Source organism: Bacteroides rodentium JCM 16496 (genome assembly GCF_000614125.1).
GTDB classification, from domain to species: domain Bacteria; phylum Bacteroidota; class Bacteroidia; order Bacteroidales; family Bacteroidaceae; genus Bacteroides; species Bacteroides rodentium.
Map to the genome: position 1 here is coordinate 1 of NZ_BAKJ01000017.1, position 81,611 is coordinate 81,611.

At 48.4% G+C, this 81,611-nt stretch carries 56 protein-coding genes, 1 tRNA gene, 1 other RNA gene and 18 pseudogenes; 22 read left to right on the top strand and 54 right to left on the bottom strand.

Annotated features, from left to right (window positions below; genetic code table 11):
* Positions 1 to 288 precede the first annotated feature (288 nt).
* Both JCM16496_RS09450 and nudC read left to right on the top strand, forming a co-directional pair.
* Positions 289 to 927 carry an HU family DNA-binding protein gene (locus tag JCM16496_RS09450; RefSeq protein ID WP_025833883.1) on the top strand — a complete coding sequence of 213 codons (639 nt, stop codon included), beginning with the start codon at positions 289 to 291 and terminating at the stop codon, positions 925 to 927.
* A gap of 116 nt (positions 928 to 1,043) precedes the next feature.
* A complete protein-coding gene (gene nudC, locus JCM16496_RS09455; protein ID WP_025833886.1) occupies positions 1,044 to 1,850 on the top strand; it encodes an NAD(+) diphosphatase in 807 nt (268 codons plus the stop codon).
* 294 nt (positions 1,851 to 2,144) lie between these two features.
* Here nudC and JCM16496_RS09460 read toward each other — a convergent pair whose 3' ends face one another.
* The 3 genes and pseudogenes from JCM16496_RS09460 to JCM16496_RS09470 all read right to left on the bottom strand — a co-directional run bounded on the left by JCM16496_RS09460 (position 2,145) and on the right by JCM16496_RS09470 (position 7,466).
* On the bottom strand, positions 2,145 to 3,887 hold the full coding sequence (locus JCM16496_RS09460; RefSeq protein ID WP_025833888.1) for a phospho-sugar mutase: 1,743 nt from the start codon (positions 3,885 to 3,887) through the stop codon (positions 2,145 to 2,147).
* An 81-nt stretch (positions 3,888 to 3,968) separates the two neighbouring features.
* On the bottom strand, positions 3,969 to 5,612 hold the full coding sequence (locus JCM16496_RS09465) for a C69 family dipeptidase (protein ID WP_025833890.1): 1,644 nt from the start codon (positions 5,610 to 5,612) through the stop codon (positions 3,969 to 3,971).
* Positions 5,613 to 5,799: 187 nt separating this feature from the next.
* Positions 5,800 to 7,466: pseudogene (locus JCM16496_RS09470) on the bottom strand (M23 family metallopeptidase).
* Positions 7,467 to 7,842: 376 nt separating this feature from the next.
* Between JCM16496_RS09470 and ald the strand changes: the two are divergent.
* The gene (gene ald, locus JCM16496_RS09475; RefSeq protein WP_025833892.1) at positions 7,843 to 8,949 is read left to right on the top strand and encodes an alanine dehydrogenase; all 1,107 of its coding nucleotides are present in this window, start codon (positions 7,843 to 7,845) and stop codon (positions 8,947 to 8,949) included.
* Between the two features lie 60 nt (positions 8,950 to 9,009).
* Here ald and JCM16496_RS09480 read toward each other — a convergent pair whose 3' ends face one another.
* On the bottom strand, positions 9,010 to 10,215 hold the full coding sequence (locus tag JCM16496_RS09480) for an MFS transporter (RefSeq protein WP_025833894.1): 1,206 nt from the start codon (positions 10,213 to 10,215) through the stop codon (positions 9,010 to 9,012).
* Positions 10,216 to 10,417: 202 nt separating this feature from the next.
* Here JCM16496_RS09480 and gad point away from each other — a divergent pair, with 202 nt between their 5' ends.
* The 4 genes and pseudogenes from gad to gadC all read left to right on the top strand — a co-directional run bounded on the left by gad (position 10,418) and on the right by gadC (position 15,367).
* Entirely contained in the window at positions 10,418 to 11,854 is a 1,437-nt protein-coding gene (gene gad, locus JCM16496_RS09485; RefSeq protein WP_025833896.1) for a glutamate decarboxylase, read from the top strand.
* Between the two features lie 157 nt (positions 11,855 to 12,011).
* Positions 12,012 to 12,826 (top strand): annotated as a pseudogene (gene glsA, locus JCM16496_RS09490) (glutaminase A).
* A 109-nt stretch (positions 12,827 to 12,935) separates the two neighbouring features.
* Positions 12,936 to 13,678 (top strand): annotated as a pseudogene (locus JCM16496_RS09495) (potassium channel family protein).
* 103 nt (positions 13,679 to 13,781) lie between these two features.
* Positions 13,782 to 15,367, top strand: a pseudogene (gene gadC, locus JCM16496_RS09500) (glutamine/gamma-aminobutyrate antiporter GadC).
* Between the two features lie 83 nt (positions 15,368 to 15,450).
* Here gadC and JCM16496_RS09505 read toward each other — a convergent pair.
* The 11 genes and pseudogenes from JCM16496_RS09505 to JCM16496_RS09555 form a co-directional block, all read right to left on the bottom strand.
* The gene (locus tag JCM16496_RS09505; RefSeq protein WP_025833898.1) at positions 15,451 to 15,684 is read right to left on the bottom strand and encodes a DUF2442 domain-containing protein; all 234 of its coding nucleotides are present in this window, start codon (positions 15,682 to 15,684) and stop codon (positions 15,451 to 15,453) included.
* Positions 15,677 to 15,928, bottom strand: a complete 252-nt coding sequence (locus JCM16496_RS09510) for a DUF4160 domain-containing protein (RefSeq protein ID WP_025833900.1) — start codon at positions 15,926 to 15,928, stop codon at positions 15,677 to 15,679. The genes JCM16496_RS09505 and JCM16496_RS09510 overlap by 8 nt, the downstream gene beginning before the upstream one ends.
* Before the next feature lie 73 nt (positions 15,929 to 16,001).
* Positions 16,002 to 16,948, bottom strand: a pseudogene (locus JCM16496_RS09515) (NAD(P)H-dependent flavin oxidoreductase).
* 80 nt (positions 16,949 to 17,028) lie between these two features.
* On the bottom strand, positions 17,029 to 17,691 hold the full coding sequence (locus JCM16496_RS09520) for a DUF4858 domain-containing protein (RefSeq protein WP_025833902.1): 663 nt from the start codon (positions 17,689 to 17,691) through the stop codon (positions 17,029 to 17,031).
* A 49-nt stretch (positions 17,692 to 17,740) separates the two neighbouring features.
* Complete coding sequence (locus tag JCM16496_RS09525) at positions 17,741 to 18,298, bottom strand: DUF4943 family protein (RefSeq protein WP_009038260.1); 558 nt, start codon at positions 18,296 to 18,298, stop codon at positions 17,741 to 17,743.
* Positions 18,299 to 18,317: 19 nt separating this feature from the next.
* Positions 18,318 to 19,418: a putative outer membrane beta-barrel protein gene (locus tag JCM16496_RS09530; protein WP_025833909.1), complete on the bottom strand. Its 1,101-nt coding sequence runs from the start codon at positions 19,416 to 19,418 to the stop codon at positions 18,318 to 18,320.
* Positions 19,405 to 20,013 carry an RNA polymerase sigma factor gene (locus tag JCM16496_RS09535; protein ID WP_128809523.1) on the bottom strand — a complete coding sequence of 203 codons (609 nt, stop codon included), beginning with the start codon at positions 20,011 to 20,013 and terminating at the stop codon, positions 19,405 to 19,407. The genes JCM16496_RS09530 and JCM16496_RS09535 overlap by 14 nt, the downstream gene beginning before the upstream one ends.
* A gap of 50 nt (positions 20,014 to 20,063) precedes the next feature.
* A complete protein-coding gene (locus JCM16496_RS09540) occupies positions 20,064 to 20,762 on the bottom strand; it encodes a hypothetical protein (RefSeq protein WP_128809524.1) in 699 nt (232 codons plus the stop codon).
* A gap of 7 nt (positions 20,763 to 20,769) precedes the next feature.
* Positions 20,770 to 21,480: a hypothetical protein gene (locus JCM16496_RS09545; RefSeq protein WP_025833915.1), complete on the bottom strand. Its 711-nt coding sequence runs from the start codon at positions 21,478 to 21,480 to the stop codon at positions 20,770 to 20,772.
* 147 nt (positions 21,481 to 21,627) lie between these two features.
* Complete coding sequence (nadC, locus tag JCM16496_RS09550) at positions 21,628 to 22,476, bottom strand: carboxylating nicotinate-nucleotide diphosphorylase (RefSeq protein ID WP_025833916.1); 849 nt, start codon at positions 22,474 to 22,476, stop codon at positions 21,628 to 21,630.
* A complete protein-coding gene (locus JCM16496_RS09555) occupies positions 22,469 to 22,861 on the bottom strand; it encodes a DUF4783 domain-containing protein (RefSeq protein WP_025833917.1) in 393 nt (130 codons plus the stop codon). Before JCM16496_RS09555 ends, nadC begins: the two co-directional genes overlap by 8 nt.
* A 94-nt stretch (positions 22,862 to 22,955) precedes the next feature.
* Here JCM16496_RS09555 and rlmH point away from each other — a divergent pair, with 94 nt between their 5' ends.
* The gene (gene rlmH, locus JCM16496_RS09560; protein WP_025833919.1) at positions 22,956 to 23,429 is read left to right on the top strand and encodes a 23S rRNA (pseudouridine(1915)-N(3))-methyltransferase RlmH; all 474 of its coding nucleotides are present in this window, start codon (positions 22,956 to 22,958) and stop codon (positions 23,427 to 23,429) included.
* A gap of 965 nt (positions 23,430 to 24,394) precedes the next feature.
* Here the strand turns inward: rlmH and JCM16496_RS09565 are convergent.
* The 9 genes and pseudogenes from JCM16496_RS09565 to JCM16496_RS09605 form a co-directional block, all read right to left on the bottom strand.
* The gene (locus JCM16496_RS09565) at positions 24,395 to 24,751 is read right to left on the bottom strand and encodes a MarR family transcriptional regulator (RefSeq protein ID WP_025833922.1); all 357 of its coding nucleotides are present in this window, start codon (positions 24,749 to 24,751) and stop codon (positions 24,395 to 24,397) included.
* An 11-nt stretch (positions 24,752 to 24,762) separates the two neighbouring features.
* Positions 24,763 to 27,235: pseudogene (locus JCM16496_RS09570) on the bottom strand (FAD-dependent oxidoreductase).
* Positions 27,236 to 27,414: 179 nt separating this feature from the next.
* Positions 27,415 to 28,620: a clostripain-related cysteine peptidase gene (locus tag JCM16496_RS09575; RefSeq protein WP_025833924.1), complete on the bottom strand. Its 1,206-nt coding sequence runs from the start codon at positions 28,618 to 28,620 to the stop codon at positions 27,415 to 27,417.
* Between the two features lie 45 nt (positions 28,621 to 28,665).
* On the bottom strand, positions 28,666 to 29,064 hold the full coding sequence (locus tag JCM16496_RS09580; protein WP_025833926.1) for a hypothetical protein: 399 nt from the start codon (positions 29,062 to 29,064) through the stop codon (positions 28,666 to 28,668).
* A gap of 120 nt (positions 29,065 to 29,184) precedes the next feature.
* Positions 29,185 to 30,044 (bottom strand): annotated as a pseudogene (locus JCM16496_RS09585) (sigma-70 family RNA polymerase sigma factor).
* 314 nt (positions 30,045 to 30,358) lie between these two features.
* Positions 30,359 to 31,888, bottom strand: coding sequence for a Do family serine endopeptidase (locus tag JCM16496_RS09590; protein WP_025833928.1), 1,530 nt, complete (start codon positions 31,886 to 31,888; stop codon positions 30,359 to 30,361).
* A gap of 335 nt (positions 31,889 to 32,223) precedes the next feature.
* Positions 32,224 to 33,558 carry a transglutaminase-like domain-containing protein gene (locus tag JCM16496_RS09595; RefSeq protein WP_025833930.1) on the bottom strand — a complete coding sequence of 445 codons (1,335 nt, stop codon included), beginning with the start codon at positions 33,556 to 33,558 and terminating at the stop codon, positions 32,224 to 32,226.
* Positions 33,555 to 34,727, bottom strand: a complete 1,173-nt coding sequence (locus JCM16496_RS09600; RefSeq protein WP_025833932.1) for a dipeptide epimerase — start codon at positions 34,725 to 34,727, stop codon at positions 33,555 to 33,557. Before JCM16496_RS09600 ends, JCM16496_RS09595 begins: the two co-directional genes overlap by 4 nt.
* A 121-nt stretch (positions 34,728 to 34,848) precedes the next feature.
* On the bottom strand, positions 34,849 to 36,054 hold the full coding sequence (locus JCM16496_RS09605; RefSeq protein ID WP_025833934.1) for a C40 family peptidase: 1,206 nt from the start codon (positions 36,052 to 36,054) through the stop codon (positions 34,849 to 34,851).
* Positions 36,055 to 36,254: 200 nt separating this feature from the next.
* On the opposite strand from JCM16496_RS09605, the gene rnpB reads away from it, so the two are divergent.
* Together rnpB and JCM16496_RS09610 are read left to right on the top strand one after the other, a co-directional pair.
* Positions 36,255 to 36,668: RNase P RNA component class A (gene rnpB, locus JCM16496_RS09825), an RNA gene on the top strand.
* Between the two features lie 31 nt (positions 36,669 to 36,699).
* Positions 36,700 to 38,019 (top strand): YihY/virulence factor BrkB family protein, encoded by a 1,320-nt coding sequence (locus JCM16496_RS09610; RefSeq protein WP_025833936.1) that lies wholly within the window; start codon positions 36,700 to 36,702, stop codon positions 38,017 to 38,019.
* 70 nt (positions 38,020 to 38,089) lie between these two features.
* Here JCM16496_RS09610 and JCM16496_RS09615 read toward each other — a convergent pair whose 3' ends face one another.
* The 6 genes from JCM16496_RS09615 to pstC form a co-directional block, all read right to left on the bottom strand.
* Positions 38,090 to 38,629 (bottom strand): nitroreductase family protein, encoded by a 540-nt coding sequence (locus tag JCM16496_RS09615; protein WP_025833939.1) that lies wholly within the window; start codon positions 38,627 to 38,629, stop codon positions 38,090 to 38,092.
* Positions 38,630 to 38,641: 12 nt separating this feature from the next.
* Positions 38,642 to 39,244, bottom strand: a complete 603-nt coding sequence (locus JCM16496_RS09620) for a riboflavin synthase (RefSeq protein WP_005832292.1) — start codon at positions 39,242 to 39,244, stop codon at positions 38,642 to 38,644.
* 351 nt (positions 39,245 to 39,595) lie between these two features.
* A complete protein-coding gene (gene phoU / locus JCM16496_RS09625; RefSeq protein ID WP_025833942.1) occupies positions 39,596 to 40,291 on the bottom strand; it encodes a phosphate signaling complex protein PhoU in 696 nt (231 codons plus the stop codon).
* 170 nt (positions 40,292 to 40,461) lie between these two features.
* On the bottom strand, positions 40,462 to 41,217 hold the full coding sequence (gene pstB / locus JCM16496_RS09630) for a phosphate ABC transporter ATP-binding protein PstB (protein WP_025833944.1): 756 nt from the start codon (positions 41,215 to 41,217) through the stop codon (positions 40,462 to 40,464).
* Between the two features lie 17 nt (positions 41,218 to 41,234).
* Positions 41,235 to 42,095: a phosphate ABC transporter permease PstA gene (gene pstA / locus JCM16496_RS09635; RefSeq protein ID WP_128809525.1), complete on the bottom strand. Its 861-nt coding sequence runs from the start codon at positions 42,093 to 42,095 to the stop codon at positions 41,235 to 41,237.
* Between the two features lie 12 nt (positions 42,096 to 42,107).
* Positions 42,108 to 43,292 (bottom strand): phosphate ABC transporter permease subunit PstC, encoded by a 1,185-nt coding sequence (pstC, locus tag JCM16496_RS09640; RefSeq protein WP_025833947.1) that lies wholly within the window; start codon positions 43,290 to 43,292, stop codon positions 42,108 to 42,110.
* 257 nt (positions 43,293 to 43,549) lie between these two features.
* On the opposite strand from pstC, the gene JCM16496_RS09645 reads away from it, so the two are divergent.
* From JCM16496_RS09645 to JCM16496_RS09660, 4 genes and pseudogenes are all read left to right on the top strand, one after another.
* On the top strand, positions 43,550 to 44,371 hold the full coding sequence (locus tag JCM16496_RS09645; protein ID WP_025833948.1) for a PstS family phosphate ABC transporter substrate-binding protein: 822 nt from the start codon (positions 43,550 to 43,552) through the stop codon (positions 44,369 to 44,371).
* A 74-nt stretch (positions 44,372 to 44,445) separates the two neighbouring features.
* Entirely contained in the window at positions 44,446 to 46,185 is a 1,740-nt protein-coding gene (locus JCM16496_RS09650; protein WP_025833949.1) for a glutamine--tRNA ligase/YqeY domain fusion protein, read from the top strand.
* 4 nt (positions 46,186 to 46,189) lie between these two features.
* A complete protein-coding gene (locus tag JCM16496_RS09655) occupies positions 46,190 to 47,602 on the top strand; it encodes a tetratricopeptide repeat protein (RefSeq protein WP_025833951.1) in 1,413 nt (470 codons plus the stop codon).
* Positions 47,603 to 47,629: 27 nt separating this feature from the next.
* Positions 47,630 to 48,267, top strand: a pseudogene (locus JCM16496_RS09660) (DedA family protein).
* A 90-nt stretch (positions 48,268 to 48,357) separates the two neighbouring features.
* Here the strand turns inward: JCM16496_RS09660 and tpx are convergent.
* A complete protein-coding gene (tpx, locus tag JCM16496_RS09665) occupies positions 48,358 to 48,861 on the bottom strand; it encodes a thiol peroxidase (RefSeq protein ID WP_025833953.1) in 504 nt (167 codons plus the stop codon).
* Between the two features lie 126 nt (positions 48,862 to 48,987).
* Here tpx and JCM16496_RS09670 point away from each other — a divergent pair.
* The 4 genes and pseudogenes from JCM16496_RS09670 to JCM16496_RS09685 all read left to right on the top strand — a co-directional run bounded on the left by JCM16496_RS09670 (position 48,988) and on the right by JCM16496_RS09685 (position 52,249).
* Positions 48,988 to 49,568 (top strand): annotated as a pseudogene (locus JCM16496_RS09670) (HdeD family acid-resistance protein).
* A gap of 450 nt (positions 49,569 to 50,018) precedes the next feature.
* Positions 50,019 to 50,483, top strand: a complete 465-nt coding sequence (locus tag JCM16496_RS09675; protein ID WP_025833955.1) for a DUF4494 domain-containing protein — start codon at positions 50,019 to 50,021, stop codon at positions 50,481 to 50,483.
* 101 nt (positions 50,484 to 50,584) lie between these two features.
* The gene (locus tag JCM16496_RS09680) at positions 50,585 to 51,250 is read left to right on the top strand and encodes a YggS family pyridoxal phosphate-dependent enzyme (protein ID WP_025833956.1); all 666 of its coding nucleotides are present in this window, start codon (positions 50,585 to 50,587) and stop codon (positions 51,248 to 51,250) included.
* Positions 51,251 to 51,268: 18 nt separating this feature from the next.
* Positions 51,269 to 52,249 (top strand): dihydroorotate dehydrogenase-like protein, encoded by a 981-nt coding sequence (locus JCM16496_RS09685; RefSeq protein ID WP_025833957.1) that lies wholly within the window; start codon positions 51,269 to 51,271, stop codon positions 52,247 to 52,249.
* Positions 52,250 to 52,388: 139 nt separating this feature from the next.
* Here the strand turns inward: JCM16496_RS09685 and JCM16496_RS09690 are convergent, their stop codons facing one another.
* Entirely contained in the window at positions 52,389 to 54,290 is a 1,902-nt protein-coding gene (locus JCM16496_RS09690; protein ID WP_025833958.1) for a polysaccharide biosynthesis protein, read from the bottom strand.
* A 183-nt stretch (positions 54,291 to 54,473) separates the two neighbouring features.
* Entirely contained in the window at positions 54,474 to 55,799 is a 1,326-nt protein-coding gene (locus tag JCM16496_RS09695) for a PhoH family protein (protein WP_025833961.1), read from the bottom strand.
* 168 nt (positions 55,800 to 55,967) lie between these two features.
* Between JCM16496_RS09695 and JCM16496_RS09700 the strand changes: the two are divergent.
* Positions 55,968 to 57,220: pseudogene (locus JCM16496_RS09700) on the top strand (bifunctional folylpolyglutamate synthase/dihydrofolate synthase).
* On the opposite strand, the gene JCM16496_RS09705 reads toward JCM16496_RS09700, so the two are convergent.
* The 7 genes and pseudogenes from JCM16496_RS09705 to dnaN form a co-directional block, all read right to left on the bottom strand.
* Positions 57,188 to 57,562: a RidA family protein gene (locus JCM16496_RS09705; RefSeq protein WP_005831379.1), complete on the bottom strand. Its 375-nt coding sequence runs from the start codon at positions 57,560 to 57,562 to the stop codon at positions 57,188 to 57,190. The pseudogene JCM16496_RS09700 and the gene JCM16496_RS09705 overlap by 33 nt on opposite strands.
* Positions 57,563 to 57,787: 225 nt before the next feature.
* Positions 57,788 to 59,491 carry a tetratricopeptide repeat protein gene (locus JCM16496_RS09710; protein WP_025833964.1) on the bottom strand — a complete coding sequence of 568 codons (1,704 nt, stop codon included), beginning with the start codon at positions 59,489 to 59,491 and terminating at the stop codon, positions 57,788 to 57,790.
* A 3-nt stretch (positions 59,492 to 59,494) separates the two neighbouring features.
* A pseudogene (gene rlmB / locus JCM16496_RS09715) lies at positions 59,495 to 60,234 on the bottom strand (23S rRNA (guanosine(2251)-2'-O)-methyltransferase RlmB).
* A 28-nt stretch (positions 60,235 to 60,262) separates the two neighbouring features.
* Positions 60,263 to 61,933, bottom strand: coding sequence for a DNA repair protein RecN (recN, locus tag JCM16496_RS09720; RefSeq protein WP_025833965.1), 1,671 nt, complete (start codon positions 61,931 to 61,933; stop codon positions 60,263 to 60,265).
* Positions 61,934 to 61,959: 26 nt separating this feature from the next.
* Positions 61,960 to 63,189, bottom strand: a complete 1,230-nt coding sequence (gene coaBC, locus JCM16496_RS09725) for a bifunctional phosphopantothenoylcysteine decarboxylase/phosphopantothenate--cysteine ligase CoaBC (RefSeq protein ID WP_025833967.1) — start codon at positions 63,187 to 63,189, stop codon at positions 61,960 to 61,962.
* Positions 63,190 to 63,959, bottom strand: a pseudogene (locus tag JCM16496_RS09730) (exonuclease domain-containing protein).
* Between the two features lie 138 nt (positions 63,960 to 64,097).
* The gene (gene dnaN / locus JCM16496_RS09735; protein ID WP_025833969.1) at positions 64,098 to 65,222 is read right to left on the bottom strand and encodes a DNA polymerase III subunit beta; all 1,125 of its coding nucleotides are present in this window, start codon (positions 65,220 to 65,222) and stop codon (positions 64,098 to 64,100) included.
* A gap of 361 nt (positions 65,223 to 65,583) precedes the next feature.
* Between dnaN and JCM16496_RS09740 the strand changes: the two genes are divergently transcribed.
* The gene (locus tag JCM16496_RS09740) at positions 65,584 to 65,952 is read left to right on the top strand and encodes a DUF3127 domain-containing protein (RefSeq protein WP_005831391.1); all 369 of its coding nucleotides are present in this window, start codon (positions 65,584 to 65,586) and stop codon (positions 65,950 to 65,952) included.
* A 166-nt stretch (positions 65,953 to 66,118) separates the two neighbouring features.
* On the opposite strand, the pseudogene JCM16496_RS09745 reads toward JCM16496_RS09740, so the two are convergent.
* The 5 genes and pseudogenes from JCM16496_RS09745 to JCM16496_RS09765 form a co-directional block, all read right to left on the bottom strand.
* Positions 66,119 to 67,752 (bottom strand): annotated as a pseudogene (locus JCM16496_RS09745) (DUF3352 domain-containing protein).
* Positions 67,753 to 67,824: 72 nt separating this feature from the next.
* The gene (locus JCM16496_RS09750; RefSeq protein ID WP_025833972.1) at positions 67,825 to 68,592 is read right to left on the bottom strand and encodes an MBL fold metallo-hydrolase; all 768 of its coding nucleotides are present in this window, start codon (positions 68,590 to 68,592) and stop codon (positions 67,825 to 67,827) included.
* A 127-nt stretch (positions 68,593 to 68,719) separates the two neighbouring features.
* Positions 68,720 to 69,705: pseudogene (murB, locus tag JCM16496_RS09755) on the bottom strand (UDP-N-acetylmuramate dehydrogenase).
* A 17-nt stretch (positions 69,706 to 69,722) separates the two neighbouring features.
* A pseudogene (locus tag JCM16496_RS09760) lies at positions 69,723 to 70,572 on the bottom strand (DUF4348 domain-containing protein).
* 20 nt (positions 70,573 to 70,592) lie between these two features.
* Positions 70,593 to 71,549: an NAD-dependent epimerase/dehydratase family protein gene (locus tag JCM16496_RS09765; protein ID WP_025833974.1), complete on the bottom strand. Its 957-nt coding sequence runs from the start codon at positions 71,547 to 71,549 to the stop codon at positions 70,593 to 70,595.
* A gap of 154 nt (positions 71,550 to 71,703) precedes the next feature.
* On the opposite strand from JCM16496_RS09765, the pseudogene kbl reads away from it, so the two are divergent.
* A pseudogene (kbl, locus tag JCM16496_RS09770) lies at positions 71,704 to 72,890 on the top strand (glycine C-acetyltransferase).
* A gap of 99 nt (positions 72,891 to 72,989) precedes the next feature.
* Here kbl and JCM16496_RS09775 read toward each other — a convergent pair.
* From JCM16496_RS09775 to purU, 9 genes and pseudogenes are all read right to left on the bottom strand, one after another.
* On the bottom strand, positions 72,990 to 73,472 hold the full coding sequence (locus tag JCM16496_RS09775) for a ferritin (RefSeq protein WP_025833977.1): 483 nt from the start codon (positions 73,470 to 73,472) through the stop codon (positions 72,990 to 72,992).
* A 142-nt stretch (positions 73,473 to 73,614) separates the two neighbouring features.
* Entirely contained in the window at positions 73,615 to 74,775 is a 1,161-nt protein-coding gene (lysA, locus tag JCM16496_RS09780; protein WP_025833979.1) for a diaminopimelate decarboxylase, read from the bottom strand.
* Positions 74,776 to 74,931: 156 nt separating this feature from the next.
* Positions 74,932 to 76,250: pseudogene (locus tag JCM16496_RS09785) on the bottom strand (aspartate kinase).
* Between the two features lie 123 nt (positions 76,251 to 76,373).
* Positions 76,374 to 77,075: a cell division ATP-binding protein FtsE gene (locus JCM16496_RS09790; protein WP_128809528.1), complete on the bottom strand. Its 702-nt coding sequence runs from the start codon at positions 77,073 to 77,075 to the stop codon at positions 76,374 to 76,376.
* Positions 77,076 to 77,104: 29 nt separating this feature from the next.
* The gene (gene hisIE, locus JCM16496_RS09795) at positions 77,105 to 77,710 is read right to left on the bottom strand and encodes a bifunctional phosphoribosyl-AMP cyclohydrolase/phosphoribosyl-ATP diphosphatase HisIE (RefSeq protein ID WP_025833983.1); all 606 of its coding nucleotides are present in this window, start codon (positions 77,708 to 77,710) and stop codon (positions 77,105 to 77,107) included.
* Positions 77,711 to 77,824: 114 nt separating this feature from the next.
* Entirely contained in the window at positions 77,825 to 78,580 is a 756-nt protein-coding gene (hisF, locus tag JCM16496_RS09800) for an imidazole glycerol phosphate synthase subunit HisF (protein WP_025833985.1), read from the bottom strand.
* A 63-nt stretch (positions 78,581 to 78,643) separates the two neighbouring features.
* On the bottom strand, positions 78,644 to 79,366 hold the full coding sequence (gene hisA, locus JCM16496_RS09805; protein WP_025833987.1) for a 1-(5-phosphoribosyl)-5-[(5-phosphoribosylamino)methylideneamino]imidazole-4-carboxamide isomerase: 723 nt from the start codon (positions 79,364 to 79,366) through the stop codon (positions 78,644 to 78,646).
* Between the two features lie 20 nt (positions 79,367 to 79,386).
* Positions 79,387 to 79,976 (bottom strand): annotated as a pseudogene (hisH, locus tag JCM16496_RS09810) (imidazole glycerol phosphate synthase subunit HisH).
* Positions 79,977 to 80,050: 74 nt separating this feature from the next.
* Complete coding sequence (gene purU / locus JCM16496_RS09815; RefSeq protein ID WP_025833989.1) at positions 80,051 to 80,908, bottom strand: formyltetrahydrofolate deformylase; 858 nt, start codon at positions 80,906 to 80,908, stop codon at positions 80,051 to 80,053.
* A gap of 361 nt (positions 80,909 to 81,269) precedes the next feature.
* Here purU and JCM16496_RS09820 point away from each other — a divergent pair.
* Positions 81,270 to 81,343: transfer RNA gene (locus JCM16496_RS09820), tRNA-Asp, on the top strand.
* Positions 81,344 to 81,611 lie beyond the last annotated feature (268 nt).

Here is an 81,611-nt window from a genome sequence, read left to right on the forward strand (position 1 = left end):
ACTCTTCATATCCCCCCTCTTTTGCCGAAAACTAAAACTTTCCTCCCCAAACACTACCCTTCGTATCACTATATTTTATACCTTTGTTCACTAAGAATTAATCGTCCCATACCCATTTCTGTTTCGTCCGACAGCTGTCGGACGATAATTAAACAACTGTTGGACGATAATGCAACAGTTGTCGGACGATTAGTTTTTAGGAAGAAGAAAATTAATCCGCTTAGCGACAAAAATAATTCCCCGAAGCGACGAGAACTGTTTATCGCTATAAACAAAAATAAATATCTTATGAGCGCGTATTACGACCTTTACGAAACGCCTTCGCCCGACGGGAAAGAAGACAAGAAATCACTCCACGCACGTATCTGCCCGAAAAGGAATTATACCCAAAAGGAATTTGTGGAACATATCGCAACTTTCCAGCATCTGCCAAAAAATGTGATAGGGGCAGCATTGGATGCCTGCATCGACGAGCTGTGCGACCTCCTTGCCAACGGAAACATCGTGGAGCTGGGAGAACTCGGATTCTTCAGCACTTCACTGAAATGCCTGCGCGAGACCGACGATGAGAAAAAGAAAATCCGTTCCGAATCCGTCCAATTCCAAAACGTGCACCTGCGCATCAGCAGCACGTTCCGCAACAACATCAAGAAGAAAATGACGTTGGAACGTGTACACTCCACTACCAAGAAATCGAAAAAAGCAGTAGAGACCACAGAAGAAACAAGAAAAGCCGAACTGGAACTGTTCCTCAAACAGAATGTATGCATCAACAAGAACGAATACATCCAGCTAAGCGGACTGACCAGACATGCCGCCATAGACGAACTGAACAACTTCATCCGGCAAGGGTTCCTGCGCCGCCGCGGGATGGGAAGGTCAACGGTCTATGTGCGGCAAGAAAAAGACACAGCAAACGAAATTTAGAGAACACACACAGAGGCACAAAGACACAAAGATTCATGCATTTTCTCTTTGAAAAGAAAGAAAGCAGCCACAGAGTTTTCGGACAGGCTCCCCCTCAAATAATAAAATAACAAACAATGGAAAAATCAACAGAACCCCAACCCTGCACGCAGTGGTTCGTCTTCTTCAAAGACCAACTGCTGCTGAAAAAAGGATATACAGACAAAGGAGAAATAAAATACAGCGTACCCGTCAGTATAGAGCCTCCTCTGACACCGGAAGCCGGAAGTAATATACACGAAGTGTTCCCACCCAACGGCAAGCAAGTACATGCATTTGCCTTGGAACAGCCCGTGGCCGAAACCGACGAATGGGTCATGATAGGCCTGCGTGCATCGTACGACTACATCTCGCCGGACGAGTACCGCTCTGCAGGAAAGGCCTTCCAGATACTCTATTGGGACGAGCACAGCCGCTTCTGCCCCGTATGTGGCAGCGCCATGGAGCGCCAGACCCCCATCATGAAGAAATGCCCCAACTGCGGCAATGAGATGTACCCTCCCGTTTCCACCGCCATCATCGTACTGATACGCAAAGGAGACGAAATCCTGCTGGTGCATGCCCGGAACTTCCGCGGAACCTTCTACGGACTGGTAGCAGGCTTCCTCGAAGCCGGCGAGACACTGGAAGAATGTGTGGAACGGGAAGTTTTTGAGGAAACGGGGCTGAAGGTAAAGAACATCACCTACTTCAGTAACCAGCCCTGGCCCTACCCCAGCGGATTGATGGTGGGCTTCATTGCCGACTACGAAAGCGGGGAGATAAAACTGCAGGAAGATGAGCTGACCGCTGCCGCCTTCTATTCCAAAGACAACCTGCCCGAAATACCACGAAAGCTGAGTATCGCAAGAAGGCTGATAGACTGGTGGATGGAGAACAATTAAAAATTAAAGAATTAAAAATTAAAAAGAAGGGGGAAGATATTTAAAAAAGCAGATTGCGGAAAACACACACTCACAAACGAACAACTACGAATGAAACGACTCTCATTCACATCAACCAATCGGTGTGTAACCGCAATCTGCATATACTAAACTTCCCTGCAAACGTTTTGTTCATCAACCGTCGGGTTTAAGTCTTTATTTAAGTTTTCTTTCAACACAGAAGCAAAAGGAAGAGGCGCAGCCTCACGGGTTACGCCTCTCTGAATACTATATACACATTTTTCCTCTTTCCTATCAAATGCCGAGTGACTTGCGCACTGCCTCCACTTTCTTCCCAGCTTCGGTATCGGCGCTGGCATAGCATTTCGGACAACCCATCTCGCCCTTCACCTCGATATAGAACTTAATCTTCGGTTCCGTACCGGAAGGACGGACAGAAATCTTCGTGCCGTCTACAGTGAAATATTGAAGCACATTGGAAGTCTCGGGCATATCCAGCTTGCTTACGTTGCCCTGGGCATCAGTCAGTTCCAGCGTCTTGTAATCCTTAATCAGGCTGACAGCCGAACCGCCGATTTCCTTCGGAGGATTGGCACGGAAGTTATCCATCATCGCCTTGATTTCTTCGGCACCGCTCTTACCCGGTTTCACCACATTCACGGTGGTTTCCTTCGAGAATCCATATTCTACATAGATTTCCATCAATACGTCATAGAGCGTCTTGCCCTGGTCTTTGGCCCAAGCACAGATTTCGGCCAGCAAGGAGCAGGCAGAAACCGCATCTTTATCACGGACAAAGTCTTCGGCCAGGAAGCCATAGCTTTCTTCACCACCACCGATATACTGCTGCTTGCCTTCGCTCAGACGGATTTCACGGGCAATCCACTTGAAGCCGGTGTAACAGTCGCGCATTTCAATCTTGTTCTTGTCTGCCACAGCCTTGATGAGTTCAGTGGTCACGATGGTCTTCACGATGAAGTCGTTCGGCTGCATCTTACCCATTGCAATACGGTTCTTGATGATGTAGTACAAGAAGATGAGACACGTCTGGTTACCGTTGATAAGCACCCACTCGCCCTTATCGTCCTTGCAGGCCATGCCAACACGGTCGGCATCCGGGTCACTTGCCATCACGATGTCGGCGTCAATCTTCTTGGCCAGCGCAATGGCCATGGAAAGGGCTTCGGCATTTTCGGGGTTCGGAGAAACCACTGTCGAGAAATTGCCGTCCTTCACCATCTGTTCGGGCACGCAGTTGATATTCTCAAATCCCCACTCCTTCAATGAGTCCGGAATGAGCACGCGGCCTGCGCCATGAAGCGGAGTATACACAATGCTGAGGTCTTTCTGGCGACGGATGACTTCGGGGTCGATGGAGATGGAGTGAACCATGTCCAGATAAACCTTATCCACTTCCTTGCCGATAATCTGAATCAAGTCCTTGTTACCGTTGAACTTGATGTCGTCCACAGTCACCTTGTTCACCTCGTCGATGATGGCTGTATCGTGCGGAGCGAGCACCTGCGCACCGTCATCCCAATAAGCCTTGTAGCCATTATATTCTCTGGGATTATGGCTGGCAGTGATGTTGATACCGCTCTGGCAGCCGAAGTGGCGGATGGCGAATGAAACTTCGGGCGTAGGACGAAGGTCATCAAAAAGATATACCTTGATGCCGTTTGCAGAGAAGATGTCGGCGGAAATCTTGGCGAACTTGTCGCTATTGTTGCGGCAGTCGTGACCCACAACAACGGAGATATCCTTCTTTCCGGCAAAGCATTTGTTCAGATAGTTGGACAAGCCTTGTGTGGCGGCACCTACGGTATAGATGTTCATGCGGTTTGTACCGGCACCCATGATGCCGCGCAGACCACCCGTTCCAAACTCCAGGTCTTTGTAAAAACTGTCTATCAATTCGGTTTTATCTGGATTTTCCAACATGCGTTTCACTTCTGCCTGAGTTTCGGCATCATATGCCGGGGTAAGCCATTTTTCGGCTTTCTCAGTCACCTGCTTAATCAGTTCCTGATTTTCCATAAGACTGTTATTGTTTTAAGGGTTAATATAAACTTTTTTGTAAGACACAAATGTAGGAGAATAAGTTCAAATATCCTAATTTTATTCAGGCATTTTATATCTGTCTCCTGTCTGCTTAACATACTCTTCGAGGAACTCCTTCGGGTATCCCGGGCGGATTACGCCTGCCGGCTGGCCGATGGAATTACGTTCGAATTGACCGTTTTTCATACGTTTGACAACGCCGTCATTGTACTTTACGACAAGAAACTCGCCAAGACGTTTCCAGGTATCGAAAGTGCTTTGGGCGGTCATGTTCGTATAATTGGTAAGGAATGCCTTTGCTTTGGCAGGGTCTTTTTCCAGCAGTTTGGCAGCAGCAGCCTCAACGCCTTCCTGCGCTTCGTTGAAGGTTGTCTCCAACTCTGTCTGAGTGGCACGCACGTCGCCCATCATCAAATCATAACGGGGATAAACCATATTGGCCACCCAGTTGAAAATCCAGAAAGCGGAGTTCCAGGAGAAAGTGATGTAATCGGCGCCGTCCACACGGGTGTAGCATACGGGAACCTTGTCCGTACAGCAGTATACGGGTGTAAATACCGTCATGTTGGCATCATCCGTGCCGAACCACAATACTCCACCGATAGGGTCGGGCAACTCGGAGCGCATCTGTGCCACGAATACGAAACCGCTCTGCTGGGTGGAGATGGGACGCTCATTGAAGTATTCCTGGTCACCCACCTTGAAAGAGAGTGGAGAAAGGCGGTACGGGGTATGATACGGGCCTGCACCGAAATCTTTGCTGATGTCGAGAGGGGTACCTTCATAATGGTCGCGCATGGCGTTCTTCACATCCTGCACGGAAACTTTGCGGTTGGGCTTCACAAACAGAGGCATCGGAGTATTCGTCTCACCTAATATATAAGGTAGGAACTCGTTGCCGCGGTCGGTAAACATATTGAAATAACTCCATACGCGGGCCTCGCAATAGCGGCGGGCACCGAAATCGAGCGGAGCGTAAGCATCGGCAAAGCTGAAATCCTTGTTCACACCGTCAAAATACCCCTTCTCACGTGCAAAGGAGATGACGTCGGCAGAGTACATACAGTTTTCCTTGTCGTTCATGTTGAACTGATGAATACGGCTCTGGTTGGCATGAGCGGAGATACAGTCATCAGGTACGCGGACAGCTACCCATACGGCACCGCGCACACCGGGTCCCTTGCCAATCATCTCCATAATCCATATCTCGTTGGGGTCGGCAACGGTAAAGGACTCGCCACTGCTGTAATAGCCGTATTCCTGCACCAGTTCCGTCATCACCTTGATGGCCTCGCGGGCGGTGCGTGAGCGTTGCAGACCGAGGTAAATCAAACTGCCGTAGTCGATGATGCCGGTGGTATCCACCAGCTCGGGACGTCCGCCGAATGTCGTCTCACCGATAGTGAGCTGGAACTCATTCATATTGCCGATGACGTTGTACGTCTGGCGGGCCTGCTCTATCTGCCCAAGGTATTTGCCGGTGTCCCACTCGTGTATGTCAATCAGCGTGCCTTTCTTGTGCATGCCGGCAGGATAATGGTATAACTCGCCGAACAAGCCATAGGAATCGGCAGAATAAGAAACGATGGTAGAACCGTCCGCGGAGGCGTTCTTACCTACGATAAGATTGGTGCAGGCCAGCGCATTCGCCACGGCTGCCACAATAAACAAGACGGAAAGAGTCAGTCTTTTACTTTTCATACTTCTGATAAATTAAGGCTCACCCCCGCCCCCTCTCCGAAAGAGAGGGGAGAAGGGAATGATGGCTTGTTACACATATTTTTATTACACTATATACAGCAAAAGCAACTTCAAACCTCCCCCCCCTACCGGATTGCTCTCCCCCGACAACGGGAGAACCGGAGGGGGTAAAGCCTGGGGAGAGTCTTTACCATACAAAGTCAAACTGTTCGGTGGTACGGTTGCCACAGCCATCCGTCACCGTCATCTCCACCACGTGCTTGCCGCCTTTCTCCACATGTTTCGGGTCGAGCTCGCACACCAGGTTGCCACTGATGGAATTGGGCTTGCCGAACAAGGCATACTTCCCGTCAATCGTACCCCGATAGGTATTGATGCCGGTTTCCTTGTCCTTGGCCTTGAAGATGATTTTTCCCGTACGTCCCCATTGGGCTTGGTTCACGGGAGTTATCACCGGCGGAACCGTATCCACCGCCACGGTATAAGTCCCCAAATCCCGTATACGCACTTTCATGACACCATCCTCATACTTACCGCCGATGCGGTATTTTCTACCGCGCTCCGTTACGCCCGCCACATAATATTTGGTCATATCCTCTACCGGACGCCGGCGCAAGCCGATACGCAAATCGCAGGCATCGTGCATAGGAATACGGGTATCGTTCAGTTGATAGGTGAAAGCGATGTCGCCACTATCAGCCCGCACGGAGTAGTTCAGCAAGACGTCATCGTAGAGCATTCCTTTCGGGATAACCAACTCCAGCCCCGGCTCCTGCAGATAGTTCACCTTGTCCCATTTGAGGGCATATTTCTCACGATGTTCCACCGGAGCAATGGTCGTCTTCTGCCCCTGGACTGTAAAGCGGACCTTGGAGGTATTTCCCAGCGCATCGCTCAGCGTATAGACAAACCGGTAAGGGCGTTCTTCGTTGATTTCCACCAGCCGCGATTGCCGTTGGATGCCTGCAGCATGCGAAGGCGGTTGCCCGGCTCTATAAAAGACTTCATGTACTGACCGTGTGTCCACGAATTGATATAGCGGTTCTCCTCATAGGCAAAGCGGTCTACCGTACTGCGGAAGACTTCCTCACCGTCCACTTCGAGAATCACCGTCTTCACGCCATATTTATTCTGCACTCCGTCCATATAATCGTAGGCACGGATGCCTGCACCAATCAGTCCCCAGGCGGTAATGGGTTTCGCAGGATGTGCCGGAAAAGCCCGTCGCGCCTGCTTGCCTTCCACCACTCCTTTTCCCGGCTGGGGAAACAGCATGATACCTTCGGCACGCGGGGCAGTCTTGTCCTTCACCTTGTCCATGAAAAAAGGCAGCGGGTCTATATATTCGTCCGTAGCCGTCTCTATCATATCCAGATGCAGGTGCGGACCGAAAGAGTATCCGGTGTTTCCGCTCAAAGCTATTATCTGACCGGCCTTCACGGGATATTCACCGGGCTCGGGAGTAATTTCCACCTCCCAACTCTCTTTCTCGTACTGCAAGTCTTCAACCCGGCGGGCCACATCGCCCACAAAAGCACTCAAATGGCGGTTTATCGTCGAATAGCCGTTGTCATAAGCCACATCGAGCACATAGCCCGAACCGTGGGTAACGCGGATACGCGAAATATGTCCGTCGGCCAGGGCGCGTACCGGCTTGCCGATGGTGCCGCCGGTCTTGAAGTCCAGCCCGCCATGAAAATGGTTGGCACGTATCTCGCCGAAGTTACCGGAGAAGGTGATGGGGAAATCAAAAGGCGGGATGAAGGAGGTCTTGCCTGTATCGGTTTCCTGGGCATAGCCGCCCTGCATACCACCGACAAAAAGCAAGAGAAAGAAAAACAGAGAATATTTCATATCTTATACAGTCAATATTATTTAATCCATGCAAATATAGGAAGATTACACGGATTATCACTGATTTTTCCCGGAGAACTCCATGAAACTCTGTGAACTCTGTAGTGAGAAAAAGGATTTTCCGACAAACAAAACATTTCCATTCCCTGCGCTCTACCCGCTCCCTATCTGCTCCCTATCTGCTCCCTACCAAGTCCCTCTGTATAGACAGGGAGAAAACATGAAGAAGGCAGGGAGCAATCAGGAGAAAACAAAAAAATAGCACAATGGACATGCATAAAAATTCTGTTGAAGAACATAGCTGCACCAATAACACCCAAGCCGGGAAATCGCTATATTGCGCCATGTTTAACCCCCCAATTAAAACTTTAAGGTTATGATTATCGGAGTACCTAAAGAAATCAAGAACAACGAGAACCGCGTGGGCATGACCCCTGCCGGAGTAGCCGAGTTGGTGAAAAAAGGTCATACGGTGTATGTGCAGGCCACGGCAGGCGCAAACAGCGGCTTCTCCGACGATGACTACATCGCCGTAGGTGCAAAGACTTTACCGACCATTGAAGAGACGTATGCCGCAGCCGACATGATTGTCAAGGTAAAGGAACCTATTGCACCGGAGTACAAACTGATTAAAAAGGGACAAGTGGTATTTACCTACTTCCACTTTGCAGCCGATAAATTACTGACCGAAGCCATGATTGAAAGCGGTGCCGTCTGCATCGCCTACGAAACCGTGGAAAAAGAAGACCACTCACTTCCGCTACTTACTCCCATGAGCGAGGTGGCAGGACGTATGGCTACACAAGTAGGAGCCCGCTTCCTTGAAAAGCCACAAGGCGGCAAGGGAAAACTGATGGGTGGAGTGACTGGTGTACGTCCCGCACGCGTACTTATCCTTGGAGGCGGTATCGTGGGCACCAATGCCGCACAGATAGCTGCCGGAATGGGTGCCGAAGTGCTGATTACAGACATCAACCTCCCCCGCCTGCGCTACCTGAGTGAAGTGATGCCGAAAAACGTAAAGACACTCTATTCTTCCACCCATAACATCAAGATGGAATTGCCGAACATCGACATGGTAGTAGGTTCCGTCCTCATCCCCGGTGACAAGGCCCCGCATCTCATCACCCGCGAAATGCTGAAGATGATGAAACCCGGCACCGTACTCGTGGACGTAGCCATCGACCAAGGCGGTTGTTTCGAAACCTCCCATCCCACTACGCACAGCGATCCTACCTACATTGTGGATGGAATTGTGCACTACGCCGTTGCCAATATCCCCGGCGCCGTACCCTTCACCTCCACCATGGCACTGACAAATGCCACCCTGCCCTACACCGTTGCCCTGGCATGCAAAGGCTGGAGACAAGCCTGCAAGGACGATCCGGCTCTGGCGCTGGGATTGAACGTAGTGGAAGGCAAGGTAACATACAAAGCTGTAGCCGATGTCTTCGGGCTGAAATATGAGGCGATTGAGCTATAAGTTATAGAGTGTGTCAAAACCCTCTTAATCCGCACCTAATATTATAACATTATGAAAGTGTTAAGAGCTTTGCCACATTCTCTTTTTCTCCCACCACATAGCGAGCAGTGTGATGCAGAGATTGAAAATAAACGGGAATTCCTTGGAACTAGTGTGAAACAAGGTCTGAAAGAAGTCTGTAATGAACGGGGACAATAGGATCGCCAGATAATTCATCACCATTACAAAGGCCAGTGCCAAAGTTGTTTTTTCCGGTATAGCCGTATCTACTGTCTCGTCATAAATCAGCGGTTGAATGACACCATATCCCAAACCAACCAACATACATCCCGGTATTATCAGCCATTCTTTAGGCGAAATCCATATCAAGAGCAAACCCGCTGCAATGGACAAAAGGCTGTAGAACTTCGTATTTCTCCCCATCCACTTCACGATATGCCCCAGGAAGAAGCCCGGAGCCATAATGGCAAGGAAGAATAAGGAAATCATCAATCCGGAATTTCCGCTGGAGAAGTGATGTGCCTCCATCAAAAAAGGCAAGTCAAAAGTAACCGCCAGCACTACATACGTAGTGACGCCATAAAACAGCATCAACTGTAGCAGATGGCGGACATGGATGCCGTATTTACCGGGAACCGCACGCTTGGATTCCTCCGGAACAACGGTAACCGTATCTTCTGTTATCTGCGGCTGACCGGTATCCCCCTTCAAATACCCGACAAGCAGCAGAGAAACCAACGGAAGCAGATATACCACGAAAGGCAAGTGCCAGTTTACCTCTGCCAGATACCCAGTCACCGCCGTTGCCACAACCAGCGTCACATTGGTGATGGCAGAACTGTAACCAAACTGCTTCACCCGATATTCCCCCGTGAAATAGCGTGAAACCAGACCGGTGGACAACGGAATAATCACCCCCGAACCGATGCCAAGCAAAGCGCTGACCACCATCAACTGCCACATTTTGTCCGAAAAAAGATAAAGTACCCCACTGGCGGCAAACATCCAAAGGCCCGCTTTCAGCAGACGTACAAAATCACGTTTCTCTGCCAGCTTGCCCGCCAACAGCACAAAAGGAATTATCAGCAGCGAAGGTAGGGAGGTAAGCATCTGTATATCCAGTTCCGTGGCATGTGGAAAAATGGTGGTAAGCTGTCCCAAAATAGGTGATACGGCCAATCCCGGCAAGGAAGTCAATGCAGAGACAGACCAAATGCCGACAAGCGTGATAAGGGGGATTGTGCCCCTTCCGGTATTAATTTTCATATAGTAGTATATTAATTAAATGAATAATGTGGGAACAACAAACCTACCTTCAGAATGTTCGTTTTTTAAGATTTTACTACGCTGCCCTTTAATAAACGCCAAATAATGTAAAACCCCGGAACTTTCATCCGCAAACCTCGTTGTTGTGGGAAATTCGACGGGGAAAAGCCCCGCCGCCTAAACCTTTAAAAAACTTATTTATATGGAAGATTTGAATTTCAGAAAAGGAGATGCGAAAACTGAAGTATTCGGCTCAAACCGTATGTTACAACCCTCACCCGTAGAAAAGATTCCCGACGGACCTACTACCCCGGAAATCGCCTATCAGATGGTGAAAGACGAGACCTTCGCCCAAACGCAGCCTCGCTTGAATCTGGCTACATTCGTCACTACCTATATGGACGAATATGCCACCAAGCTGATGAACGAAGCCATCAACATCAACTACATTGACGAGACCGAATATCCGCGCATCGCCGTAATGAACGGTAAATGTATCAACATCGTGGCCAACCTCTGGAACTCTCCTGAAAAAGAGACCTGGAAAACCGGCGCACTTGCCATCGGTTCCTCGGAGGCATGTATGCTGGGTGGTGTGGCAGCCTGGTTGCGCTGGCGCAAGAAACGTCAGGCACAAGGCAAACCGTTCGACAAACCAAACTTCGTTATTTCAACCGGTTTCCAGGTGGTATGGGAAAAATTCGCCCAATTGTGGCAGATTGAAATGCGTGAAGTGCCCTTGACACTGGACAAGACCACGCTCGACCCCGAAGAAGCTTTGAAGATGTGTGATGAGAACACCATCTGTATCGTGCCTATCCAAGGCGTTACATGGACAGGACTGAACGATGACGTCGAAGCCCTCGACAAAGCCCTCGATGCCTACAATGCAAAGACCGGCTACGACATTCCTATCCACGTAGATGCCGCCAGCGGCGGTTTCATCCTCCCGTTCCTCTATCCCGAAAAGAAATGGGACTTCCGTTTGAAGTGGGTACTCTCCATCAGCGTCAGCGGACACAAATTCGGTCTGGTTTATCCGGGTCTGGGCTGGGTTTGCTGGAAAGGCAAGGAATATCTGCCCGAAGAAATGTCATTCAGCGTAAACTACCTCGGTGCCAACATTACCCAGGTAGGCCTGAACTTCTCCCGTCCTGCCGCACAGATTCTGGGTCAATATTACCAGTTCATCCGTTTGGGATTCCAGGGTTACAAAGAAGTACAGTACAACTCCCTGACCATCGCCAAGTACATCCATGACGAAATCGGCAAGATGGCTCCGTTCGTAAACTATTCCGACGAAGTTGTGAACCCGCTGTTCATCTGGTACTTGAAACCGGAATATGCAAAAGCTGCCAAATGGACTCTGTATGACCTGCAGGACAAGCTGTCACAACACGGTTGGATGGTACCCGCCTATACCCTGCCTTCAAAACTGGAAGACTACGTCGTAATGCGTGTCGTTGTCCGCCAAGGATTCAGCCGCGACATGGCAGACATGCTGCTGGGTGACATCAAGAATGCCATCACAGAGCTGGAGAAACTGGATTACCCGACTCCTACCCGTATGGCGCAGGAAAAGAACCTGCCGGTGGAAACCAAAATATTCAACCACGGATGCCGTACACATAAAAAGTAACAACTAATATGGAAAAGAAAATATCAATTTCACAAATAAAGGAGGTTGCCCAAGAAGCCTACAACGAGGTGAAGGGCAGCACGGGAGGCAAGAATGCGGATTATATCCCTACCTTGCCAACATAGACTCCAGACTGTTCGGGCTCAGCATCTGCCTGATGAACGGGCAGACCATCAATATAGGTGATACAGACTATCATTTCGGTATAGAGTCCGTCTCGAAGGTACACACAGCCATCCTTATCCTGCGCCAATACGGTGCACAGAAAGTGCTGGACATGATAGGTGCCGATGCCACGGGACTACCGTTCAACTCCATCATCGCCATTTTGCTGGAAAACGACCACCCTTCCACTCCATTGGTAAATGCCGGTGCCATTTCCGCTTGTTCCATGGTGCAGCCAGTGGGAAACTCCGACAAGAAATGGGATGCCATTGTACAGAATGTCACTGAGCTGTGCGGCTCTGCCCCGCAACTCATCGACGAACTGTACAAATCGGAAACGGCTACCAACTTCAACAACCGCTCCATTGCCTGGCTGCTGAAAAACTACAACCGCATCTACGATGATCCGGATATGGCCCTCGACCTCTATACCCGCCAGTGTTCTCTCGGCATCACAGCCCGGCAACTGGGCATTGCCGCAGGAACCATCGCCAACAACGGCGTGAACCCCGTCACCAAACAAACGGTGTTCGAAGCAGCCTGGCACCGAAAATCACGTCGATGATTTCGACCGTAGGCTTCTACGAGCATTCCGGCGACTGGATGTACACCGCCGGCATACCGGCCAAAAGCGGTGTAGGCGGCGGCGTAATGGCCGTATTGCCCGGTGTCATGGGAGTATCGGCCTTCGCTCCTCCCCTGGACGAAGCGGGAAACTCCGTAAAGGCCCAATCGGCAATCAAGTTCATCATGAACAAGCTCGGCCTGGGTGTGTTCAATGGTGATAACGTAACGATTACAGAATAAGCTTCTCTTTTTAGTTATGAGTTATAGGTTATGAGTTATTTGTTGGTAGGCACCGTAATCAGCAAATGACTTATAACTCATAACTTATGACTTTATAATGGACTTCATCATGAAAATGGCTCTATCAGAATTTGTATTGCGGGAAAAAGGTATCTATGGCATACTGCATGTCATTATATTGATACTGTCGCTATTTTTAGTTATCAGCATCTCTGTCGACACGTTCAAGGGGATTCCCTTCTATGAACAGTCGGTCTACATGAAAGTACAGTTGTGGATATGCGCTCTGTTCCTGGCGGATTTTGTATTGGAATGGTTCCTGGCAGAGAAGAAGGGTCACTACGTGGCCACACATTTCATTTTCCTGCTGGTGGCTATACCCTACCAAAACATCATTGCTATATGGGATGGACTTTCTCACCCGAGATAACCTATATGCTGCGTTTCATCCCATTGGTGCGGGGCGGTTACGCCATGGCTATCGTAGTGGGTTGGCTGACGTACAACCGAGCATCGGGACTGTTTGTTTCCTACCTTACCATGCTGCTGGCCACTGTCTATTTTTCCAGCTTGGCCTTTTATGTCATGGAGCATGGTCCCAATCCTTTGGTCAAAGGATATGGAGACGCCTTGTGGTGGGCATTTATGGATGTGACGACGGTGGGTTCCAATATCATAGCAGTCACCCCCACCGGACGGGTACTGTCCGTACTGCTGGCTGCGCTGGGCATGATGATGTTCCCTATCTTTACAGTGTATGTAACGAGCCTGGTCGAACGGCGCAATAAGGAAAAAGAAGAGTTCTACAAGAAAGTTGCACAGAAGCCCGCGCCCAAAGCCGACGCTTCCTGAATAGTTAAAACCGGAACTTTCACTTATCCGTTGGGAACAACTCTTCCCAAGTGTTGTTATAGACGCTGATTTTGAATATATTTTTCATCTAAAACCTTAACTTATGGCAAATATTAAACAAACAGTGAAGCTGGGGGTATTTACCCTGGCAATCATGAATGTGACGGCAGTAGTATCCCTACGTGGACTTCCTGCCGAGGCCGTGTACGGAATGAGTTCGGCCTTCTACTACTTATTTGCAGCCATTGTTTTTCTGATTCCGACGTCACTTGTCGCCGCGGAACTGGCTGCCATGTTTCAAGACAAGCAAGGCGGTGTGTTCCGCTGGGTGGGCGAAGCCTACGGAAAAAGACTGGGCTTCCTTGCCATCTGGGTACAATGGATTGAAAGTACAATCTGGTATCCTACCGTATTGACATTCGGTGCCGTATCCATTGCTTTCATCGGCATGAACGACGTACACGACATGGCACTGGCCAACAACAAGTATTACTCGCTCGTCGTTGTCCTCATCATCTACTGGCTGGCCACGTTCATCTCCATGAAGGGCATGAGCTGGTAGGTAAAGTGGCAAAGGTCGGCGGCCTGGTCGGGACCATTATTCCTGCCGCACTGCTGATTATCCTGGGTATCATCTACCTTGCCACCGGCGGACACTCCAACCTGGACTTCCACAGCAGCTTCTTCCCCGACTTGACGAACTTCGACAACGTGGTGCTTGCTGCCAGTATCTTCCTCTTCTATGCCGGTATGGAAATGGGCGGTATCCACGTAAAAGACGTGAACAATCCCTCCAAGAATTATCCGAAGGCAGTGTTTATCGGTGCAGCCATTACGGTTATCATCTTCGTACTCGGCACTTTCTCACTGGGCATCATCATCCCGGCCAAAGACATCAGTCTGACACAGAGTCTGCTTGTAGGCTTCGATAACTATTTCCATTACATCCGTGCCTCCTGGCTGTCACCCATCATTGCCATTGCTCTGGCATTCGGTGTGCTGGCAGGTGTATTGACATGGGTTGCCGGTCCGTCCAAAGGTATCTTTGCCGTAGGAAAAGCAGGCTACATGCCTCCGTTCTTCCAAAAGACAAACAAGCTGGGCGTACAGAAGAATATCCTTTATGTACAAGGCGGTGCAGTAACCGTACTGAGCCTTCTGTTCGTAGTCATGCCTTCCGTACAGAGTTTCTACCAAATTCTGTCACAGCTGACTGTAGTCCTCTATCTTATCATGTATATGCTGATGTTCTCCGGAGCCATCGTGCTGCGTTATAAGATGAAGAAGCTGAACCGTCCGTTCCGTATCGGCAAGAATGGCAACGGATTGATGTGGCTCATCGGTGGGCTTGGCTTCTGCGGTTCATTGCTGGCATTCGTGCTGAGCTTTATCCCGCCCAGCCAGATTTCAACAGGCAGCAACACTGTATGGTTCTCCGTGCTCATCATCGGTGCGCTGATTGTAGTCATTGCCCCGTTCATTATTTATGCCTCCAAGAAACCGTCCTGGGTTGACCCGAACAGTAGCTTCGAACCATTCCACTGGGAAGAGCAACCCGCTGTGCAGACAGCCGGTAAAAGTGCAACAAATATGGCTACCGGTAGCGCCACTACCAGCAGCAATGGCACAAGCAATTCCGCCACAAGTGGAAATATGGCAAAAGACACAACCAATATCCCCAAAGGATAAAAGGTTATAAGTTGGAACTAAAAAAGGAATATCCCCGAAATCACCGGGAATATTCCTTTTTTAGTATAGCACCATTACATTCTTTAAATGCAATCCAACGGATTACGTTTCATAATAAGAGGATAACGCTCCGGATGTTTCAGACTCTCAATCTCCAAATCAACACCTAACGCTTCCCACTCTATAGCCGAATGCCCACACATACGCACATTTAAAACATCCGAAATTCGAGCATCTCGTAACCAAGGTACGCGATTATAGGAAATAAAGAAATCGTTACCTTTCACTGACAGCATAATCCCTTGAGCATTAATCATCAACACGCTTACCGATGTGTTCTGTGAATTGGCGTTTAAATTCGTTTCCATATTGCTCCAATATTTGAGTTATTCTTTTCAAATCCTTATTTTTAAAACCATAGTTTTCAGCCAGCTCTATAGACGGCTCTAACCAAAACTTCGCTTCACATTCAGCCTTAATTACATGAATATGCTGTCGTTCTTCTTCATTAGAGAAAATTTTGAAACAATAACCGTCTTCGCGTCTAAATACCGGACTCATAATATCAATGATTTTCTATATCGAGTCAAAGATACGAAAAAACTTATGCATAATTATCTTGTCACCATTTTTTTTAAAACGTTTCCTGCATTCTCTCCCACGCCCTTCTGCTCTCCTCCACCAGCTCTTGCATGACCGACGCCACAGACTGCACTCCCTTTCCATGCAGCAAGGCAGATACCTGCCCTATTTCCAGTTCCCCTTCTTCCAAGTCACCTTCAAAAATACCACGTTTGGCACGGCCACGCCCTAAAAGGATACGAAGTTCTTCCTCTGAAGCGCCCACAGCCTCAGCAGCCTCTACGGCGCTGCGAAAGTTATTGCGCACCAGACGCACCGGAGCCAATTTCTTCAAAAGCAGACGGGTATCCCCTTCTTCCAAATGCAGGCAGTAATCCTTAAATACCTCGCTTGCAGAACTTTCTGCCGTCAAGGCAAAGCGTGTACCAATCTGCACACCTTCCGCACCCAGCACCCGGGCAGCCAGCATGGCCTCACCCGTTGCAATGCCACCGGCGGCAATCAGCGGAAGTGTAGTAACTGCACGTACAGCAGGTATCAGGCACAGAGTGGTAGTCTCCTCCCTCCCATTGTGCCCACCGGCTTCGAACCTTCGGCAACTATTGCATCGACACCCGCCTCTTCTGCCTTCACGGCAAAACGCGAGGACGAAACAACATGCACCACCGTGATGCCACGCTCGTGCAACCAACCGGTCCATTTCTTCGGGCTGCCGGCAGATGTAAATACAATCTTCACTCCCTCGTCGGCCACAATCTGCATTATCTCTTCTATCTGGGGATACATCAAGGGAATGTTCACACCAAAAGCATGATGCGTAGCCTCACGGCATTTCCTGATATGCTCCCGCAACGTTTCGGGATGCATCGAACCTGCGCCGAGCAGGCCCAACCCTCCCGCATTGCTTACAGCAGCAGCAAGTCTCCAGCCGCTACACCACACCATACCACCTTGAATTATCGGATATCTTATTCCGAATAGAGAAGTCACTCTGTTCATTATTACTTTTTTTAAAAGATTTACTAATGAAAACAAGAGGAGAAGAAAGAAAGTTCAAAATTTGAAAAGAAAGTGACAAACTACCGTTTTTCCAAAACTGTTATCGAGTCTCCATACGCCTTCAATACTTCCAGCGTACGGGCACGGCGCTTGCGACCTTTGATATTCCAAAACTCACGGGTAAAAGGCATCATCAGGTCTAAACCGGAAATTCCGCCTCCACCGGCACCTTGCCAACCACCCACAGCCATATTATTGGCCCGCTCCGTCACCCGGTAACGCAGACCGGTTGCTTCAATCTGCTCCACCGTCTCACGCAGACCGGCATCAAACGGATGTTTAGCCCAGTTCGTGGGAAGCTTCAGAATCTTAAGCGCATAGAATTCGTCTCCCCGCCAAGTATCCTTGTCTACCTTGATTTTTTTCTGATAAATGGGGTCCCAATTATATTTGGTATTGGCCGTATAGGGACGCAGGGTAAGCACCACTTTTTTCTCGGGCGCTTTCGGCATGACGGGCAATGAACTATCAAAATCCATCCACGACTTGTCCATCGCCGCTTTTGGAGTGCCCAGTGAATTGTTCATTTCCAATTCCTGCAATACCTCCGGATTCAGCCTTACCTCCCCCTCGCCCTTCAGCAACCGGTTCAGCCTCAACGAGTCCTGAGGAGTCCAGTTTTGGGCATAGCAAGGGAAGGCTACTGCACAGAGCAACCCCCAAACAAGTATAGATATCTTCACCTGACAGTTTTGATTACTTAATCCCTAATCCTTAATCCCTAAAAACATTTCACCACCACATATATCCGCTGCCACAAAGCGGTTCGTCATAGCAGGGGTCAATCGTCCACATGGTCCGTGGATACTTACGGGTTTCCCACCAGCGTCGGTAGCGCGAGGCGGCATCCAGCACCTCTTCGTCCGAAAGGAAATAGATACCTTCATAATTCTCCGCATCCGTATGCACCATCTTGCATCCCATCGAAGCATTGTTCCCGAGGCGGATAGTCTCTACCGTCCACAAGATGCATTCGCCCAAACGCAGCTTGCCACCTGCCGAATAGGATACCGGAGCCAGGGGGAAAGAGGGAATGACCGTCAAGTCCTCGGCATACTTCAGCAATTCCTCTATATCTTCGGAAGTGAACTTGGGCATGTTACTCAATCCATCCGGACTTTGGGTAGAATATTTGCCAGCCTTCAACTGCTTGACAAACAAGTCTACATCCGGATGGTTGTAGTCCAACGTTTCTTTGCTGCAAGAGCCCAAAGAGAGAACAGAAAGAGTAAAGAATACGAGCAGCATAGTCTGCCCGAATATATGTAATTTATTGTATAGAGTCTTCATATTTGTATGGTATTTAAGATTAATAAGTCATGCGCACGCCGCACAACAGATTCAGATTGGTGGGCCGTTCCGTACGCAAGGTTCTCGTCTGCGAGTCCGTATCGAAATGATGGGACACGGACGGCTCTGCAAACAAGGCAAAACGGTCGTTCATTTTATAGCGTACCCCTACTCCGGCAGCAACCGACAACTGTACCGGCTCTGCGCCGAATCCATTGTCCGGAGCACCTGCAATGCATTTTTCGGCTGTTCCACCTACCATAGCATAGAAATCCACTTTCGGCGTACTGGCCAGCATCATGTTCAGCCTTACCGGAACTCCCAGCGTATGCAACGTATGGTCACCATCCAAGCAATTATACTGAAGACCGGCTTCCAAGGAGAAATGCTTATCTAAACGACGTTCCACACTTACCCCGGCTGTGAACGGCATATGGAAATTCCCTTTCGGGAGGGAAGTGCCGATGCCTGCTTTCAATGCCCAATTACGGGGCTTGGACGGCGATACAGCCACAGACTTTGCCGGTTCTTCCTCAGAAGATGACGGCACTCTGTCTATATCAGCATCCTTATGGCCGGAATTTGAATGGTAGTTACCGTTTCCGGCCGGAGTTCCGTTACTGTAATAACCGTTTCCCGGCTGCGGCTGGTTTCCGTACACCCGTTGGGTAATCCGGATGGAAACATGGACGGACACGGATTCATCCTCATCGGCCTGCGCCGTCAATCCTGCCGGAATGCCGTTGGCGGGATGCTGTGTACCGGGTTTTTGTGCCACGGGGTTGGCCTGATGGATAGAGGGAAAACTTTCCTGCACCACATCCCCGTTCAAGTTGCCTTCCGGTGTCATGACTGCCACTTGTGTAAAGGCCTCCTTGATTTCCTCTTTCGGAGAGAAATACCAGAAAGCGGCAGAAGCAGCTCCCAGTACAAATACAACAGAGGCGGCTGCGGCTACGCGGTGAAACCTCGGAGAAAGAAGAAGCTGCCTCCTGCCTTTTACGGCAACCGGTGACGGCAAGTCACGTTGCAACCCTTCCCAGAAGTCCTCCCGCACTGTCATCTCTGCGCCGGCAAGACGACTGCGGAACAAACCGGTTATTTCATCATTTTCTCTCATATTCAGTATATTCTTTAATTCTTTTTATCAACAAACACTTGGCACGATGCAACTGCGAGGTAGACGAATGCTCTTTGATGTGGAGGATTTCGGCTATTTCCTTGTGCGATTTCTCCTCAAAGACGTATAAGTTGAATACAGTACGGCATCCATCGGGAAGTTCCGCCACGAACGCCATCAGCATTTCTTCGGAAATGCGGCCTCCGGTTTCGGCAATGCCCGCTTCATCCGGAATGTCGGGCAATTGTTCCTCATTCACCACCAGTTGGCTGAAGCGTTGCTGCCTCCGCAGGTAGTCTATCGCCTGCGTCACCATTACCCTTGTCACCCAGGTACTCAATGCACATTCGCCACGGAAGGTGAAGTGGGTGAAAATTTTGATGAAGCCATCGTGCAATACGTCATGGGCCGCATCGACATCGCCCGTATAGCGGTAACATACCGCCAGCATCTGCTTGGAGTAGAGGGTGTATAATTCCTTTCGGGCGGAATCCTTTCCTGCCCGGCAGCCCTCAATCAGTTCTATCTCATTTTCCAATGTCAGTGCTCGTTTTACGGACGCCTCTTCGCGTCGTTTGTTAGTTAGACGCAGCATTGCGGAAAATGCTGCTGAAATAATTCTAAAAAGAAGTTAAAGAGCAGAGATTATTTATATTTGGCCCTCAGAACCTGTATTTGCTTGTCCAGTATCTCATTCAAAGAAATAAATTCTCTCCAAACGAAGAAATTGGGAGTCAAATCCACAAAATTGATAAATTTATCATTTTCCAAAAGATGATAAATGCTGCCACTATTGCCGGCCAAAACTTCTTCCCTGCTCTGCAACATATTAACAGATACAAGTACACTCTTTTTCAAACTATAATAGTCGTTGACCGATTTCTGTACGCCTCCCAGCTGATAATAAGCCTGCAATATATCCTGTAGCAAGCGCTTGTCCGGAATATACTGCATCATGGAAGAACCTTTCAGAACATCCAACGCATCGGTACGATAAGAGAAGTCATATAAATTACCGAATAATCCCTGATACTTATCCAAAGTATCCTGGGGAATTTCTGCTACGGACATTTTATGTTCTTTCAACAGCAAACTCATGTGCATATCCTGCTTCAACAAGTACTCTGTCTCGAGCAACTCCCCCTTGTTATACTCCAACTCATCCGCCACCAACTGCATCGTAGCACGTACCTCCTTCTGGCGGGCATTCTCAGTAATCCGGTCACTTCCCCAGAAAGTAACAATGATACCCGCAGCCACAATGCTGAACTGACGGAAATAATCACCCAGCTTCCAGCCTTTAATGGTAGTTTTTATTTTACCCAAACTGATTTTAGTTACCATAATCATTTTACTTTAAATCATATCTTTCTTCAAGCATTTGTATTGCCTCGTCTATGCGTTTTCCCACACGTTCTACATAGTCTGGTGTGAAATAGTTTTTCGCTACCCTGACAAAGTTCCGTACCGACCTATCCGACAAGTAGATATCCCACGCCTCATATCCTCCACGATTTAACTGGTCCGTCTGTTCGTCAGTCAATGCCAAATGAAAAGGAAGTATAATTTCGTCCTTCATATCGTAATAGCCATTCATAGTCGCCTTGAATCCATCCAATACTTCATAGATTCCAGTCAACTGCAACAGTAATTCTTTATCCGAAATCTTCTGCATCAACATGGAGCTTTTAAGTATATCCAACGCATTCTGACTATAATAAAAATTACGGATATGCCCCATAAGAAAGCGGAACTGTATCAATGAATCTTCCGGTATCGTCCGATACTTCAAGTCATGCTCCACCAATAAGCTGGAAAGGTGTTCATCCTCTCTGAACTCTGAAACGATACTCTCATAATTCTCCCGATTGCTTTTCAGTTCATCCCTGATTAGCGACATGGTGGCCCGAATATCTTTCCCCTCGGAGTTTTGAGTAACCAACTCACTGCCGGCAAATGTTATCACTACACCAATCACCACAATGGAAGTCTGCCGGATGTAGTCTCCCACTTGCCAACCTTTGACAGTTGTTTTTACTTTATTCCATGGTATGTTTTTCATATTTTCCGATGCTATTATCCATATCTGTTTTTCCAGGAGCCATTACTCTGCCGGTTATCAAGAGAAAGCCTCTCATAAATCTGCCGTAATGCAGCATTCTTTATGAGAGGCTTTCTTATTATTCTGCAATAATGCTTTCCGCCTTTGTCAACATGCTTTAAAGCTCATGTCCAATCCTTTCACGGAGTGAGTCAAAGCTCCTACGGAAATAAAGTCTACACCGCATTCGGCATAGTCGCGGAGCGTATCAAACGTGATGCCGCCGGAAGATTCCGTTTCATAGCGGCCGCCTACCATCTCCACAGCCTTCTTTGTCATTGCCGGGGTGAAGTTGTCGAACATGATACGGTCTACGCCGCCCAGGTCGAGCACTTGCTGCAATTCGTCGAAGTTGCGCACTTCTATTTCTATCTTGAGGTCCTTACCTTTTTCCTTGCAATATTCCTTGGCACGGTTGATGGCCTTGTCGATGCCTCCGGCAAAGTCCACATGGTTGTCTTTCAGCAAAATCATATCGAACAAGCCGATACGGTGGTTTACCCCGCCACCGATTTTCACTGCCATTTTCTCAAGGATACGCATGCCCGGAGTAGTCTTGCGGGTATCGAGTACACGGGTATTCGTACCTTTCAGTTGCTCGGCATACTTATGTGTCATGGTGGCAATGCCACTCATGCGCTGCATGATGTTCAGCATCAGACGCTCCGTTTGCAGCAGCGACTGTATCTTGCCTTCCACAATCATGGCCACGTCGCCCGGCTTTACGGCTGTACCGTCATTAATAAACACTTCCACCTTCATGGTAGGGTCGAAACGACGGAACACCTCCTTGGCTATTTCGATACCGGCCAGTATGCCCGGCTCTTTTATCAGCAGTTTGGACTTGCCCGTTGCCGTGGCAGGAATGCACGAAAGGGTTGTATGGTCTCCATCGCCTATGTCTTCGGCGAAAGCCAGGTCTATCAGCCTGTCAATCAATTCTTCTTCCTTATTCATCTGTTTTATCTATCCTTATTTGATGTATGACATATTTGTTCTGTACTTTTCTGAAGAAACAATTCACCCGAAAGTTTCCATTGGCGGTTGTCAAGGTACCGATGACGAAACCGGACTCATCGCGCTTCCCCTTGTGGTTCACAGTAAAACTGCCGACCTTGTGGTTGGAGAAGAAAGCAGCCATTGCGCCCTCTGCCGTCCGCTTGTCGGCATGGGTCGACTTATTCTGAATGATTAAATCGACCTTGTCACCCAGATACTTGTTGAGCTCCTGAGAGTTTCCTTCCTTGAAGGCTCCAATCACTCCCTCGGGAACGCTCTGGGCCAGCAGCACAGACGTCCAAATGAAGAGACCGGTCAACAAAAAGATTACCCGTTTTTTCATTTTCACAAGTATTTATGATAGGCAAAGGTAAGCATTTGTATCAAAATACAATAAAAAAATGCTAAATTTGTGCGCTAATCAAAACAGAACCAGTATGAAAACTACTCTGCTCGTCGTAGGACGAACTGTAGAACAACACTTTATAACAGCCATCAACGACTATGTGCAACGTACCAAGCGTTATCTCTCATTCGAGATGGAGGTCATCCCCGAACTGAAAAACACCAAGAGCCTCTCCATGGAAGTGCAGAAGGAAAAGGAAGGGGAACTGATACTGAAAGCCCTCCAGCCGGGAGATGTGGTCGTACTGCTGGACGAAGGTGGAAAAGAGATGCGCTCCATAGAGTTTGCAGACTATATGAAGCGCAAGATGAATACCGTGAACAAACGGCTGGTATTCGTCATCGGAGGCCCTTACGGATTCTCCCCCAAAGTGTACGAAGCGGCACACGAGAAGATGTCCCTTTCACGCATGACCTTTTCCCACCAGATGGTGCGCCTCATCTTTGTGGAGCAACTCTACCGGGCGATGAATATACTGAACGGGGGGCCGTATCATCATGAATGACGGATATAATGATTTTTCGCAATCAAGGCAAGAAAGTGGGCTAAGGGGGTTATGAGACAATCCACCGGACAACATTTTTTCAAGGTTCGAAACAAACAGACCGTACATCGCTTACAATCAACGACATATCCATAAAACAAAAGAAGAGAAAAAGCGTGTAGGGCTCATTTGGGGCTCAAGGCTCACTATAGGCCCCTGCCGTAGCAAAAACAGAGGGGACCAAGCATTATTTGTAAATTCATTTTATTAAGGAGACGGGGGTATAAACGAAAACGCAAAAAAGATCCGTATCTGCTGCTTTTTCTAACTTATCAGCCACAAGCATTCCTGGAATGTACAGGACTTGAACAAAAGGACATCTGACGATTAAAAATGATTACACACAAAAAAGGGATATAGCAGAAACAAGTAAAAACATGCTACAACACGGAACGGGCACACAAAACTTAACACACTGACAATAAACGTATTACTATTCTAATCGGGCTTAAAACGAATCTCCAAGGCACCTATAGTGAGCCCTGAGCCCAAAATGAGCCTTTGAAAAAGAAAATAGAGGACAAACAACGCAAAGAACCGTTCTGTTTCCCATCACCCAAGCGGCAATGTTTCGCCCGGAAAGCCATAATGCTTCGTGATAAAAGCGGCAATATCACGACCGCGCTCCCCGGAATCGAATGGCTTCGGCCATATACATGTTATTTCTCATAAATGTCGCTATAAACTCCTTGCACTTACGTTTTCCCGGACGATATGAAGAACAAAAATAATGCTTTTCCAATCAAGTTCATTCTAAAACTGAGAAAAGAATTGTCTAAGAGTCAAGAGATTGTCGAAAGAAACATTCTTAAGGATTCTTTATAAATCTCTCGGAAACAAAAGATGGAAATACACATGAATAAAATATCGTGCCCGCAGAATATTAACTTCCTGCAAACACGATATTAATTCACTTTGATACAAAGCTATACGAGGCTGACCACCTGCTGCAACAACCCCGGCAATTCTAAAGTAGCATTCTTGATGTCCGAAATCCGGTTCTTGCCTTCTGCCGTAAGAGAAAAACGCATCTGACGCTTATCTTCCTTACCTATCAGACGGGTAATGAGCTTCTTTCCCTCGACGGAGCGAATGACCTTTGAAGTGTTGGAGGCAGACAACCCCAGTGCCTCGGCTATCTCACTGGAGGTAAGCTTAGGAGTATTGAGCAGCGTGCACAACAGCATTCCTTCGTTCAACGACAAATCGTACATCTGCGTAAACTGCACCTCGAACTCGGCTATAGCCCGATAAATATCACGGATTTTACATAAAGTCTCCATATCTCGTCCTCCTATATAAATAAGTTCACATTGGCCTTGTCCGCACGTTCCATATAGGTAGCCACGCCGCCGATGGTTACTTCATCCAAAAGTTCTTCGTGCCGGATGCCCATCATGTCCATAGACATCTGGCAAGCGATGAATTCCACTCCCTGCGCCAATGCCTGCGAGCGCAACGACTCCAGAGAATCCACTCCCTTGCGCTTCATCAGGAAGCGCATCATGCGGCTGCCCATGCCAAACATATTCATCTGCGACAATTTCAGTTTCAAAGAGCTGGACGGCAGCATCATGCCGAACATCTTGCCGAAGAAGTCTTTCCGCACACTGGGTTTCCGCACTTTCTTCAAGACGTTCAGTCCCCAGAAGGTGAAGAAAATGGTTACTTTCTGTCCCGTTGCCGCTGCTCCGTTTGCCAGTACGAAGGTTGCCAGCGCTTTGTCCAGGTCGTCACTGAACAGAATCAGCGTCTTTCCCCTGCCCCCGGCTACCGGCATCCCGGAAGCCGCTACACAAGACGGAGCACCCTTCTCGATGACTACCGTATAGCGTCCCTTCTCGTCATGCTTCTCTATCAACTTATTTCCCGTCGTATCGCACCAGGCAGAGGCATCGCGGGCAAAACCGGCATCGGTAGCCACAATCTCCACACGCTCACCCGCAGCAATGCTGTCCATCGCCTTCTTCACCTGCATGATAGGTCCCGGGCATTGCAAGCCGCAAGCGTTTATCTTCAACGGTTCCTTCTTGGAAGCAGATGCCGCCGCAGGAACATCATCAGCAACAGCCTCTGCCGAAGAAGTAGAAGAACCGCCGCCTGCCGGAGCAGATGGAAACGGCAGAGGTGCTGTTGCCGTGGAGTAGGTCTTATACCCTCCTATCAGATTGCGTACATTGCGATAGCCGCGCCCCATCAGAATACGCTGAGCCAGATAACCGCGCAGCCCCACAGCGCAGAAAAGCACTACCGGCTTGTCCGCAGGTATCTCAGCCAGATGCTCGCGCATTTCATCCAACGGAATATTGACGGCTCCCGGAATGGTGCCGAAAGAGAACTCCTCGGGCGTACGGGTATCTATCAGCATCACTTTATCCTTCTCTTCCACCAGCGCGCCAGGAGATGACGGGCATAGCGCCGCTGATAATGTTCGACGCTGCATATCCGGCAATGGCGATGGGGTCTTTGGCCGAGGAGAAAGGAGGCGCGTATGTATGCTCCGTCTCCATCAAATCGTAGACTGTGCCACCCCGCTTGACGAGTCCGGCAATCTGGTCGATTCGCTTGTCCACTCCCTCGTAACCGATACATTGCGCACCATAGAGCTTGCCGGTTTTGGGATGGAAAGTCAGTTTCAGAGTCAACGGCAGGGCATCCGGATAGTAACCGGCATGAGATGCCGAGTGAGTTATCGAGCTTTGGTATTCCATGCCCCACTGTTTCAGGCGTTTGGCGGCAAGCCCCGTAGAGGCCACCGTCATGTCGAATACTTTGGCAATGGAGGTACCGATAGCTCCTTCGTAGGAGACGGTATTGCCGAACGCCATATTATCGGCCACAATACGCCCCTGGCGGTTGGCAGGATTTGCCAGGTAATTGAGCCAGGGCTTTCCGGTCAGCGGATGAGGATATTCGATGGCATCGCCCACGGCATAGATGTCTTTTTCGGAAGTCTCCAAGTGTTCGTCTACCCAGATGCCGCCCGTCTCGCCCAGCTTCAAGCCGGCTTGTTGCGCCAATGCCGTGGCAGGACGCACACCGATGGAGAGCAGCACCATATCGGCAGGAATGGTCTTTCCGCTTTTCAGGAATACGGTGATTCCCCGGTCCGTACGCTTGAAGCGGGTTACGCCTTCTTCCAGATAGAGGGAGACGCCTTTCTGCAACAAATGCTGATGGATGGGTGCCGCCATGGAGAAATCAATAGGCGCCATTACCTGGTTACCCATTTCGACTACGGACACATCTACACCGGCATGATGCAGGTTCTCTGCCATCTCCAATCCGATGAAACCGGCACCTACAACCACGGCACGTTTCACTTGCTTATCCGAAATATAAGCCTTGATATGATCGGTATCCTCTACATTGCGCAACGTGAAGATGCCTTCGGAATCGATTCCTTCCAAAGGCGGTCTCACCGGGTTGGCACCGGGAGAAAGCAAAAGTTTGTCATAACTCTCATCGTATTCCCTCCCCTCCGCATTGCGTATGGTAACGTTTTTGTCTTCGGGATGGATGGCAACGACCTCATTCTTGACACGTACATCGATACGAAAACGCTTGCCGAAAGATTCGGGCGTCTGTACCAATAGCTTTTCGCGCTCGGCTATCACTCCACCTATATAATATGGTAAACCACAATTGGCATACGAGATGTAAGGCCCCTTCTCCAATAAAAGGATTTCAGCCATTTCGTCCACTCTTCTCAGTCGGGCGGCAGCCGTGGCTCCACCTGCTACACCGCCAATGATTATATACTTCATAATTCTTTGTTTTATGTTTGACGATGCAAAGAAAAGAATATTTTCTTATATTAAATAATTTCCAATGGAAAATAATGTTAACCGGACTGTTTTCACAAGAATACCTATAAAAAAACGGATTACCGTGGACAACATCATCCGCGATAATCCGTTTCGTATATAAGTTTCCAGCCAGCTTCTTACCAGCCAATCCGAGAAAGGCCGGCAGCAGAATACCACGCCATTGAGCGATATGCCTTTGCAGCCCCTGGACTCTCTTCGAGAGAAGGAATATAGTGTGTGACGCCATGAGAACGTTCCATCGAAAACATGCCGTCCACTGCCGAATAAATCATAGGAGTAGTAGCCCAATAGCCCAAAGCAGCACGGAAAGCCTGCTTCCAATCATTCAGTACGGATGTATCTTCCACAAGTGCCTCCATCATTTCCACAAAATCGAAGTAACCCACATACAAGGAAGAATAGTAACTCCGACGACGATCACAATCAAAGACTTGCCTACGGAGCGTTCCCCCATCCGTCGTCACTCCCGCCAAGGCAGTGCGGGTGGCAGAAGCCAAGTTCTCCAACTCCGATGATTTCAGCACACAAACAGCTGTTCCTCCGGTCCAATTAGAGTTACTGATACCATTGCCCTTGTCATACTTATCTTGATATACAGCAAAATATTCGGAAGCAATCTTAGTCGCCGCACCTTCCTGGAACATATAAGGCATAATCTTGTCGTAAGGAGCACCGGGGCCCGGATTCTCAGCCGGAGAACCAATGTAGTAATCCGTATATTGCCTTAACGCATAAGCCACCTCCACAGACTGCATGAAGCAGGCATCAAACATAATAAAATCAAAATGAGGAGCTGTTTCCAATACAGATACCAAACCATCTATATTCATATAATGAGTACCGTTGCCGGTATCCTGACCTATCCAACGGGTAGAAGGCAACGGATTAGGTATCCATCCGTCACCGTGCGACCAATAGACCAAGCCATAGCTTCCCGCCTGATATCGGGTACTTTTAAACACATCGGCAAATACTTCCTGCGTTTCAGTAACCCCGACGGAATTACGGTCTTCATACTCCTTGACAACCTTCTCTATAACATCGTTCCCTTTCTTTTCCAATTCTATCAGACGGGGGGATGAACCGGTATCCACATAAACCAACAGATGCATGCCCAAAGTATTCATCTGCGCCCATCCTTCCTTCATTTCATTCAAATCCCCAGAAGCGAAGTTGGACAAACTATTATCTGCCGCCATATAAACCAATACCGTACGCCTGTCCTCAACCGGAGGCTCCGGAATAGGCTCATCACCACCCTTACAAGCAGTCAGTACGATAGGAAGGAAAAAAGAAAGAATCAAATATAACTTTGTTCTCATAATCAAAATAATAATTTAAAAAAGAGTTGGACACTCACGACATTCCTATTCCTGAGGTTTCGTAAACATAAAGATATCCGGCTTCACCACCTGCAAAACCATATTCTTACTCTTCTTATACTTGCCTTTTACCTTTACAGCCTCTTTTTCCAACTTTTTCTTGTTTTCAGAGAAATAAATCATGCAAGTATAGTCCGGCTTCTTCAGATTGTACTCCAGATAGTTCTTGAGCTGGTAGGTGTATAAATCACGCTTGGGCAAGAATCCATTCTTATCCAGCTCCACGCTGTCCAGCACCTGGATGTCTGTATAATATACGATGGAGTCATTGAAAGAAGCCGCCACACCAAAAGCATATACAGCCTTTTCCTTATTTTTCATTGTAAAAGCCGAGCACAACGCAAAAACCAAAGCTACGGCACAAAGTACACGAACGTATTTCATTGAGTTATGAGTTATAAGTTATGAATTATCAATGGGGGCAAAGATATAAAAAAACCGCACGCCTACTAAAGACGTACGGTTTTTAATTCCTTCTATTTGTCGGAAACTGATATTTCTTATTTATCCCAAATAAGATTTGAGCAATTTGCTACGATTACTTTGTCTTAATCTTCTGATTGCTTTTTCCTTAATCTGACGCACACGCTCACGGGTCAAGCCGAATTTGTCGCCGATTTCCTCTAATGTCATTTCCTGTTGTCCGATACCGAAAAACATCTGTATGATTTCTTTTTCCCTATCGGTTAACGTAGAAAGAGCTCTATCAATTTCCCTCGCAAGAGACTCGTTCACCAAAGAGCGGTCGGCCATAGGGGAGTCGTCGTTGACCAGTACATCGAGCAAGCTGTTGTCCTCTCCTTCTACGAAAGGTGCGTCCACCGAAATGTGACGACCGGACACCTTCAGCGTATCAGAGATTTTGTCAACAGGGATTTCCAGTTCATCGGCAAGCTCTTCGGGAGACGGACGACGTTCGTTTTCCTGCTCGAACTTGGAGAAGGCCTTGCTGATTTTATTCAGCGAGCCTACCTGGTTCAACGGAAGACGTACAATACGCGACTGCTCTGCCAAAGCCTGCAGAATGGACTGACGTATCCACCATACTGCATAACTGATGAACTTGAAACCACGTGTTTCATCGAACTTTTCGGCAGCTTGATCAGTCCTAAATTACCCTCGTTAATCAAGTCGGGCAAACTCAAACCTTGGTTCTGGTACTGCTTGGCCACAGATACAACGAAACGCAGATTGGCACGTGTCAATTTCTCCAGTGCAACACGGTCACCCTTGCGGATGCGCTGAGCGAGCTCCACTTCCTCTTCAACAGTAATGAGGTCTTCGCGACCGATTTCCTGCAAATACTTGTCAAGAGAAGCGCTCTCTCTGTTAGTGATACTTTTTGTAATTTTAAGTTGTCTCATTCTTATAATACAGATTTGGGTTGCAAAGGTACGACAAATTATTTTGTTACAATAATTTTATCCCAACTTTTTCACCTTATTTATATCTTGTCCTATATAACAAAAAGGATGCCGGTATGTATTGTACCGACATCCCCTTTTTCGCTATTGTTAGCTAATATTACAACCCTTTTTATTTACGATTTGACGATGCACAATGTACGATTGAATTTACCACCCTATTATTATTGCATCCAATACCTATTATCTTCTTTACTCCCTCTCCGACTTCAATCGTAAATTGTACATTGTAAATCGTCAAATCGTAAATATCCTTATTCTTGAGTCAAATCAACGGCATACATTGCACGTTTTCCTGACGGGAACATACCGGTGATGAACAAACCTTGCTCAGGAGACTTTCTTGCCTCTTTCATCGCCTTTTCCAAATCGTCCACCGTCTTCATCGGCACTCCATTGGCTTTCAGAATGATGAAGCCCTTGCGGATACCTGCATCGGCCATCTTGCCACTGGTAACCCCGGTAACTTCCAGACCGTAACCCAGGTTCAACTGCTTCTTCAGCTCGGAAGATACGGGCTTAAAGGCTGCACCCAGGATTTCCATTCCGGCATCCTTCACTACCTTCGTAGTGCCTTGCTCATTCTTCAGCGTGATTTCGAATTCCTTTTCCTTCTTGTCACGAACTACCGTTACCTTCACTTTGTCGCCCGGACGGTGTTTTGCCAGCATTTCCTGCAAATCCGAGAATTTGTGAAGCTTCTTACCGTTCAATGCTATGATTACATCGTTTTCCTTCAAGACGCCGGCAGCGGAACCACCTTCAACAACTTCGGCCACATAGATACCCTCTTTCACGCCAAGTTCGTCGGCCTTCTTCTTCAGCTCTTCGGTCCAGCGTTCGTCCATCTGCAGGTCTGTGCTCAAATCACTGCCCTTGATGCCAAGGAGCGCGCGTTGCACGGTACCAAACTGTTTCAAGTCGGCTACCACCTTTGTCATAATGCTGGTAGGGATGGCAAAACCATAGCCGGAATAAGCGCCCGTGGGTGAGTAAAGCATAGCATTGATACCAACCAGCTCGCCTTTGGCATTCACCAACGCACCACCACTATTACCTTGGTTGATGGCAGCATCCGTCTGAATGAAAGACTGGATGTTTGCAGCTTGTCCGTTGGAGGCAGAAGAGCCAATGGAGCGGGCTTTTGCACTGACGATACCGGCTGTTACGGTAGAGTTCAGGTTGAACGGATTACCTACCGCCAATACCCATTCTCCCACCTTCAACTGGTCGGAGTCACCAACCGGAATTGTCGGGAAGTCATCCCCTTCAATCTTAATCAATGCCAAGTCCGTACTGGGGTCAGTACCGATGATGCGTCCTTTCAGCTCACGGTCGTCATTCAGTTTCACGGTGATTTCATCAGCACCTTCCACCACGTGATTGTTCGTCACAATATATCCGTCTTTGGAGATGATGACACCCGAACCGAAACCTACACGCGGCTGGGTCTGTATCTGGCGCTGGCGTCCGCGCCCGTCTCCAAAGAAGAAGTCAAAAATATCCGGCTGTTCTTGCACCGTCTGAGTCTTGCTCAACTGAGTGGCACGTATATGCACTACAGCATGGAGCGAGCTCTCCGCTGCTTGTGTCAAATCCACAGGCTGGGCATCCGTTGCATGGAAAGCTGCCGGCAGCAAATTATTCGGGTTCTGTTGGAACAACTCGCTGAATGCGGCAGGCTTTTCCTTATTCAGCATCTTATAAGTGGTCAATCCAGCCACTCCAGAGCTCAGGAGCACGATGGCCGCAACTCCAAGGATGTTTTTTGTTGTCTGTTTCATACTATTCTTCCTATTCTTTAAATTGTTAATATTCAAGTTTCGTTTAACATTACGACGTTAAAATAACGACAAAAAACGTTCAGTTATTCCGCTTGTCACTCTTTTTTGTTCTCTTTTAACAGAGGATATTTAGGGCTTAACAGCGGTTAACGGCAAAGACTGACAAATTAGCATTTATGTACGATTGCCGACTGTTAACGAACTGACAGATAGTACACTTTCACCACAGAGGACACAGAGGCGCACAGGGTTCTTTTTGAATCGACAATTCATAATTCAAAAAAAAACCTGTGCGCCTCTGTGTCCTCTGTGGTGAAAGTGTAACGGGTACCGCCTTAATAATTCAAGTAATCAATGTCCATGTGGTAATCCCACTGCGGGAAATAGAGGTTACCTCCCTCCCACTCCACCTCGCCACGCTGGAAGTCGACGGTCTCGCTGCGGGGATACTGCTTTTCGGGCTGTAGCGGCATGCCGTAATCAGCGTTCACAATCATGCGCCAGGAGTCTATACCACCCAGGAAGAAGTATTCTTCGTCGGCATTGCGGGCAAAGGCAGGAATGCCGAATGACTGGTCGGCAGGCACCCACCCCACACCCTCAAAGTAGACTTCCGCCCAATCGTGCAGATTCCATGCACGGGGATGCATCATGAAGCCGCTCTGGAAATGTGCGGGAATGCCACTGATGCGGCAAAGCGTAATGAACAGCAGGCTGACTTGGCCACAGTCTCCGTGACGGTTGTCCAACACATATTCCGGAATATTCTCAATGGTGGAATATTCGCGTGCAGAGGCCCACGGGAAGTTGTCGTTCACCCAACGGAAGATACGTTTGGCTTTCAGGTAGGGGTTGGTTTCACCGGCTGTCAATTTGGCAGCAAGTTCGCGCAAACGCGGGGAAAAGACGATATGCTTCTCACGCTCGGCAGTATATTCCTTATAAAGGGCGGTCGTCGTATCATAGGGCTGCACGTCTTCCGGCTTCAGATTATGCCATTCGCCGTTGGCGGTAAACTCAAAGGTTTCGGAGAATACGGTCGGCTCGCCTTCGACAGCACGTTTCTCCATGTACAATGTACTGTGACGGCACTCGGGCGATGAAAAGGTGTATTGCGGTTCGCTGGCCGAAATGAACTTGACATCCTGCTGCCGGGCCTGGTCCTGACGGGGATAGGGCAACCAGCAACGGATGATTTTCCCGGCAGGCACGGCATTGGTATCCACGGTCAACGTGTAGGTGACGCGCATGCGCTTCGGCGCAACAATGGCCTTGCCCCCTTTCTTCACAGCAGAAATGATTTCGGGCAGGTTCTCCATATTCACCTTCTCGCTACCACTCGGCGAAGTGCCTTCCTTGGCTATCTTGATGTCATAGCAAGTGGAGTCCACACGAAACAGATTAGGTCCGGCATTGCGGAAATAGCGTTTCTCTCCATCCAGCATCATGCACTCCAAAGCTTTGGAGTCTTCCCACTGGCGCATCTGCTCATCGGTCACGTCGGGAATATACTTGCGGATATAGTCCTTCACCTGGGATTCCGTCATACAGAAATCCGTAAGCAGACGTTGGTGCAGGTCGTCCTCCCAATTATAGGGCTTGCTCTCGGGCTTCGTGCTGCATGCAGAAGCCATCACAAACAGAGCGACGGTATACAATAGCTTTCTCATAACTTCACCACTCCAATACCCGGCAAATCGGGCAACGTTATCTTACCTTTCACAACCTCCATACCCTTGAAACGGTCGTTCGCAATCAACAGACTGCCGTCCAAGTCGGCAAAGTCCACTGCCGGAGAGAATTGGGAGGCAGCGGTAATGGCACAAGAGGTCTCGGTCATACAGCCTACCATCACTTTCATGCCCAATGCACGTGCCAAAGTCACCATCTTCCAGGCTTCGCGCATGCCGGTACACTTCATCAGCTTGATGTTGATGCCCGTGAAGGCGCCCTTCAATCCTGCCACATCCTTCAGACGCTGGATGGACTCATCGGCAAATACGGGCAACGGGCTTTGCTGGGTGACCCATGCAATATCGTCCAGTTGTTCCTTGGGCATCGGTTGCTCTATCATGACAATTCCTTTTTCGTGCAGCCAGTGTATCATATCGAGCGCATGATGTTTGTCCTTCCAGCCCTGGTTGGCATCAATGGCAATCGGAAGGTCCGTCACCGAACGGATGGTCTCTATCATTTCCTTGTCGTTCTCCCGCCCCAGCTTCACTTTAAGGATATTAAACCGGTCGGCACACTCTTTCGTCTTTTCACGCACCACGTCGACCGTATCAATGCCGATGGTGAAAGTTGTAGAGGGAGCCTTCTCCTTGTCCAACCCCCATATCTTATACCAGGGGGCTTGCAACAGTTTGCCCACAAGGTCGTGCAAGGCGATGTCCACAGCAGTTTTGGCAGCGGAATCCCCTGCCGAGAGGCTGTCTATATAAGCCAGTATGTCTTCCAGCTGAAAGGGGTCTGAGAATCGACCGATGACATCCTGCACCTTCTTCAGAAAAGCCAGCACACTGTCCATCGTGCCCAGTTCGTGTTGCAGGTACGGGGGCATGGAGGCTTCACCATAACCGATAATGCCATCATATTCTATCTCGACCTGAACGTCGGGAGTGGTAGTACGCGAGTAGGTGGCCACTGTAAAGACATGGCGCAATTTCAGTTCATAGGGGAAGAAACGCAGTTTCATCTTGGGAGTTACACCTGTCCTGCTGTTCACGTTGAACAAGGAAGGAGCGTCATTTCCTCCGGCAAATACATGATTGATTGCCATGCCTGAGCCGAGTGCGGCAAAGGTGGCGGTTTTCAGGAAATCTCTTCTGTTTGACATATATGTAGATATTGGGAGGAGATTCACCACAGAGGACACAGAGGCGCACAGAGCTCTTTCTTTTTTGTCACAGATATTATAAAACTCTGTGCTACTTTGTGTCCTCTGTGGTGAACCTCAATTAAAATTTATAATATAAGTTCGTTTCTGTCGTATTGAGCGACGCCTCCTTATTTATATAAGGTAACACGCGCGTAGCAAACAACAGTCTACCGAGGTTGTATTCATCGAACAGCTCGTCATCGGGGCTGAAACTGCTGACGTGCACATCGCCTTGCGAATGGATGAAACGCTTGTTGCCGATATACATGCCGACATGTACCACACGCTCCTTGCGTTCCGGCGTCGCCTTGCGCCCGAAGAAAATCAAATCGCCCGGCTGGAGGTTACTGAAATCAGGAGCGATATCGATATGCTCGCCCACGTATGCCTGCTGGGAAGCATCCCGCGGAATGATGATGTCATGCATGAAAAGAACGGTGCGCATGAAGCCGCTACAATCCACCCCTTTGGAGGAAGTGCCAGCCCAAAGGTAAGGGATACCCATCATGCTATGCGCCGTGGCTATAATGCTGGCGGCATCCTGCTTCAAGGCGGCCCGCCATTTCTTCTCGGGCATGGAGATGGATTTGGAGATATATCCCTGGCGACCGTCGGGATAAGCCACCTTATAAAAGGCACCTTTTGTCCCCTCCCACTTCAGACGGTTTCCGGCAGCAACATCAGAGACGGTCTGTGATGCCTGGCTGGGCTGTGAGTAGACAAAGCCGTAATGCGAAGTCACCACTATTTTCTCTGCATTGTTCCAAGCGGCCAGCTCTTCCCGCGTGACGGGATGTATGCCCACGCGGTGTACCCATGCTATGTAGTTGTCCGGTGTCTGGATACGGTACCAGCCGTCGCGCTGCAACACCCGCACCGGCATACCCATCAAGCCTTGCGTCATCATTTCTGAAGAGAAATCCGGGTCCACCCGAAGATTGCACACAGACACATTGACAATGCCATATGCCTTGCCTTCAAGTCCGGCCTCATCCGGAAGCACCTGCAGACAGTCCATCACCGCATATCCTTTCTTTGCCAAACCATCCAGCAAAGCCGTCTTTGCCTCTGCCGAAGTGGTGACACCACGCAACATCACATTCTTTCCGGAGAAAGAGTAATCCACATCGAACAGAGCCACGCGCTTGTCCGGCGCAAACTTTTGTTTCAAACTGTCAGAGAGTTGCGCCACTTCTGCAGGGATTGTGCAGTCACCCACTTCCGAAGCGACAGCAAAAAGCGGAATTAACAGAAATAAAGAAAAAAGAGAGGAGAACTTTTTCATTGGTCAAAAGGATTTGGGGGTTATTACTAATAGCAAAGCTACGAATTTATTCCGAAATAGATACATGTTTTTAAGATAATTAAGGGTAAAGAATAAAGAATGAAGGATTCATCCGTACTGCATCCGCACACTGCACAACAAATTCTTCATCCTTCATTCTTCATTCTTCATTAATATTCCGTATCTTTGTACCCCATAAAGCAGTTGGTCGGTCTGTCGCTTGCGCCTCGTGCGTATGAGGAAAGTCCGGGCAACACAGAGCGTCCCACTTCCTAACAGAAAGCTGTCCGTGAGGGTAGAGTAACGTAGAAGAAAATAACCGCCGTCGCCCCTGGGCTACGGTAAGGGTGAGAAGGTGGGGTAAGAGCCTACCAGTCTTGTGGCGACACAAGGGCTGTGCGTCTTGGGAGTTGTAAGGTCATGTAAACCGACGTTATGAGAGTTGCTCGCTCCATGTCGGAGGGTAGACCGCTAAAGCCTGTATGGTGACATACGGCTCAGATAAATGACAGACACTTCTTTAATGGAGAATGGATAATGAAGAATGGATAATTCCTAATTAGGCTTTTTCAGAAACAGAAGAACAGAACCCGGCTTACAGACTGACTGCTTTTTTTATTGACAATGGATAATCGAGATAATAGCATGAACAAGCGTATTGCTGCCCTTTGGAAATTCCTCACCTACGACATCTGGCGTATTACGGAAGATGAAGTCACGCGAACGACCTTTTCCGTATACAATATCATCAAGACGATTTATCTTTGCATCAACCGCTTCACCAAAGACCGGATAGTGAACAAAGCCTCGGCGCTGACTTACAGTACGCTGCTTGCCATCGTGCCTATTCTTGCCATCTTGTTTGCCATAGCCCGCGGTTTCGGATTCGACAATCTGATGGAAAGCCAGATTGTCAACGGTTTCGGCGGTCCTACGGAAACCACGGAAGTCATCCTGCAATTCGTGAATTCGTATTTGTCTCAGACCAAGAGTGGAATATTCATCGGAGTGGGTCTGATTATGTTGCTATGGACAGTCCTGAACCTAATCAACAATATGGAAATCACCTTCAACCGCATCTGGCAGGTGAAAAAGGCGCGCAGCATGTACCGCAAAATAACGGATTACTTCTCCATGCTCCTGCTGATGCCCATTCTGCTGGTGGTGTCCGGCGGTCTTTCCATCTTCATGAGTACGATGGTGAAGAACCTCGAAGACTTTACCCTGCTGGCTCCCGTCGGCAAGTTTATGGTGCGCCTCATCCCCTTCGTGCTGACCTGGTTCATGTTTACAGCACTGTACGTCTTTATGCCGAATACAAAGGTCAAGCTGAAACACGCACTCATATCCGGTATTCTGGCAGGTACGGCACACCAGGCATTCCAGTTCCTCTACATCAGCAGCCAGTTGTGGGTTTCCCGTTACAATGCCATCTATGGTAGTTTCGCCGCCCTCCCGATGTTTCTGCTATGGCTGCAGGTATCCTGGACCATCTGCCTATTCGGCGCCGAACTGACCTACGCCGGACAGAATATCCGGAACTTCAGCTTCGACAAGGATGCGCGCAACATCAGCCGGCGCTACCGCGACTTTATCTCCATCCTGATAATGTCTCTCATAGCCAAGCGCTTTGAACAAGACGCCCAGCCCTATACGGCCGAAGAGATATCCGAAGAGTGCCAGATTCCCATCCGGCTGACACACGAAACCCTTTATGAATTGCAGGAAATCAACCTCCTGCATGAAGTGGTGACCGATGAAAAGAGTGAAGACATCGCTTACCAGCCTTCCATGGATATCAACAAGATGAATGTGGCCCTCCTGCTGGACAAGCTGGACACACACGGCTCAGAAGATTTCAAAATTGATAAGGAAAATGAATTCAACAGCCAATGGGGAGCATTGCTGAAGGCACGGGAAGAATACTACAAGAATGCAAGCAAGGTGCTGCTGAAGGATTTGTAAGCACGCGGAAGTCTTTCCGAAAACTCCGTATCTGCATTCTTTTTGACCCTCAATCACCGATATTAATCAGTCAATACTTATTATAAGATACCGTCTTTTCTTTCGGCTTCCGCGATTTTTTCCGTTTTTCCTTCACCGGATAGCCAATCGTAATGTCGAGCAGAAGCCGCTTCCCCGCCGGGATTCCGACAAGCTTCTTTATCTCCTTTTCGTCAAACCAGCCCAAGATGCAGGAACCCAGCCCTTCACTTTCTGCCGCCAACGTGATATGTGCGGCAGCGATACCAATATCAATCAACGGAAAATACTTACCCTTGATTTTTGCACCCAGGAAGGAAGTGACATTCATGGACTCCTCCACCACCAGAATATGAACGGGAGCATCCTTGGCAAACTTGTTCATCCCCAGTCCGGCAGCGGCCTTGCCCACCTTGGCAGACAGTTCCGGCTCCGTAACTACCACGAACTTCCACGGTTGTGCATTGCAGGCGGACGGAGCCAGACAAGCCGCAGCCAATATCCATTCCAGCTTCTCAGGCTCCACGGCACGAGTCATATCATAGGCACGGTCACTCTGACGGGATGCCACTAATTGCAGGAAATCGTCCATAGTGCCGTTACCTTATTTATATTGTATCATGCGGCTGATGTACTTGCCGATGATGTCGAACTCCAGATTCACCACACTGCCCACTTTGAAAGCATGGAAATTGGTATGCTCGAAGGTGTAAGGAATAATGGCCACCTGGAAAGTATCGTCGGTGGGATTGCACACGGTCAGGCTGACACCGTTCACCGTTACCGAGCCTTTGTCTACCGTGATGTAGCCGCGCTTTGCCATCTCCTTGTCAAAAGCATACCGGAAAGTAAAGTAATAGCTTCCTTCCGCATCCTTTATATCGATGCAAGTGGCAGTCTGGTCCACATGCCCTTGAACGATATGGCCATCCAGGCGACCGTTCATCATCATGCTGCGCTCCACATTCACTTCATCCCCCACCTGCAACAAGCCAAGATTGGAACGGTCCAGTGTTTCCTTCATGGCCGTCACGGTATAGGTATCATCCGTCAGGCTGACTACCGTCAGGCAAACACCGTTGTGAGACACACTCTGGTCTATTTTTAATTCACTGACGAATGAACACTTAAAAGTAAAATGTACATTCTCCTGGTCTTTGACCATCGCCACCAGTGTGGCACATTCTTCTACTATTCCGGAAAACATGGTTCTCTATACTTTTAGATTATATACGATTTATTATTAATATGCGCAAAGATACAAAAAGCCCCTCGTATAGGCACAAAAAAAGGAAGCTTTTCACAAAGCCTCCTTTTTCAGTTTTCAATAGGTATTAGTTTTTTTTTAAGGTAAAAAGATTGTTTTCAGGATAACGATGCAAATATAGGCGCTTTTCGTGATACTAACCAAATTAAAAAACATGTCTTATAACATCTTTTCAAAAAATCATTTAAGTTTATTATCATTTCAAAGCATTTTTCTACACCTGCAATCGTTTTCAATGGACAAATATAAGGCTATTTTCCATGAAACACTGAAATTATCCTAAAATTTTGTTTATTTCTTATCATTTAAGTAGTGTTCGTCTATCCGCCCGCTATGTTTTAACACTTTTGCGTCGATAAAGAACACTATTTCTTCGGCAATATTCGTGATGTGGTCGCCGGAGCGCTCCAACTTGCGGAACACGCTCACCAGATTCAGACAAGAGAGTGCACTCTCCGGATGCCGGCTGATGTAGTCGGCAAGGATGGCAGTGGCCTCCGCATTGATTTCGTCCAGCATATTGTCCTTGGCAAACACGGCGGTAGCCAATTCCTGACTCTCCTCCTGAAGTGCCTGCTTGGCAAGCTCGAGCATGGAGAGCACCTGGACTATCATCTCTTCGAGACGGAGTTGCTTGACCAGCTCGGTATCCAAAGCAGGTTCATGGCAGTTGAGGGCAAAGCGGGCAATGCCTTCTGCAAAGTCGCCCAGACGCTCCAGGTTCGTATTGATTTTGAGCATGGCAAGCACAAAGCGCAGGTCGATGGCAACGGGGTTGTAAAGGGCAATGATGTCCTCCACGTCGCTGTCTATTTTCAGTTCGAAAGCATTGACACGACGTTCGCGCACCAATACCTGCTGGGCCAGTTCCCGGTCCAGCGTGAGCACGGCATCGCCTGCACGGTCGAGCTGATTATATACCAGGGTCCACATTTCGTCTATTTCCTTTTTCAGCAAGACGAGTTCAGATTCGATAAACTTCACCATAATGTTTCTATTTTAAGATTACTTTTATACAACTTGACTTTTCTTATATAGAACAGTTCGTTTCAAGGCACGAAACAGTTTGTTACACGAGGGAAAACACTTTGTTACACCAGGGGAAACACTTTGTTACACGAGGGAAAACAGCCCGTTTCTCCACAAGGAACAATCCGTTACCCGAAACGTCCCGTGATATAGTTCTGTGTCTCCACCTTATCGGGGTTCGTAAATATCTTCCGGGTATCTCCAAACTCCACCATCTCTCCCATGTAGAAGAAGGCCGTATTATCACTGACACGCGCAGCCTGCTGCATGTTGTGGGTGACGATGACAATGGTGTACTGCTTCTTCAGCTCATGGATAAGCTCTTCCACTTTGGCAGTGGAAATGGGGTCGAGGGCAGATGCCGGCTCGTCCATCAGCAAGACCGAAGGAGACACCGCCATGGCACGGGCTATGCAGAGGCGTTGCTGTTGCCCGCCGGAGAGGGCGTAGGCAGAAACATTCAGCTTGTCCTTCACCTCATTCCAAAGGGCGGCTCCTTTTAGGGTTTCTTCCACCCGCTGACGGATAAAGGTATTGTCGGTCACACCGTTCACGCGGAGTCCGTAGGCAACGTTCTCGAAGATACTCTTGGGGAAAGGATTGGGACGCTGGAACACCATGCCCACGTTCTTGCGGAGTTCGTCCACTTGCACTCCTTTTCCATAGATATCTTGTCCGTCAATGCGTATCTCGCCGGTCAGACGGGTATCGGGAACCAAATCGTTCATGCGGTTCAGCAGGCGCAGGAAGGTAGACTTTCCACAGCCCGAGGGGCCGATGAAGGCTATCACAGACTTCTCCTCAATGTCCATGCTGATGCCTTTCAGGGCATGGAAATCGCCATACCAGAAGTTCACGTCACGGGTTTCTATCTTGTTCTTCATACCTATTGTATATGTTTTCAATTCGTCTTAATCTTCTTCTCAAAGTATTTCCGCAGGGCGTTTGCCAGCAGGTTCACCAGGAGGATAATGAGTATCAGCACCAGTGCCGTGCCGTAGGCGATGGGAAGTTGCGCCTCCATATCGGTGCCGCTGGTAGAGATGACGTAGAGGTGATAAGGAAGCGCCATACACTGGTCGAAGATACTTGCAGGCAGTTGTGGCAGGAAGTAGGCGGCACAGGTGAAAAGGATGGGTGCCGTCTCGCCCGAAACACGCCCCAGCGCCAGAATCAGTCCGGTGATGATATTGGGCATCCCCATCGGCAGAATGACATGCCAGATGGTCTGAAGCTTGGTGGCTCCCAACGCGCGGCTTCCCTCGCGCATGCTGTCGGGGATGGCTTTCAGCGCTTCTTCCGTGGTGCGGATAACCAAAGGCAGACTCAGCAGGCCCAGTGTCAACGAACCTGCCAGGATGCTGTCGCCAAAATCCATATAATTGACGAACAGCGCCATGCCGAACAGACCGAACACGATGGAAGGGATGCCGCTCAGATTATTCGTCATCATCCGTATGAAGCGTACTACCCAGCCTTTCGGCACATACTCATTCATATAAATGCCGCTCATCACTCCTACCGGAAAAGCAAACAAGGCACTGCCCGCCATCAAGCAGAACGTACCTACAATGGCAGGAAGGATTCCACCGGCAGTCATACCGTTGGCAGGAGCCGTAGTGAGGAACTCCCAATCGATGACTCCTATACCTTTATATATAATGAAACCGAGGATTGCAAAAAGAATCACCACCACACTCAGACTCAACAGACGGAACAAGCCGAATGCCACGTTTTGCGAAAGATGCTTTCTATTGACCATATCTATCTTCTTTTATTTTCGTCTTGGCGAAACTGCTTCCACCGTGAAGTTTATCAATAAACTGATGAAGAACAGCACGACCCCCAGCAGGAACAATGCTTCGTAGTGAGGTCCGCCGGCAGGCGCCTCACCCAGTTCGGCGGCAATCGTTGCCGGAATGGTGCGCAGCGGTTCCAGGATGGTATGGGGGATGACGGCGGCGTTTCCCGTCACCATCAGCACAGCCATCGTCTCGCCCACCGCACGACCGATACCCAACACCACCCCGGAGGTGATACCCGAAATGGAGTAAGGAATCACCACCTTATATATAGTCTGCCATTGCGACGCTCCCAGCGCCAGACTGGCTTCGCGCATGGCACGAGGGCAATTTCTCATCGCATCTTCCGTCACCGTAATGATGGTGGGCAACGCCATAATGGCAAGCACGATGCTGCCCGCCAGCCCGCTCTCGCCCACCGGCAAGTTGAACACCTGCTGCAAAAACGGCACAATGACAATCAAGCCGAAAAAGCCGTAAACCACCGACGGTATGCCACTCAACAACTCAATGATGGGTTTCAGCAGATTCCTTACCCGGGAATTGGCAACCTCCGACATATAGATTGCCACCGACAGACCAAACGGCAGTGCAAAAAGGATGGCAAACAGACTGACCCACAGCGTCCCCGTAATGAGCGGCAAAAAGCCGAACTGCGCAGCAGGTGTTGCCGTGGGAAACCATTCGGCACCGGCAAAGACGTCCTTCACCGAAATGGTGTTGTCTTTCAGTAGATGCACCGAGTCCGGACGGACGATGAACTGCTGCGGTACAAAGGCTATAATGCCAGGCGTACGCTCCACCAGCTCCGTAATGCAGGCACCTGCATTTTCGTAGGAAGCGCCCAACTGTTCTTCCGTATAATACAGCGAGATGTCCTCCAAACGGAAAAGACGGATAGGGAGGTCCTCCCCTCCCACTTCGTTCCAGTTTGTCAGCTCTTCATCAAAGACATTCTTTATCTGTGCCGGAGTCAGTTCGTCCACCCGGTTCTCCTTATTCAAGGCCAATACATACCCTTCTTCTATCACCTTGCTGCTGAACAAGCCCAGCGCTTCGGAAAAGAGGAACACGACGATAAGTACGATGGTAAGGCTCGTCACAAAGCCGCTACAAGCCAGTATACCTTCTACAATCTTCTCAAAAATCTTTTTCATGTTGCCTATTGATTTCTGTATGCAAAGGAACAGACCGGATGTTAAGGCAGTGTGACTAACGTTTGAAAGAAATGTTTCAAACATGTTACAAAACTGTTACAACAGCTTAAAGTGCACCCCATGTAACACATCTGTAATATCCATTGCCTTAATTTGCATCATGCGTTGAGCCAGATTACATGATGCATACCACCGGTTTACATCATGCGTTTGCCCCAATTGCATCATGTGTTTACCCTATTTGCATCATGTGTTTTATGAAGACAAGAAAATTACTCCTACTCCTCGCCCTGGCAGCCGCCACCACCGGCATGCAGGCGCAGCGCATCAAAGGTAGCGACACCGTGCTCCCCATAGCGCAACAGACCGCCGAACGCTTTATGACCCTGAACCCCTCTGCCCGTGTCACCGTGACCGGCGGTGGAACCGGTGTCGGTATTTCAGCCCTGCTGGACCAGACCACGGACATCGCCATGGCTTCACGCGCCATCAAGTTCAGCGAAAAGATGAAGGCCAAAGCTGCGGGAGAGGAACTGGCGGAAGTACCCATCGCCTACGATGCCCTTGCCGTAGTAGTCCACCCCTCCAACCCGGTGACACAGCTGACCCGCCAACAACTGGAAGATATCTTCCGGGGCAAAATCACCAACTGGCAGCAAGTGGGTGGAGACGACCGCAAAATCGTAGTCTACTCCCGCGAGACTTCCTCCGGCACCTACGAGTTCTTCAAGGAGAGCGTGCTGAAAAACAAGAACTACATGAGCAGCAGCCTCTCCATGCCTGCCACGGGAGCCATTATCCAGTCCGTCAGCCAAACCCGCGGAGCCATCGGATATGTGGGCCTAGCCTATGTATCGCCGCGCATCAAGACGCTCGCCGTTTCATACGACGGACAGCATTATGCCGCTCCCACGCTGGAGAATGCCATCAATAAGACTTATCCGATAGTGCGCCCGCTATACTATTATTATAACCGGAAGAACGCCTCGGCCATAGCCCCTCTGCTCGATTTCGTCTTGTCTGCCGCAGGACAGAAAATCATCAAAGAGAGCGGATATATCCCGGTACATAAAGAATAAATCTTCATTCTTCATTCTTCATTCTTCATTTTTTTACCCTATCTTTGTCCCCACGATACGAAAATAGTAACATTATGGCAGAAATAAAGAGCGAAGAAACAAGCGAAAAAAAGAGTTTGAACTTCATTGAGCAAATAGTAGATAACGATTTGAAAGAGGGTAAAAACGGGGGAAAAGTACAGACACGCTTCCCGCCCGAACCGAACGGTTACCTCCACATCGGACACGCCAAGGCCATCTGCCTTGATTTCGGCATTGCCGCCGCACACGGTGGCGTCTGCAACCTGCGTTTCGATGACACCAATCCCACCAAAGAAGATGTGGAATACGTAGAAGCCATCAAGGAGGACATCCAATGGCTGGGCTACAAATGGGGTAACGAATATTACGCTTCCGACTATTTCCAACAACTGTGGGACTTCGCTATCCGCCTCATCAAAGAGGGCAAGGCATACATTGACGAACAGACTTCCGAGCAGATTGCCGCCCAGAAAGGCACTCCTACCCAGGCAGGTGTGGAAAGCCCTTACCGCAACCGTCCCATCGAAGAGACACTGGATTTGTTTCAGAAGATGAACAGCGGTGAAATTGAGGAAGGTGCCATGGTGCTCCGCGCCAAGATAGACATGGCAAGCCCCAACATGCACTTCCGCGACCCCATCATCTACCGTGTAGTGAAGCATCCGCACCATCGTACGGGCACCACCTGGAAGGCTTATCCGATGTACGACTTCGCCCACGGACAAAGCGACTTCTTCGAAGGCGTGACCCACTCGCTCTGCACACTGGAGTTTGTACCCCACCGTCCGCTCTACGACCTCTTCGTGGACTGGGTGAAGGAAGGCAAAGACCTCGACGATAACCGCCCCCATCAGTATGAGTTCAACAAACTGAACCTCAGCTATACGCTGATGAGCAAGCGCAACCTGCTGACACTGGTCAAAGAAGGCCTGGTGAACGGTTGGGACGACCCCCGTATGCCGACCATTTGCGGTTTCCGCCGTCGCGGTTACTCTCCGGAGTCCATCCATAAGTTCATCGACAAGATTGGCTATACCACATACGACGCCCTCAATGAATTCGCCCTGCTGGAAAGCGCCGTGCGCGAGGACCTGAACGACCGCGCCACCCGCGTATCCGCCGTACTGAATCCCGTGAAGCTCATCATCACCAACTATCCCGAAGGACAAGTGGAAGAAATGGAAGCCGTCAACAACCCCGAACATCCGGAAGAAGGCAGCCACTTCATTGAGTTCAGCCGCGAACTCTGGATGGAGCGCGACGACTTCATGGAAGATGCCCCGAAGAAATACTTCCGCATGACACCGGGACAAGAGGTACGCCTGAAAAACGCGTATATCGTGAAGTGCACCGGCTGCAAGAAAAACGACGCCGGTGAAATCACCGAAGTATATTGCGAATACGACCCCGATACCAAGAGCGGTCTGCCCGGAGCCAACCGCAAGGTGAAAGGCACCATCCACTGGGTGAGTTGTGCCCACTGCCTCGAAGCGGAAGTGCGCCTCTACGACCGTCTGTGGAAAGTGGAAAACCCGCGCGACGAGCTTGCCGCCATCCGCGAAGCGAAGAACTGCGACGCACTGACAGCCATGAAAGAGATAATCAACCCCGACTCCCTGAATGTGCTGCCCTGCTGCTACATCGAGAAGTACGCTGCCGGCATGCAGCCCCTTTCCTACCTGCAGTTCCAACGTATCGGTTATTTTAATGTTGACAAAGATTCCACGCCAGAAAAAATGGTATTCAACCGTACTGTAGGCCTGAAAGACGTTTGGGGTAAAATCAATAAATAAGAATATGAGTAAAAAAAACCTGCTGTCCGGAAGAGATAAGGAACTGCAAGAAATGGCAGAACAATATGAATCCGCCAAAGCAGAAAACAAAACCATCTATCTGGATGCAGACGACTTAGCCGACCTAGCAGACTGGTATGCCGTGCATCATAAATATGCCATGGCTACCGAGGTCGTAGAGTATGGCTTGGGAATACATCCGGGTAATACGGCTCTGCTGGTAGAGCAGGCATACCTGTTCCTCGACACCCAGCATAAAGAGCAAGCCAAAGATATATTGGAACGGATTGCCGAAGAATCTTCCGAAGTGAAAGTGCTCAAAGCCAACCTGCTGTTGGACGAAGGCAAAGAAGAAGAAGCGGAAGCGATACTCGACAGTATAGACGATAAGGATGACCTGGCCAATATCGTTGATGTATCCTATATGTACATCGACATGGGATCCCCGGAAAAAGCATTGACATGGCTGACGCGCGGACTCGAAAAATATGCCGAAGAAGAAGCCTATCTTGCCGTCACCGGCGATTGTTACTATGCTCAGGGACTGTTTGAAAAAGCCACCTTCTTTTTCAATAAGCTGATTGACAAGAACCCCTATTCGGCTCCTTACTGGTTTGGACTGGCCCGTTGCTACTTTGACCAGCAGATGTTCGACAAAGCAATCGAAGCATGCGACTATGCCACGGTGGCCGATGACGAGTTTGCCGATGCCTACCTGATGAAAGGACATTCCTTCTTCCAATTGGGAAATGAAGAAAGCGCCATGGAGAACTACCTGCAGGCCGAAAAGTTCCATCTCGTCTCCCACGGTTTCATCAACACCTTCATCGGTCTGAACAAAGCCTCCAAAGGAGAATGGAAAGAAGGATACGACTATCTGGAAAAAGCCATAACGGCCGAAGACAGCCATGACTTCGCCTTGCCCTCTCTTTATGCCAATGCAGCCCTATGCCTGCACAAGATGGGAAAAAAACGCAAAGCACACCAGTATTGTAAAAAAGCATACGACCTGTCCCCCGAAGAGATAGACCCGTACCTGATTGAGGGACGCATCTACATGGAAGAAGGTGAGTATGAGAAAGGTGTAAAGAAATGGGCCAAAGCTTTAGAATATGCCCCCTATGCGGATACCTGGCACGAAATAGGCATGTGCAGCATGGAAATAGGGCAACTGAGCTATGCCAAGCTGGCCTTTGAACATGTCAAAGAGATGGAACCGGACTTTGAAGGTATCAACGAAAGGCTGACTTCTCTGTATATGCTGCTCAAGGACAAGGAGAACTTCATGAAGTACAACCAGCTGTGCGAACATCCGTTCAGGCTGGAAGAACTGGACAAATTGCAACAGATACTACAAGAAGATAATCAAGAAGAGCTGGCTTTAGTAATGAAGAATATTTTCAATGCATTACAATAACAGTAATTATATCCACTAATCTAGCAAATGGAATCAGTAGCCTTTATCCAATGGTGTCTCGACCACCTCAATTACTGGACCATCACTTTATTGATGGCCATTGAAAGTTCGTTCATCCCCTTCCCCTCGGAAGTTGTAGTTCCTCCTGCCGCTTGGAAAGCCGCCAACAATGACAACATGAACATATATCTGGTGGTATTGTTTGCAACCATAGGGGCAAATATCGGAGCTTTGATAAACTACTATCTGGCAAAATGGCTGGGACGCCTATCATTTACAAGTTTGCCAACAGCCGTTTCGGGCACATGTGCCTCATTGACGAGCCCAAAGTGCAGCATGCGGAAGAATATTTTGACAAGCATGGAGCCGTATCAACCTTTGTAGGACGTCTGATACCTGCCGTACGCCAGTTGATCTCCATCCCTGCCGGTCTGGCACGCATGAAGCTGGGAACTTTCTTGCTGTACACCACCCTGGGTGCGGGCCTTTGGAATTCCATACTGGCTTTCATCGGATATTACTTGTCCACAGTACCCGGCATCGAGAACGAAGAACAGCTGCTTGCCAAAGTAACGGAATACAGCCATGAGATAGGTTATGTATTTATCGGCATCGGCGTACTCATCGTGGCATTCTTCATCTATAAAGGCATGAAGAAGAAATAAAAAAGAAAACGGCATGATAATAAAAAAGCGGTGGACAGCATGATAAATTCTGTCCACCGCTTTTTATTGTTTATCCCAAATCCAAACTTTCTACTTTTTTACAGCTTCAATCGCTTTATCATAGTCTGGTTCTTGTGTAATTTCAGGTACCAATTCCGTATAGGCAATCTTGCCATCCTTGCCGATAACCACTACCGAACGTGCCAGCAAACCGGCAAGCGGTCCGTCGGCCATACGTACTCCGTAGTTTTCATCAAAATCGGAGAAACGGAAATCAGACAAAGGAATCACATTCGCAATACCTTCCGTTGTACAGAAACGTGCATGTGCAAAAGGCAAATCCTTGGAGATTGCCAACACTACCGTATCGGGCAAGCTGGCAGCCAGTTTGTTGAACTTACGTACAGAAGTAGCGCACACACTGGTGTCAAGGCTGGGGAAAATATTCAAAATAACATTCTTCCCGGTCAGTCCCTTCAAAGAGAATGAAGACAAATCTGTTTTTACCAATTCGAAATCGGGGGCAACAGAGCCCACCTTTATAAATTCACCGATAACCTTTACCGGTTGTCCTTTAAATTTTGTTGTAGCCATAGTTTTATCAAATTATATGTATACACAACAAATTACATACAGAAAAAGTTCACCCGAAACTTTTTTCCGGATAAACTGTTATTCTACGTACGAATTAATGATAATCACTTAAAAAATTAAATTCACATGAAAACTATTTTTGACGAACTTCAGCAGGAAGTAAAGAATTGGTGGATTTCACTCATTCTTGGTATTCTTTATGTAATAGTGGCTATAAGCCTGATGTTCTCCCCCCTCAGCGGGTATGCGGTATTGAGCATTCTGTTTAGCATCTCCATGTTGTTCAGCGGTCTGCTGGAAATATCTTTTGCAGTAAGTAACCGTAGAAGGGTGTCCAGTTGGGGATGGTATCTGGCTGGAGGCATCATCGACATGATTCTGGGATTCTACCTGATAGCTTATCCGATGCTCAGCATGGAAGTCATTCCGTTCATCATCGCTTTCTGGCTGATGTTCCGCGGCTTCTCATCCGTAGCTATGCCATGGACCTCAAAAGATACGGGACAAGAGACTGGGGATGGTATGTTGCTTTCGGTATTCTTGCCGTCATCTGCTCGCTCATCATCTTGTGGCAACCGGCAGTAGGCGCCCTTTACGCCGTGTACATGATTTCGTTTGCATTCCTGATTATAGGTTTCTTCCGTATCATGCTGTCATTCGAGCTGAAAAACCTGCACAAGCGCGGGAAAGAGTGGAAGGAAAAATAACAATTGTATCTTACATCCTAAAAATCAAGTTCATCTTAACTCTGATTTTAAGACTACCTTCTAATCCCTTCCCTTGAAAATGCAAATTTATGTTTCTGCAACAGTGTTCAGGCTTTAAAAAAGATGTAGTACAAAGGTATAAAATATAATAAGTGTTACAAATACACACTTTATACCCCGTTACTCTTGCAAATGTCGAAAAAGTCCGTACCTTTGCAATGTGTTTTTCATAGTATTAGATTTAAGGTTAACAAAGGTTGGAGTACAGCGGTACTCCTTTTTTTATGCCCATACGTACCGTCCCGGTCTCCAATAAAATTTTCACGTAAAATGCAAGGCAACTTTTTATATCCATTTAGTTTTTGGCTATCTTTGCAATGCTTTTGGCGGGCATAGGCACGCATAAAGCAGATTAACTAACAATAAATCAATAATTAAAAACAGAAAATTATGGCAATGCATACATGGTTTGAATGTAAGATCCGGTACGAGAAAACAATGGAAAATGGAATGAACAAGAAGGTGACCGAACCATACCTGGTGGATGCCCTCAGTTTTACGGAAGCGGAAGCACGCATCATCGAAGAGATGACGCCGTTCATTTCGGGAGAGTTCACCGTATCGGACATCAAACGTGCCAACTATAGCGAATTGTTCCCCAGCGAAGAGGAAGCTGCCGACCGCTGGTTTAAATGTAAACTGGTTTTCATCACACTGGACGAGAAAAGCGGTGCGGAAAAGAAAACCTCTACCCAGGTATTGGTGCAGGCTGCCGACCTGCGTGATGCAGTGAAGAAACTGGATGAGGGCATGAAAGGCACAATGGCCGACTACCAGATAGCATCTGTAGCGGAAACGGCAATCATGGATGTATATCCGTACAGTGCAGAGCCCAACGACAAACCGGAAGTGTAAACAGATTTATGATTTATAATTTATGATTTATAGATACGCAATAATAGCACATCGCTTATAAATCATAAATTATAAATCATAAATCATAAATATTTAAACCAATGATTGCAGAGAATTTAAAACAAGTACTGAGCGAACTGCCTGCAAAGGTACGGCTGGTGGCTGTTTCCAAATTTCACCCCAACGAGGCGATAGAAGAAGCGTATCGTGCCGGCCAGCGTGTGTTCGGAGAAAGTAAGGTACAGGAAATGACCGCCAAATACGAAAGTCTGCCCAAAGACATAGAATGGCATTTCATCGGGCATCTGCAAACAAACAAGATAAAATATGTCGTTCCTTACGTAGCGCTGATTCATGGCATAGACTCCTACAAGCTGTTGGCCGAAGTGAACAAGCAGGCTGCCAAAGCCGGAAAAACCGTCAACTGCCTGCTGCAGCTGCACATTGCCCGGGAAGAGACCAAGTTTGGATTCAGCTTTGACGAATGCCGGGAAATGCTGGCCGCCGGTGAATGGAGAGAGCTCAAGCATATCCGGATATGCGGATTGATGGGCATGGCCACGAATACGGACAATGACGAACAAATCAAAACTGAGTTTTGTTCTTTAAGTAGCTTCTTCAATGAAGTAAAAGCCAAGTGGTTTGCCGATGCAGAATCATTCCGGGAACTGTCCATGGGCATGTCTCACGACTACCACGAGGCCATTGCAGCCGGAAGCACCTTGATACGTGTAGGAAGCAAGATTTTTGGAGAAAGAAACTATTAACCATAAAAAATCATTATCATGGCAACATTAGAAACTACTTTTGCAGGGCTGAAACTCAGAAACCCCATTATCGTCAGCAGCTCCGGCCTGACAGACAGTGCCGCCAAGAACCAGAAACTATCTGAGGCCGGCGCAGGTGCCATTGTACTAAAATCACTCTTTGAAGAGCAAATCATGATGGAGGCTGACTGGCTGGGAGACCCGAATATGTATCCCGAAGGCAGTGACTATCTTGTAGGATATATCCGCGAACATAAGTTAGGCGAATATCTGAACCTGATTAAGGAAAGCAAAAAGGTTTGCAACATCCCCATCATAGCCAGCATCAACTGCTATCAAGATGCCGACTGGGTGGAATTTGCCGCCAAAATAGAAGAGGCCGGTGCAGACGCACTGGAAATCAATATCCTTGCACTGCAGACGGATGTACAATATGCTTATGGCAGTTTCGAGCAACGCCACATCGACATTCTGAGCCACATCAAGAAGACGGTCAAGATACCCGTTATCATGAAGCTGGGTGACAACCTGACCAATCCTATAGCTCTGATAGACCAGCTGCATGCCAACGGTGCCGCCGCAGTAGTGCTGTTCAACCGCTTCTACCAGCCGGACATCAACATTGAGAAAATGATACAAGTATCCGGCAACGTATTCAGCAATGAATCCGATTTGTCCAAAGCCCTGCGCTGGATAGGCATCGCTTCGGCAGCCGTAAACAAGCTGGACTATGCCGCTTCCGGTGGTATTCACTCGCCCGAAGGCGTTGTCAAGGCAATATTGGCAGGTGCTTCGGCCGTAGAGATATGCAGTGTGCTTTATCAGAATTCGGCTACCATCATTGAAGAATACATCCGCTTCCTCAACTTGTGGATGGACCGCAAAGGTATGGAAACCATCAGCCAGTTCAAAGGTATTCTGAACGTAAACGACCCGAAGGGAGTCAATACTTTCGAACGTACACAGTTCTTGAAATACTTCTCTTCACACCACGAGTAGAAGGAACCGAGATACAAGGAGCTTTGATGCCAATATTTAGAAGGCGCGGATTACGCGGAATTCACAGATTTGGTAAATATACTAACTGAATCCGTGAATTCCGCGTAATCCGCGCCTTCTAAATATTATTAACGCATTCTTATTTCTTATCCAGCGCCTCAAAGCAAGAATTCTTGCTCACGAATTCCGGAACAATATCCTTCATGGCAGCAACAATTTTCATCTGGTCATAGGTGTAACTTACATCAATCAGCTTCTGGATACGCTCCTTCACCTCGTCATAGTCATACTCACGCACTGTGGCAATCATAATCTTCTCATGGTAGGTGGGTTTTGTAAGCTCCTTCACATTCAAGAGTTCCTCGTAGAGCTTCTCGCCATGACGGAGACCGGTAAATTCAATCTTCACATCCGTACGTCCGGAAAGGCTGATCATACGCTTGGCAAGGTCTACAATCTTCACCGGCTTGCCCATGTCGAAGATGTAGATTTCACCACCGTTGCCCATACTGCCGGCCTCAAGAACAAGGCGGCAAGCTTCGGGAATGGTCATGAAGTAACGGATTATCTCAGGATGGGTCACTGTCACCGGGCCGCCACGCTGAATCTGGTCGCGGAAACGGGGAATAACAGAACCGTTGGAACCCAGCACATTGCCGAAGCGCGTAGTGATGAACTGAGTGGCATGGCCTCCTTCCTTCTGCAACTTCTTCGCAAGAGACTGCACATAAATCTCGCAGATACGTTTGGAGCAGCCCATCACGTTTGTAGGATTAACGGCCTTGTCCGTAGAAATCATCACAAACTTCTCGGCACCGTATTTCACGGCAAGATCGGCAACGGTACGCGTGCCGAATACGTTTACCTGAATGGACTCGGAAACGTTGTCCTCCATCATTGGCACATGCTTGTAGGCTGCCGCATGAAAAATATACTGGGGCTTGAACTCCCTGAAAATATCCTCCATGCGCGTGGCATTGGAGATGTCGGCTATGATGGTCTCGGCATCAATGTCACGCCAACGGTCCTGAAGTTCCAGACGGATGTCGTGCAGAGGGGTCTCGGCCTGGTCCACTAAAATAAGCTTATAGGGATTGAACGAAGCCACCTGCCGCATGATTTCGCTGCCGATGGAGCCGGCGGCACCCGTAATCATCACACGCTTGCCCTCCAGATGAGAGGCAACCTTATGAATATCTATCTCGATAGGATTGCGCTGAAGCAGGTCCTCAATCTGAATTTCCTTCAGCTGTGTGCGGCTCAGCGCCTGACCGTTCCACTCGCTCAAGGGAGGCGCGGTCATCAGTTTGATGTTGTGCACCAGCAGGCGGTCAGCCATGTCGGACTTCTTCAGTTCCTCCATCTTGGCAGGAGAAATGATGATGGTCTGCACATCGCGGTCAATCAGATTGTCAATCAACGTATCATCGTTGGGAAACACTCTGACTCCCATCATCACCTTATTAATCAGTTCCGGCTCATCTGCAATAAATCCGCGCAGACGATAGTGGTTGCGCAGATTGACACGCAATGCCTTGGCAATGTTGACCCCAGCTTCCTTGGCACCATAAATAAACACATTAGCACTATGGGTACCATCAAAGTTCAACGCCTCGAAGAAGGTCTTGACAACCACACGGGAGCATGCCATCATGGCAAAGCTGATGATGTAGGACATGAACAGTACGCTGACCGGAGCCAAGTTGAACTCCAAATAGCTTTCCGTCAGGACGCTCGTTATCATCAGCAGTGCATACGACACTGTTAATGACACAAAAATGCGCATGATATCCACAAAGGAAGAAAAGCGCAGCACATTGGAATACGTACGGAAAACACGGAAGAAAATCAGATTGACAACAACCGTCCATAAAATGGTCTTGTCAATGGTAGAGGATTCCAAAAAAATGCTTCTGAAATCATATCGAAGAGCATAGGCCAACAGACTGGATATGACGATGATAAATACGTCAATTAATAGAATAGTCCATATCGGAAGCACTTTCGCGGAAAGATACCGATGAAAAAAATTTCGCTTCATTTCGCTTGACAGTTTTGTTTTAGGCGAGGCAAAGATACACTATTTTGGTAAAAACAGGCAAGAAAAAGATAAAAAAAGGTTATAACAATTATTTATCGTCCATAAAGGACTATCCCGCCTCCCCCGTTTTAACAGTCAGAAAGCGGAATAGAAATAGTTTTACCCCGAAATAGACGGTATCCGTTACATCAGATTACTTGCCAACTCGCTCAACTGGCTGCGCTCTCCCTTCACCAGATTGACATGGGCAAACAAATTTTGGTCTCTCATGCGGTCTATCATATAGACAAGCCCGTTGGACTGACTGTCCAGATAGGGTTGGTCTATCTGCTGAATATCACCGGTAAACACCATTTTTGTGCCTTCGCCGGCACGGGTGATGATGGTCTTAATTTCATGCGGAGTCAGGTTCTGGGCTTCATCGATAATACAGTAGGTCTCGCTCAAGCTGCGCCCGCGGATAAAGGCCAGCGCCTCGATGACCAGTTGTTCACTTTTTTGCATATCCTCCAAGCGTTTCACTTCAGAGGAATTGGCAGCGAACTGATGCTTGATTACATTCAAATTATCGAACAAAGGCTGCATGTAAGGAGCCACTTTCTCATTGGCATCACCGGGAAGGAATCCAAGGTCTTTATTGGACAGAGCCACGATGGGACGTGCCAGAAGAATCTGCTTGTAGTCGGTAAGTTTTCCCAATGCGGCAGCCAGTGCCAACAAAGTCTTGCCGGTTCCCGCCTTACCGGTCAAGGCAACCAGCTTGATGTTCGGGTCGTTCAGCACTTCAAAAGCAAAGCTCTGCTCGGCATTGCGAGGTTCAATACCATAGTTCTTTGTCTTGTTGACCCGGCAAATCGAATGGGTAAAGGGATTATAACGTGCAAGCACACTGCTGCGGTCACTCTTCAGCACAAAGCATTCGTTGGGACGAATGATGTCCTTAAAGTCGAACTCGTTGATGTCCAGCCCTTCTTTGGAGGAATAAATGCGGTCTATCAGCGCAGGGTCAATGCCCTCGAACACTTCATTCGACTTTTCGAATATGTCCACATTGATTACCTTATCATTGATGTAGTCCTCGCACAGCAGGCCGATGGAACGCGCCTTCATACGCAGATTCACGTCTTTCGTGACAAGGATGGTTTTCATTTTGGGCTTTTGGGTGGAAAGCCAGTCCACTACCGACAGAATCTGATGGTCGGGGATGCGTTCGGGGAAGGAATCACGTACCCGGGGAGAGTCCACCATGCCTGCCACCACAAACAGACGACCCAAGCCCTCGCCCAATGGCGCCCCTTTGGTGAACAGATTGTCATCGGTAATCAAATCAAGTTCACGGACGAACTCACGGGCATTGAAATTAATCTGCTCATTGCCTTTCTTGAATTTATCCAGTTCTTCAAGGACTACGATGGGAAGATAAATGTCATTCTCCTGAAAATTCTTCAGACAGTTATAATCGTGAAGAATCACATTCGTATCAATCACAAAATTTTTCTTAGCTCCCATACACGTTAGATTTAAATTGTTAATACCTTTGCATAAGCTTAAGATAAGCTACACTACAAGCAATTTCAAGCAAGTTTGATTGCTTCCGGTTTGCATTATCTTTGTTGCTTTTAAAGATAACAAATTAATAGGGAGAAAGGATTGCTTCTCCGTTAAATATTATAAAAGATGGATTATCAGGACACTTTAACTTACTTATATAACAGTACGCCCATGTTTCAGCAGGTGGGCGGCTCAGCATACAAGGAAGGGTTGGAAAATACTCTGACCCTGGACGAACACTTCGGACATCCCCACCGCAGTTTCCGCAGCATTCATGTGGCCGGTACCAACGGAAAGGGTTCCTGCTCGCATACGCTTGCCGCCATACTGCAAAAAGCGGGATATAGGGTCGGACTCTACACCTCGCCCCACCTGGTGGATTTCCGGGAGCGCATCCGGATTAACGGACAGCCTATACCCGAGGAATACGTCATCCGCTTTGTAGAGCAGGAACGTGGATTCTTCGAACCCCTCCACCCCTCCTTTTTTGAGCTGACCACTGCCATGGCCTTCCGCTACTTTGCGGATGAAAAGGTGGATGTAGCCGTAATCGAAGTGGGACTCGGCGGACGCCTGGACTGCACCAATATCATCCGTCCGGATGTATGCATCATTACCAACATCAGTTTTGACCATACCCAATTCCTGGGGGACACCCTGGCCAAAATCGCGGGAGAGAAGGCAGGAATCATCAAAAGCGGTATCCCCGTTGTAATCGGCGAGAGCACTCCCGAAACGAAAGCGGTGTTTCTGGAAAAAGCGCAGGCGACGGGTGCTCCCATCTACTTTGCCGAAGAGAACGACCGTGAAGACTATCCCGGAATAGAATACGAATTGAAAGGGCTCTACCAGCAGAAAAATGCCCGGACCGTACTCACCGCCCTCCCGCTACTGAAAGAAGCCGGCTACCGGCTGGACGGACAAGCAGTGCGCAGTGGCTTTGCCCGTGTGGTGGAACTGACGGGCTTGATGGGACGCTGGCAAAAACTGCAAGACTCGCCCACCCTGATTTGTGACACCGGCCACAACGTGGGAGGCATCACCTACATTACAGAACAACTGAGGCAACAGACTTACCGACAGCTACACATCGTCGTAGGCATGGTGAATGACAAGGATATACGGGGAGTACTGGCCCTACTGCCCCGGGAAGCGACCTACTACTTCACCAAAGCCAGCGTGAAGCGGGCATTGCCCGAAAGCGAACTGCAGGAGCTTGCCGCAGCAGCAGGTCTGAAAGGGCATTGCTATCCTGACGTACCCGCCGCCGTGCGGGCTGCACAAGAAAAAAGCCTCCCGGAAGACTTCATCTTCGTGGAGGCAGCAGTTTCATTGTGGCCGACTTGTTAGCGAACCGCGATGCACTCAATCTCTACTAAGGCGTCTTTAGGCAGCGCCTTCACTGCCACAGCCGAACGTGCCGGGAAAGCACCGTCAAAATAGGTGGCATATACCTTGTTCATATCAGCGAACAAGGACATGTCTGCCAGGAAAACGGTGGTCTTTACAATATTTGCCATGCCCAGGCCTGCCTCTTCCAGAATATGCTTTATATTCTCCAAGGACTGGCGGGCTTGCGCTTCCGCACCTTCAGCCATCACCCCGGTAGCTGCGTCAATAGGCAACTGACCTGATACAAATACCATTCCACCGGCTTCGATAGCCTGGCTATAAGGGCCTATAGCGCCCGGTGCCTTCTGGCTGCAAATCACTTTCTTCATGATTGTCAAAGTTTGTTTTTATTAATAATCGAGTCTATTTTCTTTTTACGAATAAAAAAATCCGAAGTATATGCAGTATTCCGGAAATCCACGCATTTTATAGATAGAATAACGTAATTTCACTCATAACCTGTTATACCTAGACTTAACTCATTTAACACGGGGGAGTTCCCCAAAACAGAGGCTCTGCTTGCGAAAGCAGAGCCTTTATTCTATCCCATCCCTTTACTTGCAATGCTTCTCAATCAAAGCATCCACATTGGGGTCACCCAATTCCTTTGCCTTGGCAAAGCTGGCACAAGCTTCCTTGTCCTTCTTCATCTGCAGCTGGGCGATACCCATCAGACGGTAGGCTTCGGCATATTTAGGGTCTTTCTCCAGAGCAGCCTTTAGCACATTCAACGCCTCCTCGTAACGTCCCACGCGAAGATTCACCACTGCCAGTTCGGCACGGTAGGTCAAATCCTCCGGATTCAGTTCGATGGCCTTCGCCATATCGTCCAGCGCACGCTGGTACTGCTTGGCCTTCAAGGCAGCCTGCTCACGGTAATAGTAGAACATGTCGTTCACTTTACCGTTCACGGCATTGTAATAGGCATCATAATCCAGCATGGCATTACGCGCCTGGTCTGCATTCATGCGGGCTTGGGCACGCTCCAGCAAGTAAGGGGCGGCTTCCTCCGTATAGGGCTGGGTAAAGCGGGCCACACAACTGTCCATCAGAGCCAGTACCTCTTCGGCAGGCGCCTGCATCAGTTCCTTGGTCTTGGCAGCACTGAAGAAGGTAGCCGGAGAGGCCAGAATGGTCTTGTTCACCTTATCATAGCTGGTAAATGCAGACGGATAGTCCTGCTTGGCAAACTGGATGTCACCCTCCAACTGGACATAAACCGGAAGCTCGTCAATGGCTATCGCTTTCCGTACCTCGTCCAGAGCCTTGTCGAGCGACCAGTCCTTATAAACCTTCTCGGGCTTGCCCAATGCATAATTATAGATTATCTTGGCCCGGTTGTAATACACATCATCTTTCTTTGCGGCAACCTCCAAAGCCTTATCCATATCTGCGGCGACCTTATCCATGGAGGCATCTTCACGGGACATGAACAGATGCTGGGAAGCACGGCGCAGATAACCGTCGGCACTGGCAGGATATTGTGCAATGAAATCGTTCAGAGTCTCCATATACTTCTCCGGAGACAGTTGGGAAGAAGCCATGTAGAGGAACACCAAAGCCTGCTCTTCGGTATCGGGCAATGCCTTCTTGATACCGATGCCCTTCAATGACATATCTCCATAAGACAATGCGGAGATATTCTGCGACATGGCGAAATTGGCATCAATGGCATAGCAGATGGTAGCCGTGTCTTGTCCGGAGGACTTCTGCGCAAGGCCGAAGACCTGCCCGTCCACAGTCATCAGCGGACAACTCACCATCTTGTCCTTCAGACGCATATCGAGCGTATAATAGGAATAGTTACCGGAAATCTTATCAGCTTCCTTTACTTTCCCGGCAGTGTAGGAACGGTCCTTCTGGGTGGAATAAGGCAGCAGATATACATCCGCGCCGACAGCCGGAGCCACAGCAGCCACAGTGAGTGCCGTGACTTTCTTTCCGGGGATGCCGACACGGAACTTGACAACATCGTACATGTCATCGGCCCCCATAATGGCCTCCACCGGCATCTGTGCCCCGTCCGAACTCATCACAACGGCGCGCCGGGCACCTTTGAACAAGGTGTAGTCAGAAAGTGCAACGCCATCTTCAGTGACAAAAAAACCGTTTCCAGTATTCAGTATCTTATCGTTCTGGTCGTAGGTCACCACCGAAAAAACGGCACGTTTGGCTTTGTCTACCCACTTCGGGGCTTGTGCCACACTCCACTGAGCCAATAAACAGAGAGTGAGCATCAACAGCAATTTCTTTTTCATATCTTAGTTGGTTCTTTGTTTTACCGCTTCATAAATCAAAATGCCGGCTGCAACGGAAACATTGAGGGACTCGATGGTTCCCAACATGGGAATCTTCACCCACTCGTCACACAACGCCAGGTTGTCATAGGACACCCCCTTGTCTTCGGCACCCATAATGATGCACATCGGACCGGTATAGTCGGCTTTGGTATAGTCGTAATCACCTTTCTCCGTGGCTGCCACGATATGGAAACCACTGTTCTTGAGGAATTGCAGGGTCTCTTTCAGGCTGTGTTCGCGACAAACGGGCAAAGTGTGCAAGGCTCCTGCCGAGGTTTTCATGGCATCTGCGTTGACAGATACACTGTTCCGTGCAGGGATAATCACGGCATCTACCGCCGCACACTCGCAAGTACGGGCAATGGCGCCGAAATTGCGGACATCCGTGATGCCGTCGAGCATCACAAACAGAGGATTCTTGCCCTGCTCGAAAAGGAAAGGTACCAAGTCCTCCGTCTTCTGGTAAGTGACTGAAGAGATGAAGGCAATCACTCCCTGGTGATTCTTCCGCGTCACGCGGTTGATGCGTTCCACCGGAACGCGCTGTACCGGTATCAAAGTCCCTTTCAAGACAGCGAACAGCTCTTTTGACAAATCACTCTGAATGTCCTTCTTTACCAATATCTTGTCTATCTCTTTTCCTGCCTGAATGGCTTCTATCACGCACGGACGCCGAAAATCATTTCACTGTTATCAACCATATATGGGTATTTACTATTTGACGATTTACTATTTACTATTTGATACTTCCAGCAATGCTCTGGCATTGTTCAGTGCGGCTTCGGTCAGTTTAGCGCCACTCAGCATGTGGGCTATTTCTTCCACGCGTTCATCGTCGGTCAGACGGCGGATGTGGCTGTTTGTTTCCGTCTCGTTGTCCTGCTTGTAGACCTTGTAATGGGCGCGTCCGCGGGCAGCAATCTGGGGCAGATGGGTAATGCTGATTACCTGGCGGTCCTGCTCGCCCATCTCCTGCATGATATCCGCCATGCGGTCGGCTATCTCGCCGGAGACTCCGGTATCTATTTCGTCGAATACAATGGTGGGGAGCTTGACGGCACCGGCTATCATTGCTTTGATGGAGAGCATGACGCGGGCTATTTCACCACCCGAAGCTACGGAGGAGACGCTTTGCAATGCCCCGTTCTTATTCGCGGAAAACAAGAAGTTCACAGTATCCGCCCCGTGTATGCCCGGCTCTTTGCGGATACCTATCTCTACCTGGAAACGGACATTGGGCATACCCAACGGAATCAGCCGCGCAGCCATCTGCTTCTCCACTTCACGGGCAGCGGCAGTACGCGCCTTGGTGAGGACGGCAGCCTGCTTTTTCACCTTATTATATAAAGCATCGCAACGCGCTTTCAGTTCCTCGATGTGCTCGTCGGACGAAGTGATGGCGGAGAGTTTGGCGGCGTATTCATCCGTCAGCGCCAGAAGTTCGCCGACAGTGGAAACGCGGTGCTTCTGTTGGAGCGTATAAATCAGGTTCAGACGTTCGTTCACTTCATCCAGACGTTCGGGGTTGAACTCTATTTCATCCTCCTTACCAGACACTTCCTGCGAAATATCCTTCAGCTCGATATAAGTGCTTTCCATGCGTTCGGCAAGTTCTCCGGCAACCGGATAAACCCTCTGCAGACCGAGCATCGTGTTCAGGCATTCCTTCAGCCCGGACAACAAGCCTCCTTCGTCCGAATAGAGCGTCTGCCCCACCCGATAGAGTCCGGCCTTTATCTCTTCCGCATGGCTCAGCGTATCCGCCTCTTGCTCCAGCTCCTCCTGCTCACCGGCAGACAAGTGTGCCTCTTCCAACTGTTCCAGTTGAAAACGGATATAGTCTTCGTCCGACTTATCCTGATTGGCACGGGCAACAAGGGCCTCCAAATCCTGCTGTGCCTGCTTCCATGCTCCGAAGATATGCTGGTAAGCAGACAAGGCCTCTTCGTTATGCGACAAGATGTCCAATACATTCAACTGAAATCCTTCCTTGTTCAGCAATAGGTTCTGATGCTGGGAATGCACGTCAATCAGCTGTTCTCCCAACTCCTTCATCTGAGCCAATGAAGCAGGCGTGTCATTGATGAATGCCCGGCTCTTGCCCGAAGCGGACACCTCGCGGCGCAGGATGCATTCTTCCTCGTACTCCAGCTCATTCTCCTCAAAGAAGGGCTGCATGCCGTAAGCGGAAATATCAAAACGGGCCTCGATAATGCACTTCGAAGCTCCTACACGAATGGCTTTCACGTCGGCACGCTGTCCCAGCAGCAGACCGATGGCACCCAGAATAATGGATTTTCCAGCACCGGTCTCACCCGTTATCACCGAGAAACCGCTGCTGAAGCTGATATCGAGCTTTTCAATAAGCGCATAATTCTGTATGTAAAGCGAACGCAACATAAGGATATTGACGATTTGACGATTTACTATTTACTATTTAATTCTTTCACCAGACGGTCTACGATGTCGGCAGCCACTTCGGCTTTGGACTTCAAGGGATAGTCCGTCTTTCCCTGGTGGTCTATGATACTGATTTTATTGGTATCGCAACGAAAACCGGCTCCCTTGTCGTTCAGGGAGTTCAGCACGATGAAGTCCAGATTCTTGCGGTTGAGCTTGTCTTCCGCATTCATCTGCTCGTTATGAGTCTCAAGGGCAAAGCCTACTAGGAGGCGCCGTTGGTACTCCGTATCGTTCTTCAGATTGCCTAAGAAAGCAGCTATGTCGCGGGTAGGTTTCAAGTTCAAACTCATCTCCCCGGTCTTTTCGCGCTTGATTTTCTCATCCGCCACTTGTTCGGGGGTGTAATCTGCCACGGCAGCCGTCAAGATGGCGGCATCGGCATGGACAAAGGCGGCGGATGCAGCCTCGAACATCTCCTGCGCCGACTCTACCGCATGGTACTGGTACATCGGGAAGTAAGTGCCTTGCTGTACCGGACCGGCAATCAGTATCACCTTGGCCCCTCTGGCGGCGCATTCGTCTGCCAGGGCAAGTCCCATCTTGCCGGAAGAATAGTTGCCGATGAAGCGCACCGGGTCTATCTTCTCATAAGTAGGTCCTGCGGTTATCATCACTGTCTTGCCCACCAGGTCGCCCTCTTTGGCAGCAAAGTACATTTCCAGGTGGCGGATGATATTCTCCGGCTCCTCCATACGGCCTTTTCCCACCAGATGGCTGGCGAGTTCTCCCGTAGCAGGTTCTATGATGTGGTTTCCATAAGAGCGGAGTGTATCCAGATTCTTTTGGGTGGAAAGATGGGCGTACATGTCCAGGTCCATGGCAGGCGCCACAAACACCGGAGCTTTGGCAGAGAGGTAGGTGGTAATCAGCATATTGTCTGCCACGCCATGCGCCATCTTGCCGATGGTGGAAGCCGTAGCCGGGGCTATCAACATGGCATCTGCCCACAGACCGAGGTCCACATGGCTGTTCCAAGTGCCATCGCGTTGAGCAAAGAACTCACTGATAACCGGTTTGCTGGTCAGGGCAGAGAGCGTGATAGGGGTAATAAATTCCTTTCCGGCAGGCGTAATGACCACCTGCACCTCTGCACCACGCTTAATCAGTCCGCGAATAATATAGCAGGCTTTATAGGCGGCAATGCTGCCCGTAATGCCCAATACTATTTTCTTCCCTTTCAGTATATTTGCCATTTATTTCTGAGTCATTTCACGCAGACGTATCTTGGTCAGCGTGGCTTTGGTATTCAGGGTAAAATCACTGTTCAGAATCCAGCTGTAATAGCCGGGGTCGCGCTTCAAGACATCGGATACCGACATGCCTTTGTACTTGCCAAAATTGAATACTTCCACACCTTTGTCGTCGTAGACCATACGGCCGGCAAAGTCCACATTCTTATTGAAGCTGGAATAGTCGGCAAGGAAAGCCACGTCATTCTGCAACTCCGGATAGCGGTCCAACTGCGACATCAGCACCTCGTAAGTGGCACGTGTATCAGCCTCTGCCGTATGGGCGTCTTCCAGATTCTTGCCACAATAGAATTTATAGGCGGCAGACAGCGTGCGTTGCTCCATCTTGTGGAAGATGACCTGCACGTCCACAAACTTGCGGCGGCTCATGTCAATGTCCACACCGGCACGAAGGAACTCTTCCGCCAGGACGGGGATATCAAAACGGTTGGAGTTGAAGCCTGCCAAGTCGCATCCTTCAATGTCATTGGCAATATTGCGCGCCACTTCCTTGAATGTGGGGCAGTCTGCTATATCGGCATCGTAGATGCATGAACGGCAGATGCTTCGGCAGGAATGGGCATTTCGGGATTGATACGCATGGTTTTGGACTCCTCATTCCCGTTGGGATATACCTTGAGGTAACAGATTTCGACAATTCGGTCTGAGTTGATATTGGTACCCGTAGTCTCCAAATCAAAAAAGACTATCGGATTTTTCAGATTCAATTTCATTGTTTTTTCGTTTTATAAGCCCTGGCTATGAGCTATAAATTATAAGTTTGACTTACAAGCCACGAGCTACAAGTACCGTGCGGCATAATTGCGCAGCCACTTGTAGCTCGTAGCTCATAACCCGATTGCTAATATTCATCAGTCATTCAGCATCATCGGCATCAGCAGCATCAGCAAGTCTTCGTTCTCTTCCTGCTCTACCGGAATGATGACACCTGCGCGTGAAGGATCTGCCAGTTCGATAACGATTTCATCGGCAGAAATATTATTCAGAATGTCAATCAGGAAAGTGGACTTGAAACCGATGCTCATCGGATTGCCCGCATACTGGCAAACCAGTGTTTCTTCGGCCGACGTAGAGAAGTCGATGTCCTGTGCTGAGATGACAATCAGATTCTCCTGCATACGGAGCTTGATAAGGCTGCTTGCCTGTGAAGAGAAGATAGACACGCGGCGCAAAGCACCGAGCAGTTGCAGACGGTCTACCGTCACTTTATAAGGGTTGTTCTGCGGAATCACAGAATTGTAGTTGGGATAGCGTCCTTCGATAAGACGGCACACCATGCGGTAGCTTTCCAGTGTGAACACAGCGTTGCGTTCGTCGAACTCGATAGTCACCATGCCTTGCTCTTTCGGCAGCAGGTTCTTCATCAGCGAAGCCGGCTTCTTGGGCAGGATAAAGGCGGCACGTTCGTTACCTTTGGCGGCCAGTGTCTTGCAACGCACCAGCTTATGACCGTCTGATGCCACCATCGTGATGTCCTCCGTTGTGATATCAAAATAGATACCGTTCATCACGGGACGAAGCTCGTCATCAGCCGTGGCAAACACGGCACGGTTGATGCCACCCAGCAACACTTGCGCATCCATTTCCACACGTACAGCATTGTCGCCCAGCATGGCGGACTGCGGAAACTCGTCCGCATTCTGTCCCATCAGGCTGTATTTACCGTTCTGATACTGTACCGTGATTTCAAGGGAATCCGTATTGATTTCAAAAGCCAACGGTTGTTCGGGAATTTCCTTCAAAGCGTCCAAAAGGGTTTTGGCTGTGACGGCAAAACGACCGTCCGTATCACTTTCATTCACTTCGACTGTAGTGACCATCGTCGTTTCACTGTCGGAAACAGTTGCAGACAAGGTTCCGTCTTGCAGTTCAAAGAGGAAACAATCCAAAATAGGCAACGCATTCTTCGAATTAATCACACGGCTGATAGCCTGCAAATGACTGGAGAGCGCAGTACTCGAAACGATAAATTTCATATCTTCTGTATATTTAAGTTTTTTATTTTGCTAACGTCTTAGAAACTGTTTTGATTTTCTTTTTTCAAGTTTCCTCAGCATCTTCTGAGTCTGTTTTCGGTCTTTTTATCTGTTTTTCTTCGTCACATAGCCCGCTATGCTCCTCAGTAAAACAGATAAAAATCCTCAAAAACAACTCTCAGAAGAAAGCTGAAATAAAATCAAGACAGTTTCTTGAAACCGTTTTTATCTTTTTCAAACTGACGGACAAAGTTAAAAAAAGAATTCCCTACGACAAAGAAATAGCAAGAAAAAACAGCCGAATATTCGTCTCATATTCCTAAAAAATCGTAACTTCGCCGCATCATTTAAAAAGAAAACAATGGAATTTACAGGAAAAATCATCGCTATACTCCAGCCCAGAGGCGGAGTTTCCAAGTCAGGTAACGAATGGAAATCACAAGAATATGTGATTGAAGACCATGGCCAATATCCGCGCAAAATGTGTTTTGACGTATTTGGAGCGGACAAAATCGAACAGTTTAATATTCAGATGGGCGAAGAGTTGACAGTATCTTTTGATGTAGACGCACGCCAATGGCAAGACCGTTGGTTCAACAGTATTCGCGCATGGAAGGTAGAGCGCGTAAGCACTGCCGCACCCGCTCCGGGCGCTCCCGTTCCTCCACCGGCTCCCACTGCCGCACCGGAATTCCTCGCAGGGGATGCAAAGGATGACCTGCCGTTCTAAGAATATGTTATACTCACCACAGATTGCACAGATTAACACAGTTTATTCTAGAATTTTGATAATCAAGAATTTTTAGCTGTGTTAATCTGTACAATCTGTGGTGAGTGTGTATTTTGACTTTCCTCGTGCTTATTTCCCCTCAGCACTCTACAGAATGACCGATTAATCACCCTTTATAAAGCAATACGATATTCGGATAAACCACCCCTTCCGTACAAGTGAACTGTACTGCAAGCATGAAGTGACGGAAGAAGCTGGATTGGCGGAAGAAGAAGTTCGGTATCAGACGCACATACGTTTCCGGCTGGCTCAGCATCATCTCCATATCCACCATCATCACAAAATTATATATGGGTGAAAGACTGCCTATACCCTCTTCGTACACCGGTGTTCCGTCTAACACATCTCCACTCTCCACCGCCTCAATATAGGCCGAAAGGCTCAGTGCATCGGGAGCCAACAACAGAGTACCCCGATAGAAGCAGGCAAAGGTATAAAGGGCAGACTCCGTGATACCCGTCAGCTGGGTGAGCAGCGTGTTACGGGGCAACACATATTTAGGGAACTTCCTTGCTTTGGGATACAACGAATTATTTGAAACCACCTTCGGCATAAGCGGAGCATCCTCTTCCTTGGGGGTACTGTAAAGCAGAGACTGCAAGCGGCGTTCCGCTGCCAGCTCATCCTTGAGAGGAATACACATCACGGCGCAAGGCAGCTTGTCCAACGTGTCTTTAGACTGGAACAAGCAAGACATTACGCTCTCGCCCGCATGCTCATTCAAGTAAGCAATCCACTCCTCATCGCGCTGTTTGATATAGTCTGAATAGGTGGCCTTGGCATACTCCTGGCTGGCAGTAAAGCCAAACCAGGTATTTCTGTCAGACATTGCCCAGCGATCGTAAAAGAAAGTGGAAGACGGAAGCAGAGCCCCGGAAAATCCATCCTCTACCGGCTGCTGCACCCGCAAGGCATTGATAAACGTCTGTGTGGAATCCGACCCGTGGCTGATGCCGGAGCAATAAATGGCATCTTCATTGAACTTCATGTCAAATTCCGCCCAACTGCCCAGCTGCGTCTGCGAACGGATACCGTCCGTAGGCTTCCCCATATCCACTCCTTTCATACGCACATAGACCGTGGCAGCCACGTTACTCTGCTTGCCCGCGTGCATAGTGCGGAAAGAAGGGAGATTCATCAGGGACTTTTTGCTGCGCCGCGCATCAATCACATGTTCTATCAAACGCTTCTGGAAACTTACAACCAGAAAATCGGGAGTGAAGTAGCTGCCAGGAAACGACCGTCTGCCATGGGATAGATACGTATCTCCTCTCCCTTGTAATCGAAATACTTGGAAGGAAACGAACTGGAGCAGTACTTCTCCACAAAAGACTCCACCAGCTCATAATCACCCGAACCCAAACTGCAATACAATACTTGGTTCATCGGTGTATCCGGCTCGTGAAAGCTAATCAGCATCTTGTTCATCTGTTTGCTCAGTCCATGTGGAGTATCCTCCACCAAAGTATACAAATACTTCTTCAGGTAAACAAAAAGTTCCGATACGTATAGAAAATGATTGTCTTTGCTGCAATTCAGTTCATTGATATCTTCCACGAGGTCTGCCATACGGTCAGTTTCGAGTATGGCTGTGGCATCTTGCGGCACCAAAGTATAAAGATTGAAATCCTGCCGGTTCTCCACCGAATTCAACCGCAGGAAGGAATACACGCCAAAACCGGTACATAGCAGCACTATGGACACAACGACAGCTATCTGTATGAGGAGTCGGAGTTTCATGGCATTTATTCATCAACTTTTGGCAAAAATAACACTTTCTACTAATAAAACAAAACAAATGTTTCAAAAAGTTTAGAAATCTATTTCAAGTCCATCGTAGGCAAAGTGTACATGGGGTGGCAGCTGCTTTTCGATGTCGGCATGAAGCCCCGCATGATGGCTCATATGGATAAAATAGGTCTCTTTGGCACCAATACGTCCGGCAGCCTCCAACGCCTCCGAAATACTCTGATGCGTAGGATGCGGCTTTGGTCGTAAAGCATTCATTACCAAAACGTCCAAGCCCTTCAATTGTTCATAAGATTCCTCAGGCATCGTGTGCATATCCGTGATATATCCCAGTCGACCGCCAATACGGTAACCCAGTATGGGAAGCCTGCCGTGCATCACCCGTAAAGGCAGCACCTCCGTCCGGTTGATGTGGAACGCCAGCCCCGCCTCCACTTCCTGCAGATAAATACGCGGAACTCCCGGATATACTTTATCGACAAAACAGTAAGGCATCCTTGCCCGCAGATGGGCAGCAGTGTAGGCATCGGAATAGATAGGGATATCGGCAAAACGACCGAACGGGCGCAAATCATCCAGACCGCCCACATGGTCATAGTGTTCGTGTGTCACCAATACGCCGTCTATCTTCTCAAAAGAAGAGGCGCGCAGCATCTGTTCCCTGAAGTCAGGACCACAATCTATCAATATCACCGCATCATCCGTATGCAGCAGGGATGATGCACGCAAACGGTTGTCCCGCGGGTCAGTGGAAGTGCAGACCGGACAAGTACAGCCTATCTCAGGCACACCGGTCGAAGTTCCGCTTCCTAATATTCTGAGTTTTCCCATTGGCTAAATCAAATAAATTTCTGAAATTCAAGTATATAGTGATGGGAATATGTCAAAACTCTCTGAATCCGCGCCTAATATATGACATAATAAAAGCGTCTATATGTTTTTTTGACACATCCTCTTGCTATTTTATCAAACAAACTTCCGGGTGAATGTCAATGCCGAATTTCTCGCGGACAGAAGCCCGCACGGCATCCGAAAGAGCGACAATATCCGCTCCCGTGGCACCACCCAAGTTCACCAATACCAACGCCTGCCGGTCGTGCACCGCAGCGGATCCCAGCGCTTTACCTTTCCAGCCACACCGGTCTATCATCCAGCAGCCGGTATCTTTACCCGGTCGGCATCCACATCATAGTGGGGCATGTCCGGATATTCCCGTTGCAAAGACTCGAACTGCCGACGCGGCACGATGGGGTTCATAAAAAAACTACCCGCATTGCCCAGCACCTTCGGGTCGGGCAACTTGCTTTGACGGATGTCTATAATCACGCGGCGCAAAGTTTCCAGATTCAGCACCGGATATTTCTCCAGCTCCTGCCGGATAGTACCGTAATCCAATGTATAATGTTCCCGTTTACCCAGGCAGAAGTTCACGTAAGTCACAAACACGGTCTTCATCTCCGGTTGTTTAAACAAGCTCTTTCTGTAGGAGTAGCCGCATTCATCCACCCCGTAGATACGCTTCTCCCCTGCCATGTTTATGGTTTCCACGGATGTTATCAGGTCCTTTACTTCCACACCATAGGCACCGATATTCTGTACTGCGCTCGCCCCCACCTCACCCGGTATCAGCGAAAGGTTCTCGGCACCATACCAGTGCCGTTCCACACAGCAGGCCACAAAATCGTCCCATACCACACCGGCGCCCACACGCACCGACACATGCTCCTCATCCTCTGACGTCACTTCCAGACCACCGATGCGCGAATGCAGCACCGTGCCTTCATAGTCCTTGATAAAGAGCAGGTTGCTTCCTCCACCGATATGCAGCCAGGGCGCAACGACCTGTCCTGCCGCAATCAGCTCCCGCAGTTCATCCTCCGAACTGTATTCCAGAAATCTTGCAGCAGTAACGTCAATTCCAAATGTATTGGGTATCTTCCTCAAACTTTTCCTCCTATATTTTAAATGCTCGTGTCTTCATATTTGTACAGCTCCCATCCCTTACTGCGTTTTCGGAAATAGAAGATATTGGAGTATCCGTTGCCTATGCCATTTACCTTCAGTATTTTGGTATCCGACAAGTCCTCATTCTTCTGTCCGTAATTGATATTAGACAGTCTGTCGGCAGGCATTACCGGACGGAAGGCATACCACTGGTCCACATCCAAAGTGGTTTCCAGGATAGAGAACTCGTCATCAGGGTCTATGGTGATGAATTGTAGCGGATGGCTGATGTGCTTGCTCTGATAGATACTGTCCGTCACAAAACGAGTATAGAATTCCACGAAGTTCTCATTTTCACCTTTCTCCATCTCGCGCAGGTTGATGGCCTCAAGCATCCACATTCCCCGCTTCTTCTCAAAATAATAACGCTTCATCATACGTGTTTTCAAGAAAATCCACTCCACCTGTACCGATGTCAGCGTAGTATCGCCCACCATGTCCATATCCTCCTCCTTATCAAAAAGCAAGGTATAATAGTTCTGCTTGGTAAACAGATAATCGTGCTTCCAAAAGCCCTCCTCTATCTTCAGCGGAGTGTCACGGTCATAATAGGGCAAAGGAAATACCGTCCTCTGCCTTTGCAGGGCATCATCCGAAGCATAATTGAAGATAAAATCATCAAACAGCTCGTCTGCCTCCATCGGCTTCGGTTCTTCCTTCACTTCTGCTTCCTGCAACGTATCGGCCTTGTGACCGGCCGAATCAACCATTTCCGTAATGGTAGCAAAAGGATCCATTTTCGCCTTTTTTGTTTCCACACGAAATCAAAAAGGCAAACAACAGAAATCCCGCTAAAAGTTTTTTCATTCTTTGCGGACCGCTTACGGTCACTTGTTTAATTTAGCCTTCAATTTCTCAAGCATGTCTACGGTCATGGACTCCAGGTCGTACTGCGGCATCCAGTCCCATTCCTCGCGTGCACAAGAGTCATCCAGAGAGTCGGGCCAGCTGTCGGCAATGGCCTGCTTCAGCGGATCAATCTCGTATGCCATCTCAAAATCAGGCACATGCTTCTTAATTTCCTGATAAATCTGTTCCGGGTCAAAACTCATAGAAGTGATGTTAAAGGCGTTGCGGTGCTTCAGCCTTGCCGGTGCCGCTTCCATCAGCGAGATGGCTGCATTCAGTGCATCGGGCATGTACATCATATCCATATATGTACCGGCCTTCACCGGACATACGAATTTTTCTCCTTTCACGGCGGAGTAGAATATATCCACCGCATAGTCCGTAGTGCCGCCACCCGGAGGAGTCACATTGGAAATGATTCCCGGAAAACGGACCGAACGCGTATCCACGCCATATTTTGTATAATAATAGTCACTAAGCAATTCGGTCGTTACTTTTGTCACGCCATACATGGTGCGCGGACGCTGAATAGTATCCTGCGGTGTCTTCACGTGGGGCGTGGCTTCGCCAAACGAACCAATGGAACTCGGGGTAAACACGGCACAATTGTACTCGCGCGCCACTTCCAGCACATTCCACAACCCGTCGATACCGATTTTCCAAGCCATGGCCGGACGGCTTTCGGCAACTACCGAGAGCAAGGCAGCCAGGTTGTAGATAGTATCAATCTTGAACTGACGCGCCACCACCTCGATGGACTGACGGTCTGTCACATCGGCAATAGCCGAAGGGCCGGATGCTTTCAATTCTCCCTTGGGCATAGCACTCGGAATGTATCCTGCCACAACATGGTCATCGCCATAACGTTTGCGCAACTCCAGTGTGAGTTCCGATCCAATCTGTCCGGTAGCTCCAATTACCAAAATATTCTTCATACGAGTTATTTATAAGGTTTCGTTATTATATATGGTGCAAATATACACACTTTTTTTTTCATATTTCTGCCATATTGTTATTGTTTATTCCAAGAAAAATGATGTTCTTTGTGGGAAATGTAATGACAACGTATTACCTAAAAAATAAAATGCTATGTACGGTAAAATGAAAGACCATCTCAGCAAGACTCTTGCTGAAATAAAAGAAGCCGGACTCTACAAGGAAGAGCGACTGATTGAGAGTGCACAACAAGCTGCCATCAGTGTAAAAGGCAAAGAGGTACTGAACTTCTGTGCCAACAATTACCTGGGACTGTCCAACCACCCGCGACTAATTGCCGCCGCCCAGCAGATTATGGAACGCCGCGGATACGGCATGTCGTCCGTTCGCTTCATCTGCGGAACGCAGGACATCCACAAGGAACTGGAAGCAGCCATCTCCGACTACTTCAAGACTGAAGACACCATTCTCTACGCCGCTTGTTTCGACGCCAATGGCGGTGTGTTCGAACCCCTCTTCACCGAGGAAGACGCCATCATCTCGGACTCCCTGAACCATGCTTCCATCATTGACGGCGTACGCCTCTGCAAAGCCAAACGCTATCGCTACGCCAATGCCGACATGGCCGACCTGGAAAGATGCCTGCAGGAAGCCCAGGCACAGCGTTTCCGTATCGTGGTTACGGACGGGGTATTCTCCATGGACGGCAACGTTGCCCGATGGACCGCATTTGCGACCTTGCCGAGAAATACGACGCGTTGGTCATGGTGGACGAATCACACTCCGCCGGCGTGGTAGGCCCTACGGGACACGGCGTAAGCGAACAATACGGCACCTACGGGCGCGTAGACATCTATACCGGAACTTTAGGCAAAGCCTTTGGCGGCGCTTTGGGAGGATTCACTACCGGACGCAAGGAAATCATCGACCTGCTACGCCAACGCAGCCGTCCGTACCTCTTCTCCAATTCATTAGCTCCGGGCATCATCGGCGCCAGCCTCGAGGTATTCAAGATGCTGAAGGAAAGCAATGCCCTGCATGACAAACTAGTAGAAAACGTGAATTACTTCCGCGACAAAATGACCGCCGCCGGTTTCGACATCAAGCCGACACAAAGCGCCATCTGCGCCGTCATGCTGTATGATGCCAAACTTTCCCAAATTTATGCCGCCCGCATGCAGGAAGAAGGCATCTACGTCACCGGTTTCTACTACCCCGTAGTACCCAAAGACCAGGCACGCATCCGCGTACAAATCTCTGCCGGACACGAAAAGGAGCATCTGGACAAATGTATCGCTGCATTTATTAAAGTGGGAAAAGAACTGGGAGTGCTGAAATAGTGGACAAGGGGACAAGCTACAAGCTTTGCTATCCGCTACTCGTAACTTGAGCTAACAAAAATCCCGCGACCAGATTGGCTGCGGGATTTTTGTTATTTCTTATTTGCGTTCTCCCAGTTTTGCGTCAACAAAGAAGATTCCGGCAGCACCGGCTTTCTTAATCATATCTACAATACCGTCAGCGGTAGCTTCTTCTTCTACTTGTTCGCGCACAAATCCCCAAAGGAAATCTTGTGTAGCCTTATCTTTTTCAGCAGCTGCCACATCAACCAATGCATCAATCATTTTGGAAACACGGCGTTCGTGCTCAGCCACCTGCTCAAACACTTCCAGCGGAGTGCCGAAGTCATTGGGAACAACATCAATCTTGTCCAATTTAGCCTTACCGCCACGCTTGATGATATAAGAAGCCATTTCGCAAGCATGAGCTTTTTCTTCAGAAGCCTGTTTCTTCAACCAGGAAGCCATACCGTTATAACCTTCTTTCTCCATATAGAAAGACATTGCCAGATAAAGGTTGGAAGACCACATCTCAGCCGTAATCTGCTCATTAATTGCATTCTGTAATTTTTCTGTAATCATAATCGTATTTATTAAAATTGAAATCATTACAAAAGTAACAAGAAACCTTAAAAGTTGTTCATGCAATAACATTTTTTATATAAAAACAGAGGTCTTGGTATAATAAATGCGCCATCATTCATACAACGCATCTCCAGCCTCTCTATACCAGCTCGTCCGACGTATATCCTTGAGGCAGCTCACGGCAGTTATAGCCCGAAGCCATAATTTCGCCATAAGCCCCTGCCGAACGGAGGGCGATAAGGTCACCACGCTTCACGCCATTCAAATCAATGGCCTTACCGAATACATCGGAAGACTCGCAGATGGGCCCTACCACATCATAAGCCTGAGCCGGCGCATCCGAAGTGATATTCTCTATCTTATGGAACGCTTGGTAGAGTGCCGGACGAATCAAATCCGTCATGCCGGCATCTAGAATGGCAAACTGCTTGTTGGTACCCTGCTTCACATAAAGCACCTGCGAAATCAATGAACCGCATTGTCCCACTACCGCACGTCCCAGCTCGAAGTGGAGTGTCTGGTGGGGACGGAGTTTCAGATGGCTGCTGTAAGTCTCGAAATAACTTTTGAAGTCGGGTATCGGCTGACGGTTGGGGTGACCGTAGTCGATGCCCAGTCCGCCCCCCACATTGACGTGCTCGATGCGGATATGGCGGGCTTCCAGCTTATCCTGCAATTCATTGACGCGGTTACACAAAGCCACGAAATCGCCCATATCCAATATCTGGGAACCTATGTGGAAATGCAGTCCGATGAATCTCAAGTTCTTCATATTCTGCGCAATGTCTATCACATGGTCCATATCCTGCATGCTGATACCGAACTTGTTTTCGGCCAGCCCAGTGGTAATATTGGCATGGGTATGGGCACCTACATTAGGATTGATACGGAAAGCCACATTGGCTACCTTACCTTTAGCGGCAGCCAGCTCGTTGATAATCTCCAGCTCGGGGACAGACTCCACATTAAAGCAGAAAATGTCATAATCCAGCCCCAGATTGATTTCCCAATCAGCCTTGCCCACCCCTGCAAAAACAATCTTGCCAGTGGGAAAACCTGCCTTGATGGCAGCACGGATTTCACCGCCACTTACGCAGTCGGCACCCAAACCGTTCTCGCGGATAATGGCAAGCACCTTGGGATTGGCATTGGCCTTCACGGCATAATGCACCGAATAGTTGCCATATCGGGCAGCTTCCGTACGGATGCACGAAAGTGTGTCTCGCAAGACCTTTGTGTCGTAGTAATAGAAGGGAGTACGCAATTCGCGGAATTTATGGATAGGGAATATTCCTTTCATATAATAATCGTAATCTTTGTTCAGTTTAAAAAAGGAAAATAAAAGAGGTGTTTAAAAATCTTTTTTAGGCGCGGATTACGTGGATTTCGCGGACTCTTTTTGCTTTCTATCCGCGCAGTCCGCGTAATCCGCGCCTAAAAAAGAGTACGAGAAATCTTATTCCTCATTGAACAGCGCATCACTGAGTGACTGCAGCGCTGCCTTCTTGTCGCACTCGCGGATAAGGAAAGAGATATTGTAGTTGCTGCCACCGAAAGAAATCATACGTACCGGTATGTCGCGCATGGCATCCAATGCCTTGGCTTCGAAACCGACGTTCTCCCATTCAAGGTCGCCCACCACACAGATGATGCACATGTCCTTGTCCACCGTCACTGTGCCATACTTCTTCAAGTCATCCAGAATTTCATTGAGATGCTTCACATTGTCGATAGATACGGACACACCCACTTCTGAGGTACAAATCATATCGATGGAAGTCTGGTAGCTCTCAAATATCTCGAAAACCTTACGCAAGAATCCGTGAGCAAGCAACATGCGGCTGGATTTTATCTTGATGGCCGTAATGTTGTCCTTGGCAGCCACCGCCTTAATCTTACCCTTCTCCGTATCATTGGAAATCAGCGTACCCGGAGCAGTGGGGTCCATCGTATTGAGCAGACGGACGGGGATATTGGCATACTTGGCAGGCTGGATGCAGGTGGGGTGCAGAATCTTGGCACCGAAGTACGCCAGCTCGGCGGCCTCTTCAAAGTGCAGATGACGCACCGGAGCAGTCTTGTCCACAATACGGGGGTCGTTGTTATGCATGCCATCGATATCCGTCCAAATCTGGATTTCGGAAGCGTTGATGGCAGCACCGATCAGCGAAGCCGTATAGTCGCTTCCGCCACGCTGCAGATTGTCTATCTCTCCGTAGGCGTTGCGGCAGATGTACCCTGAGTAATATAAATCTCAGCATCCGGATGCAGTTCCAGCTGAATTTGAAGCTTGTCCTTGATATAGACCGGATCGGGCTCGGCATTCTTGTCCGTACGCATGTATTCTAAAGCCGGAAGCAACACAGACTTCACACCGCATTCCTGCAGATAGTAGTTCATCATGGCGGTGGAAATCAACTCGCCCTGAGCCAACACCACCTTCTCCTCAAACAGAGTGAAGAGGTCTTTGGTATAAGAACGGATATAGTCAAAATGTGATTTGATGAGTTCCAGGCCTTTCTGTTTATACTCCGGAGTAGCAAAGAGTTCATCAATGTGCTGGCGATATTTACTTTCCAGCTTGTTGATAATCTCGTTGGCACCTTCCGGATTCTTCTTGTACAGATAGTCCGAAATCTCAACCAATGTGTTTGTGGTACCCGACATGGCAGAGAGAACCACAATCTTACGTTCACCATCGGTAATCAATTTGGCCACTTCCTTCATTCGCTGAGCCGAACCTACTGAAGTACCTCCAAACTTTAAAACTTTCATTTTCGTTCCTGTATTAATTAGTTTATAGTTACAAGCTACGAGCTACAAATAGGCAGCTGCGGAGCTTTATCATTAATTTCTGTTCTTTATAAGAATCAGTAGTCAGAGATAACTACTTAACTACTAATCATTGGTTATTGCAGGGGCGTATTCTGCTGTAACATCAGTCATCAGATGGTCTGCGCAACGGTACACCTTACCGGGAAACTCTCGCAGCAACTGCAAGTTGTGTGTGGTCATCACCACCAGTGCACCGGCTTCGCTGAGACCGTGCAGAAGTTCGGCAATGGCATGTCCGGTTTCCACGTCAAGATTCCCGGTAGGTTCGTCCGCAAGGACTATCTCCGGAGAGTTGAGCACTGCACGCGCAATCACAATGCGCTGCTGCTCACCGCCCGACAGTTCATTGGGCAGCTTATATCCTTTGTTGCTCATACCCACCAGATTCAACACCTCTTCAATTTTATCCTTAATCTCCCCTTTGCTCTTCCAGCCGGTAGCACGGAGAACAAATTCAAGATTGTCGTACACCGTACGGTCTGTCAGCAACTGGAAGTCCTGGAATACGATTCCCAGCTTGCGGCGCAACTGCGGGATGTGCTTACGCTTAATATGGAGCATGTCATACCCCAATACTTCGGCCTCGCCCGATGCAATATCCAGTTCGCCATAGAAAGTCTTGAGCAGGCTCGTCTTGCCGGAGCCCACTTTACCTACCAGGTACACGAACTCCCCTTTGTGAAGTTCCAAGTTCACATCGTTCAGCACGCACAACTCCTGCTGGTGTATCTCTACGTCCGTATATCTTATCAGCGCCTCGCCCACCCCTATTTTAATTTTTAATTATTAATTATTTAGTGTTTCTTCCACGTGGCGCTGTGACGTTCCTCCAATTCGCGCGCAAGGTCTTCAATGCGGTATCCCTTGGACGTAAGCAGCACGATGAGGTGATACAACAAATCAGCTCCTTCATAAATCAGGCGGTCGTCCGTACCGTTGCAAGCTTCAATAACGGTTTCCACAGCCTCTTCGCCCACTTTCTGTGCCATTTTGTTGACACCGGACTGAAAAAGGCTGGTCGTGTAAGAGCCTTCGGGCATCTCATCATGACGCTTGCAGATGAAGTCTTGAAGAAGCTTCAGAAACATAACCGGTTGTTCGTTCTTCTCGCCCCAGCAGGTATCTGTACCGGTATGGCAAACCGGGCCTACGGGATGTACCTGCACCAGCAACGTATCCCGGTCACAGTCTTCCTTCATGGAAACCACATTCAGGAAGTTGCCGCTCTCTTCACCTTTCGTCCAAAGACGATTCTTGGTACGGCTGAAGAAAGTAACCTTTCCTGTTTCCACCGTCTTGTCATAGGCCTCCTTGTTCATGAAGCCAAGCATCAGCACCTTAGCGGTATCTGCATCTTGTATAATCGCCGGAACAAGTCCGTTCATCTTGTCAAAATCCATTTTATTTACGATTTAGCTATTTACTATTTACGATTGATATTACCTTAAGTGACTGGAGACTTATGATTTGCTTGAGTAATCCCAATCATAAATCGTCCAATCATAAACCCACCTTCATCTTCTCATCGCAATTCCTTGGGCACAAAGATACGATTTTAATTCGGGAATTTTGATTTCTCCGAAATGAAAAACACTGGCTGCCAGGGCAGCATCCGCTTTTCCCTGCAAAAAGACGTCACGAAAATGCTCTTTGGCACCTGCCCCTCCCGATGCAATGATAGGGATAGACAATCCGTCGGCAAGGCAGGAAAGCGCTTCATTGGCATAACCGGTCTTGACACCGTCGTGATTCATGCTGGTGAACAATATCTCGCCCGCACCACGTTCCTGGGCTTCTTTTGTCCACGCAAACAGTTCCTTATCCGTTTCCACACGGCCACCGTTCAAGTAGCACCACCATCCCTTCTCTGTCTGTTTGGCATCAACGGCCAGTACACAAACCTGAGAACCGAAGTTCTTCGCAATCTCGTCTATCAATCCGGGACGGCGGATAGCTGAGGAATTGATGGAAATTTTATCGGCACCTGCATTCAGTAACCTATCCACGTCACCCAGTTCATGAATGCCTCCACCTACTGTAAAAGGAATGCTGATATTCGCAGCTATGCGTTTCACCAATTCAGTGAAAGTCTTACGGCCTTCAAAACTGGCTGTGATGTCGAGAAAAACCAGTTCGTCGGCACCCTGCTCACTATAAGCACGCGCCAGTTCTACCGGGTCGCCTGCCTGGCGAAGATTCACGAAATTGGTACCTTTCACGGTCTGCCCATCTTTAATGTCGAGGCAAGGAATGATTCTTTTTGCTAACACGGCGGTTTGAGTTATAAGTTATAAGTGATTAATTTAAAATTTTCACCTTTCAATTTTCACCTTTCAACTAACAAAGTTTTCCAGCTCTTTGAAGGTGATACGGCCTTCGTACAGAGCCTTACCGAAAATAACAGCAGGCACACCCGCTGCTTCCAGCTTGCGTATATCATCGGCACAGCTTACGCCTCCACTGGCTATCAGATAGAGTTCAGGATGATGTTCCAGTATCTCCTTATACAGTGCTATCGATGGTCCTTGCAGCATTCCGTCACAACTGATATCAGTACAGATAACCTTATGGACCCCCTTCTCCACATAGTCTTTCAAGAACGGAAACAGTTCGCAGCCACTCTCATCCTTCCAACCGTTGACGGCTATTTTATGCTCTTTCACATCAGCACCGAGAATAATTTTCTCAAATCCATACATTTGAAGCCATTTGCAGAACAATTCGGGATTCCTCACAGCAATGCTGCCGCCGGTCACCATCTGCGCACCGTTCTCAAAAGCTATCACCAAATCTTCATCACTCTTCACCCCACCTCCAAAATCTATAATAAGAGACGTACGCACAGCTATCTGTTCCAGCGTGCGGTAGTTTACCACATGATGGGAAGCCGCACCGTCCAAATCGACCACATGAAGTCTGCGGATACCATGAGCCTCCAGCTCCAGAGCCACTTCCACGGGATTTTCGTTGTACACCTTCTTGCTGTCATAATCGCCTTGGGAAAGGCGTACACATTTTCCGTCAATAATGTCAATAGCGGGAATCAGTTCTATCATTTTATTTACGATTTGACGATTTACAGTTCCAGGAAATTCCGCAAAATACGCTCTCCCACACTTCCACTCTTTTCCGGATGGAACTGTGTGGCGTAGTAATTGTCTTTATGCAAAGCGGCACTGAACGGATGAATGTAATCCGTCACGGCCGCCGTACAATCATTGACAGGCACATAGAAGCTATGTACGAAATAGACAAACTCTTCTTTAGTAAAGCCTTTAAAAAGTCCGCTATTCGTCCCGGCAATGGTATTCCATCCCATATGAGGTACTTTATCCTCGTGCCTCTGCGAAATGAAACGTTTCACATCAGTATCAAAAATACCCAGGCAATCCACATCCCCCTCTTCAGAGTGGCGGCACATCAACTGCATGCCCAGGCAAATGCCCAATACCGGCTGGCGTAACTCCTTTATCAGCTATCCATACCACCGGTACGCAAAAAGTTCATAGTGGTTTCCGCCTCTCCCACACCGGGAAAGATAACCTTATCGGCAGCACGCAGCACAGTCTCATCCGCCGTAATCACTGCCTCTACTCCCAGGCGCTTCAAAGCATAATCCACCGAACGGATATTGCCTGCATTATATTTGATAACTGCAACTTTCATTTTTTAATTGAGAATTGACCATTGAAAAGTGATAATTGAAAGGTAATGACAGGTTCCCCACCATCAATTATCAACTAATTAAATATTACCGTTTTATTCTTATATGCCAACACTTTGCGTTCAATATGTTTCTGAACAGCACGGGAAAGCACAATTTTTTCCAAGTCTTTACCCTTGTTCACCAAATCCTGTACAGTGTCCTTGTGTGTAATGCGCACCACATCCTGCTCTATGATGGGACCGGCATCCAACTCTGTGGTAACATAGTGGCTGGTGGCTCCAATAATCTTCACTCCACGTTCAAACGCAGCATGATAGGGCTTCGCTCCCACAAATGCCGGAAGGAAAGAGTGATGGATATTGATTATCTTATTGGGATAAGCGTTTATCATTTGCTCGGAAATGACCTGCATGTAACGTGCCAGCACTATGAAAGTTATCTTATGCTTTGCCAGTAACTCCATTTCCTTCTTCTCTTGTTCCTCCTTTGTCTCTTTGGTGATGGGGAAAAGATGGAAAGGAATACCGAAACGCTCGGCCACGTGCTGCAAATCGGGATGATTACTTATGATAAGAGGTATCTCCACATTCCACTCACCAGCGGTGTAACGCGCCAGCAAGTCGAACAAGCAATGGGACATCTTTGAAACAAAGATGGCCATACGCGGTTTTGTATCGGAGAAATAGAGACGGAAATTCATCCCATATTTCTGTGCATACAAAGTGGCAAAATAATCCTCTATCTTTTCCTGAGGCACCAGAAAATCTTTCAATTCCCATTCAATACGCATGAAAAAGATATTCTCTACATGGTCTACATACTGATCCAGATAGACAATATTACCTTTATTCACCGTTATAAAGTCTGTTACTTCTGCCAATATGCCTGGTTTGTCAGGGCAGTGCAGCAACAGTTTGGCTGTTTTCATCATCCTAAAATTTCTTTTTTATCATTTTCAAATTACAACATTCTCGTTTAGAGTTCGCAAAAATAACGATTTATTGCAAAACAACGAACTTTTCGAGCAAGAAGTTTAAAAGAAGCCCCTAAATGTTTCGTTTCCTCCAAGAAAGGATTTCATGTCAAGAATAAAACAGTGTATAAGCGTATTTCTAAACAGTTGTTAAATTCACTTTTTCTTATTTTTCCAAACTTCTCTATATGAGGATATAAAGCAAACACAACACAAAACGCTTAAAAAAAAGTTCGCCATAGCTATTGCAGATATCAAAGAAATGCCTACCTTTGCAACCGCAATCGAGAGAGATAGCAACGAAAAAAAATGAAATAATGGTGCGTTAGTTCAGTTGGTTAGAATACATGCCTGTCACGCATGGGGTCACGGGTTCGAGTCCCGTACGCACCGCAATAAACACTGATTGTCAGTAAAATATAAAAAGAGCACCCAATTTTACACCCAATAAAGTAAAATTGGGTGTTTTGTTTTATTTAAGAACATTACTTATTCTATCACGTTACGAGAAGAATGGTGATTTTCGAAAATTACGGGAATAGCCCATATAGCGGGTCAGCCGCAAAATCTTGTGGGGTATCTTAGAAGTAGCTATCTTTGTGGCAAAAACTTATGACTACTTACGATACCCTTTTAACCCTAGCCCGTTTGATTCTTCCTA

Excerpts from the sequence above, each read along its gene's own strand:
- JCM16496_RS09450 (WP_025833883.1), top strand. The coding sequence starts at position 289 with ATGAGCGCGTATTACGACCTTTACGAAACGCCTTCGCCCGACGGGAAA.
- nudC (WP_025833886.1), top strand. The coding sequence starts at position 1,044 with ATGGAAAAATCAACAGAACCCCAACCCTGCACGCAGTGGTTCGTCTTC.
- JCM16496_RS09460 (WP_025833888.1), bottom strand. The coding sequence starts at position 3,887 with ATGGAAAATCAGGAACTGATTAAGCAGGTGACTGAGAAAGCCGAAAAA.
- JCM16496_RS09465 (WP_025833890.1), bottom strand. The coding sequence starts at position 5,612 with ATGAAAAGTAAAAGACTGACTCTTTCCGTCTTGTTTATTGTGGCAGCC.
- ald (WP_025833892.1), top strand. The coding sequence starts at position 7,843 with ATGATTATCGGAGTACCTAAAGAAATCAAGAACAACGAGAACCGCGTG.
- JCM16496_RS09480 (WP_025833894.1), bottom strand. The coding sequence starts at position 10,215 with ATGAAAATTAATACCGGAAGGGGCACAATCCCCCTTATCACGCTTGTC.
- gad (WP_025833896.1), top strand. The coding sequence starts at position 10,418 with ATGGAAGATTTGAATTTCAGAAAAGGAGATGCGAAAACTGAAGTATTC.
- JCM16496_RS09505 (WP_025833898.1), bottom strand. The coding sequence starts at position 15,684 with ATGATTAATGCTCAAGGGATTATGCTGTCAGTGAAAGGTAACGATTTC.
- JCM16496_RS09510 (WP_025833900.1), bottom strand. The coding sequence starts at position 15,928 with ATGAGTCCGGTATTTAGACGCGAAGACGGTTATTGTTTCAAAATTTTC.
- JCM16496_RS09525 (WP_009038260.1), bottom strand. The coding sequence starts at position 18,298 with ATGAAGACTCTATACAATAAATTACATATATTCGGGCAGACTATGCTG.
- JCM16496_RS09530 (WP_025833909.1), bottom strand. The coding sequence starts at position 19,418 with ATGAGAGAAAATGATGAAATAACCGGTTTGTTCCGCAGTCGTCTTGCC.
- JCM16496_RS09535 (WP_128809523.1), bottom strand. The coding sequence starts at position 20,013 with ATGCTGCGTCTAACTAACAAACGACGCGAAGAGGCGTCCGTAAAACGA.
- JCM16496_RS09540 (WP_128809524.1), bottom strand. The coding sequence starts at position 20,762 with ATGGTAACTAAAATCAGTTTGGGTAAAATAAAAACTACCATTAAAGGC.
- JCM16496_RS09545 (WP_025833915.1), bottom strand. The coding sequence starts at position 21,480 with ATGAAAAACATACCATGGAATAAAGTAAAAACAACTGTCAAAGGTTGG.
- nadC (WP_025833916.1), bottom strand. The coding sequence starts at position 22,476 with ATGAATAAGGAAGAAGAATTGATTGACAGGCTGATAGACCTGGCTTTC.
- JCM16496_RS09555 (WP_025833917.1), bottom strand. The coding sequence starts at position 22,861 with ATGAAAAAACGGGTAATCTTTTTGTTGACCGGTCTCTTCATTTGGACG.
- rlmH (WP_025833919.1), top strand. The coding sequence starts at position 22,956 with ATGAAAACTACTCTGCTCGTCGTAGGACGAACTGTAGAACAACACTTT.
- JCM16496_RS09565 (WP_025833922.1), bottom strand. The coding sequence starts at position 24,751 with ATGGAGACTTTATGTAAAATCCGTGATATTTATCGGGCTATAGCCGAG.
- JCM16496_RS09575 (WP_025833924.1), bottom strand. The coding sequence starts at position 28,620 with ATGAGAACAAAGTTATATTTGATTCTTTCTTTTTTCCTTCCTATCGTA.
- JCM16496_RS09580 (WP_025833926.1), bottom strand. The coding sequence starts at position 29,064 with ATGAAATACGTTCGTGTACTTTGTGCCGTAGCTTTGGTTTTTGCGTTG.
- JCM16496_RS09590 (WP_025833928.1), bottom strand. The coding sequence starts at position 31,888 with ATGAAACAGACAACAAAAAACATCCTTGGAGTTGCGGCCATCGTGCTC.
- JCM16496_RS09595 (WP_025833930.1), bottom strand. The coding sequence starts at position 33,558 with ATGAGAAAGCTATTGTATACCGTCGCTCTGTTTGTGATGGCTTCTGCA.
- JCM16496_RS09600 (WP_025833932.1), bottom strand. The coding sequence starts at position 34,727 with ATGTCAAACAGAAGAGATTTCCTGAAAACCGCCACCTTTGCCGCACTC.
- JCM16496_RS09605 (WP_025833934.1), bottom strand. The coding sequence starts at position 36,054 with ATGAAAAAGTTCTCCTCTCTTTTTTCTTTATTTCTGTTAATTCCGCTT.
- JCM16496_RS09610 (WP_025833936.1), top strand. The coding sequence starts at position 36,700 with ATGAACAAGCGTATTGCTGCCCTTTGGAAATTCCTCACCTACGACATC.
- JCM16496_RS09615 (WP_025833939.1), bottom strand. The coding sequence starts at position 38,629 with ATGGACGATTTCCTGCAATTAGTGGCATCCCGTCAGAGTGACCGTGCC.
- JCM16496_RS09620 (WP_005832292.1), bottom strand. The coding sequence starts at position 39,244 with ATGTTTTCCGGAATAGTAGAAGAATGTGCCACACTGGTGGCGATGGTC.
- phoU (WP_025833942.1), bottom strand. The coding sequence starts at position 40,291 with ATGGTGAAGTTTATCGAATCTGAACTCGTCTTGCTGAAAAAGGAAATA.
- pstB (WP_025833944.1), bottom strand. The coding sequence starts at position 41,217 with ATGAAGAACAAGATAGAAACCCGTGACGTGAACTTCTGGTATGGCGAT.
- pstA (WP_128809525.1), bottom strand. The coding sequence starts at position 42,095 with ATGGTCAATAGAAAGCATCTTTCGCAAAACGTGGCATTCGGCTTGTTC.
- pstC (WP_025833947.1), bottom strand. The coding sequence starts at position 43,292 with ATGAAAAAGATTTTTGAGAAGATTGTAGAAGGTATACTGGCTTGTAGC.
- JCM16496_RS09645 (WP_025833948.1), top strand. The coding sequence starts at position 43,550 with ATGAAGACAAGAAAATTACTCCTACTCCTCGCCCTGGCAGCCGCCACC.
- JCM16496_RS09650 (WP_025833949.1), top strand. The coding sequence starts at position 44,446 with ATGGCAGAAATAAAGAGCGAAGAAACAAGCGAAAAAAAGAGTTTGAAC.
- JCM16496_RS09655 (WP_025833951.1), top strand. The coding sequence starts at position 46,190 with ATGAGTAAAAAAAACCTGCTGTCCGGAAGAGATAAGGAACTGCAAGAA.
- tpx (WP_025833953.1), bottom strand. The coding sequence starts at position 48,861 with ATGGCTACAACAAAATTTAAAGGACAACCGGTAAAGGTTATCGGTGAA.
- JCM16496_RS09675 (WP_025833955.1), top strand. The coding sequence starts at position 50,019 with ATGGCAATGCATACATGGTTTGAATGTAAGATCCGGTACGAGAAAACA.
- JCM16496_RS09680 (WP_025833956.1), top strand. The coding sequence starts at position 50,585 with ATGATTGCAGAGAATTTAAAACAAGTACTGAGCGAACTGCCTGCAAAG.
- JCM16496_RS09685 (WP_025833957.1), top strand. The coding sequence starts at position 51,269 with ATGGCAACATTAGAAACTACTTTTGCAGGGCTGAAACTCAGAAACCCC.
- JCM16496_RS09690 (WP_025833958.1), bottom strand. The coding sequence starts at position 54,290 with ATGAAGCGAAATTTTTTTCATCGGTATCTTTCCGCGAAAGTGCTTCCG.
- JCM16496_RS09695 (WP_025833961.1), bottom strand. The coding sequence starts at position 55,799 with ATGGGAGCTAAGAAAAATTTTGTGATTGATACGAATGTGATTCTTCAC.
- JCM16496_RS09705 (WP_005831379.1), bottom strand. The coding sequence starts at position 57,562 with ATGAAGAAAGTGATTTGCAGCCAGAAGGCACCGGGCGCTATAGGCCCT.
- JCM16496_RS09710 (WP_025833964.1), bottom strand. The coding sequence starts at position 59,491 with ATGAAAAAGAAATTGCTGTTGATGCTCACTCTCTGTTTATTGGCTCAG.
- recN (WP_025833965.1), bottom strand. The coding sequence starts at position 61,933 with ATGTTGCGTTCGCTTTACATACAGAATTATGCGCTTATTGAAAAGCTC.
- coaBC (WP_025833967.1), bottom strand. The coding sequence starts at position 63,189 with ATGGCAAATATACTGAAAGGGAAGAAAATAGTATTGGGCATTACGGGC.
- dnaN (WP_025833969.1), bottom strand. The coding sequence starts at position 65,222 with ATGAAATTTATCGTTTCGAGTACTGCGCTCTCCAGTCATTTGCAGGCT.
- JCM16496_RS09740 (WP_005831391.1), top strand. The coding sequence starts at position 65,584 with ATGGAATTTACAGGAAAAATCATCGCTATACTCCAGCCCAGAGGCGGA.
- JCM16496_RS09750 (WP_025833972.1), bottom strand. The coding sequence starts at position 68,592 with ATGGGAAAACTCAGAATATTAGGAAGCGGAACTTCGACCGGTGTGCCT.
- JCM16496_RS09765 (WP_025833974.1), bottom strand. The coding sequence starts at position 71,549 with ATGAAGAATATTTTGGTAATTGGAGCTACCGGACAGATTGGATCGGAA.
- JCM16496_RS09775 (WP_025833977.1), bottom strand. The coding sequence starts at position 73,472 with ATGATTACAGAAAAATTACAGAATGCAATTAATGAGCAGATTACGGCT.
- lysA (WP_025833979.1), bottom strand. The coding sequence starts at position 74,775 with ATGAAAGGAATATTCCCTATCCATAAATTCCGCGAATTGCGTACTCCC.
- hisIE (WP_025833983.1), bottom strand. The coding sequence starts at position 77,710 with ATGGATTTTGACAAGATGAACGGACTTGTTCCGGCGATTATACAAGAT.
- hisA (WP_025833987.1), bottom strand. The coding sequence starts at position 79,366 with ATGATAGAACTGATTCCCGCTATTGACATTATTGACGGAAAATGTGTA.
- purU (WP_025833989.1), bottom strand. The coding sequence starts at position 80,908 with ATGATGAAAACAGCCAAACTGTTGCTGCACTGCCCTGACAAACCAGGC.